The sequence below is a fragment of the Aurantimonas sp. Leaf443 genome (assembly GCF_001425575.1).
Classification (GTDB): Bacteria; Pseudomonadota; Alphaproteobacteria; order Rhizobiales; family Rhizobiaceae; genus Leaf443.
In genome coordinates this window covers 1-112,774 of the sequence record NZ_LMRD01000012.1, presented here as the reverse complement: position 1 = coordinate 112,774, position 112,774 = coordinate 1, and the positions used below count along the sequence as shown (strand labels likewise).

104 protein-coding genes and 1 pseudogene (1 of these 105 cut by a window edge) are annotated in these 112,774 nt (G+C 69.4%); 49 read left to right on the top strand and 56 right to left on the bottom strand.

Annotation, left to right across the window (positions count from 1 at the left end):
• The 11 genes from ASG48_RS16930 to ASG48_RS16880 form a co-directional block, all read left to right on the top strand.
• Nucleotides 1-278 carry the 3' end of an SAM-dependent methyltransferase gene (locus ASG48_RS16930; protein WP_244486936.1) on the top strand. Its footprint begins 844 nt before the window's first position, so 278 of the gene's 1,122 nt are visible here — the last part of the coding sequence; its start codon lies beyond the left edge, outside the window; its stop codon occupies nt 276-278.
• A gap of 74 nt (nt 279-352) precedes the next feature.
• Nucleotides 353-1,114, top strand: coding sequence for a peptidoglycan editing factor PgeF (gene pgeF, locus ASG48_RS16925; protein ID WP_055852771.1), 762 nt, complete (start codon nt 353-355; stop codon nt 1,112-1,114).
• Between the two features lie 7 nt (nt 1,115-1,121).
• Nucleotides 1,122-2,273 (top strand): Xaa-Pro peptidase family protein, encoded by a 1,152-nt coding sequence (locus ASG48_RS16920; protein ID WP_055852649.1) that lies wholly within the window; start codon nt 1,122-1,124, stop codon nt 2,271-2,273.
• A 181-nt stretch (nt 2,274-2,454) separates the two neighbouring features.
• The gene (locus ASG48_RS16915) at nt 2,455-3,090 is read left to right on the top strand and encodes a hypothetical protein (protein WP_055852646.1); all 636 of its coding nucleotides are present in this window, start codon (nt 2,455-2,457) and stop codon (nt 3,088-3,090) included.
• Nucleotides 3,091-3,272: 182 nt separating this feature from the next.
• Nucleotides 3,273-4,205 (top strand): ribose-phosphate pyrophosphokinase, encoded by a 933-nt coding sequence (locus ASG48_RS16910; protein WP_055852643.1) that lies wholly within the window; start codon nt 3,273-3,275, stop codon nt 4,203-4,205.
• A 97-nt stretch (nt 4,206-4,302) separates the two neighbouring features.
• The gene (locus ASG48_RS16905; RefSeq protein WP_055852640.1) at nt 4,303-4,839 is read left to right on the top strand and encodes a hypothetical protein; all 537 of its coding nucleotides are present in this window, start codon (nt 4,303-4,305) and stop codon (nt 4,837-4,839) included.
• A gap of 204 nt (nt 4,840-5,043) precedes the next feature.
• Entirely contained in the window at nt 5,044-5,700 is a 657-nt protein-coding gene (locus tag ASG48_RS16900; protein WP_055852637.1) for a 50S ribosomal protein L25/general stress protein Ctc, read from the top strand.
• A 162-nt stretch (nt 5,701-5,862) separates the two neighbouring features.
• On the top strand, nt 5,863-6,576 hold the full coding sequence (pth, locus tag ASG48_RS16895; RefSeq protein ID WP_055852635.1) for an aminoacyl-tRNA hydrolase: 714 nt from the start codon (nt 5,863-5,865) through the stop codon (nt 6,574-6,576).
• Between the two features lie 111 nt (nt 6,577-6,687).
• On the top strand, nt 6,688-7,791 hold the full coding sequence (gene ychF / locus ASG48_RS16890) for a redox-regulated ATPase YchF (RefSeq protein ID WP_055852631.1): 1,104 nt from the start codon (nt 6,688-6,690) through the stop codon (nt 7,789-7,791).
• A gap of 204 nt (nt 7,792-7,995) precedes the next feature.
• Nucleotides 7,996-8,448, top strand: a complete 453-nt coding sequence (locus tag ASG48_RS16885; RefSeq protein WP_055852629.1) for a MaoC family dehydratase — start codon at nt 7,996-7,998, stop codon at nt 8,446-8,448.
• On the top strand, nt 8,445-8,915 hold the full coding sequence (locus ASG48_RS16880; protein ID WP_055852627.1) for a MaoC family dehydratase: 471 nt from the start codon (nt 8,445-8,447) through the stop codon (nt 8,913-8,915). Before ASG48_RS16885 ends, ASG48_RS16880 begins: the two co-directional genes overlap by 4 nt.
• A 79-nt stretch (nt 8,916-8,994) precedes the next feature.
• Here the strand turns inward: ASG48_RS16880 and ASG48_RS16875 are convergent, their stop codons facing one another.
• The 3 genes from ASG48_RS16875 to petA all read right to left on the bottom strand — a co-directional run bounded on the left by ASG48_RS16875 (nt 8,995) and on the right by petA (nt 11,896).
• Entirely contained in the window at nt 8,995-9,873 is an 879-nt protein-coding gene (locus ASG48_RS16875) for a cytochrome c1 (protein ID WP_055852767.1), read from the bottom strand.
• Nucleotides 9,874-10,019: 146 nt separating this feature from the next.
• Nucleotides 10,020-11,315: a cytochrome b N-terminal domain-containing protein gene (locus ASG48_RS16870; protein WP_055852626.1), complete on the bottom strand. Its 1,296-nt coding sequence runs from the start codon at nt 11,313-11,315 to the stop codon at nt 10,020-10,022.
• Nucleotides 11,316-11,335: 20 nt separating this feature from the next.
• Nucleotides 11,336-11,896, bottom strand: a complete 561-nt coding sequence (petA, locus tag ASG48_RS16865) for a ubiquinol-cytochrome c reductase iron-sulfur subunit (protein ID WP_055852624.1) — start codon at nt 11,894-11,896, stop codon at nt 11,336-11,338.
• A 545-nt stretch (nt 11,897-12,441) separates the two neighbouring features.
• Here petA and ASG48_RS16860 point away from each other — a divergent pair.
• From ASG48_RS16860 to ASG48_RS16850, 3 genes are read left to right on the top strand one after another with little or no spacing between them, the layout of a single operon-like run.
• Nucleotides 12,442-13,707: a pilus assembly protein TadG-related protein gene (locus ASG48_RS16860; RefSeq protein WP_348271152.1), complete on the top strand. Its 1,266-nt coding sequence runs from the start codon at nt 12,442-12,444 to the stop codon at nt 13,705-13,707.
• Nucleotides 13,708-13,709: 2 nt separating this feature from the next.
• Nucleotides 13,710-14,231, top strand: coding sequence for a TadE/TadG family type IV pilus assembly protein (locus ASG48_RS16855; RefSeq protein WP_055852618.1), 522 nt, complete (start codon nt 13,710-13,712; stop codon nt 14,229-14,231).
• A gap of 1 nt (nt 14,232) precedes the next feature.
• Entirely contained in the window at nt 14,233-14,817 is a 585-nt protein-coding gene (locus ASG48_RS16850; RefSeq protein WP_055852615.1) for a TadE/TadG family type IV pilus assembly protein, read from the top strand.
• A gap of 6 nt (nt 14,818-14,823) precedes the next feature.
• Here ASG48_RS16850 and ASG48_RS16845 read toward each other — a convergent pair whose 3' ends face one another.
• Together ASG48_RS16845 and ASG48_RS16840 are read right to left on the bottom strand one after the other, a co-directional pair.
• The gene (locus ASG48_RS16845; protein ID WP_244486935.1) at nt 14,824-16,740 is read right to left on the bottom strand and encodes an ABC transporter ATP-binding protein; all 1,917 of its coding nucleotides are present in this window, start codon (nt 16,738-16,740) and stop codon (nt 14,824-14,826) included.
• Nucleotides 16,740-18,605 (bottom strand): ABC transporter ATP-binding protein, encoded by a 1,866-nt coding sequence (locus tag ASG48_RS16840; protein ID WP_082529557.1) that lies wholly within the window; start codon nt 18,603-18,605, stop codon nt 16,740-16,742. The genes ASG48_RS16845 and ASG48_RS16840 overlap by 1 nt, the downstream gene beginning before the upstream one ends.
• A 204-nt stretch (nt 18,606-18,809) precedes the next feature.
• Between ASG48_RS16840 and ASG48_RS16835 the strand changes: the two genes are divergently transcribed.
• Nucleotides 18,810-19,280: a tRNA (cytidine(34)-2'-O)-methyltransferase gene (locus ASG48_RS16835; RefSeq protein WP_055852606.1), complete on the top strand. Its 471-nt coding sequence runs from the start codon at nt 18,810-18,812 to the stop codon at nt 19,278-19,280.
• Between the two features lie 7 nt (nt 19,281-19,287).
• Here ASG48_RS16835 and ASG48_RS16830 read toward each other — a convergent pair whose 3' ends face one another.
• Nucleotides 19,288-21,312 carry a cation:proton antiporter gene (locus ASG48_RS16830; RefSeq protein ID WP_082529555.1) on the bottom strand — a complete coding sequence of 675 codons (2,025 nt, stop codon included), beginning with the start codon at nt 21,310-21,312 and terminating at the stop codon, nt 19,288-19,290.
• 64 nt (nt 21,313-21,376) lie between these two features.
• Here ASG48_RS16830 and ASG48_RS16825 point away from each other — a divergent pair.
• Nucleotides 21,377-21,689, top strand: a pseudogene (locus ASG48_RS16825) (helix-turn-helix domain-containing protein).
• A gap of 13 nt (nt 21,690-21,702) precedes the next feature.
• On the opposite strand, the gene ASG48_RS16820 reads toward ASG48_RS16825, so the two are convergent.
• Nucleotides 21,703-21,957, bottom strand: coding sequence for a hypothetical protein (locus tag ASG48_RS16820; protein WP_055852600.1), 255 nt, complete (start codon nt 21,955-21,957; stop codon nt 21,703-21,705).
• Between the two features lie 260 nt (nt 21,958-22,217).
• Here ASG48_RS16820 and hemF point away from each other — a divergent pair, with 260 nt between their 5' ends.
• Together hemF and ASG48_RS18065 are read left to right on the top strand one after the other, a co-directional pair.
• Nucleotides 22,218-23,126: an oxygen-dependent coproporphyrinogen oxidase gene (gene hemF / locus ASG48_RS16815; protein ID WP_055852596.1), complete on the top strand. Its 909-nt coding sequence runs from the start codon at nt 22,218-22,220 to the stop codon at nt 23,124-23,126.
• A 100-nt stretch (nt 23,127-23,226) separates the two neighbouring features.
• Nucleotides 23,227-23,403 carry a DUF1059 domain-containing protein gene (locus tag ASG48_RS18065; protein ID WP_082529554.1) on the top strand — a complete coding sequence of 59 codons (177 nt, stop codon included), beginning with the start codon at nt 23,227-23,229 and terminating at the stop codon, nt 23,401-23,403.
• 156 nt (nt 23,404-23,559) lie between these two features.
• Here ASG48_RS18065 and ASG48_RS16810 read toward each other — a convergent pair whose 3' ends face one another.
• Genes ASG48_RS16810 through ASG48_RS16800 form a run of 3 tightly spaced genes read right to left on the bottom strand, consistent with a single transcriptional unit; the run spans nt 23,560 to nt 26,008 of the window.
• Nucleotides 23,560-24,795 carry a CCA tRNA nucleotidyltransferase gene (locus ASG48_RS16810; protein WP_055852593.1) on the bottom strand — a complete coding sequence of 412 codons (1,236 nt, stop codon included), beginning with the start codon at nt 24,793-24,795 and terminating at the stop codon, nt 23,560-23,562.
• The gene (locus ASG48_RS16805) at nt 24,792-25,439 is read right to left on the bottom strand and encodes a CoA pyrophosphatase (protein WP_244486934.1); all 648 of its coding nucleotides are present in this window, start codon (nt 25,437-25,439) and stop codon (nt 24,792-24,794) included. The genes ASG48_RS16810 and ASG48_RS16805 overlap by 4 nt, the downstream gene beginning before the upstream one ends.
• A complete protein-coding gene (locus ASG48_RS16800; protein ID WP_244486933.1) occupies nt 25,436-26,008 on the bottom strand; it encodes a DUF1285 domain-containing protein in 573 nt (190 codons plus the stop codon). Before ASG48_RS16800 ends, ASG48_RS16805 begins: the two co-directional genes overlap by 4 nt.
• Before the next feature lie 192 nt (nt 26,009-26,200).
• Between ASG48_RS16800 and ASG48_RS16795 the strand changes: the two genes are divergently transcribed.
• From ASG48_RS16795 to ASG48_RS16780, 4 genes are read left to right on the top strand one after another with little or no spacing between them, the layout of a single operon-like run.
• The gene (locus tag ASG48_RS16795; RefSeq protein ID WP_055852584.1) at nt 26,201-27,211 is read left to right on the top strand and encodes a MoxR family ATPase; all 1,011 of its coding nucleotides are present in this window, start codon (nt 26,201-26,203) and stop codon (nt 27,209-27,211) included.
• A gap of 13 nt (nt 27,212-27,224) precedes the next feature.
• Nucleotides 27,225-28,136, top strand: coding sequence for a DUF58 domain-containing protein (locus ASG48_RS16790; protein WP_055852581.1), 912 nt, complete (start codon nt 27,225-27,227; stop codon nt 28,134-28,136).
• Nucleotides 28,133-30,985, top strand: a complete 2,853-nt coding sequence (locus ASG48_RS16785; RefSeq protein WP_055852578.1) for a DUF4159 domain-containing protein — start codon at nt 28,133-28,135, stop codon at nt 30,983-30,985. Before ASG48_RS16790 ends, ASG48_RS16785 begins: the two co-directional genes overlap by 4 nt.
• Nucleotides 30,986-30,988: 3 nt before the next feature.
• Nucleotides 30,989-33,067 carry a hypothetical protein gene (locus ASG48_RS16780; RefSeq protein ID WP_055852570.1) on the top strand — a complete coding sequence of 693 codons (2,079 nt, stop codon included), beginning with the start codon at nt 30,989-30,991 and terminating at the stop codon, nt 33,065-33,067.
• 46 nt (nt 33,068-33,113) lie between these two features.
• Here the strand turns inward: ASG48_RS16780 and ASG48_RS16775 are convergent, their stop codons facing one another.
• Complete coding sequence (locus ASG48_RS16775; RefSeq protein ID WP_055852568.1) at nt 33,114-33,632, bottom strand: N-acetyltransferase; 519 nt, start codon at nt 33,630-33,632, stop codon at nt 33,114-33,116.
• 287 nt (nt 33,633-33,919) lie between these two features.
• Here ASG48_RS16775 and ASG48_RS16770 point away from each other — a divergent pair, with 287 nt between their 5' ends.
• Nucleotides 33,920-34,912, top strand: coding sequence for a glutathione S-transferase family protein (locus tag ASG48_RS16770; protein WP_055852564.1), 993 nt, complete (start codon nt 33,920-33,922; stop codon nt 34,910-34,912).
• A gap of 4 nt (nt 34,913-34,916) precedes the next feature.
• Here the strand turns inward: ASG48_RS16770 and ASG48_RS16765 are convergent, their stop codons facing one another.
• Nucleotides 34,917-35,378 carry an NUDIX domain-containing protein gene (locus ASG48_RS16765; RefSeq protein ID WP_244486932.1) on the bottom strand — a complete coding sequence of 154 codons (462 nt, stop codon included), beginning with the start codon at nt 35,376-35,378 and terminating at the stop codon, nt 34,917-34,919.
• Between the two features lie 244 nt (nt 35,379-35,622).
• Here ASG48_RS16765 and ASG48_RS16760 point away from each other — a divergent pair, with 244 nt between their 5' ends.
• Both ASG48_RS16760 and ASG48_RS16755 read left to right on the top strand, forming a co-directional pair.
• A complete protein-coding gene (locus ASG48_RS16760) occupies nt 35,623-36,582 on the top strand; it encodes a metallophosphoesterase (protein ID WP_055852561.1) in 960 nt (319 codons plus the stop codon).
• A 117-nt stretch (nt 36,583-36,699) separates the two neighbouring features.
• A complete protein-coding gene (locus ASG48_RS16755) occupies nt 36,700-37,893 on the top strand; it encodes a benzoate/H(+) symporter BenE family transporter (protein ID WP_055852558.1) in 1,194 nt (397 codons plus the stop codon).
• A gap of 25 nt (nt 37,894-37,918) precedes the next feature.
• Here ASG48_RS16755 and ASG48_RS16750 read toward each other — a convergent pair whose 3' ends face one another.
• The 7 genes from ASG48_RS16750 to ASG48_RS16720 all read right to left on the bottom strand — a co-directional run bounded on the left by ASG48_RS16750 (nt 37,919) and on the right by ASG48_RS16720 (nt 46,398).
• On the bottom strand, nt 37,919-38,533 hold the full coding sequence (locus tag ASG48_RS16750) for a hypothetical protein (RefSeq protein ID WP_055852555.1): 615 nt from the start codon (nt 38,531-38,533) through the stop codon (nt 37,919-37,921).
• Nucleotides 38,534-38,627: 94 nt separating this feature from the next.
• Complete coding sequence (locus ASG48_RS16745) at nt 38,628-39,458, bottom strand: alpha/beta fold hydrolase (protein ID WP_055852552.1); 831 nt, start codon at nt 39,456-39,458, stop codon at nt 38,628-38,630.
• Nucleotides 39,455-41,125, bottom strand: a complete 1,671-nt coding sequence (gene leuA / locus ASG48_RS16740) for a 2-isopropylmalate synthase (RefSeq protein ID WP_156381662.1) — start codon at nt 41,123-41,125, stop codon at nt 39,455-39,457. The genes ASG48_RS16745 and leuA overlap by 4 nt, the downstream gene beginning before the upstream one ends.
• Nucleotides 41,126-41,546: 421 nt before the next feature.
• Entirely contained in the window at nt 41,547-41,921 is a 375-nt protein-coding gene (locus ASG48_RS16735) for a DUF1232 domain-containing protein (protein WP_055852544.1), read from the bottom strand.
• 34 nt (nt 41,922-41,955) lie between these two features.
• Nucleotides 41,956-43,095, bottom strand: coding sequence for a DUF4118 domain-containing protein (locus ASG48_RS16730; protein ID WP_055852539.1), 1,140 nt, complete (start codon nt 43,093-43,095; stop codon nt 41,956-41,958).
• Nucleotides 43,096-43,276: 181 nt separating this feature from the next.
• Complete coding sequence (locus tag ASG48_RS16725) at nt 43,277-44,203, bottom strand: cation diffusion facilitator family transporter (protein WP_055852535.1); 927 nt, start codon at nt 44,201-44,203, stop codon at nt 43,277-43,279.
• Nucleotides 44,204-44,208: 5 nt separating this feature from the next.
• A complete protein-coding gene (locus tag ASG48_RS16720) occupies nt 44,209-46,398 on the bottom strand; it encodes an anthranilate synthase (protein ID WP_055852531.1) in 2,190 nt (729 codons plus the stop codon).
• Nucleotides 46,399-46,887: 489 nt separating this feature from the next.
• Between ASG48_RS16720 and ASG48_RS16715 the strand changes: the two genes are divergently transcribed.
• A complete protein-coding gene (locus tag ASG48_RS16715) occupies nt 46,888-48,453 on the top strand; it encodes a glucan biosynthesis protein (protein ID WP_055852527.1) in 1,566 nt (521 codons plus the stop codon).
• A gap of 77 nt (nt 48,454-48,530) precedes the next feature.
• Nucleotides 48,531-48,923 (top strand): GFA family protein, encoded by a 393-nt coding sequence (locus tag ASG48_RS16710; RefSeq protein WP_055852523.1) that lies wholly within the window; start codon nt 48,531-48,533, stop codon nt 48,921-48,923.
• A gap of 22 nt (nt 48,924-48,945) precedes the next feature.
• Here the strand turns inward: ASG48_RS16710 and ASG48_RS16705 are convergent, their stop codons facing one another.
• Complete coding sequence (locus tag ASG48_RS16705) at nt 48,946-50,625, bottom strand: formate--tetrahydrofolate ligase (protein ID WP_055852520.1); 1,680 nt, start codon at nt 50,623-50,625, stop codon at nt 48,946-48,948.
• Between the two features lie 413 nt (nt 50,626-51,038).
• On the bottom strand, nt 51,039-54,131 hold the full coding sequence (gene putA, locus ASG48_RS16700; protein ID WP_082529552.1) for a bifunctional proline dehydrogenase/L-glutamate gamma-semialdehyde dehydrogenase PutA: 3,093 nt from the start codon (nt 54,129-54,131) through the stop codon (nt 51,039-51,041).
• 122 nt (nt 54,132-54,253) lie between these two features.
• Between putA and ASG48_RS16695 the strand changes: the two genes are divergently transcribed.
• The 4 genes from ASG48_RS16695 (at nt 54,254) to ASG48_RS16680 (ending at nt 57,915) form a co-directional block, all read left to right on the top strand.
• Entirely contained in the window at nt 54,254-54,715 is a 462-nt protein-coding gene (locus ASG48_RS16695) for an Lrp/AsnC ligand binding domain-containing protein (protein ID WP_055852517.1), read from the top strand.
• A gap of 118 nt (nt 54,716-54,833) precedes the next feature.
• A complete protein-coding gene (gene choW, locus ASG48_RS16690; protein WP_055852514.1) occupies nt 54,834-55,688 on the top strand; it encodes a choline ABC transporter permease subunit in 855 nt (284 codons plus the stop codon).
• Nucleotides 55,685-56,764 (top strand): choline ABC transporter ATP-binding protein, encoded by a 1,080-nt coding sequence (gene choV, locus ASG48_RS16685; RefSeq protein ID WP_055852510.1) that lies wholly within the window; start codon nt 55,685-55,687, stop codon nt 56,762-56,764. Before choW ends, choV begins: the two co-directional genes overlap by 4 nt.
• Before the next feature lie 80 nt (nt 56,765-56,844).
• A complete protein-coding gene (locus tag ASG48_RS16680; protein WP_055852507.1) occupies nt 56,845-57,915 on the top strand; it encodes a diguanylate cyclase in 1,071 nt (356 codons plus the stop codon).
• Here ASG48_RS16680 and ASG48_RS16675 read toward each other — a convergent pair.
• From ASG48_RS16675 to ASG48_RS16645, 7 genes are all read right to left on the bottom strand, one after another.
• On the bottom strand, nt 57,908-58,888 hold the full coding sequence (locus ASG48_RS16675; RefSeq protein WP_055852504.1) for a dipeptide ABC transporter ATP-binding protein: 981 nt from the start codon (nt 58,886-58,888) through the stop codon (nt 57,908-57,910). The two genes, ASG48_RS16680 and ASG48_RS16675, sit on opposite strands and share 8 nt — an antisense overlap.
• On the bottom strand, nt 58,885-59,856 hold the full coding sequence (locus ASG48_RS16670) for an ABC transporter ATP-binding protein (RefSeq protein WP_055852501.1): 972 nt from the start codon (nt 59,854-59,856) through the stop codon (nt 58,885-58,887). The genes ASG48_RS16675 and ASG48_RS16670 overlap by 4 nt, the downstream gene beginning before the upstream one ends.
• Nucleotides 59,857-59,888: 32 nt before the next feature.
• Nucleotides 59,889-60,128 carry a hypothetical protein gene (locus tag ASG48_RS16665; RefSeq protein WP_055852498.1) on the bottom strand — a complete coding sequence of 80 codons (240 nt, stop codon included), beginning with the start codon at nt 60,126-60,128 and terminating at the stop codon, nt 59,889-59,891.
• A 416-nt stretch (nt 60,129-60,544) separates the two neighbouring features.
• On the bottom strand, nt 60,545-61,411 hold the full coding sequence (locus tag ASG48_RS16660) for an ABC transporter permease subunit (RefSeq protein WP_055852753.1): 867 nt from the start codon (nt 61,409-61,411) through the stop codon (nt 60,545-60,547).
• Between the two features lie 83 nt (nt 61,412-61,494).
• On the bottom strand, nt 61,495-62,502 hold the full coding sequence (locus ASG48_RS16655; protein ID WP_055852495.1) for an ABC transporter permease subunit: 1,008 nt from the start codon (nt 62,500-62,502) through the stop codon (nt 61,495-61,497).
• A 111-nt stretch (nt 62,503-62,613) separates the two neighbouring features.
• The gene (locus tag ASG48_RS16650; RefSeq protein WP_055852493.1) at nt 62,614-64,209 is read right to left on the bottom strand and encodes an ABC transporter substrate-binding protein; all 1,596 of its coding nucleotides are present in this window, start codon (nt 64,207-64,209) and stop codon (nt 62,614-62,616) included.
• 96 nt (nt 64,210-64,305) lie between these two features.
• Complete coding sequence (locus tag ASG48_RS16645; RefSeq protein WP_055852490.1) at nt 64,306-65,535, bottom strand: Mrp/NBP35 family ATP-binding protein; 1,230 nt, start codon at nt 65,533-65,535, stop codon at nt 64,306-64,308.
• A 236-nt stretch (nt 65,536-65,771) separates the two neighbouring features.
• Between ASG48_RS16645 and ASG48_RS16640 the strand changes: the two genes are divergently transcribed.
• Nucleotides 65,772-66,482, top strand: coding sequence for a pyridoxamine 5'-phosphate oxidase family protein (locus ASG48_RS16640; protein ID WP_244486931.1), 711 nt, complete (start codon nt 65,772-65,774; stop codon nt 66,480-66,482).
• Between the two features lie 101 nt (nt 66,483-66,583).
• Here ASG48_RS16640 and ASG48_RS18405 read toward each other — a convergent pair whose 3' ends face one another.
• The 5 genes from ASG48_RS18405 to ASG48_RS16615 all read right to left on the bottom strand — a co-directional run bounded on the left by ASG48_RS18405 (nt 66,584) and on the right by ASG48_RS16615 (nt 70,150).
• The gene (locus ASG48_RS18405) at nt 66,584-66,925 is read right to left on the bottom strand and encodes a hypothetical protein (protein WP_156381660.1); all 342 of its coding nucleotides are present in this window, start codon (nt 66,923-66,925) and stop codon (nt 66,584-66,586) included.
• A 167-nt stretch (nt 66,926-67,092) separates the two neighbouring features.
• Nucleotides 67,093-67,377 (bottom strand): glycine zipper domain-containing protein, encoded by a 285-nt coding sequence (locus ASG48_RS16630; protein ID WP_055852486.1) that lies wholly within the window; start codon nt 67,375-67,377, stop codon nt 67,093-67,095.
• A gap of 155 nt (nt 67,378-67,532) precedes the next feature.
• The gene (locus ASG48_RS16625) at nt 67,533-67,823 is read right to left on the bottom strand and encodes a hypothetical protein (RefSeq protein WP_055852483.1); all 291 of its coding nucleotides are present in this window, start codon (nt 67,821-67,823) and stop codon (nt 67,533-67,535) included.
• A 238-nt stretch (nt 67,824-68,061) separates the two neighbouring features.
• Nucleotides 68,062-69,036, bottom strand: a complete 975-nt coding sequence (locus ASG48_RS16620; RefSeq protein ID WP_055852481.1) for a PAS domain-containing sensor histidine kinase — start codon at nt 69,034-69,036, stop codon at nt 68,062-68,064.
• 319 nt (nt 69,037-69,355) lie between these two features.
• Nucleotides 69,356-70,150, bottom strand: a complete 795-nt coding sequence (locus tag ASG48_RS16615) for a response regulator (protein WP_055852478.1) — start codon at nt 70,148-70,150, stop codon at nt 69,356-69,358.
• Nucleotides 70,151-70,556: 406 nt separating this feature from the next.
• Here ASG48_RS16615 and ASG48_RS16610 point away from each other — a divergent pair, with 406 nt between their 5' ends.
• The 7 genes from ASG48_RS16610 (at nt 70,557) to ASG48_RS16580 (ending at nt 73,798) form a co-directional block, all read left to right on the top strand.
• Nucleotides 70,557-70,775: a NepR family anti-sigma factor gene (locus ASG48_RS16610; protein ID WP_162243938.1), complete on the top strand. Its 219-nt coding sequence runs from the start codon at nt 70,557-70,559 to the stop codon at nt 70,773-70,775.
• Nucleotides 70,776-70,816: 41 nt separating this feature from the next.
• A complete protein-coding gene (locus ASG48_RS16605) occupies nt 70,817-71,368 on the top strand; it encodes a sigma-70 family RNA polymerase sigma factor (protein WP_055852475.1) in 552 nt (183 codons plus the stop codon).
• A gap of 393 nt (nt 71,369-71,761) precedes the next feature.
• Nucleotides 71,762-72,118 carry a DUF883 family protein gene (locus ASG48_RS16600; RefSeq protein WP_055852466.1) on the top strand — a complete coding sequence of 119 codons (357 nt, stop codon included), beginning with the start codon at nt 71,762-71,764 and terminating at the stop codon, nt 72,116-72,118.
• Nucleotides 72,115-72,558, top strand: a complete 444-nt coding sequence (locus tag ASG48_RS16595; RefSeq protein WP_055852463.1) for a hypothetical protein — start codon at nt 72,115-72,117, stop codon at nt 72,556-72,558. Before ASG48_RS16600 ends, ASG48_RS16595 begins: the two co-directional genes overlap by 4 nt.
• A gap of 217 nt (nt 72,559-72,775) precedes the next feature.
• Nucleotides 72,776-73,036 (top strand): hypothetical protein, encoded by a 261-nt coding sequence (locus tag ASG48_RS16590; protein ID WP_156381659.1) that lies wholly within the window; start codon nt 72,776-72,778, stop codon nt 73,034-73,036.
• Nucleotides 73,037-73,119: 83 nt separating this feature from the next.
• Nucleotides 73,120-73,491, top strand: coding sequence for a hypothetical protein (locus tag ASG48_RS16585; RefSeq protein WP_055852459.1), 372 nt, complete (start codon nt 73,120-73,122; stop codon nt 73,489-73,491).
• A 31-nt stretch (nt 73,492-73,522) separates the two neighbouring features.
• Nucleotides 73,523-73,798, top strand: a complete 276-nt coding sequence (locus ASG48_RS16580) for a hypothetical protein (protein ID WP_055852457.1) — start codon at nt 73,523-73,525, stop codon at nt 73,796-73,798.
• 43 nt (nt 73,799-73,841) lie between these two features.
• On the opposite strand, the gene ASG48_RS16575 is transcribed toward ASG48_RS16580, so the two are convergent.
• A complete protein-coding gene (locus ASG48_RS16575) occupies nt 73,842-74,777 on the bottom strand; it encodes a diacylglycerol kinase family protein (protein WP_055852454.1) in 936 nt (311 codons plus the stop codon).
• Between the two features lie 193 nt (nt 74,778-74,970).
• Between ASG48_RS16575 and ASG48_RS18060 the strand changes: the two genes are divergently transcribed.
• The 9 genes from ASG48_RS18060 to ASG48_RS16535 all read left to right on the top strand — a co-directional run bounded on the left by ASG48_RS18060 (nt 74,971) and on the right by ASG48_RS16535 (nt 89,227).
• Nucleotides 74,971-75,135: a DUF1328 family protein gene (locus ASG48_RS18060; RefSeq protein ID WP_082529549.1), complete on the top strand. Its 165-nt coding sequence runs from the start codon at nt 74,971-74,973 to the stop codon at nt 75,133-75,135.
• A gap of 142 nt (nt 75,136-75,277) precedes the next feature.
• On the top strand, nt 75,278-76,963 hold the full coding sequence (locus tag ASG48_RS16570) for a PRC-barrel domain-containing protein (RefSeq protein ID WP_055852452.1): 1,686 nt from the start codon (nt 75,278-75,280) through the stop codon (nt 76,961-76,963).
• A 211-nt stretch (nt 76,964-77,174) separates the two neighbouring features.
• A complete protein-coding gene (locus ASG48_RS16565; protein WP_055852450.1) occupies nt 77,175-78,503 on the top strand; it encodes an efflux RND transporter periplasmic adaptor subunit in 1,329 nt (442 codons plus the stop codon).
• Nucleotides 78,500-81,664, top strand: coding sequence for an efflux RND transporter permease subunit (locus ASG48_RS16560; RefSeq protein WP_055852447.1), 3,165 nt, complete (start codon nt 78,500-78,502; stop codon nt 81,662-81,664). Before ASG48_RS16565 ends, ASG48_RS16560 begins: the two co-directional genes overlap by 4 nt.
• 238 nt (nt 81,665-81,902) lie before the next feature.
• Complete coding sequence (locus tag ASG48_RS16555; protein WP_055852444.1) at nt 81,903-83,672, top strand: EAL domain-containing protein; 1,770 nt, start codon at nt 81,903-81,905, stop codon at nt 83,670-83,672.
• 82 nt (nt 83,673-83,754) lie between these two features.
• Entirely contained in the window at nt 83,755-85,572 is a 1,818-nt protein-coding gene (locus ASG48_RS16550; protein WP_055852441.1) for an ABC-F family ATP-binding cassette domain-containing protein, read from the top strand.
• A gap of 151 nt (nt 85,573-85,723) precedes the next feature.
• Nucleotides 85,724-86,938, top strand: a complete 1,215-nt coding sequence (locus ASG48_RS16545; protein WP_055852438.1) for a D-alanyl-D-alanine carboxypeptidase family protein — start codon at nt 85,724-85,726, stop codon at nt 86,936-86,938.
• Between the two features lie 287 nt (nt 86,939-87,225).
• Complete coding sequence (locus ASG48_RS16540; protein WP_055852434.1) at nt 87,226-88,623, top strand: DEAD/DEAH box helicase; 1,398 nt, start codon at nt 87,226-87,228, stop codon at nt 88,621-88,623.
• 292 nt (nt 88,624-88,915) lie between these two features.
• The gene (locus ASG48_RS16535) at nt 88,916-89,227 is read left to right on the top strand and encodes a polyhydroxyalkanoic acid system family protein (protein ID WP_055852430.1); all 312 of its coding nucleotides are present in this window, start codon (nt 88,916-88,918) and stop codon (nt 89,225-89,227) included.
• 47 nt (nt 89,228-89,274) lie between these two features.
• On the opposite strand, the gene ASG48_RS16530 is transcribed toward ASG48_RS16535, so the two are convergent.
• Complete coding sequence (locus tag ASG48_RS16530; protein ID WP_156381658.1) at nt 89,275-89,814, bottom strand: hypothetical protein; 540 nt, start codon at nt 89,812-89,814, stop codon at nt 89,275-89,277.
• A gap of 226 nt (nt 89,815-90,040) precedes the next feature.
• Here ASG48_RS16530 and ASG48_RS16525 point away from each other — a divergent pair, with 226 nt between their 5' ends.
• Nucleotides 90,041-90,367, top strand: a complete 327-nt coding sequence (locus ASG48_RS16525; protein ID WP_055852425.1) for a hypothetical protein — start codon at nt 90,041-90,043, stop codon at nt 90,365-90,367.
• 28 nt (nt 90,368-90,395) lie between these two features.
• Here ASG48_RS16525 and ASG48_RS16520 read toward each other — a convergent pair whose 3' ends face one another.
• The 21 genes from ASG48_RS16520 to ASG48_RS18055 form a co-directional block, all read right to left on the bottom strand.
• A complete protein-coding gene (locus ASG48_RS16520) occupies nt 90,396-92,564 on the bottom strand; it encodes a DUF1217 domain-containing protein (protein WP_055852422.1) in 2,169 nt (722 codons plus the stop codon).
• Between the two features lie 143 nt (nt 92,565-92,707).
• On the bottom strand, nt 92,708-93,184 hold the full coding sequence (locus ASG48_RS16515; protein ID WP_055852419.1) for a hypothetical protein: 477 nt from the start codon (nt 93,182-93,184) through the stop codon (nt 92,708-92,710).
• A complete protein-coding gene (locus tag ASG48_RS16510; RefSeq protein WP_055852416.1) occupies nt 93,181-93,534 on the bottom strand; it encodes a hypothetical protein in 354 nt (117 codons plus the stop codon). The genes ASG48_RS16515 and ASG48_RS16510 overlap by 4 nt, the downstream gene beginning before the upstream one ends.
• A 40-nt stretch (nt 93,535-93,574) precedes the next feature.
• Nucleotides 93,575-94,066: a rod-binding protein gene (locus ASG48_RS16505; RefSeq protein ID WP_055852414.1), complete on the bottom strand. Its 492-nt coding sequence runs from the start codon at nt 94,064-94,066 to the stop codon at nt 93,575-93,577.
• Between the two features lie 98 nt (nt 94,067-94,164).
• Nucleotides 94,165-94,581, bottom strand: coding sequence for a hypothetical protein (locus ASG48_RS16500; protein WP_055852411.1), 417 nt, complete (start codon nt 94,579-94,581; stop codon nt 94,165-94,167).
• On the bottom strand, nt 94,578-95,333 hold the full coding sequence (locus ASG48_RS16495) for a flagellar biosynthetic protein FliR (protein WP_055852401.1): 756 nt from the start codon (nt 95,331-95,333) through the stop codon (nt 94,578-94,580). Before ASG48_RS16495 ends, ASG48_RS16500 begins: the two co-directional genes overlap by 4 nt.
• The gene (gene flhA, locus ASG48_RS16490) at nt 95,330-97,423 is read right to left on the bottom strand and encodes a flagellar biosynthesis protein FlhA (protein ID WP_055852399.1); all 2,094 of its coding nucleotides are present in this window, start codon (nt 97,421-97,423) and stop codon (nt 95,330-95,332) included. The genes ASG48_RS16495 and flhA overlap by 4 nt, the downstream gene beginning before the upstream one ends.
• A gap of 233 nt (nt 97,424-97,656) precedes the next feature.
• Entirely contained in the window at nt 97,657-97,923 is a 267-nt protein-coding gene (fliQ, locus tag ASG48_RS16485; RefSeq protein WP_055852395.1) for a flagellar biosynthesis protein FliQ, read from the bottom strand.
• A 4-nt stretch (nt 97,924-97,927) separates the two neighbouring features.
• Complete coding sequence (flgD, locus tag ASG48_RS16480; protein WP_055852393.1) at nt 97,928-98,344, bottom strand: flagellar hook assembly protein FlgD; 417 nt, start codon at nt 98,342-98,344, stop codon at nt 97,928-97,930.
• Nucleotides 98,341-98,790: a flagellar biosynthesis repressor FlbT gene (gene flbT, locus ASG48_RS16475; RefSeq protein ID WP_055852390.1), complete on the bottom strand. Its 450-nt coding sequence runs from the start codon at nt 98,788-98,790 to the stop codon at nt 98,341-98,343. Before flbT ends, flgD begins: the two co-directional genes overlap by 4 nt.
• A 4-nt stretch (nt 98,791-98,794) precedes the next feature.
• A complete protein-coding gene (gene flaF, locus ASG48_RS16470; RefSeq protein WP_055852387.1) occupies nt 98,795-99,142 on the bottom strand; it encodes a flagellar biosynthesis regulator FlaF in 348 nt (115 codons plus the stop codon).
• A 205-nt stretch (nt 99,143-99,347) separates the two neighbouring features.
• Nucleotides 99,348-100,388 (bottom strand): flagellar hook-associated family protein, encoded by a 1,041-nt coding sequence (locus tag ASG48_RS16465; RefSeq protein ID WP_055852384.1) that lies wholly within the window; start codon nt 100,386-100,388, stop codon nt 99,348-99,350.
• 5 nt (nt 100,389-100,393) lie between these two features.
• Nucleotides 100,394-102,562, bottom strand: coding sequence for a flagellar hook-associated protein FlgK (gene flgK / locus ASG48_RS16460; protein ID WP_055852381.1), 2,169 nt, complete (start codon nt 102,560-102,562; stop codon nt 100,394-100,396).
• A gap of 110 nt (nt 102,563-102,672) precedes the next feature.
• Nucleotides 102,673-104,403, bottom strand: coding sequence for a flagellar hook-basal body complex protein (locus ASG48_RS16455; protein WP_055852377.1), 1,731 nt, complete (start codon nt 104,401-104,403; stop codon nt 102,673-102,675).
• Between the two features lie 213 nt (nt 104,404-104,616).
• Entirely contained in the window at nt 104,617-105,288 is a 672-nt protein-coding gene (locus ASG48_RS16450) for a response regulator transcription factor (RefSeq protein WP_055852373.1), read from the bottom strand.
• A gap of 216 nt (nt 105,289-105,504) precedes the next feature.
• Nucleotides 105,505-107,139 (bottom strand): flagellar hook-length control protein FliK, encoded by a 1,635-nt coding sequence (locus tag ASG48_RS16445; protein WP_055852370.1) that lies wholly within the window; start codon nt 107,137-107,139, stop codon nt 105,505-105,507.
• Nucleotides 107,136-108,683: a hypothetical protein gene (locus ASG48_RS16440; RefSeq protein ID WP_055852367.1), complete on the bottom strand. Its 1,548-nt coding sequence runs from the start codon at nt 108,681-108,683 to the stop codon at nt 107,136-107,138. Before ASG48_RS16440 ends, ASG48_RS16445 begins: the two co-directional genes overlap by 4 nt.
• The gene (locus ASG48_RS16435) at nt 108,680-109,807 is read right to left on the bottom strand and encodes a flagellar motor protein MotB (RefSeq protein ID WP_244486930.1); all 1,128 of its coding nucleotides are present in this window, start codon (nt 109,805-109,807) and stop codon (nt 108,680-108,682) included. Before ASG48_RS16435 ends, ASG48_RS16440 begins: the two co-directional genes overlap by 4 nt.
• Nucleotides 109,804-110,778 carry a hypothetical protein gene (locus ASG48_RS18875; RefSeq protein WP_055852364.1) on the bottom strand — a complete coding sequence of 325 codons (975 nt, stop codon included), beginning with the start codon at nt 110,776-110,778 and terminating at the stop codon, nt 109,804-109,806. The genes ASG48_RS16435 and ASG48_RS18875 overlap by 4 nt, the downstream gene beginning before the upstream one ends.
• A 3-nt stretch (nt 110,779-110,781) precedes the next feature.
• Nucleotides 110,782-112,458 (bottom strand): flagellar basal-body MS-ring/collar protein FliF, encoded by a 1,677-nt coding sequence (fliF, locus tag ASG48_RS16425; RefSeq protein WP_055852743.1) that lies wholly within the window; start codon nt 112,456-112,458, stop codon nt 110,782-110,784.
• Nucleotides 112,459-112,662: 204 nt separating this feature from the next.
• The coding region (locus tag ASG48_RS18055) for a flagellin (RefSeq protein WP_280138022.1) at nt 112,663-112,774 on the bottom strand (112 nt) is incomplete at its 5' end.

The window sequence follows — 112,774 nt, the reverse complement described above, 5'->3', positions numbered from 1 at the left end:
ATGTCGATTTCCATTCCATCGCCCGCGAGCTGACGGCCGCCGGGCTCTCGGTCTCGCCCACGGTCACGCAGGGCGACTTCCTCCTCGCGCTCGGGCTGAACGAGCGCGCCGGCGCGCTCTCGCGCGGCAAGGCGCTCGGCGAGCAGGATTCGATCCGGGCCGCCGCCAAGCGCCTGGCGGGCCCCGGCGCCGGCCAGATGGGACGCCTGTTCAAGGCGATCTGCGGCGCCAGCCGCCCGCTCGCCCTGCCCCCGTTCGGGCTGCGCCCGGCCGATTGACTTCGCGGGGACCCTCGCCCACCATCCCCGCCATGTCCGAACAACGCGTCGTCTCCACCGCCCTTGCCGGCCCCATGGTCCTGCGCGCAGCGCAGCTCGACCGGCCGGCCGTGTCCCACGGCTTCTTCACCCGCTGCGGCGGCGTGTCGGCCGGCCTCTACGAGAGCCTCAACGCCGGCATCGGCTCGCATGACGAGCCGGAGGCGGTCGCGGAGAACCGGCGGCGCATGGGCGCCGAACTCGGCTTTCCCGGCCAGGACATCGTCTCGCCCTGGCAGACCCATTCGGCGACGGCCGTCACCGTCGACGCTCCCTTCCCGGCCGAGCGGCCGCGCGCCGACGGCATCGTGACCGCGACGCCCGGCCTTGCCATCGGCGTCGTCACCGCCGATTGCGGCCCCGTCCTGTTCTGCGACGCGGCGAACGGCGTCGTCGGCGCCGCCCATGCCGGCTGGCGCGGGGCGCTCGGCGGCGTCCTGGAGGCGACGATCGAGGCGATGGAAGCGGCGGGCGCCGCGCGTTCCTCCATCGTCGCCGTGCTCGGCCCCACGATCACCCAGGCGAATTACGAAGTCGGCACGGCGATGATGGACGAGGTCCTCGCGGACGATGCATCGCGCGTCCGTTTCTTCGCGCCGGGCGAAGGCGCGGACAAGCGCCAGTTCGACCTGCCCGGCTTCATCGTCTCGCGCCTCGCGGCCGCCGGAACGACGGCGCACTTCATCGGCCGCTGCACCTATGGCGAGCCGGGGGCCTTCTTCTCCTACCGCCGCGCCACACATCGCGGGGAAGCCGATTACGGGCGTCAGCTCTCGGCGATCGCGATCCGGAGCTGAGGCGACGATGCTGCATTTCGACAGAGACGAATTCGAGACCCGCCGCTCGCGCCTCATCGCGCGCATGGCCGAGGAGAAGCTCGACGCCATCCTGCTCTTCGCGCAGGAATCGATGTACTGGCTGACCGGCTACGACAGCTTCGGCTTCTGCTTCTTCCAGTGCCTCGCGGTGAAGGCGGACGGCGAGATGCGCCTCCTCACCCGCTCGGCCGACCTTCGCCAGGCGCGCCACACGTCCATCATCGAGACGATCCTCGTCTGGCGCGACCGGGGCGCCGCCGATCCGGCCATCGAGCTGCGCGACATGCTCGACCAGATGGGGCTACTGGGCGCGCGCATCGGCGTGGAATGGGCGACGCACGGGCTGACGGCCGCCAACGGCCGGGCCGTGCAGGAGCGCCTCGGCTCGTTCGCCTCGCTGAAGGACGCGTCCGGCCTCGTGCCCGCGCTTCGCGCCGTCAAGAGCCCGGCCGAGATCGAGAAGGTGCGGCGGGCCGCCGAACTCACCGACGAGGCCTTCGAGGAGGCCCTGCCGCTCATCAGGCCCGGCGCCGACGAGGGCGAGATCCTCGCCGCCCTGCAGGGCTCGATCCTGCGCAAGGGCGGCGACTATCCGGGCAACCCGTTCATCGTCGGCTCGGGCGCCGACGCGCTCCTGTGCCGCTACAAGTCCGGCCGCCGCATCCTCGACGGGCAGGACCAGCTGACGCTGGAATGGGCCGGCGCCTTCTCCCAATACCATTGCGCGGCGATGCGCACCGTCGTCCTCGGCAGCCCGACGGACCGCCATCTCGAACTGCACGACGCCGCCAAGGAGGCGCTGCAGGCGGTGGAGGCGGCGATGCGGCCGGGCAACAGCTTCGGCGACGTGTTCGACGCCCATTCCGCCGTCATGGAGGCGCACGAGCTCATTCGCCATCGGCTCAGCGCCTGCGGCTACTCGCTCGGCGCGCGCTACGCCCCCTCCTGGATGGACACGCCGATGTTCTATGCCGGGAACGCGGCGCCCATCGAGCCGTCCATGACGCTCTTCGCCCATATGATCATCATGGATTCCGACAGCGGCACCGCCATGTGCCTGGGGCGCACCTATCTCACGACCGAGGGCGCCCCCGAGCCGCTCTCGCGCCTGCCGCTGGAACTCAGCGTCGTCGTCTGAGGCCCGCCGAGACCGGCGGGGGTCGACGGCTTCTTAACCGCTTCCTGCGATCCTCCGGCCTCGCGCCCGCTCCGCCCCGGAAGCGGGCTTTCGCGGCCGTATCCCTCCGGAGACCGGCTGCGCGAAACCGGCGGCAGCGGCGCTCGCGAGGGCCGTCCGCCGAAGTTCGAGAGGTCCGCCGGTGTCCGCGCCGATCAACCGTTTCCATCTCCTGGCGCTCGCCGCGCTGCTCGCCCTGCCCGCCTGCACGCGCTCCGATCCGACGGCGGCCCTCTCCTCCGGCCTCGTGCCGCGCGGCGAGATTTCCGGCGGTCTCGAACCGATGGGCGGCCCGCCGACCCTTTCCGCCGGCATGCCCGTCAGCGACACGATGGCGACGGGCTCGACCCAGGCCATGGCCCCGACGCAGGTCGCCGCCCTCGCCCCGGCCCCCTCGCCCGCCGGCGCGATGGTCGGCGACGTGCAGTTCCTGCCCGTCGTCGGCGCGCCGCCGGCCAAGGCCGAGCTTCTGGCGGGCGCTCTCTCGCGCAACGCCGCCGCGCGCGGCATCGTCATCCGCCCCGCCGCGGGGCCCGTCGCGGCGCTCCGCCTGAAGGGCTACTTCTCGACGCTGACCGAGGGCCGGCGCACCATGCTCGTCTATGTGTGGGACGTGCTGGACTCGAGCGGCGCGCGCCTCACCCGCATCTCCGGCCAGGAACCGGCCTCGGGCACCGGCGGCTCCGATCCCTGGTCCGCCATCGGTCCGCAGACGATCGACGCGGTCGCGGCCAGGACGCTGACGGAAGCGGCCGGGCTCCTCTCGCGCCAGGGCTGACCCGGCGCCCCGTCCGCCTGCCGGTCGAAGCCGGAACCACGACGCATCCCGCATCGCGGCAAGGGAATGGTTGAACTTTCGACCGATCTTGCTAAGAGCCCACGTGCCCGCCCTTCCGGGGCTTGGCGGCCCCGCCGCCGTCCCGCCCGGTCCGGCCCGGAAAAGACATCGGAACGAATGCGATGAAACTGTTCAGCGGCAATTCCAATCGCGTCCTGGCGGAGGCGATCGGAAAATACATCGAAGTGCCGCTCGGGCAGGCGATGGTCCGGCGCTTCGCCGACCAGGAAATCTTCGTCGAGATCCAGGAGAACGTGCGCGGCGAGGACGTCTTCCTCGTCCAGTCCACGGCCTATCCCGCCAACGATCACCTGATGGAACTCCTCATCATGATCGACGCGATGCGCCGGGCCTCGGCCCGCCGCATCACCGCCGTGCTGCCCTATTTCGGCTATGCGAGGCAGGATCGGAAGGCCGGCGGCCGCACGCCGATCTCGGCCAAGCTCGTGGCCAATCTCATCACCGAGGCCGGCGCCGACCGCGTGATGACGCTGGACCTCCATGCCGGCCAGATCCAGGGCTTCTTCGACATCCCGACCGACAACCTCTTCGCCGTGCCGCTGATGGCGCGCGACATCAAGGAACATCAGGAACTGTCGAACCTGATGATCGTCTCGCCGGATGTCGGCGGCGTGGTGCGCGCGCGCGCCGTCGCCAAGCGGCTCGACGCCCCGCTCGCCATCGTCGACAAGCGCCGCGACCGGCCGGGCGAGTCGGAGGTGATGAACATCATCGGCGACGTGACGGGCCGCAACTGCATCCTCATCGACGACATCATCGATTCGGGCGGCACCCTGTGCAACGCCGCCGACGCGCTGGTGAAGGCCGGGGCGCTGAGCGCCTCCGCCTACATCACCCACGGCGTGCTCTCCGGCGGCGCGGTGCCGCGCATCACCGCCTCCGCCCTGCACGAGCTCGTCATCACCGACTCCATCCAGCCGACCAAGGCGATCCTCGGCGCCCGCAACATCCGCGTCGTGACCACCGCCAACCTCATCGGCGAGGCCATCGCCCGCACCGCCTCCGAGGAATCGGTCTCCAGCCTGTTCGACTGAGGGCTGCGGCCAGCCATCGGCCTCGCGACGCGTCCGCGCTCTTCCGCGATCGCCCGTCTCCAGTGTAGTCTCCGGCACCCCTGTGGAAGGTCGAGAGATGGCGAGACGGCGCGTTTCGGTCTTCACCCGCATCGTGTTCGGGAGCCTCGCGCTCCTGGCGGTGTTGCTCGGCATCGGCCTCTCGACGCGCGAGGCGCCGGGCGACAAGCCCTACATGGTCGTCGCCGGCTCCGGCTTCATGTTCAATTACCGCATCGCCGAGGCGACCTACGGCTTCACCGCCGAACTGCAACGGCCGGTGAAGGCCTTCTCGCGCATCGTCGCGCAGTTCGAGGACCCGGCCGGCGGGCCGCCGATCGTCGTCGCGCAGACGCTCTATCCGCGCACCACGCGCTACGGTATCCAGACCCCGCCCGTCACCGGCGTTGAGCGCGGCAAGCCCTATCGCGTCAGCGTGCGCCTTCTGCAGAACGGCGACGACGCCGTCCTGTTCGAGAAGGAGTTCACCGTTGCCTCGCAACTGCCGAGCACGGTGATCCCGCCGGCGCCGCTGACCATCGGCCCGGGCTACAGGCGCAATCCGGCTCTGCCGGACGGCTGGAAGGGCACCGGGGCGTCGCAGGGAAGCGGCTGAGCCGACAGCGCGCCGCCGCACCCCCTCGCCTTGCCCGAAGGGCAGCATTGCGCTAAGGACGCGGCGTCCGCGCGGACACCCTTGGAGGCAGCGCGGAGAGGGCGTTCCGGCAACGGCGCGCCTTTCGTCGTTGGACCACGGGCCCGGATCTTCCGAACCCCGCCGCCTTCGACCACCTCATTTCTGAACGAAGGAAACCAGTCCATGAGCGAGACCTACACGGTCACCGCCGAGGCGCGCGAGAAGGTCGGCAAGGGGGCCGCCAGACATCTTCGCCGCAACGGCATGATTCCCGCCGTCATCTATGGCGGCAAGCAGCAGCCCCTCCCGATCGCGATCCCCTACAAGGAAACCTTCCTGCGTCTGCACGCCGGCGGCTTCCTGACGACGATCGCCACGATCGAGGTCGGCGGCCAGAAGATCAAGGTCCTCCCCAAGGAGTACCAGCTCGATCCCGTCCGCGACTTCCTCACCCATGTCGACTTCCTGCGCGTCTCCGAATCGACCCGCGTCACCGTCGGCGTGCCCGTTCATTTCGAGAACGAGGACGAGGCGCCCGGCCTGAAGCAGAAGGGTGGCGTGCTCAACGTCGTCCGTCACGAGATCGAGGTCGAGGCTCCGGCCGGCTCGATCCCCGAGGGCTTCACCCTGGACCTGACGGGTCTCGACATCGGCGATTCGATCCACGCCTCGGCGCTCAAGCTGCCGAAGGGCGTCGAGCTCGCCATCGACGACCGCGACTTCACCATCGCGACGATCGTGGCGCCGGACATCCTCGAGGAAGAGGACGAGACGGAAGAGGCCGCTGCCGACGAGGTCGAGGCGACCGAAGTCTCCACGGACGACAGCGACGAGAAGTAGGCTCCGGCGGCCCCCGCCTGCCGGGGGCCTCTCGGACAGACGACAGGCGGGAGCGGCCGATGGTGCGCGCTCCCGTTTCGCCGTCCGGCGGCGCGGCGCGTCCGCCCGGAGGCCAGGATGGATGCCCGGACGAACCGGCGCTCGACGAACGAGGGCGGAGCGATGCTCCTGATCGCAGGTCTCGGAAATCCCGGCCCCCGCTATGCCGGCAACCGCCACAATATCGGCTTCATGGCGCTGGACGAGATCCATGCGCGGCACGGCTTCGGCCCCTGGTCGAAGAAGTTCTCCGGCGAGATCTCCGAAGGTTCGATCGCCGGCACCAAGGTGCTGCTCCTGAAGCCCCAGACCTTCATGAACGAGTCCGGCCGCTCGGTCGGCGCGGCGGCGAGCTTCTTCAAGATCGCGCCCGCCGACATCGTGGTCCTGCATGACGAACTCGATCTGCCGCCCGGCAAGGTGCGGGTGAAGACCGGCGGCGGCAATGGCGGCCATAACGGGCTGCGCTCGATCGATGCGCATCTGGGCAAGGACTATCGCCGCGTGCGCCTGGGCATCGGTCATCCCGGCAGCAAGGAGGCGGTGAACCCGCATGTCCTCGGCGACTTCGCCAAGGTGGACCGCGAATGGCTGGCCCCCCTCTTCGAAGCGATCGCCCGGCACGCCGACAGCCTCGCCGCCGGCGACGATGCCGGCTTCATGAATCGCGTCGCGCTTACGGCCAATGGCGGCGAGCCCGCCGGCGCCAAGGGTTCGGCGAAGACGGCCGCGCCGGCGCAGAGCCATATCCGGCAGGCCCGCCCCGCCGGAACATCCGCCATTCCCGGCTCGGGCCCCATGGCCGACATGCTGAAGCGCATGTTCGGCAAGGACTGACGAGCCGCACGCCCCGTCCCGCGCCCGGCGGTTGACCGCCCGTGCGACAGACTTCAAACACCGGCACGAGACGCCGCTTCTGCGCGGCCCGTGAGACCGAAGGATACCCAGATGGGCTTTAAATGCGGGATCGTCGGCCTGCCCAATGTCGGCAAGTCGACCCTCTTCAATGCGCTGACGAAGACGGCGGCCGCGCAGGCCGCCAACTATCCGTTCTGCACGATCGAGCCCAATACGGGCGATGTCGGCGTTCCCGACCCGCGCCTGAAGGACATCGCGAAGATCGCCAAGTCCGCCAACATCATCCCGACGCGCATCACCTTCGTCGACATCGCCGGCCTCGTGCGCGGCGCCTCCAAGGGCGAAGGGCTCGGCAACCAGTTCCTCGCCAATATCCGCGAGACGGACGCCATCGCGCATGTCCTGCGCTGCTTCGAGAATGACGACATCACCCATGTCGAGGGCCGGATCGACCCCGTGGCCGACGCGGAGACGGTCGAGACCGAGCTGATGCTCTCCGACCTCGAGAGCCTGGAGCGGCGCGTGGTCGGCGTGCGCAAGAAGGCGCAGGGCAAGGACAAGGAGGCGCTTGCCGCGCTCCCCGTGATGGAGGCGGCGCTGGAGCGCCTGCAGAAGGGCGAACCCGCCCGCACGCTGCTCGCCGATCTCGACGCGGACGGTCGCCGCGAGCTGCGCACGCTGAACCTCCTGACGTCGAAGCCCGTCCTCTATGTCTGCAACGTGGCGGAAGAGGATGCCGGGACCGGCAACGACTATTCGCGCGCCGTCGAGGAGATGGCCAAGCGTCAGGGCGCTCGCGCCGTCGTCATCTCGGCAGAGATCGAGGCGGAGATCGCGCAGCTGCCGGAGGGCGACGTCGCCGAATATCTCGAGGCGATCGGCCTCGAGGAGCCCGGCCTCGATCGCATGATCCGCGCCGGCTACGAGCTGCTCGAGCTCATCACCTATTTCACCGCCGGCCCGAAGGAGACGCGCGCCTGGACCGTGCGGCGCGGCTCCAAGGCCCCGCAGGCGGCCGGCGTGATCCACACCGACTTCGAGAGGGGCTTCATCCGCGCGCAGACCATCGCCTTCGGCGACTTCACGACGCTGGGCGGCGAGGCGGCCGCCAAGGAAGCCGGCAAGGCCCGCGACGAAGGCAAGGACTATGTCGTGCAGGATGGCGACGTGATGATGTTCAAGTTCAACACCTAGGTCAGGCGCGGGCGCCAAGCCCCTGCCCTAATTGAGCGTCCTGCCCGGCGCGCCCGTTCCGAACAGGAGCGGGCGCGCCGCTCGTTTCGGCGGCTGCGCTGGCGATGGGTCCTGTTGCTCGCGGCCCTGCAGGCGAGCGCTCGCGGCGCCACTCGAAAGCGATGAAGCTCCGCCTATCTCCGTTCGGCGACGAAGGGAGGACCGATGCGCGCATTCGAAGATTTCACGGAGGGCCTGGAATTTGCCCTCGGGCCTCATCCCGTCGACCGGGCGGAAGGCTTGGCCTTCGCCGCCGAGTTCGATCCGCAGCCCTTCCATCTCGACGAGAACGCCGCCGAGGCCAACCTCCTCGGGGGCCTGTCGGTTTCGGGCTGGCACACCTGCGCGATGATGATGCGCATGATGTGCGACAGCTATCTCCTCAACTCCACCTCACAGGGCTCGCCCGGCATCGACTATGTCCGCTGGCTCGCCCCGGTGCGCCCCGGCGACACGCTGAGCGGCACCGCGCGGGTGGCGAGCGCGAGACTGTCGGCCAAGCGCCCGACGCTCGGCATCGCGACGCTGGAGACGCGCCTCGTCAACCAGACCGGGGCCACCGTGCTGGAAAGCCGCTACGCCCTCCTGCTCCTGACGCGGCAAGGTGCGGCCGCATGATCTACTGGGATTCGATCGAGGTCGGCCGCGAGTTCGCGCTGGGAACGCATCTCTTCACGAAGGAGGCCATCCTGCGCTTCGCCGCGGCCTACGATCCGCAGCCCTTCCATCTCGACGAGGACCGGGCCAGGGCGTCGCTGCTCGGCGGGCTCTGCGCGTCGGGCTGGCACACGGCGGCCGTCGGCATGCGCCTCAACATCGAGACGCGCCATGCCGCGCTGAAGGCGCTGGCGGAGGCCGGCCACCCCGTGCCCGCGCTCGGCCCCTCGCCGGGCGTGCGCAACCTGCGCTGGCCGCGGCCGGTCTTCGCCGGCGACACGATCGCCTATTTCATGACGGTGACGGAGAAGCGCCTTTCGAAGAGCCGACCCGGCCTGGGGATCATCGAATCCACGACGCGTGCCCAGAACCAGGACGGCGAGCCCGTCTTCGGGTTCGAAGCCTCGGTCTTCCAGCCGCTCGGCTGACCCGCCGGGACGCGGCTCTCAAACGAAAAAGGGGGCCACCGGGGCCCCCTTCCTCGAACCGATCCGGGTCAGGCACGCCTCAATGCGGCACGCCCGCATAGACCCGGCGCTTCACGGCGTAAAGCAGGCCGGCAAAGACGACGAGGAAGACGAAGGCCACCATGCCCGTCGCCTTGCGCTCCGCCAGATGCGGCTCGGCGGCCCACATCAGGAAGGCAGAGACGTCGCGCGAATACTGGTCGACCGTCTGCGGCGCGCCGTCCGAATAGGTCACCTGACCGTCGGAGATCGGCTGCGCCATGGCGAGCGCGGGGCCACCAATATAGTAGGGGTTGTAGTGGGTCCCCTCCTGGATGGTGATCTCGGCCGGCGGCTCCTCGCCATAGCCCGTCAGGAGCGCGTGGATATAGTCCGGCCCGCCCTCGGCATATTGCGTGAAGATGTCGAAGACGAAGGTCGGGAAGCCGCGCTCGACGGCGCGCGCCTTGGCGATCAGCGAGAAGTCCGGCGGGGCCGCGCCGTTATTGGCGGCGGCGGCCGCTTCCGGATTCGCGAAGGGCGACGGGAAGCGGTCGGTCGGGATGCCGGCGCGCTCGAACATCTCGCCTTCGGCGTTCGGCCCGTCCTGGACCTGATACTCGGCCGCGAAGGTCTTAATCTGCGCCTCGTTGTAGCCGAGCGCCTCGAGATTGCGGAACGAGACGAGGTTCATCGAGTGGCAGGCCGAGCAGACCTCCTTGTAGACCTGCAGGCCACGCTGGAGCTGCGCCACGTCCCAGTGGCCGAACGGGCCGGCGAAGCTCCAGTTGAGGAGTTCCGGCTTCTTCAGCGGGTAGTGCGGCGTCGCATGCTCGCCGGCGGCGGCGCCGTGATCGGCGGCCTCTTCATGCCCGCCCTCGGTCTTGCCCTCGCGCACGTCGCTGGCGGCGGCCGCATCCGCGCCCTCGGCGGGCGCCATCGGCGCGACACCCTCGGCGGGCGCCTGCGCGGCGGGCGCGGCGGCCGGAGCGGCCGCCTCCTGCGCATAGGCGGGGAAGGCTGCGAGGCCGGCGACGAGAAGGGCCGGAAGGAGCCGGTTCATGGTGGTGTCCCTCAAGCGCCGCATCAGCCTTTGGTCTCCGGGGAAGCGGCCGCACCCTGCGGCATGGCGTGGGCGCCGGTCTTGCCGAGCACGGCGTCCGCGATCGAGTTCGGCAGCTTCAGCGGCTTCTCGACGAGGCCGAGCACCGGCAGGACGACGAGGAAGTGGCCGAAATAGTAGATCGTGCCGACGAGCGCGAGAGCGGGATAGATGCCCTCCGCCGGGCGCGAGCCGAGCCAGCCGAGGAAGACGGCGTTGGCCGCGAAGATCCAGAAGAAGATCTTGTAGACCGGCCGGTAGGCGGTGGAGCGCACGCGGCTCGTGTCGAGCCAGGGCAGGAAGAACAGGATGATGATCGAGCCGAACATCACCAGCACGCCGCCGAGCTTGGAATCGATCGGGCCGATATTGAAGGTGATGGCGCGCAGCATGGCGTAGAAGGGCAGGAAGTACCATTCCGGCACGATATGCGCGGGCGTCTTCAGGGGGTTCGCCGGGATGTAGTTGTCCGGGTGGCCCATGTAGTTCGGCAGGTAGAAGACGAAATAGGCGAAGACGGCCAGGAAGGCGACCATCGCGAACGCGTCCTTGATGGTCGCGTAGGGCGTGAAGGGCAGCGTGTCCTTCGACGACTTCACCTCGACGCCGGTCGGGTTGGTCTGGCCGGTGACGTGCAGGGCCCAGACATGCAGGACGACGACGCCGGCGATCATGAAGGGCAGCAGGTAGTGCAGCGAGAAGAAGCGGTTGAGCGTGGCGTTGTCCACCGCGAAGCCGCCGAGGAGAAGCTGCTGGATCGGCTCGCCGATCAGCGGGAAGGCGGTGAAGAAGCCGGTGATGACCGTGGCGCCCCAGAAGGACATCTGGCCCCAGGGCAGCACGTAGCCCATGAAGGCGGTGGCCATCATCAGGAGGAAGATGATGACGCCGAGGATCCACAGGACTTCGCGGGGCGCCTTGTAGGAGCCGTAGTAGAGGCCGCGGAAGATGTGGAGATAGACGGCGATGAAGAAGAAGGAGGCGCCGTTGGCATGCATGTAGCGCAGCAGCCAGCCCCAGTTCACGTCGCGCATGATGCGCTCGACGGATTCGAAGGCGAGGCCCGTGGCGGCGGCGTAGTGCATGGCCAGCACGACGCCGGTCAGGATCTGCGAGACCAGGAAGATCGCGAGAATGCCGCCGAACGTATAGGCATAGTTCAGGTTGCGCGGCACCGGATAGGCGATGAAGCTGTCATAGACGAGGCGCGGCAGCGGAAGGCGGGCATCGAGCCAGCGCATCGTGCCGTTCGTCGGGACGTAGGACGAGGGACCACTCATGTTCGGATGCTTCTCCCCGCTCAGCCGATTCGGACGATGGTGTCGGACGTGAATTCGAACGGCGGCACGGCCATGTTCTCCGGCGCCGGTCCCTGGCGGATGCGGCCCGCCGTGTCGTAGGACGAGCCGTGGCAGGGGCAGAACCAGCCGTCGTAGTCGCCGGCCTGGCCGAGCGGGATGCAGCCGAGATGGGTGCACACGCCCACCATCACCAGCCACTTCTCCTTGCCCGGCGCCGACCGGTTCTCGTCGGTCGCCGGCGCGTCGGCGGCGATGTTGGCGTTGCGCGCCACAGGATCCTTGAGATCGGCGAGCGGAACGGCCTTGGCCTCCTCCACCTCGGCGTCGGTGCGCTGGCGGATGAAGACGGGCTTGCCCCGCCACTTGGCGGTGATCGACTGGCCGTCGGCCACCTGGCTCACGTCCACCTCGATCTCGGCGAGGGCGAGCGTGGCGGCATCGGGATTCATCTGGTCGATGAACGGCCAGGCGAGCGACGCGGCGCCGACGGCGGCGACGGCGCCCGTGGCGATGTAGAGGAAGTCCCGACGGTTCGGATCGGCGGTTTCGTGCACGCTCACGGCGGTTGCCACTCCTTGAGGCCTCAGTCCAGCGGATCGCTCGAACCGCCTTCGATTTCTGCCGAAACACGAAGACTGCCACAAGAGGCGTATCGCCTCCGAACACGCCCGGTTCCCCGCTAAATTGGACGCGTTCTAGGCGGCGCCCGGAGGCTTGTCCAGCCGCATTGCGGTCGCAAAGTCAACGTGTCGCTCACGGGACGCAGCTGCGCGCAAGGATTTAAGGACGCGCTCGAGCCCTGTTCGAGCCGCGCGGATTTCGCCGCTCCGGCCTCGCCGGCCATCCGCGCGCCGGAACGTCCCTTGCCCGCCCTTCGCGGCCTCTCGCTCCGTAAAGGACCGGCCGATGTCCGTCAGGCGCGACGGATGCTGCGTCGAATTACAGAAGACGACTTAAGCCGAATGATACCTTCCTGCCCCTAGTGTCGTCGCAACGAGCTGCATCGATGGCGAAAAGACAATCCGAGATGGTATCCTTGTCGCGCTTCATGGGGTCGTTCGTTTGCGGTGCGCTCTCGCGGTTCGCGCGCGATCGCCGAGGCAACGTGTCCGTCATCGTCGTGTTCTCCATCCTGCCGATGCTGATCTGCGTCGGCGGCGGGCTCGACGTCGTGCGGACCTACAATGTGCGCGTGAAAATGCAGGCCGATCTCGACGCCGCGCTCGTGGCCGCCGTGCGGGAACTCGGCACGAGCGACGAGGCGAAGATCCAGACGAAGGTCCGGCAGTGGTTCGAGGCGCAGACGGCGGCGAACGACGGCGCCTACACGCTGGGCGCGATCACGATCGACAAGGCCAACCAGAGCATCTCGGCCAAGGCGTCGGGCTCGGTCGGCACGAGCCTGATGAGCCTCATCAATGTCGACGAACTGCCGATCGACGTGCGGGCCTCCGTGCGCGGGCCGTCGACCTCCTATCTGAACGTCTACATCGTCGTCGACAACTCGCCCTCGATGCTGCTTGCCGCCACCAAGGCAGAGCAGGATCGGATGCAGGCCAAGATCGGCTGCGCCTTCGCCTGCCACACGCCCGAGGGCACGCGCACGGTGGACGGCATCACCTTCTCCGACAACTACACCTATTCCCAGGCGGCCGGGATCCGCCTGCGATCCGACGTGGCCGTGGACGCGGCCACGAAGGTGATCGACCTCATCGACGTCGCCGACAAGGAGCACCGGGCCATCAAGGTCGGGCTCTACACGGTGGGAGACGCCGCCAAGCAGGTGCTCGCCCCGACCTTCTCCACCGCCACCGCCCGGACCAAGCTGAAGAGCAAGACGGACGGCATGAACGGCGCGACCGCGAGCACGGCCACCTATTTCGACAAGTCCCTGCCGCAGCTTCAAGACTTCGTCGGGACGGCGGGCGACGGCAAGACGGCCGACCAGCCGCTCAAGCTCGTTCTCTTTCTCACCGACGGCGTCCAGTCGCAGCGCGAATGGGTGTCGACCAATCGGTGGATCGGCCGGCAGGTGGCCCCGCTGAACCCCGCCTGGTGCGCAGGGATGAAGACCAACAAGGCGACGCTCGGCGTGCTCTACACCGAATACCTGCCCATGACCTGGGACTGGGGCTACAACGCGACGGTCGGCAACAGCATGGCCGCGGCCGACTGGAACGCCGTCTATGGCGGCGTGATGCGCAGCGGCGTGCGGGGCTCGACCACGCGCCAGGCCTATCTGCCCTATGCGCTGGAGGACTGTTCGAGCTCCAAGGACCTGTTCATCTCGGCCGCTTCGCCGACCGCGATCACGACGGGGCTCGCCAAGATCTTCAACACCTATCTCGGCACCGTGCGGCTGACGCAATGAGGATGCGCCCTTCCGCCCTCCTCCTGCGGCGCCTGGTCGGGGAGACGCGCGGCGCCACCGCGATCGAGTTCGCGCTCGTCGCCCTGCCGCTCTTCATCATCCTCTTCGCGATCTTCGAGATCGCCATCCTGTTCTTCATCTACGCCTCGCTCGACGGTTCGCTCGTGCGGGCCGCACGCCTCATCCGCACCGGCGAGGCCGCCGCCGCCGGACTGAACATCTCGCAGTTCAAGGAGAAGATCTGCCAAGGCCTGCAGCTGTCGTTCGGCTGCCCCCAGAACCTGCGCGTGAAGGTGGACATCGTCTCGGACCTCATGGCGGTGGCCGGCACCCAGCCGGTCACCAACGGCAGTTTCTCGATCCAGGAGAGCTTCGACATCGGCAAGGGCGGCGACTACATCATCGTGCAGGCCTTCCTGCCCTGGTCGCGCCTCGCCGATCTCTACAGCCTGTCGAGCGTGCGCACGGCGCAGGACGAGTATGTCATCGTCTCCTCCACCATCTTCCGCAACGAGGCCTTCTGACATGGCTATCCGTCCCCTGCCGCTCCTGAGGCGACTGGCGGCGGACCGCAGAGCCGTCTCGGGCGTCGAGTTCGCGCTGTTCCTGCCCATCCTCCTCCTCATCCTGGCGGCGACGGTCGACCTCGGCTACGCCTTCACGGTGAGCCGCAAGCTCACCCAGATCATGACCACCGTCTCCGATCTCACGTCCAACCAGTCGGAATGGACGGAGACGGAGATCCTGCACATCCTGAAGGCGACGAGCTACATCGTGCAGCCCTACGATGCCGGCACGCTCGTCATCGCGCTGACCGTGGTGGACGCGCCGGTGGCGGGCCAACCGAAGGTCGCCTGGGGAAAGACGTTCAAGGGCGCGACGCCCACCGCCCTCGTCGCCGGGCCGGCGCCCGGGACGGTGTCGGAGGTGAGCGTTCCGGCGGCGGTGCGCAACGACACGTCCCAGATCATCGTCGGGCGCGTCACCTACACGCTGTCGACGCCCTTCTCGAGCCTCTGGTCGCCGCTCACCGGATCGGGCGACGGCTACCGTTTCGACCGCTTCGCCTTCGCCCATCCCCGCGTCAGCGACAAGATCGCGCTGAAATAGGCCGCTTCAGGCGAGGACAGGCTCTCCCTCGACGGGTGCCGTGCCGGACGCGTCGATGAAACCGCCCGACTGGCGCTTCCACAATTGCGCGTAGAGGCCGCCGCGCGCGATCAGCTCGCCATGGCTCCCCTCCTCCACGATCCGCCCGGCGTCGACGACGACGAGACGGTCCATCGCGGCGATGGTGGAGAGGCGATGGGCGATGGCGATCACGGTCTTGCCGGCCATCATGCGCGTGAGATTCTCCTGGATCGCGGCCTCGACCTCGGAATCGAGCGCCGAGGTCGCCTCGTCGAGGACGAGGATCGGCGCGTCCTTCAGGAGCACGCGGGCGATGGCGATGCGCTGGCGCTGGCCGCCAGAGAGCTTGATGCCGCGCTCGCCGACATGGGCCTCGTAGCCGCGCCGGCCCTTGGGGTCGAGGAGCGTCGGGATGAAGGCCTCGGCATTGGCGTCGCGCGCGGCCCGTTCGACCTCCTCCATCGTGGCGCCCGGCTTGCCGAAGGCGATGTTGTCGCGGATCGAGCGGTGCATCAGCGAGGTGTCCTGCGTGACGACGCCGACATGGGCGCGCAGCGAGGCCTGCGTGACGCCGGCAATGTCCTGCCCGTCGACGAGGATGCGCCCGCCCTCGACGTCGTAGAGGCGCAGGAGAAGGTTGACGAGCGTCGTCTTGCCGGCGCCCGAGCGGCCGACGAGGCCGACCTTCTCGCCGGCCCGCAGCGTCAGGTTCAGTCCGTCGATGACGCCGGCGCCCTTGCCGTAATGGAACGTCACGTCCTCGTAGCGGATCTCGCCATGCGGGGCGACGAGGGGGCGGGCGTCCGGACGGTCCACCAGCGTCGGCAGCTTGGTCACGGTCGCCACCGCGTCCTGCACGGTGGCGTAGTTGCGGACCAGACCGTTGATGTTGAACATCATCCAGCCCGACATCTGGTTGAGGCGCAGGACGAGGCCGAGCGCGGTGGCGACGCCGCCCGCCGAGACCGAACCCGCCTGCCAGCCCATCACCGCGATGGCGCCGATGCCCGTCATCATGAAGCCGTTGAGCACGGCGACCGCCGCGCGCACCGCCGTCAGCGCCCGCGTCGTCTGGCGCGTCGTCTCGACGAGATGGGTGAAGCCGTCGCGCACGAAACGGTCCTCGCGGCGTGAATCGTCGAAGAGCTTCACCGAGAGGATGTTGGTGAAACTGTCGACGACGCGGCCCGAGACGATGGAGCGCGCGTCGGCGCTGGCGCGGCCGTATTTGCGGATCTTCGGCAGGAGGTTGCGCACGATCCAGGCGTAGCCGAGCGACCAGACGCCGAGGATCGCCCCCATGCGCCAGTCGATGGCGCCCAGGATCGTCACGGTGAGAAGGATGAAGGTGACGAAGGACCAGAAGGTCTGGAGGACGGTGGTGACGAAATCGCCCGTCGCCTGACCGACCTGCTGCACCTTCTGCCCGAGCCGGCCGGCGAAATCGTTCTGGAAGAAGGTATAGGCCTGCTCCATCAGCCGCTTGTAGCTCTGCCAGCGGATGCGGTTGTAGAAGCTCGGCGAGATCACCTGCTCCTCGAGGATCGAGGCGGCCACGAGCACGACCGCGCGCCCGATCAGCGTGACGAAGACCAGCCAGCCGATGAGGAAGGCGTTGTCGGACAGGAAGGTCGCGGGCGTCGAGCGCCCCAGCGCGTCCACCAGCCAGCCGACGCCGGTGAAGAGAAGCACCTCGATGCCGCCGGTGAGGCCGCCGGTGACGAGAAGCCCCACGAGCGGCCACTTCGCCTGCTTGGCGAAATGCCAGATGAAGGCGTTGGTCTCGGCCGGCAGAGGCTCGAGCCGGCCGACGCGGACGGCCCCGTCCGCAGGCGCGCCGGGATCGCCGTCGTCCTCGAAAGGGTCGAGAATGTCCTCGAAACGCTTGAGGAAACCGTCCATCACTCGGCGGCCCTGAGGTCGTCGCCCTCCTCGGCGTCGGGCGCCAGGAAGCCCCCGGCCTGGCGCTGCCAGAGCTGCGCGTAGAGGCCGCCCTTGGCCAGGAGCGCGGCATGGGTGCCCTCCTCCACGATGCGGCCGCGATCGACGACGACGAGCCGGTCGAGCGCGGCGATGGTGGAGAGGCGATGGGCGACGGCGATGACGGTCTTGCCCTCCATCAGGCGGTAGAGATTGCCGGCGATCGCCGCCTCGACTTCCGAATCCAGCGCCGAGGTCGCCTCGTCGAGGAGAAGGATCGGCGCGTCCTTCAGCATGACGCGGGCGATGGCGATGCGCTGGCGCTGGCCGCCGGACAGTTTCACGCCGCGCTCGCCCACTTCCGCGTCGAGCCCGGCGCGCCCGCCGTGGTCGCGCAGCGCCTCGACGAAACCGTGCGCCTCGGCGCGCGAGACGGCGCGGCGCAGGGCGTCGTCGTCCGCCTCGGGCCGGCCGTAGAGGATGTTCTCGCGGATCGAGCGATGCAGGAGCGCGGTGTCCTGCGTGACCATGCCGATCGCCCGGCGCAGCGATTCCTGCGTGACGGTCGAGACGTCCTGCCCGTCGATGCGGATCGAGCCGGCATCGACCTTGTGGAAGCGCAGGAGAAGGTTCAGGAGCGTCGACTTGCCGGCGCCCGAGCGGCCGACGAGCCCGACCTTCTCGCCCGGCGCGATGGACAGGTCGAAATCCCGCAGCACGGCTTCGCCGGAGCCGTAGCCGAAACTCACCTTCTCGAAGGCGATGGCGCCGCGTTCGACCTTGAGCTCGGTCGCGTCCGGCCGATCCTCGATCGAGCGCGGGATGCCGAAGGTCGCCATGCCGTCGCGGATCGTGCCGATATTCTCGAAGAGCGCCGAGACCTCCCACATGATCCATTGCGACATGCCGTTGATGCGCAGGACGAGGCCGATGGCCGCCGCGATGGCCCCGACGCTCACCATCGCGTCCAGCCACAGCGCGATCGCCATGGCCCCGACGCCGAAGAGAAGCGCGGAGTTCAGAAGCGTCAGCGAGACGAAGAAGAGGTTCACCAGGCGCATCTGCCCGTTCACCGTCGTCAGGAAGTCGCGCATCGAGCCCCGCGCGAAGGCCGCCTCGCGCCGCGTATGGGCGAAGAGTTTGACCGTCGCGATGTTGGAATAGGCGTCGACGACGCGGCCGGTCATCTGGGCACGCGCGTCGGCCTGCGCCTCCGCCACGCGGCCGAGGCGCGGGATGAAATAGGCCAGAAGGCAAGCGTAGAGCACGGCCCAGGCGAGGAAGGGCAGCGCCATCCACCAGTCCGCCGCCGCCACCAGCACAACGACGCCGGTGAAGTAGACGGCGACGTAGAGGAGGACGTCGATCGACTTCATCACCGCCTCGCGCAGGGCGAGCGCCGTCTGCATCAGCTTGGTGGAGATGCGCCCGGCGAACTCGTCCTGGAAGAAGGCGAAGGACTGGTCGAGCAGCCACCGATGCACCTGCCAGCGGAAGCGCATCGGAAAATTGCCGGCCAGCGCCTGGAAGGTGAAGAGTCCCTCCGCGAAGACGAGCGCCGGCAGCACGACGAGGATGAGGAAGCCCATCGCCGCCAGCTGCCAGCCGCGCTCGGCCAGGAAGGTCTCGCGCGACACGCCGGAGAACCAGTCGACGATCTGGCCGAGGAAGCCGAAGAGCGAGACCTCGATGATAGAGATCACGACCGTGAAGAGCGCGACGGCGAGGAGCTTCGGCCAGACCGGCCGGCACCAGAACCAGACGAAGCGCCAGAGGCTGTCGGTCGGCGGCGTCTTCGCCTCGCCTTCCGGGAAAGGATCGACCATGCGTTCGAAGAAGGCGAACATCGACAAGAAGGCAGTCCCTCTGCGGCTCTCCGGGGGTCGGGCCGCATTTTCGATCAGGCGCCGTCTCTCGTGACGGACGGCATGGCGGGCGCGGCGAGGCTTTCGGGCGCCAGGCCGGTGGATATAGGACGGGGCACGGCAGTTTCACACGCGCCCGGCGCAATCGTCGCGCCCGCCACCCTGCCGCAGCCAGGAGACGAAAGCGTGACGCCATCGATCGTTCTGTACCAGCCCGACATCGCCGGCAACACGGGCACGATCCTGCGGCTCGGCGCCTGCCTCGGCGTCGGCGTGGAGGTGATCGGCCCGGCGGGCTTCGACCTCGGCGACCGGGCCCTCAAACGGGCCGGCATGGACTATCTCGCCATGGCCGCGCTGACGCGGCACGACGATTTCGCGGCCTTCGAGACGAGGCGGCGCGCGGCCGGCCGGCGCCTGATCCTCTTCACGACGCGGGGCGCGACGCCCTACACCGCCTTCGCCTTCCGGCCGGACGACGCGCTCGTCTTCGGGCGCGAGAGCGCGGGCGTGCCCGAGGCGCTGCACGATCTCGCCGACGCACGGCTCGTCATTCCCATGGACGGCGGCGGGCGCTCGCTGAACCTCGCCGTCAGCGCCGGCATGGCGATGGGCGAGGCCTTGCGGCAGGTGCGCTGGAGCGCCGGCGCGCGCTGAGGGACCCTCAACCGGCCCGCGTGCGGGCCTCGTCATAGGCGTCCGAGGCCGGGGGCGGAGCGGTCCGTTCGCCGTCGCGCCCGTCCGCGACGCCATCCTGCTCCACCTCGGGGTCGTCGTTTGCGTCGGCGACGTCGCCGGGGCCGACGGACACGTTCAGCGGCTCCTCGATGGCGTTCAGGTGCCCGATCATGCCGCGCGCGATCTCGCGCTCGCCCATGATGACGGTGTCGGCCCCGAGCCGCTCCAGATGCTCGACCTCGGCATCCGAATGCGCCCGCACGATGATCCGCATATCCGGATTCACCTGACGCGCGTGCTCGGCGATGTTGCCGCTCTCGAAGGCGTTGGGAATGGCGATGACGAGGCTGCGCGCGCCGGGCAGGTTGGCCAGATCCATGACCGCCCGGCTCGCCGCGTTGCCGACCACGACCTCGATGCCCTTCTCGCGCAGGATGTCGATGCGCGCGTCGGCGTCCTCGATGACGAGGAAGGCGGCGCCGCTCGCCTTCAGATCCTCGCCGACGAGGCTGCCGACCCGCCCGAAGCCGACGAGGATCGTGTGGTTCTCCAGATCGGTGCGCGCGCCGGCCTCGCCGTCCGCGCCGGGCAGATGGGCGGGTGCGGCCGGCTCCGCCTCCGGTTCCGGTTCCGGCTCCGCCGCGGCGCCCGTCTCGGGCTCGCTCGTGCCGGCGAGCTCGGCCGGGGCGATGGCGCGGTCGATCGTCAGTTCCGGGTGCTCGGGGCTCGCGGGCAGGCCGGCCTCGGCGGTGGCCGCCCGCGGCGCGGCGCGGATCAGGCGCGCCTCGAGGCTCGGCTTCATCCGCTCGGACAGCCAGAAGACCAGCGGATTGAGGATGATCGAGATGATCGCGCCGGCGAGGATGAGGTCGCGGCCCTCCTCCGGCAGGAGCTGCAGCCCGACACCGAGCTCGGCGAGAATGAAGGAGAACTCGCCGATCTGCGCAAGGCTCGCCGAGATGGCCAGGGCCGTGCCCACCGTGCGGCGGAACAGGAGGACGATGACGAAGGCGGCGAGCGACTTGCCGATGACGATGATGAAGACGGTGGCGAGCACCGGCAGCGGGTCGGTGAGGACGATCGAGGGATCGAACAGCATGCCGACCGAGACGAAGAACAGGACGGCGAAGGCGTCGCGCAGCGGCAGGCTCTCCTGCGCGGCGCGGTGCGAGAGCTCGCTCTCGGCGAGGATCATGCCGGCGAAGAAGGCGCCGAGCGCGAGGCTGACGCCGAAGAGCTGCGCCGCGCCGTAGGCGACGCCGAGCGCGATGGCGAGGACCGCGAGGCGGAACAGCTCGCGCGAGCCGGTATGGACGATGCGGTGCAGGCCCCAGGGGATGAGCTTGCGGCCGACCACGAGCATCAGCGCCACGAAGATCGCCACCTTCAGGATCGTCGCGCCGATGATCCCGGCGAGGCCGAGATCGACGCCCAGCAGCTGGCCGATGGCGAGCGCCATCGGATCGCTGGCATGTCCGCCCTCCATGGAGACGCTGGCGACGGCCGGGATGAGCACGAGCGCCAGCACCATCGCGAGATCCTCGACGATGAGCCAGCCGACGGCGACCTTGCCCTTGTCGGTCTCCAGGAGGCGCCGCTCCTGCAGCGCCTTCAGGAGCACCACGGTGGAGGCGACCGAAAGCGCGAGACCGAAGACGAGGCTGCCGCCGAGCGGCCAGCCCATGAAGGCGCCGAGGCCCCAGCCGAGCAGCGTGGCGAAGGCGATCTGCACCAGCGCGCCGGGAATGGCGATGCCGCGGACCGACAGGAGATCCTTCAGCGAGAAATGCAGGCCGACGCCGAACATCAGCAGGATGACGCCGATCTCGGCGAGCTCGGGCGCCAGATTCTGGTCCGCCACGTAGCCGGGCGTGTGCGGCCCGACGAGAATGCCGGCGACGAGGTAGCCGACGAGCGGCGGCAGGCGGAAGCGATTGGCGATGGCACCGAGGATGAAGGCGAGGACGAGACCGGCGACGATGGTGGAGATGAGCGGGGTCTCGTGCGGCATTGTCTCTCCTCGGCGTCCGGCCCCTCGACGGGACCGCGGCATCACTTCGTCATAATTGGTCTATATCAGCCAAATTGGTTGAGATTATGAAGAGAATGACCCTGAACGAGAAGACCGCCCTGAAACCGGAACTCTGCCGCGGCGCGCGCGGGCTCCTGGACTGGACGCAGAGCGACCTCGCCGAGACCGCCGGCGTGTCGCGCTCGACCATCCGCGACTTCGAATGCGGCCGTCACGAGTTGCACCGCGCGACGGAAGCGGCCGTCCTCTCGGCGCTGACGACGGCGGGAATCCGCTTCGTGGATTGCGGCGAGGACGGGCCGGGCCTCAGCCTCCACAGGCCGACCGCGAAGCACGAGAGCCCGAACGAGGCCTGACGGGCCGTCCTGGTCAGTCGGCGGAGGGGAGCCGGCGCATCGTGAACTCCACCGCGTCGTCCGGCAGGATCCGCCAGGTCTCGACCGAGGTCCAATAGGCGGCCTTCGGATAGCGCGCGAACCATTCGCGCGCCTTCAGGCGCGCCTCGCCGCGCGGCAGCCTGTAGGTCTCGCGGACGAAATTGTCGGCGCCCGCAGAAGCTCTTGCGCGCGTCTTCTCCAATTGTCCGCGAAGCGCCTCGAGAGGCGGTCGAACCAGACGGGCCATGGCGTCACCTCCCTCTTCCCGTGGCGGCAGACGGGAAAGTAGCGAGGCCGACCGCGATTGCGAATCCCGGCCTCCACTTCGCCGCGCGCCCGAGTCCGGTTTCTCCGCGACGTCCAGTCCCGCCCCGCGCAAGTCTGGCGCGTCATGTGCGGGAAGAGGACTTTCCCGCAGGCTTCGTTAAAATAGGAACGAACGAGAGCCGGGAGGCGACGAATCGCCGTCGCGCTCGCCGAGCCCGGCGGCAAGAGCGGGGACGATGCATGGAACGGCCTGAACTGCCCGAGGGCCTGCCGGAGGCGATCGAGGAGAAGAAGCTCCTGGCGAGGAGCTGGTTCGAGGCGCTGCGCGACCGCATCTGCGCCACGTTCGAGGCGATCGAGGACGAATACGAGGACCCCGAGAACCTTCCCGCCGGCCGGTTCCAGCGCTCCCCCTGGACGCGCGAGGGCGATGGCGGCGGCGGCGTCATGTCGATGATGCACGGGCGCGTCTTCGAGAAGGTGGGCGTCCACACCTCGACCGTGCACGGCGAGTTCTCGCCCGAGTTCCGCAAGCAGATTCCCGGCGCCGAGGAAGACCCGACCTTCTGGGCCTCCGGTATCTCGCTGATCGCGCATCTGCGCAATCCGAACGTCCCGGCCGTCCACATGAACACGCGCATGGTGGTGACGACGCGGCAGTGGTTCGGCGGCGGCGCGGACCTGACGCCGACGCTCGACCGGCGCCGCACGGCCGAGGACCCGGACACGGTCGCCTTCCACCGCGCGATGAAGTTCGTCTGCGACCGCCATGCGGGGGTGGCCGACTACGACCGCTACAAGGCCTGGTGCGACGAGTACTTCTATCTTCCCCATCGCAACGAGGCGCGCGGCGTCGGCGGCATCTTCTACGACTGGCTGCATTCCTCCGAGGAGGCCGGCGGCTGGGACGCGGACTTCGCCTTCACCCGCGACGTCGGCAAGGCCTTCGTCGTCGTCTATCCGCATATCGTGCGCGCCAATCTCGCCACGCCCTATTCCCCCGAGGATCGCGAGGAACAGCTCGTGCGGCGCGGGCGCTACGTGGAGTACAATCTCCTCTACGACCGCGGGACGCTGTTCGGCCTGAAGACGGGCGGCAACGTGGAGTCCATCCTCTCCTCGATGCCTCCCCTCGTTCGTTGGCCTTGACCGAATTATATTTCGCAAATGTGAAGCTCGCCTCCTTTTAAAGAAACTCACTGCACCGTAACTATTCTTGACAGGGAGACTGAATAAGGGAGGTGAAGTGATGTATGAACTGGATTGCGCCGAGGTAATTCCCGGCTGTGCGCGTGTCATCCGTGCGGAATCGCGGGTGGAAGTCATTCGTCGGGCGGTGGTCCAGGCCAAACAGCTCGGCGTCGAGCAGATCACGCCCAGCATGATGGACGCCTTCCGCGACAAGACGAAGGAACGGCTGAACTGACACCGGCATAGATCGGGTCGGCGCCACGGTTGGGAGACCGGAACCGGCCAGATGGCCCTGCGAGGCGGCCCCGGATCCTCCGGGAGCCGCCTTTTCGTTGTCAGGGCCTCGCAAGGCTCAACAATGCGAGAGCACGGTCGGCCCGTCGTCTTGCCGTCACAGGCCCGAAAGCAGCGCGTCGCGGGTCAGGACGAAGCCGCTGTCTACCCAGGCGGCCTTCAGCGCCTCGAGGCGCCGGCCGATCTCCGGCCCCGGCGCGACGCCCTTCTCGGCGAGGTCGCGGCCCGAGACGGGGAAGTCCGGCGGCGAGAAGCGCTCGGTCGCGGCGAGCATGCGCTGGAGCGATGCCAGCGCGCTCATCGCGTCGCCCTCGCCGGCGCCCTTGGCATGGAGGCTGGCGATGGAAAGCCGCAGCCGGTCGGCGAGCGCCAAGCGGTCCGCGTAGTAGAGACGCCGCCGGAACATGGTCTCGCTTTCCTGCGGCTGCACGGGCTCGGCCGTGGCGAAGGCGAGAAGGCGGTCGCGGTCGGCATTGGAGAGGCGCAGGCGCTTGGCGAGTTCCGCGAGCCGCTGCGCGTCCGGCGGCACGATGGCTGCAAGGCGCAGGAGCGGGTCCGCCGCCCAGCCGAAGGACGCTTGCGCCGCCACGAGCCCGTGGATCGCATCGATGCCCCAGCGCTCGCTTTCGGGCAGGACGGCGGTGAGGACGCCGCTCTGGCGCATCCACAGGAGCGCCCGGGCGGGGTCGGGCGCGGCGAGCAGCTTGCGCAGTTCCGCCCAGATGCGCTCGGCCGAGATGGCCGCGAGGCCGCCCTTCAGCCGCGTCGCGGCGCGCACGGCGTCGGGATCCGGCCGGCCGGTCCCGTACCAGGCGAAGAAGCGGAAGAAGCGCAGGATGCGCAGATAGTCCTCCTCGATGCGCGTCGCCGCCTCGCCGACGAAGCGCAGGCGCCGCTCGCGGGCGTCCTCCACGCCGCCCACGAGATCGATCACCGTGCCGTCGGCCTCGCAGTAGAGCGCGTTCATCGTGAAGTCGCGCCGCTCCGCATCCGCCTGCCAGTCGCGGCCGAAGGCGACCTTCGCCTTGCGCCCGAAGGTCTCGACGTCGCGGCGCAGCGTCGTCACCTCGAAGGGCCGGCCCTCGACGACGACCGTGATCGTGCCGTGCTCGAAGCCGGTGGGCACGGCCTTGAAACCGGCCGCCGTCACGCGGCGCACCGTCTCCTCGGGCACCGTGGTGGAGGCGATGTCGATGTCGCGCACCGGCTCGCCGAGCAGCGCGTTGCGCACCGCGCCGCCCACCACGCGGGCCGTTTCCTCGCCCTCGTTGAGGCAGGCCAGGAGCCGCTGCAGGCCGGGGTCCGCGAGGAAGGGCGCGTCGATCGCCGTCATGCGTAGAGCCTTTCGTAGAGCGTGCGCAGGATGCCCGCGGTCACGCCCCAGATATGGCGCGTCTCGTAGGGCATCGTGAAATAGTGCCGCAGGACGCCCTGGAACTCGCGCGCCTCGGCACGGTGGTTGTCCGGGCTCATGAGGAACCGCAGGGGCACCTCGAAGACATCGTCCACCTCGGCGGGATTGGGCACCAGCGTGAAGCCGGGCGAGACGATGGCGACGACCGGCACGATCCGGAAACCGCTCGGCGTCACGTAGCGCGGCAGGCGCCCGATGGGCTCGACATAGGACGGGTCGAGCCCGATCTCCTCCTGGCTCTCGCGCAGGGCGGCCGCCTCCGGCGAGGCGTCCTGCGGGTCGATCGAGCCGCCGGGCAGCGCGATCTGGCCCGAATGGGTGCGCAGGCTGGCCGTGCGCGTCGTCAGGATGATTCCGGCGCCCTGCGGCCGGTCGACGACCGGCACGAGCACGGCGGCCGCTCGCAGCGCCCGGCGCTCCATGTGGGCGACGAGCGCGGCGTTGAGGCGATGGTCGCCATATTCGGTCTCCAAGGCCTCGCCGGCGGCTCTCGCCAGCCGCTCGCGAAGATCCCGCGCCGTGAAGTCCATGGCCGGCGCCGCCACGTTCGGCCGCGCGCTCAACCCGCCGGCTCCGAAGGCAGCGCGAACCGCGCTCCGCCCGAGCGAAGGGCGAGGCTGCCGTCCGCCTCCTCCTCCACGAGATCGGCGAGCTCGATCGCGAGAGCGCGCGTCAGGCGGGCCTCGAGTCGGCCGCGCACGCGCAGATACGGCCGGAAGCCCGCGCCCGCGCCGAAGCGCAGCGGATGGGCCATATCGGCCTCCACCACGTCGCCCGAATCGAGACGGAAGACGAGGAGCGGTTCGCCGTCCCGCTCCGTCCGGCTCATCTCGACGGCGAGGAAATGGGCGTCCTCCACGGTGATGCCGAGCTTCTCGCCGGGTGTCACCAGATAGTCGCGCCCGTCCTCGTCGCGGCGCAGCACGCTGGCGAAGAGGCGCACGAGCGCCGGCCGGCCGATCGCGGTGCCGTTGTAGCTCCAGTGGCCGTCGGCATGGATCACCATGTCGATGTCGCCGCAGAAGGGCGGGTTCCAGCGCTCCACGGGGGCCGGATCGCGGCCGGCGCGCTCGGCGCGCGCGATGAGCGCGGCGAGGCCCTCGCCTGGCGCGGTGTCGCCTGTCTGTGTCATCACCATCCCCTGCGGCATGCGGTCCGGGCCCGGCCGAGGTCTTATTTTGGCCCGCCTTCGCAGTCACGAAATAGTTGCGTTGCAGGCGCTTGCCAGGACCGCACCGGGCGGACAGTCTGCCCGCATGGGCCGGCGCCGCGGTGCCGGACGCGCGAAGCGGGCGCCCTTCCCCTCGAAGCCAGGAGTTCGTCGATGACCATGATGGCGCCCCGCGAGACGACGCTGCCGGACGAGACGGTGATCGCGCTGGCGGAAGCCGCGCTCGCCGACATCGCGCGCGTCCGCGAGACGGTCGGCACGGTCATCTTCGGCCAGGAGAGCGTGGTCGAGCAGACGCTCGTCTCCATCCTCGCCGGCGGCCATGCGCTCCTCGTCGGCGTGCCCGGCCTTGCCAAGACCAAGCTTGTCGAGACGCTCGGCATCGCGCTCGGTCTCGACGCGCGCCGCATCCAGTTCACGCCGGACCTCATGCCCTCCGACATCGTCGGCTCGGAGGTCATGGACCAGGACGAGACCGGCCGGCGTTCCTTCCGCTTCGTGCGCGGCCCCGTCTTCGCCCAGCTCCTGATGGCCGACGAGATCAACCGCGCCAGCCCGCGCACCCAGTCGGCGCTTCTCCAGTCGATGCAGGAATATCACGTCACCGTCGCCGGCGAGCGGCACGACCTTCCCGCGCCCTTCCATGTGCTCGCGACGCAGAATCCGCTGGAGCAGGAAGGCACCTATCCCTTGCCCGAAGCCCAGCTCGACCGTTTCCTCATGCAGGTGGACGTGTCCTATCCCGATCTCGCCGCCGAGCGCCGCATCCTGATGGAGACGACGGGTTCGAGCGAGGCCCACGCCACGAGCGCCATCGACGCGCCCCGCCTTCGCGAGATCCAGGCGCTGGTGCGCCGCATGCCGGTGCCGACCACCGTGGTGGACGCGATCCTGGCCCTCGTTCGCTCGGCGCGTCCGGGCAGCGGCCACAAGGAGGCCGACACGCATATCTCCTGGGGCCCCGGCCCGCGCGCCTCGCAGGCGCTGATGACCTGCGTGCGCGCCCGCGCGCTCTACGAGGGCCGCCTCGCGCCGTCCATCGACGACGTGCGGGCGCTGGCCGAGCCGATCCTGCAGCACCGCATGGCGCTGAGCTTCGCGGCGCGTGCCGAGGGCGTCAGCGTGCGCGACGTGATCGCGGCGCTGCGCCGGGACATCGGCTGAAGCGGAGCGCGCCATGCCCATCGGCTCAGCGGTCGACGTCACCACCGGGCCCGAGGCCCTCGTGCGGGCCCGCAAGCGCGCCAGCCTCATGCCCGACCTCCTCGTCGAGGCGCAGCGCGTCGTCTCCACCGTCATTTCCGGCTGGCACGGGCGCAAGCGTCACGGCGTCGGCGAGAACTTCTGGCAGTTCCGGCCCTTCGTCGACGGCTCCGACGCCTCGCGCATCGACTGGCGCCGCTCGGCCCGCGACGAGCACATCTATATCCGCGACCGCGAATGGGAGGCGGCGCAGACCGTCTGGCTCTGGGCCGACCCGTCCGCGTCCATGCTCTACCGGTCGAACGCCGCCGGCGTGTCGAAGGAGTCGCGCGCGCTCGTGCTCGTCCTGGCGCTCGCCGAACTCCTGTCGCGCTCGGGCGAGCGCATCGGCTATCCCGGCGTGATGGAGCCGATCACCGCCCGCAACGCCGCCGAGCGCATCGCGGGCGCGCTGATGGGCGCGCGGCCGGCTCACGACTTCCCGCCTGACGCGCGCCTGCAGCGCTTCTCCGAGATCGTCATCGCCAGCGATCTCCTCAACCCGGTCGAGGAGATCGTGGAGAAGATCGACCGCATCGGCCGCCGCGGCATTCGCGGGCATGTCGTGATGATCGCCGATCCGGCCGAGGAGGCCTTTCCCTATTCCGGCCGCACCGAGTTCCAGGACCCCGAGACCGGCCAGAAGCTGACCGCCGGCCGCGCCGAGACGCTGCGCGAGGAGTATCGCCGCATCTATGCCGCGCGGCGCGACCATATCGGCGAGCACTGCCGGCGGCTCGGCTGGAGCTTCACCCTGCACCGCACCGACCGGCTGGCCTCCGAGGCGCTCGTCGCCGTGCACGGGCGCCTGTCCGGCAATCCGCAGATCGCGAAGGGCCGCCCATGATCCCCGGCCTGTCGCTCGCCTTCGGGGCGCCGCTCGTCCTGTTCGGGCTGCTCGCGCTGCCGGTCATCTGGTGGCTCCTGAAGCTGACGCCGCCGCGCCCGCAGACCGAGACCTTCCCGCCGCTGCGCATCCTGCAGAGCATCCGCAAGGTGGAGGAGACGCCTTCGAAGAGCCCGTGGTGGCTGACGCTGCTGCGCCTGCTGCTCGCCGCGCTCGTCATCTTCGCGCTCGCCGCGCCGACATTGAACCCGAGCGAGGGCCGGCTGACGGGCACCGGCCCGCTCGCCATCCTCTTCGACAATTCCTGGGCCACGGGCCGCGACTTCGACGCGCGGCGCGCGACCGCCGAGGGGCTGATCGAGGAAGCGGCGCAAGCCGGCCGGCCCGTCGCGCTCGCCTTCACCGCCGAGGAGACCGGCGACGACGCGACGCCCGTGGAGGCGGCCGCAGCGCTGGAGCGCCTTGCCGCCGCCGAACCGCGCCCCGTGCCCGCCGACCGCGCGGGCGCCGCGCAGCGCCTCGCGACCGCGCTTGCCGGCACGCCCGTCGGCACGCTCGCCTTCCTCGCCGACGGGCTCGACACGGACGCGACGGCCGCCGCCACCGACACGCTGCGGGCGCTGGCGCCGGCGCAGGCGCTCGTCTACGCCCCGCCCGTCGGCGGTCTCGTCGCCCTCGCGGCGGCCGACAATTCCACCGAGGCCCTCGTCGTTCGCGGCCTGCGTCCCGAGGGCACGGCGGCGCCGGCAAGCGTCGCCGTGCGCGCGCTCGACTCGCAGGGGCGCGAGCTCGGCGTCGCGCCGATGGAGTTCCCCGCCGGGGCCACCGCCGGCGAGGCCCGCTTCGCCGTGCCCGTGGAACTGCGCAACGACATCGCGCGGCTGGAGACGGCGGGCGCGTCCGATGCCGGCGCGGTGCGGCTCGTGGACGACAGCTTCCGGCGCCGGCGCGTCGGCCTCGTCTCCGGCGAGGCGGCCGATCTCGCGCAGCCGCTCCTCTCGCCGCTCTACTACATCACGCGCGCCCTCGAGCCCTTCGCCGATCTCGTGCGCGCCGAGAGCGCCGATCTCTCGACGGCGATCCCCGCGCTCGTCGAACGCCGGCCCTCGGTGATCGTCCTTGCCGATATCGGCGTCCTGCCGCCGCCCGCGGCCACCGCCCTTCGCCAGTTCGTGGAAGGCGGCGGCTATCTCCTGCGCTTCGCCGGCCCGCGCCTTGCCGCGACGACGGGCGAGGACAGTCTCGTGCCGGTGCGCCTTCGCGGTGGCGAGCGCCAGCTCGGCGGCGCGCTTTCCTGGTCCGAGCCCCAGAAGGTGGCGCCGATGGCCGAGGGCAGCCCCTTCGCGGGGATCGCCATCCCGGACGACGTGACGGTGCAGCGCCAGATCCTCGCCGAGCCCTCCGCCGATCTCAGCGAGCGCACCTGGGCGAGCCTGACGGACGGCACGCCCCTCATCACCGCCGAGACGCTCGGGGCCGGCACGATCGTGCTCTTCCACGTGACGGCCGAGGCGACCTGGTCGAACCTGCCAATCTCCGGCGCCTTCGTCGACATGCTCCGGCGCATCGTGACGCTGTCGCGCGCGAGCCCCGGCACCGGCGAGGGCCGCACCGCGGCCGAGGCCCTGCCGCCCTATCGCGTGCTGGACGGGCTCGGCCGGCTCGCCGCGCCCGGGCCCGACGTGCGCCCCCTGCCCGTCGCGGCGCCCGTCGTCACGCTCCAGAACCCGCCCGGCCTCTACGGCAGCGAGGAAGGCTACGCCGCTTTGAACCTCTTCTCCTCCGACGCGGTGCTGCGCCCGCTGCCCGCGCTCGATCTCGGCGTCCCGGTCTCGCAGGCCGGCTACGGGCGCGACGACGCGACGGACCTGACGCCTTGGCTCTTCGCCGCCGCCCTCGTCCTCTTCGCGCTCGACGCGCTGGCGCTGCTCTGGCTGAACGGCGGCTTCGCCCGCCTCGCCCGCGGCCTGCCGCGACGCGGGGCGGCCGCGCTTCCCGCGATCGTCCTGGCGCTGGCCCTCGCCATGCCCGGCGGCGAGGCCCGCGCGCAGGGGGCGCCGCAGCCCACGGCCCCGGCCGCCGCGCGCGAGCCGATCGACGAGGCGGCCGCGATCGCGGCGACCTCGACCACCCATCTCGCCTATGTCGAGACCGGGGATGCGGCGACCGACGATCTGGCCCGCGCCGGCCTCGACGGGCTCAGCCAGTTCGTTGCGGCCAAGACCGCGCTCGAGCCGGGCGATCCCGTGGGCGTCGACATCGCGCGCGACGAGCTCGCCTTCTATCCGCTGCTCTACTGGCCGATCCGGCAGGACGCGCCGATGCCGGACGCGGCCGCGATCAGCCGCGTCGACGCCTATATGAAGCAGGGCGGAACGGTGCTCTTCGACGTGGAGGACGACGACCTCACCGGCCTTTCCGGCACTTCCGTCTCAGCCGGGCAGCGACGCCTGCGCGACATCCTCGCCGATCTCGACATTCCCCCGCTGGAGCCGGTGCCGCAGGACCACGTCCTCACCAAGGCCTTTTACATCATGGAGGATTTTCCCGGCCGCCACACCGGCTCGGACCTCTGGGTCGAGGCGCTCGGCCGCGACACCGAGAACGGCGCGCGTCCCGCGCGGGCGGGCGACGGCGTCTCCTCCATCATGATCACGTCCAACGACTTCGCCAGCGCATGGGCGGTCGACGATCAGGGCCTCTTCCTCTACCCGACCGACAGCGCCGATCCCTCGCAGCGCGAATATGCCTATCGGGCGGGCGTCAACATCGTGATGTATGTGCTGACCGGCAACTACAAGGCCGATCAGGTGCATGTGCCAGCGCTTCTCGAACGGCTGGGGCAATAGGCGATGACCTGGTCGATCGACTTCGCGCCCTTCTTCTCCTGGACGGTTCTCGCCATCCTCGCGGTGCCCGCCGCGCTCCTGGCGGTCGCCCTCGTCGTCGCGCGCGTGCGCGGCAGCCTCGTGCGCGTCGCCGCCATCGCGGCGCTCCTCCTGGCGCTCCTAAACCCGGTGGTGCTGCGCGAGGAGCGCGACCCGCTGAAGAGCGTCGTGGCGCTCATCCTCGACCGATCCCAGAGCCAGACGATCGGCGCGCGCACGGCCGAGACGGACGCCGCCGCCGCCGCCCTGAAGGAGAGCCTGCAGCGCTTCCCCGATTTCGAGCTGCGCACCGTCGAGGCGCGCACCGGCTCGACGCAAGGCGACGACGCGACGACCGCCCTCTTCGGCGCGCTCGGCTCGGCGCTCGGCGACGTTCCGCCCTCGCGCGTCGCCGGCGCCATCATGGTGACGGACGGCGAGGTTCACGACATTCCCGCGCAGGCGAGCGCGCTCGGTTTCGATGCCCCCGTCCACGCGCTCGTCACCGGCCGCCCCGACGAATTCGACCGGCGCATCGAGGTGCGCTCGGCCCCGCGCTTCGGCCTCGTCGACCAGGAGCAGACGCTCGTCTACCGCGTGACCGAGGACGGGCCCCGCGCCTCGCAGACCCCGGTCGAGGTGCGCGCCTTCCTGAACGGCGACCTCATCGCCCGCCAGAGCGTGGTGCCGGGCACGGACGGGCGCCTGCCCTTCCAGCTGCCGCGCGCCGGCCGCAATATCCTGGAGGTCGCCGTCGCGCGCGACGACAGCGAGATCACCGCCGTCAACAACCGCGCCATCGCGACGGTGGACGGCATCCGCGAGAATCTGCGCGTCCTCCTCGTTTCGGGCGAGCCGCATGCCGGCGAGCGCACCTGGCGCAATCTCCTGAAGTCGGACGCGGCGGTCGATCTCGTCCATTTCACCATCCTGCGCCCGCCCGAGAAGCAGGACGGCACGCCGATCAACGAACTCTCGCTGATCGCCTTCCCCACGCGCGAGCTCTTCGTCGAGAAGATCGAGGATTTCGACCTCATCATCTTCGACCGCTACCAGCAGCGCGGCGTTCTGCCGCCGCTCTACTTCGATTATATCGCGCAATACGTCGAGAACGGCGGGGCGATCCTGATCGCCTCCGGGCCGGAATATGCCGGCGACGAGAGCATCGCGACCACGCCGCTCGCCTCCATCCTGCCCGCGCTGCCCACGGGCGGCGTCGAGGAGAAGGCCTTCCGCCCGGCTTTGTCGGATCTCGGCCGCAAGCATCCGGTGACACGCGACCTGCCGGGCTCCGCCGCCACGCCGCCGGACTGGAGCCAGTGGTTCCGCTCGGTGGATGTCGAGGAGCCCAGGGGCGAGACCGTGATGGACGGGCCGGACGGCAAGCCCCTCCTCGTCCTCGACCGCGTCGGCGAGGGTCGGATCGCCCTTCTCCTGTCGGACCAGGAATGGCTGTGGTCGCGCGGTTTCGAGGGCGGCGGCCCGCATGTGGCGCTGTTCCGCCGCCTCGCCCACTGGCTGATGAAGGAGCCCGAACTGGAGGAGGAGGCGCTGGACGCCGAGGCGCGCGGGCGCGATCTCGTCGTCACGCGCCAGACGATCGGCGCCGATCCCGGCCCCGCCACCGTCGTCACGCCCTCGGGCACGGCGACGAGCGTGCCCCTGCGGGAGATCGGCGAAGGCCGCTGGGAGGGCGTCTTGAAGACCGAGGAACTCGGTCTCTTCCAGGCCGCGAACGGCGACCTGCGGGCGCTCGCCAATGTCGGCCCGGAGAATCCGCGCGAGTTCCGCGAGGCCGTCTCGACGACGGGCAAGCTGGAGCCGATCACCGAGGCCACGCGCGGCGGCACGCGCCGCATCGCCGCCGACGGCACGGTCGAGGTGCCGCGCATCGTGCCCGTCTCCGGCCGGGCGAACGCGGAGGGGCGCGACTGGATCGGCCTCAAGACCACCGAGGAGACCGTCCTGCGCGGCGTCGACCGCACGCCCCTCTTCGCCGGCTTCCTCGGCCTCGGCCTTCTCCTCCTGGCGCTTTCGGCCACCTGGTATCGCGAGGGCCGCTGAGGCTGGAGCGCACGACCGGTTCCTTTCCGGGATAGAGCAGGCGCCTTTACCGGCGCGGCCCGATCTCCCCGGCCAGCCCTTCCAGAGCGCCCGGCACCAGCTCCTTCCCGAGCAGCCGCCGCGGGTCCACCGGTCCCGGCATGGCGATGCTGCCGGGGGGAAGCGGGCGGTAGCCGAGCGGACCGTAATAGGGCGGGTCGCCGACGAGGACGATGGCGCTTTCGCCGGCCTCGCGCGCGGCATCGGCCGCCATGTGCATGAGCCGGCTGCCGATGCCGCGGCTCTTGTAGGCCGGCAGCACCGCGAGCGGCCCGAGCATCAGCGCCGGGCGCGTGCCGACGAGGATCGGCGTCTGTCGCACCGAGCCGACGACGACGCCCCAGACCATGGCGACGAGCGAAAGTTCGCGATCGTGCGGCGCCATCTCGCGCACGCGGGCGGCCGCGCGGGCGAAGCGGCCGGGGCCGAAGGCATCGGCCGAGATCGCCTCGATGGCATCGTCGAAGAGCGCATCCTCGCGCGCATAGAGAATATCGAGGACCTGGCTTTGGGGAGCGTCGAGCATCGGGAGACCATGGAGGAATGGCGCTCCCTCGCGCCGATCACGGGACGAGCGGAGAACGCCTCAGCACGAAGGGCGGACGGGCCTTTCCTCTGGTCGTCGTCGCAGCATGGCTTCGCCCTCTCCCGGCTCCCGTCGCCTTTTGGCGAGGGCCGTCCCGTCGCCTCCTAGCCCGCGCCCGGCCGCGCGGCAAGGGTCGAATGGCGGACGTTGACGCTGCGTCCGCCTTGGCGCGGGAACGACGAAAGGGCATGGAGGGTTCGGGACGGGAACGGCAAGAGGAGACGGGCATGGGACTTCTGGTGGACGGCAGGTGGCAGGACCAGTGGTATGACACCGCCAAGAGCGGCGGCCGCTTCGAGCGCACGGTGACGAAGTTCCGCAACTGGATCACGCCGGACGGCGAAAACGCGCCCGACGGCAAGACGGCCTTTCCCGCAGAAGCCGGCCGCTACCATCTCTACGTGTCGCTCGCCTGCCCCTGGGCGCATCGCACCCTGATCGTGCGGCGCCTGAAGGGGCTCGACGAGGTCGTCTCGCTGTCCGTCGTCGATTTTCTCATGCGCGAGGAAGGCTGGGTCTTCTCGGACAGGCCCGGTGCCGTTCCCGACACGGTGAACCATGCCGACCGCCTCTATGAGGTGTATCTGAAGGCCGACCCGTCCTTCACAGGCCGCGTCACCGTGCCGGTGCTTTGGGACAAGGCGACCGGCACGATCGTGAACAACGAGTCGGCCGAGATCATCCGCATCTTCAACGAGGGCTTCGGCGATCTCGCCGACCAGAGCGTCGACGTCACGCCGAAGGCGCTCCTTCCGGAGATCGACGCGATCAACGCCCGGATCTACGACGCGGTGAACAACGGCGTCTACAAATGCGGCTTCGCCACCGAACAGGCGCCCTACGAGGAGGCCTTCCACGCCCTCTTCGCCGAACTCGACCGGCTGGAGGAGCGCCTCGGGCAAAGCCGCTATCTCGTGTCGGGCGACGCGCCGACCGAGGCCGACTGGCGCCTCTTCACGACGCTCATCCGCTTCGATCCGGTCTATGTCGGCCACTTCAAGTGCAACAGGCGCCGCATCGCCGACTATCCGAACCTCTTCGGCTACATGCTCGATCTGTTCCAGAGGCCGGGCATCGCCGAGACGGTGAACTTCGAGCATATCAAGGGCCACTATTACGCCAGCCACACGATGATCAACCCGACCGGCATCGTGCCGCTCGGGCCCGACCAGGATCTCTGGCAGCCGCACGGCCGCGAGCGGCTCGCCGCAAGGGCCTGACCTTTCACCAATGCGGGCTGGCGGGCGCCTCCCCTGCCAGTTCCGCGAGCCGCCGCCGCGTCGCGGCCGTGGTGTCCTCGGGCAGGTCGCCGGGCGCGAAGAAGCCGGTCTCGGCGATCTCGCTATCCGGCGCGCGGATCCCCAGCACGCGATGGGCGCCGCAGGCATAGAAGAGGACATGGTCGCGCCGCGCCTTGGCGGCGTTGAAATGCACCGAGACGAGGCGCGGCGCCTCCGTCAGTTCCACCGCCGTCTCCTCGCGAAACTCGCGCGCCAGCGCCTCGACCGCCGTCTCGCCGGGATCGACGCCGCCGCCGGGCATGTACCAGCCGGGCACATAGGTGTGGCGCACGAGGAGGATGCGCCCCGCCTCGTCGAAGAGCGCGCCGCGCACGCCGATGCTCATCGGCCGCGCCAGGATCTGGAGGCGGTGCAGGACGGGGATGGCGAAGGCCGGTAGCGGCACGGCGGCTCCTACGAGACGGGACGGTGAGTTCAACCGCGAGACGTTTCGCGCGACGCGAGGGTTGGGCGCACGTTGCGAGGCCTCGTCCCCTCCTCGTGCGCCCCATGGCTGCCATGAACCATAGGCCGGCGGGTCGGCGGGTCGAGGGGCCGATCGGGGCCGTCCTTCGGTGTCGAAAAAACCTCCCCACCTTTTCGCGCCCGCCATATCCCCTTTCCGCAGCCGCGCTTTAGATGGCCCGAGCATGTACAGGCTCGCTCATCTTTCCGACATCCATCTCGGCCCAATGCCGGACCTCACGCTGCGCGAACTCGCGTCCAAGCGCGTGACCGGCTGGATCAACTGGCAGCGCAACCGCCGGCGCGTGATGTTCGGCGACACGCTCATCACCCTTCTCGACGACCTGAAGGCCGAAGCGCCCGACCATGTCGCCGTGACCGGCGATCTCGTCAATCTGGCGACGCGCATCGAGATCGCCGCCGCCCGGCTCTGGCTGCAGAAGCTCGGCCGCCCGCACGACGTCTCCGTCGTGCCCGGCAATCACGACGCCTATGTGCTGGGCGCCTTCGCGAAATCCTGCCGCGCCTGGTCGGCCTATGTCACCGGGGACGCCCACCGGCCGCTCGCCTTCCCGACCTTTCCCTACGCGCGCTACCGCGAGGAGGTGGCGATCTACGGCGTCTCCACGGCCGAAGCCACGGCGCCCTTCTTCGCCACCGGCACGTTCGGGCGGCGGCAGGCGCTGGATCTTGCGCAGATGCTGCGCTCCGGCCGCGACATGGGCTATTTCCGCGTCGTCCTCATCCACCATCCGCCGATCTCCGGCGCCGCCTCCTGGCACAAGCGGCTGATCGGCAAGCAGTATTTCTCCAAGGTCATCCGCGACGTCGGCGCCGAGCTCGTCCTGCACGGGCACACCCATCTCGACACGCTGCACTGGCTGCACGGGCCGGACGGGCACGTGCCCGTCGTCGGCGTTCCCTCCGCCAGCCAGTCGCCGGGCGGCGAGAAGCCGGCCTCGCGCTACAATCTCTTCGAGATCTCCGGCGGCCCCGGCGCCTGGGAACTCGTGCAGCGCGAGCGCGGCGCGCGGGTCGAGGCGCCGGGCATCGACTGGATCCGCGAGCGCCAGCTCCTCTCCAACGGCACGGCGGTGAACGCCACACCGCGCAAGGACGCCCGCCCGGCCCGCGAACCGGCCTGACGCGGCGCATCCACCCGACGACCATGCGCCGCCGTGGCGATCCCGAATCGTCCCGGCGGTTGCATTCAGGCGCCGCGGCGCGTTAGGCAGGGGCCCCGCCCTGCCCGCCGGTTGCCCATGCCAAGCCGTCCCAACGCCTCCACCGTCTCGGCGGGACTTCTCGCCGCCTTCGTCGGCTTCACCAGTTCCTTCGCCGTCATCCTCCAGGGATTGCAGGCGGTCGGCGCCTCGAAGGAACAGGCGGCGAGCGGCCTGCTCGCGCTCTCCGTGGCGATGGGCCTGTGCGCCGTCGCCTTGAGCCTCGCCACGCGCATGCCGATCCTCATCGCCTGGTCGACGCCTGGCGCCGCGCTCCTGGCCGGGGCCGGCGTGCCGGAGGGCGGCTTTCCCGTGGCGGTCGGCGCCTTCGTCGTCGCCGCCCTCCTCGTCATCGGCGCCGGACTGGTGCGCCCGCTCGGCCGTGCCATCTCGGCCATTCCGGCGGCCATCGCCAACGCCATGCTGGCCGGCGTCCTCTTCTCGCTCTGCCTCGCGCCGGTGAAGGCGATCGGCGCCGAACCGCTGCCGGCCCTTGCCGTCGCGGCGGTCTGGCTCGTCGTGATGCGTCTCAACCGCCTCTATGCCGTCCCCGCCGCCGCGCTCGTCGCCGGCGTCCTCATCACCGTCCTCCACGGCGCGCCGCCACTCGCCGGCGCGCTCCTGCCCGAGCCGGTGCTCGTCGTGCCGCACTTCACGGTCGCGGCGACGATCGGCATCGCGCTGCCGCTCTTCCTCGTCACGATGGCGTCGCAGAACATCCCGGGCCTCGCCATCCTCCAGGCCAACGGCTACGCGCCGCCGGCCGGTCGCCTCTTCGCGGCGACGGGTTTCTTCTCGCTTCTGGCGACGGTCTTCGGGGGCTGCGCGGTCAATCTCGCCGCCATCACCGCGGCGATCTGCGCCGGCGAGGAGGCCGGGCCCGATCGCACGGCGCGCTACTGGGCGTCCGTCGTCGGCGGGCTCGCCTTCGTCGCCTTCGGCATCGGCGCGGCGATCGTCACCGCCTTTGCCGGCCTGTCGCCGCTTCTGGTGCAGGCGGTGGCGGGTCTTGCCCTGATCGGCGCCTTCGCCGCCTCGCTGCGCGGCGCCATGGAAGCGGAGGCAACGCGCGAGGCCGCGACGCTGACCTTTCTCGTCACCGCCTCGGGCGTGGCGTTTCTCGGCATCAGCGCGCCCTTCTGGGGACTGGTCGCGGGCGGGGTCGGCCTTGCCCTGCGCCGTCTCTCGCCGTCGGCCAAGCCGGTCGCGCCGGATCGGGCCCGGCGCGCCTGAAGGTCTGACATTGCGGGTGTCGCCCTCAGTTCAGCGAGAAGCCGCGCATCGCGCCGAGCGCCAGGAGGCCGCCGGCGCCGACGACGATGCCGATCATCAGCCAGGTCAGCGCGACGACGAACTCGGCCGAGGAGGCATCGCGGCGCGGCGCCACCAGAGGCGGCTCGTCGCCGCGGCGCAGATCCTCCGTGCCGTCGCCGATCCGGGCGTTCAGACCGTCGGTGAGGGCGAAGGCCTTCTCGCGCTCGACGATCCGCGCGGCGACATAGTCGGTGACATGGGCGGCGATGGCGCGCGGCTCGGTCGATTCGGCGAGCGTCAGCCGCCCGAGCCGCGTCTCGCGCACCAGCCGGTACGTCCGCCGGTCGCGCGCCATCAGCACATTGGCCGTGCCGTCGATCCACAGGCGCGGCTGCAGGCCGCCGGACAGGGTGAAGTCGAAGAAGTCGTCGCCCGGCGGAAGGTCGTCGACCAGCGACTGCAACTCCTCCTGCAGCATCTCCAGCCGCGCGCGATCGGCCTCGCGGATATCCACCACGACGTCCGAGCGCTGGGCGGCGGCGATCTTGGCCTGGCGCACGGCGTCCGCGAGGCGGCGCGTGCCCATCAGCGAGGCGACATTGTCCCGGCCTTCACCCATCGTCACATTCCGCCACGGCAAACCGTTCATCATTTGGTTACCATAGGGGCGGCGGCCTGAGGAGAAAAGGTCGGGACCCGAGAATCCCGCCTCCTCAGGAGGTTTGGCGCATACCGATGCCGGAAAGGATCGCCTGTATCGTTCCGGCACAGTCCTCCAGCATCGGCATATGGCCGATGCCGGGGAGAACGATGCGCCGGAAGGCGGCGGGCGCGGCGCCCATCTGCGCGAAGGGCGTCACCCCGTCCCGGTCGCCCCAGACGAGCGTCGTCGGGATGCCGGCCCCGGCGATTGCCTCGAGCGGCAGGACGCCCTGCCGCTCGCCCGCGAAGAGAAGGGCGAAGAGTGCGCGCATGCGCCGGCGCGAGCCCGGCCGCCGGCCGTGGAGGATTGCGCGCACCGTCGCCTCGTCCGGCCTCCAGCCGGGCGCGCCCATCGAGCCGAGCGCCAGCGCGAGTTCGGTCTCTGTCTCGGCCTCCATCACCGCCCGGATCGGCCCCGTGCCGATCTCCGGCCCGAAACCGCCGGGCGCCAGAAGCGTCAGCGAAGCGATCTCGGCGGGCGAGAAGAGCGCGGCGAGCGCGGCCACGGCGCCGCCCATCGAGTGGCCGACGAGATGGGCGCGCTCGATTCCCGCCTGTCGCAGGTCCGCGAGAACGGCACGCGCCGCCACTTTCGGCGGCCCGGCCTGCGGAAAGTCCTCGGCGCCGCCATGGGCCGGCAGATCGTAGGCGAGCGACCGCTGGCCGGCTTTGGCGAGACCGGCCTGGACGCCGGACCAGAGCGCCCCCTCGCCGTCGAAGCCGTGCAGGAGCACGACCGGCGGAGCGCCGGCACCGGGCAAGAGGGCCGCGACGTCGCGGACGGGAAGCCGCGGCGCCCCGTCCGTGCCGCCGGCGTGCGGCCTGCCTTCGTCCTGCGTCACGAGGCGGCGATGATGCGGTTCACCGCCGAGACGATGCCCTCGAGCGAGGCCGTGACGATGTTCTTGTTGATGCCGGCGCCGAAGAGCCGCCCGCCCGGATATTCCATCTCCATGTAGGAGATGGCGCGCGCGTTGGAGCCCGCGCCGAGCGAGTGTTCGGAATAGTCGAAGACCGACATCTCGATGCCGAGATGGCGCGACAGCGCGTCGACAAAACCGTCGATCGGGCCGGTGCCCCGCCCCTCGATCACCTTCTCCACGCCGTTCTCGAGGATCGTCGCCTCGATGATGCGCTCGCCGCGCACGTCGGGGCTCGGCCGGGTGAAGTGGTCGACGAAGCGGATCGCGGCATCCGGCTGCTCGACATAGCGCTCGATGAAACGCTCGTAGATGCGCTTGACCGGGAGTTCGCGCCCCTCCTCGTCGGTGATGCGCTGGATGTCCTCGCGCAGCTCCACCTGCAGGTTGCGCGGCAGGTTCAGCCCGTAGTCCGCCTGCAGCACATAGGCGATGCCGCCCTTGCCCGACTGCGAGTTGATGCGGATGATCGCCTCGTAGCTGCGGCCGACATCCTTCGGGTCGATGGGCAGGTAGGGCACCTCCCACAGTTCCTTGTTGGCGGTCTTCATCGCCTTCATGCCCTTGTTGATCGCATCCTGGTGCGACCCGGAAAAGGCGGTGTAGACGAGCTCGCCGACATAGGGGTGGCGCTCGGGAATCGCCAGCTGGTTGCAATATTCGTAGACGTCCTTGATCCGGTTGATGTCCGAGACGTCGAGGCCGGGATCGACGCCTTGCGTCAGCATGTTCAGCGCCAGGGTGACGAGATCGACATTGCCGGTGCGCTCGCCATTGCCGAAGAGCGTGCCCTCGACGCGGTCCGCCCCCGCCATCAGGCCGAGCTCGGTGGCCGCGACCGCCGTGCCGCGATCGTTGTGCGGGTGTAGCGAGACGATGATCGAGGCCCGGTCGTCGAGATTGCGGCACATCCACTCGATCTGGTCGGCATGGACGTTGGGCGTCGACATCTCGACCGTGGCCGGCAGGTTCAGGATCAGCCGGTTCTCGACCGTCGGCTTCACCACCTCGGCGACCGCGTTGCAGATCTCGGCGGCAAATTCCAGCTCGGTGCCGGTGAAGCTCTCCGGCGAATACTCGAACCGATAGTCGCCGCCGGCCTTGGCGGCCATGTCCATGATCATCTTGGCGGCGTCGACCGCGATCTGCTTGATGCCCGCGCGATCCTTCTGGAAGACGACGCGGCGCTGCAGCTCGCTGGTGGAGTTGTAGAAGTGCACGATCGGACGCCTGGCGCCCTCCAGCGACTCGAAGGTGCGCGTGATCAGTTCGGGCCGGCACTGCACCAGCACCTGCAGCGACACGTCGTCGTCGACGCCGCCCTCCTCCACGCACCAGCGGGCGAAGTCGAAGTCGGTCTGCGAGGCCGAGGGGAAGCCGATCTCGATCTCCTTGAAGCGCATCGCCTTCAGCAGCGCGAAGAAGCGCGCCTTGCGGTCGTGGCCCATCGGGTCGACCAGCGCCTGGTTGCCGTCGCGCAGGTCCACCGAGCACCAGATGGGCGGCGTGGTGATCGTCTTGGACGGCCAGGTGCGGTCGGCGAGGTCGATCTGCCCGTAGGGCTGGTACTTGCGGGCGGCGGCCGCCATGGCGCCCGGCGCGGCGACGTCGATGCTGGAGGGGGTGGAACGGGACGAAGAATTGACGGCGGACATGGAACGGCCTTGCTGGCTCTGTCGGATCCGGGCGCGGAAAAGGCGGCCTCGGCGGATCGCGGACGAATGATCGGAACGGTCGGGCTTTGCAAGGGGCATGCGACACGGGCCGTGAGAGGCCCGACGCACCGGCTCGACCGCCGGACGCCCCTTCTAACGGGTCCGACGGCCGCCGCTAAGGCGAAGAAGCCCGAGGCGCCGCGCACGCGCAGATGCCGCCGCGGCGAAGGCGGTGCTCATGGCGCAGACAAGGGCGACGGTTGCGATCATGAGGAGAGCGTAGCGCAAATCGGAATGGGCGCAAGAGGAATCATGCGGCGGGGCGAAGCCGACGGTGGCCATCCGCCCGGAGCCGTCAGCGCAAGAATGGAAGCGCGCAGAGCGCCGCCGCGGCAATCCAGAGGACCACGATGACGGCGGCGCCTCCCCTGCTGCGGGGCCGACCCTCGCGCGCAGCCGCCTCGGCGCGGAATTCGGCCATGAGCGGCGCTGGAACGAGACGGAGCGCGAGGAGGATGCCCAGCGGTAGGAGGATGGCGTCGTCGAGAAGGCCGAGGACGGGAATGAAGTCGGGGATGAGGTCGATCGGGCTCAGCGCATAGGCGGCGACGGCGCCGGCGGCGAGCTTGGCGGGCCAGGGCGTGCGCGGGTCGCGCGCCGCGATCCACAGCGCGACGACGTCGCGCTTGACGGCGCGGGCCCAGGTCTTGAGCGAGGCAGCGAGGGTCATGTCCGCGTCGTCCCGGCCGTCGGCATCGAGCCGTTCAGGCGCCGTGGCGCACGGCGCCGGCGTTGAAGCGCAGGGTCGCGACGGCGCCGTTCTCGTTGCGCGTCTCCACCGCGCCGCCGATCTGCTGGGCGAGCGAGGCGACGATGCGCATGCCGAGGTCGCGCGTGCGCCCGATCGAGAACTCCGCCGGCCAGCCCGGTCCATCGTCGCAGACCGTGAGGACGAGCGTCCGCTCGGCGCCCCGGTCCTTCGGCAGGGCTTCCTCCAGCCGCACCTCGATGCGCCCGGCTCGCCCGCCCCCGTGGCCGTGCTCGATGGCGTTGGAGATCAGTTCGGTGGCGATGAGCCCGAGCGGCACGGCGAGATCGGCCGAGACAGTGACGGGCGCGCACCGGGCGAAATAGCCGATGTCGGTGCGGCCGGACGCGGCGAGAAGGTCGGGGCCGAGCTGTTCGAGATAGGGGGCGAGATCGAGGCTCTGGCGCGCCGGATCGTGCAGCTCGCGCTGGATCTTGGAGATCAGCGCGATGCGGGCGGAGGCCTGCGAGAGCGCCGCCGAGACATCCGTGCTGGCGCTGGCGCGCGCCTGCGCGGTCAGAAGGGCCGAGACGACCGACAGGTTGTTCGACACGCGATGCTGGAGCTCGGCGAAGAGCGTGTCGCGCTGGGCGGCATGGTCGGCCGCCGCCCGTTTCTCGATCGCCAGCCGCCCGAGCGCCTGCTGCATCCAGTGGATGAGCGACAGGTCCACCGCGACGATGAAGACGTAGAAGGCGAGCGCCAGCGCCGCGCCGCCGTCGAGATGGAAGGACCAGACCGGCGGAATGAAGAAGTACCAGGCCGAGAGGCCGGACAGCACCGCCACCACGATGCCGGGCGCCAGTCCCGCGAAGAAGGCGGTGATGATGACGGCCGGGAAGAAGGTGAGATACGGGAAGCCGGCCGGAAGCTCGTGGTCGAGGCCCATGCGGATCGCGAGGGCGGCGGCGAAGGCGCCGGCCGCCACGCACCAGCGCGCGACGGGGCTGTCGTGCAGGGATGTCGCCGCCACGAATCTGTGCACGCGCCGCAAAGTCGCCGACGCCCGCGAAGCGGCGCCCGCGGCATCCTTCATCCCGAAGCCGATGGCGGGGTCCGCCTCGGCCGGGCGATAGGTTTCCTGCGGTCCGGCCATGCGGGACGATACCCTTCGTGACGGCAAGGGCGACGCGAGGCGTCGGCCCGCGAATCCGTGCGATGCGATGGACTTAACTGGAGCGCGAAAGCGCCGCGATCATGCCGCAACACGGGCCGATCGCCGGAAAATGAAGGCACGCGAGGATGAAGGCGGGGAACTGTGTCCCCCTTGCATCAGGTCAGGCGATGACGGGCACGCCGACCTGCTTGGCTTCGGCCTCCGGCTCGACATGGATGAGCACCCGCGCGCCCTCGAAGGCGTCTTGCAGCGCATCCTCCAGCCGGTCGCAGATGACATGCGCATCCCCCACCGACATCTCGCTCGGCACGACCATATGGAACTCGATGAAGATCGCCCGGCCGGCGATGCGCGTCTTGACATCGTGGACCTCCAGAGCGCCCGCGCCCGTGGAAGAGATGATCTCGCGCACGCGCTGATTGTCCGCCGGCTCAAGTGCCTGGTCCATCAGGCCGGAGAGCGAGTTCGCCACAACCTTCCAGCCCTCGCGCAGGATGTTGAGCGCGACGAGCGCGGCCAGCAGCGGATCGAGGATCGTCCAGCCGGTGAAGGTCGCCAGGGCAAGGCCGCCGAGGACGCCGACGGAGGTGACGACGTCGGCCATGATGTGGCGCCCGTCCGCGTCGAGCGCAGGCGAGCGGTGCCTGCGGCCGCTGCGGATGAGGTGCAGCGCCCAGAACAGGTTGAGCGCCGTCGCGACGCCGTTGATGGCGATGCCCATCAGCGGCGCCTCGATCGCGCGCGGGGTGAGGTAGGCGAACCAGGCCTCGCGCAGGATGAGGAGCGCCGCGACGACGATGAGGACGCCCTCGACGACGGCCGAGAAATATTCCGCCTTGGTATGGCCGAACGGATGGTCGGAATCGGCGGGCTTGTAGCTCACCGTCACCGCCCAGAGCGCGACGAGGCCGGCCACGACGTTGACGATCGACTCCAGCGCGTCGGAGAACAGGGCCACCGAGCCGGTCGTCTGGTAGGCCAGATACTTGATGGCCAGGACCACGCAGGCCACCGCGATGGTCATCAACGCGGTGCGCTTGACGAGGCGACCGCTCGCCTCGCCCGTCCGGTCCTCGATCGTCGTCATGCTCGTCAGGCCGCCTTCTCGCGCGCCTTGCGGGGCAGATGCGCGACGATGTTCTCGATCATCCTCATCCCGGCCTCGCCGCCCAGACTCATGATGCTCTCGGGATGGAACTGCACCGCGGCCACCGGCTCCGTGCGATGCTCGAAGGCCATGACGACCCCGTCCTCGGTCTCGGCCGTCACCTCGAACTCGCGCGGCAGGCGCACGGGGTCGGCGAAGATCGAGTGGTAGCGGCCAACCGTGACCTCCGCGGGGAGACCGGAGAAGATGATGCCCGGCTTCTGGATGCGGATGCGCGAGGGCTTGCCGTGCACCGGCACGTGCAGCGTGCGCAGCGTGCCGCCATAGGCCTCGGCGAGCGCCTGCAGGCCGAGGCAGACGCCGAAGATCGACGCGCCGTGCTCACGCGCGGCGGCGATCGTGCCCTTGCAGTCGAAGTCCGAGGGATTGCCGGGGCCCGGCGAGAGCACGACGAGATCGGGATCGAGACGCTCGAAGACTTCCGCCGGCACGGGCGTGCGAACGGTCGAGACGGTGGCGCCGGTCTGGCGGAAGTAGTTGGCGAGCGTGTGGACGAAGCTGTCCTCGTGGTCGACGAGCAGGATGCGCACCCCCTCGCCCACCCGCGCCGCATCGCGCTTGGCGCCGCCCGCATTGGGCAGGCCCGCCTCGCGCACCGCGGCGATGAGGGCGGAGGCCTTCAGCTCGGTCTCGGCCTCCTCCTCCTCGGGGTTGGAATCGTAGAGGAGCGTGGCGCCCGCGCGCACCTCGGCGATTCCGTCCTTCAGGCGGATGGTGCGCAGCGTCAGGCCGGTGTTCATGTCGCCGTTGAAATGCACCATGCCCACGGCCCCGCCGTACCAGGCGCGCGCGCTCTTCTCGTTGGCCTCGATGAAGCGCATGGCCCAGAGCTTGGGCGCGCCGGTCACGGTCACGGCCCAGGCATGGGAGAGGAAGGCGTCGAACGCGTCCATCCCGTCGCGCAGCCGGCCCTCGATATGGTCCACCGTGTGGATGAGGCGAGAATACATCTCGATCTGGCGCCGGCCGATGACGCGCACCGAGCCCGGGTCGCAGACGCGGCTCTTGTCGTTGCGGTCGACGTCCGAGCACATGGTCAGCTCGGACTCGTCCTTCTTGGAGTTGAGGAGCTTCAGGATCTGCTCGGAATCGGCGATCGCGTCCTCGCCGCGCCGGATCGTGCCCGAGATCGGGCAGGTCTCGACGCGCCGGCCGTTGACGCGCACGAACATCTCCGGCGAGGCGCCGATGAGGAACTCGTTGCGGCCCAGATTGATGAAGAACGAATAGGGCGACGGGTTGATCGCCTTCAGCCGGCGCGAGATCTCCGACGGGCGATGCTCGGCCCGCTCGTAGAAGACCTGGCCCGGCACGACCTCGAAGAGGTCGCCGCGCATGAACTTCTCCTTGGCGCGCCGCACCAGCTCGGCATATTCGCCGGGCCTGTGGTCGCCACGCGCGGGGATGCGGTCGGAGGGCGCGAAGGGCGCGTCCGGCCCGCCGCCGTCCAGCCCTTCCGTCGAGCGCCCGTCCTTCTCGAACGTGTAGCGCGTGAGGAAGGCGCTGGCGGAATAGTGGTCCACCTCCATCAGCTCGTCCGGCAGGAAGAGCACGAGGTCGCGGCGCTCGGGATCGCGCGCCTGCGTCTCCGCGACGGGATCGAACTGATAGGCGAGGTCGTAGCCGAAGGCGCCGTAAAGGCCGAGGTCGCGGTCCTCGTCGGAGCGGAAGAGCGACACGATCTCGCGCAGCACGGAGAAGACCGAGGGCATGCGCGAGCGCTCCTCCTCGGTGAGCGCCCCGCTCGGCTCGCGGATCGCCAGCGACAGCGCGCCGGCCTCGCGCCGCGCCGAGGCGATGTCGGCATGGCCGTCGAGCGAAGCGGCGATGAAGTCGAGGAGGAGGCGGCCGCGCGGGTTCAGCGCCTCGATGCGCATGTCCCGCCCGGCGGAGGTGACGACCAGCGGCGGATCGACGAAGGCCACGTCCTGGCGCGTGTAGCGGCCGGGATACTCGTAGTTCGAGAAGAGGACGGCGCCGTGGCGCGTGTCCAGCTTGTCGAAATAGGGCTCGATGGCGCCCTCGTAAGGCACGGGTTCGCGGCGACGCACGATGGTGACGCCGCCTTTCGTGACATAGCGGTCCGTGCCGTCGCCGAGCTGTTCGATCACCATGGCATGTCTCTCCGGTCGTAAGGCCCGGACCCTCGGCAGCCCATCGAAAAGGCCGCCGGGAGATCCGCAGCGGCCTGAAGGGGTCAATCACATAAGTCGCGTTGATCCGGCCGCTCGCTAGCGAACCCGCCACCAGATCTGCGCGCCGAAGGACTGTCTCATGGGCGAAAGCGATAGCCGACCGGGGACGGATCGGCAAGTGCGGCGCGCACAACACGAGGGCCCGGGCCGACCCCCTTTCGAGCCCGGGCGCAGCGGGCACCCGCGAGCCCCCGGCAGGCCCCGCACCGGCCCCGGGCCTTGCATTGTGCGGCAAAGCCTGTCTGTATCGCCGGCGTTTTCGCATCGTACGAGGCGCCGGCAGGCGCCGTCCGTCAAGAAGGGACGGAGGGGCCGCGCAAGCGACCGGTCGGCAGGACGCAGCCCCCGAGACGCGGGGCTCATCGCAGCTGCGGTCGCCGGGCGGCACCTTCCGCGGAGCCGCACGCAATGACCACGATCGACCGCCGCCAGCTGCTCGCAGGGCTCGCCGCCCTCGGGCTCGTTCCCCACGGCGCCCTCGCCGCGCCGGCCGCCGCCTCGGGCCTGACCTTCTCCGAACCGCGCCCCTTCTCCTTCGACCGGCTGGTCGAGGAGGCCCGGGCGCTGGCAGCCGCGCCCTACGTGCCGGAGACGTCCGTCGACCCCGCCGTCATGGACCGCATCGACTTCGACGCGCACTGGAAGATCAAGTACCGCAACGACCGCACGCTGGACGTGCCCGGTGCGAACGCGCCCATCCGCATGTTCCATCTGGGCCGCTACTTCCAGCTGCCCGTGACCATCAACGTCGTCGAGGGCGAGACGTCCCGGCAGGTCGTCTACGATCCCTCCCTCTTCGACATGCCCGCCGACAGCCCGGCGCGCGAACTGCCCAAGGATGTCGGCTTCGCCGGCTTCCGCGTGCTGGAGCCGGACGCGGTGCGCGACTGGATCGCCTTCCTCGGCGGCGCCTATTTCCGCACCTCCGGCGAGTCCGGCCAGTTCGGCATGTCGGCGCGCGCCGTGGCGGTGGACGTCGCCATGCCGCGCCCCGAGGAGTTCCCGCGCTTCACCGAATTCTACCTCGCTCCGTCGCAGACCGGCACCCTGATCGTCTACGCCAAGATGAACGGCCCGCGCGTCGCCGGCGCGCTGCGCATGGACATCAAGAAGGGCGGTCCCATCGTCATGGACATCGCCAACCGCTTCTTCGTGCGCGAGGACATCGAGCGGCTCGGCATCGCCGCCCTCACCTCCATGTTCTGGTATTCGGAGACCGACAAGGAGCGGCGCTCCGACTGGCGGCCCGAGGTGCACGATTCGGACGGTCTCGCCCTTTGGACCGGCACCGGCGAGCGGCTCTGGCGCCCGCTGAACAACCCGCCGTCGGTCATGACCTCGACCTTCGCCGACATGAACCCGAAGGGCTACGGCCTCCTGCAGCGCGACCGCTCCTTCGACCACTACCAGGACGACGGCGTCTTCTACGAGAAGCGCGCGAGCGTCTGGATCGAGCCCAAGGGTTCCTGGGGGCCGGGCGGCGTGCAGCTCGTCGAGATCCCGACCGACGACGAGATCCACGACAACATCGCCGCCTACTGGGTGTCGCAGACGCCCGCCAGGAAGGGCGACGCGCTGGCCTACGACTACGTGATGACCTGGCGCAACGAGGCCCCGCGCGATCTGACGCTCGGGCGCGTCGTCGCCACGCGCCTCGGCCGGGGCGGCATTCCCGGCCAGCCGCGTCCGAAGGGCGTGACGAAGGTCGCGATCGACTTCGACGACGGCGCGGTGGCCGAACTCTCGCGCGAGGCCGAGGATGTCGAGGCCGTGGTCAGCACCTCGCGCGGCACGCTGTCGGGCATCGACTGCTATTCGATCAAGGTCGGCACCGCCTGGCGCGTGACCTTCGACATCGCCGTGGAGGGCACCGATCCGGTGGAACTGCGCGCCTATATCCGCCAGGGCGACAAGACGCTGAGCGAGACCTTCGCCTACCAGTTCCTGCCGCTGCAGGGCGGCCAGGCGACCTGATCGCAGTCGAGCGAGGATGGCCGCGCCGGGCGGCGTCGCGGCCATCCTCCCGGTGGCGCCGCCCGGAGGGACACCGCATGGAGCGCTTCGACGGCGGATGCCTGTGCGGCGCCGTGCGCCTCCGGGCCACGGGCCGACCCTACCGCGTCGGCCTCTGCCACTGTCTCGACTGCCGCAAACATCACGGGGCGCTCTTCCACGCCTCCGCGATCTTTCCCGCGAGCGCGGTGACGGTCGAGGGCGAGACCGGCGCCTATGCCGGACGCCATTTCTGCCCGCGCTGCGGCTCCTCGGTCTTCGGGCGCAGCGGCGACGAGGTCGAGGTCAATCTCGGCGCGCTGGATGCGCCCGACCGGTTGGCGCCGACCTACGAGCTCTGGACGGTTCGCCGCGAATCCTGGCTCCCGCCCTTCCCGCTCGCCCGGCGCTATCCGGGCGAGCGCGAGACGGACGGCCGCGCCGAGGACTGACGCCGGCTCATGCCCAGCGGTCTCAGAACAGGCCTTCGATCTCGCCGGCCTCGTTCAGGAAGATGCGCTCGGCGGCCGGGCTGGAGGGCAGGCCCGGCATGGTCATGATCTCCCCGCAGATCGCCACGACGAAGCCGGCGCCCGCCGAGAGGCGCACCTCGCGCACATGGACGCTGTGCCCGTCCGGCGCGCCGCGGCGGGCGGGGTCGGTGGAGAAGGAGTACTGCGTCTTGGCCATGCAGACCGGCAGATGGCCGTAGCCCGCCGCCTCGAAGCCCTTCAGCTGCTCGCGCACCGAGGCGTCGGCGCTCGCTTCCGCGCCGCGATAGATGCGTTTGACGACGGTCTCGATCTTCTCGAAGAGGCCCATTGCATCGGGATAGAGCGGGGCGAAGTCAGCCGTCCCGGCGTCCGCGAGCGCGGCGACCTTCTCGGCCAGCTCCGTGATGCCCGCCGAGCCCTCGGCCCAATGGCGGCAGAGCACGGCCTCGCAATCGAGCGTGCGGGCATAGGCGCGCACGGCCTCGATCTCGGCTTGCGTGTCCGTGCCGAAATGGTTGATCGCCACGATCACCGGCACGCCGAAGCCGCGCACGTTCTCGATATGCCGCCCGAGATTGGCGCAGCCGGCGGTGACCGCCGCGACATTCTCCGTGCCGAGCCCGTCCTTGGCGACGCCGCCGTTCATCTTGAGCGCCCGCACCGTGGCGACGATCACCGCCGCGGCGGGTTTCAGGCCGGCCTTGCGGCACTTGATGTCGAAGAACTTCTCCGCCCCGAGATCGGCGCCGAAGCCGGCCTCCGTGACGACGTAGTCGGCCAGCTTCAGCGCCGCGCGCGTGGCGACCACCGAGTTGCAGCCATGGGCGATGTTGGCGAAGGGTCCGCCATGGACGAAGGCGGGGTTGTTCTCCAGCGTCTGCACGAGGTTCGGCTGCAGCGCGTCCTTCAGGAGGACGGCCATGGCGCCGTCGGCCTTCAGGTCGCGCGCGAAGACCGGGCTCCTGTCGCGGCGATAGGCGACGACGATGGCGCCGAGGCGCGCCTCGAGGTCCTTCAGGTCGCGCGCGAGGCAAAGGATCGCCATGACCTCGGAGGCGACGGTGATGTCGAAGCCGGTCTCGCGCGGGAAGCCGTTGGCCACGCCCCCCAGCGAGGCGACGACGGCGCGCAGGGCGCGGTCGTTCATGTCGAGCACGCGGCGCCAGACGACCCGGCGCTGGTCGATGCCGAGCGCGTTGCCCCAGTAGATGTGGTTGTCGATCAGCGCCGAGAGGAGGTTGTGCGCCGAGGTGATGGCGTGGAAGTCGCCGGTGAAGTGGAGGTTCATGTCCTCCATCGGCACGACCTGCGCGTAGCCGCCACCGGCCGCCCCGCCCTTCACGCCGAAGCAGGGGCCGAGCGAGGCCTCGCGGATGCAGATCATCGCACGCCTGCCGATGCGGTTCAGCCCGTCGCCGAGCCCGACCGTCGTCGTCGTCTTGCCCTCGCCGGCCGGCGTCGGGTTGATGGCGGTGACGAGGATCAGCTTGCCGTCCGGCCGCTCGTCGAGCGAGCGCAGGAAGGGCGCGGCGATCTTCGCCTTGTCGTGGCCGTAGGGCACGATCGATTCTTCGGGAATGCCGAGGCGGGCTGCGATCTCGCGGATGGGTTTCTTGCGGGCCGCCCGCGCGATCTCGATGTCCGACGCCACGTCCGCCATGCCCTGCAGCTCCCCTCGCGCGCCGGGACAGTCCCGGGCGGCGCCGGCAACATAGAAGGGCGGCCCGTGGGCGCCAACCATAGTTTCGCTTAAGGGGGGCATCAGCTCCACGCGAGGCGCGGGGTGCCGATCTCGCGAAAAAGCGGCCCGGGCGCGAGGATCGCGCACCGGGCCCTTCATTCACTCGAGGTGACGGGCCGCGCGCTCCGGGGGGAGGAAACCGTGCGCGGGGCTCCGCATCTGCGGCATTCGAAGTCGTGCTCGGGCGGGAGGGTCCCTTGCACCAGTCGTTTCGGCCGCAATTCGAAGACTACATCACAAGGGTTACTTGAGGCTGTAGCGATTCAGCGACGGTGCGACGACGAACGAATCACCACCGCCGCTGGCGCGAGACCCGGCGGACGGTCGCCGTCTCACGATTCCATGGCGATGAGGCTGGCATTGCCGCCGGCCGCCGCAGTGTTGGTGGAAACGACCTGCTCGCGGGCGAAGCGCACGAGATAGTTCGGGCCGCCCGCCTTGGGGCCGGTGCCCGAAAGCCCCGAGCCGCCGAAGGGCTGCGAGCCGACGACCGCGCCGATCATGTTGCGGTTGACGTAGATATTGCCCGCCGTCAGCCGCTCGGTGACCTCGCGGATCGTGGCGTCGATGCGGCTGTGGACGCCGAGCGTCAGGCCGAAGCCCGTCGCCTCGATCGCCTCGCAGACCTTCCCCAGCTGCCCCGCCTTCCAGCGCACGACATGAAGGATCGGCCCGAAGATCTCGCGCTCCATGGCGGCGGCGTCGGAAAGCTCCACGATCTGCGGGGCGAACCAGTGGCCGCCGGCCGGCAGGGCGGGATCGAGCGCGCCGCGATAGGCGACGCGCTGGGTGCGGGCCATCTCTTCCATGTGCCGCGTCAGCATGGCGTGCTGCTCGGCGTCGATCACCGGCCCGATGTCGGTGGAGGGCCGTGCCGGCTCGCCGAGCGTCAGCTCGGCCGCCGCGCCCGCGATCATCTCCAGCATGCGGTCGGCGACGTCGGCCTGCACGAAGAGGAGCCGCAGCGCCGAGCAGCGCTGGCCGGCCGAGCGGAAGGCGGAGGTGACGACGTCGTCGGCCACCTGCTCGGGCAGCGCGGTGGCATCGACGATCATGGCGTTGAGGCCGCCCGTCTCGGCGATGAGCGGGGCGATCGGCGCATGGCGGGCGGCGAGCGCGCGGTTGATGGCGAAGGCCGTGTCGGTGGAGCCGGTGAAGGCGACGAGCGCGGTCTTGGGATGCGCGACGAGGGCGGCTCCCGCCTCCCCGTCGCCGGGCGCGAGGAACAGCGCGCTCTCGGCAAAGCCCGCCTCGTGCAGGAGGGCGACGCAGGCTGCGGCGATCAGCGGCGTCTGCTCGGCGGGCTTGGCGATCACGACATTGCCGGCGGCGAGCGCGGCCGCCACCTGCCCCGCGAAGATGGCGAGCGGGAAGTTCCAGGGCGAGATGCAGACCGCGACGCCGCGCGAGCGGTAGCGCAGGCGGTTCTCCTCGCCCGTCGGCCCCGGCAGGCGCATGTCGGCGCAGAACAGGCGCTCGACCTCGTCTGCGTAGTAGCGCAGGAAGTCCACCGCCTCGCGGATTTCGGCGATGCCGTCCTCCACCGTCTTGCCGGCCTCGCGGGCGAGGAGGGCCATCAACGCGCCCTCGCGCGCTTCCATGAGGTCGGCGGCGCGGCGAAGCCGGGCGGCGCGGGTCGCGGCCGGAACGGCCTCCGCGGCGCGCACATGCCGCGCGGCCTCGGCGACGAGCGCATCGGCCGACGCGCCGTCGATCTGCACGGCCTTGCCGACGAGCGCCCCGTCCACCGGCGAGCGGATCTCGACGGTGCGCCCGCCGGCGGCCCCGGCGAAGCCGCAGCGGGCGAGGAGATCGGCGGCCAAGGGCTTGGAGGCCTTCTCGACGAAGGCGTCGAAGCTGCGGCGCTCGCCGAGTTCCACGCCCTTCGAGTTGCGCCGGCCGGGGAAGATGTCCTGCGGCAGCGCGATCCTGGCATGGCGCGCCGGACCCTTGGCCAGCACCTCGCGCGGGCGCTCCAGCAGCGCTTCCACCGGCACGCTCGTATCGCCGACCTTGGCGACGAAGGAGGAGTTCGCGCCGTTCTCCAGAAGCCGGCGCACGAGATAGGCGAGGAGATCGCGATAGCCGCCGACCGGCGCGTAGATGCGGCAGGCGACGCGGCTCTCGCTCTTGCGCAGCGTCTCGTAGAGCGCCTCGCCCATGCCGTGCAGGCGCTGGAACTCGAAGCCCGACACGTCCTGCCCGGCAAGCTCGAGAATGGTCGCGACGGTCAGCGCGTTATGCGTGGCGAACTGGGGATAGAGCCGCGCGCGGCGCTGGAGCAGCGATCGGGCGGCGACGAGATAGGAAAGGTCCGTCGCCGGCTTGCGGGTGTAGACGGGATAGCCGGCCAGGCCGCGCTCCTGCGCGTGCTTCACCTCCGTATCCCAGTAGGCGCCCTTCACGAGGCGCACCATCATGCGGATGCCGGCGGCCTCGGCCAGGGCGTCGACATGCTCGATCACCTGCAGGGCGCGCTTCTGGTAGGCCTGCACGGCGAGGCCGAAGCCCTGCCAGCCGGAGAAGTCGAAGCCGGAGACGACCGCGTCGATCACGTCGAGCGAGAGTTCGAGACGCTCGGCCTCCTCGGCGTCGATCGTGAGGTTGAGGTCGTAGCTGCGGGCGCGCTCGGCCAGTTGCACGACCAGCGGCACGAGTTCGGCCAGCACCGCCGCGCGGTTGGCGGGCACGTAGCGCGGATGGAGCGCGGACAGCTTGACCGAGATGCCCGGCCGGTCCGGCAGCGCCTTGTTGCCGGCCTTGCGCCCGATCGCCTCGATCGCGTCGGCATAGGACCGGAAATAGCGATCCGCATCCGCCCGCGTGCGGGCGCCCTCGCCCAGCATGTCGTAGGAATGGCGGTAGCCGCGTTTCTCCGGTCCGCGCGCGCGTTCCAGCGCGTCCTCGATCGTCTCGCCCAGCACGAAATGCCGGCCGAGGAAGCGCATCGCCTGGCGCGTGGCGCTGCGCACGGTGGGCGCGCCGACGCGCTTGACGAGCGAGGCGATGACGCCGCCCGGCGTCTCGCCCGGCTTGATGATGCGGGCCGAGAGGCCGAGCGCCCAGGCGGAGGCGGTCGTCAGCATGCGGTCTTCCTGCGACTCGTGGTTCGCCCAGTCGCCGGCGCCGATCTTGTCCTCGATCAGCCGGTCCTGCGTCGCCGCGTCCGGCACGCGCAGGAGCGCCTCGGCCAGCACCATGAGCGCCAGACCCTCGCGGGTGGAAAGGCCGAACTCGCGCAGGAAGTCCTCCACGCCGCCGATGCCGCCGGCATCGGCCCGGATGCCCTCGATCAGCCGGCGCGAGCGCGCGTCGACCTTGCCCTCGTCGAGCCCGAAGCCGCGCGCGGCCTCGATCAGCGCGGCGACGGCGGCCTCGTCGTCGGGCGCGAAGGGCGCGGAGAAGGCGGCGGGCATCGCGGACATGGGGGCGCTCCGTCAGTCGTTCGAGGACGGCCCGATGTAGCATCGGACAGCCCCGCGCTTCTCGCCAAAGAAAGCTAGAACATCCGCGACAAACGCCGTCGGACGCCCTATCCGTAGCGAGGATGACCGGACTCGACGCCAAGGACAGAAAGATCCTCGCCGCCCTCCAGGCCGACGGGCGCCTGACGACGCTCGACCTCGCGCAGGCGGTGCATCTCTCGCCGACCGCGACCGCCGAACGGGTGAAGCGGCTGACGCGCGAGGGCTATATCCTCGGCTACAGCGCGCGCCTCTCGCCCGAGAAGCTCGGGCGCGGCATGATCGTCTTCGTCGAAGTGAAGCTCGACCGCACGAGCGACGACGTGTTCGGCGCCTTCGCGCAGGCCGCCAAGGCCAATCCCGACATTGTGGAGTGCCACATGGTGGCGGGCGGCTTCGACTATCTCATCAAGGCGCGCGTGAAGGACATGACGGCCTATCGCGCCTTCCTCTCCGACGCGCTCCTGACGCTGCCCGGCGTGCGCGAGACCCACACCTATGCGGTGATGGAGGAGGTGAAGAACACCGGCGCCCTCGCCTTCTGAGCGAGCGTCCGGCGGGCCTCGCCTTGCGCCCGCGCCGCGATCGCGTTAGTCGCCGGACGGCCCGCGGCACGGCGGGCGCACGAGAGGGAGCCGCAAGGGCTCTCCCCGCACGCAAGGAATGCCCGTCAAGGTGGAATGGCTCGAAGCTCATCCCCTGCCCATCGGCACCGTCGCCGAGACGGTGGTCGACTGGCTGACGGGAAACCTCGCCTTCCTCTTCGACGCGATCCAGGCGGGGCTCTCGGCCTTCATCGACGCCATCCTGTTTCTTCTCCAGGCGCCCCACCCGTTCGTGGTCGTCGCGGCCTTCGGAGCGATCGCCTTTCTGGCCCGCCGCACGATAGCCGCCGCGCTCCTGACCGCCGGCGGGCTTCTCGTCATCATCAATCTCGGCTTCTGGGAGGAGACGACGGAGACGCTGGCGCTCGTCCTCGCGGCCACCGCCCTGTGCATGGCCATCGGCCTGCCGGTCGGCATCGCGGCAGCGCGCCGCCCGCGGCTCTACGCCGGGCTGCGCCCGGTCCTCGACCTGATGCAGACGATCCCGACCTTCGTCTATCTCATCCCCGCGCTCATCCTCTTCGGCCTCGGCATGGTGCCCGGCCTCGTGGCAACCGTCATCTTCGCGCTGCCGGCCTCCATCCGCCTCACGCGGCTCGGCATCGCCTCCACGCCGACGCAGCTTCTCGAGGCCGGCGACGCCTTCGGCGCGACGGCGATGCAGCGCCTTTTCGCCATCGAGATTCCCCACGCCCTGCCCCAGATCATGGCAGGCCTGACGCAGACCATCATGCTCTCCCTCTCCATGGTCGTGATCGCCGCCCTCGTCGGCGCGCCCGGCCTCGGGGTGCCCGTGGTGCGGGCGCTGAACACGATCGACATCGGCACCGGTTTCGAGGCCGGGCTCGCCATCGTCCTCCTCGCCATCATTCTCGACCGCTTCGTGCGCATCGAAGACGGTGCGCGGTCATGAGGGACGCAGCGCCCGGGACCATCGCGGTCTCCTTCCAGAACGTCACGATCGTCTTCGGCGACCGGCGCGCGGAGGCGCTGCGCCTTCTCGACGCCGGACGCTCGCGCGCCGAGATCCGCGACGCCTGCGGCGCGACGCTCGGCATCGCGAACGCCTCCCTCGACGTTCCGGCCGGCGAGATCGCCGTCCTCATGGGTCTTTCGGGGTCGGGCAAGTCGACGCTGCTGCGGGCGGTCAACGGCCTCGCCCCCGTCACGCGCGGCCGGGTGCTGGTGGATGGGGGCGCCGGCCCCGTCGATCCCGCCGCCTGCGGCGCGGCCCGTCTGCGCGAGCTGCGGCGGCACGAGGTGGCGATGGTGTTCCAGCACTTCGCCCTCCTGCCCTGGCGCAGCGTGGCGGAGAATGTCGGCCTCGGCCTGCAGTTCTCCGGCATGGCGAAGGCCGAGCGGCGCGATCGCGTCGCCGCCCAGCTCGAACTCGTCGGCCTGTCGGAATGGGCGGGCGCGCGCGTCGGCGAACTGTCCGGCGGCATGCAGCAGCGCGTGGGCCTTGCCCGCGCCTTCGCGACCGATGCGCCCATCCTCCTGATGGACGAGCCCTTCTCCGCCCTCGATCCCCTCATCCGCGCCCGGCTGCAGGACGAACTCCTGGACCTGCAGAGGCAGCTGAAGAAGACGATCGTCTTCGTCAGCCACGATCTCGACGAGGCCTTCAAGATCGGCAATCGCATCGCGATCCTGGAGGACGGCGCCCTCGTGCAGACCGGCACCGCGCAGGACATCGCGCTGCGCCCCGCCTCGCCCTATGTCGCCGACTTCGTCGCGCATATGAACCCGTTGAACGTCTTCACCGCCGGCGACGTGATGCGCCCCCTCGACCGCGACGCGCCCGCGCCGCGCGTGGGCGCCATGGCCGAACCCACGACCCCGCTGCGCCGCGTCGTCGCGGCGCTGTCGGGCGGGCGCGGCTCGGTCATCGTCTCGCAGCGCGGCCAGATCCTCGGCGAGATCCGCCCGCAGGAGATCGTCGACGCGCTGGAGCGCCATCAGCGGCCGATAGATACAAACGATAGATGAATCCGATCCGGACATTGCCGGAAGGGAATAGTAAGTCTTCAGGACGATAATGACGGTTCATCGAGACAGGTCGGATCGTCATGGCTCAGAAAAGGCCCCGTGCCGCACTTCGGAACGCCCGGCCGGCCAGGTCGGACACAGATACGTTCGAGAGGCTGCTGATCGAGGCGCTGGGTCAGATCGACCAGGCGATCATCGTCCTCGACCGTGATCTTCGGGTTGCCTTCGCCAACCCGCAATATCGCCGGATGTACAACCTCCCGGAGGCCGGGTTCGACCTCGGTTGCGCCTATCTGGAGATTCTGACTTACATCTGCGCCAATGGCGAGTTCGGCCAGGGGCCCTACGAGCACCACATCGCGCAGCGCATGCAGCCGATCCTGGCGCGGGCGCCGCTGCGCGCCGAGCGCTGGCGCCCCTGCGGCATGCATATCCAGATCGTCGGCAAGGCCATCGGCTCGGGCGGCTACGTGCTGACCTTCACGGACGTGACCGAGCGCGACCGCATGAGCGAGGCGATCGAGGCCGAGGTCGTCGGGCGCACCGCGAAACTGCGTCAGGCCAATGCCGAGCTGCAGCGCCTCGCCTCGCTGGACCCGCTGCTCGGCCTCCTCAACCGGCGCGCCTTCTTCTCGGTCCTGGAAGATCGGCTGGCCCACGACCGCGACCGGGCCTGGCACCACGCCATCCTCATGCTCGACCTCGACAGGTTCAAGTCGGTGAACGACGCCTATGGCCACGCGGCCGGCGATCTCGTGCTGGTGCGCACGGCCGCCGCGATCCGCTCGGCGATCCGCCGCGACGACATCTTCGGCCGCTTCGGCGGGGAGGAGTTCGTCCTCATGCTGCCGGACGTCTCGGACACGGTGGCTCTTCGCATGGCCGAGCGCATCCGCCTCGCCATCGCCCGCATGGCGATCGAGATCGCCGGAACCACGATCGGCATCACCGCCTCGATCGGCGTCGCCGGGATCACCGAGGCCGCGCCCGACATCGCCGCGGCCATCGTGCGGGCCGATCAGGGCGTCTACGACGCCAAGAACGCCGGCCGCGATCGCGTTCGGCTGGGCGCGCGGGCGCAGGCCGGCGGGACGGACGTCGCCCGCTGCGTCGTGCCCTCGCGGGACGAGAGCGACCCAGCGATCAGTTGAGCGAGATCCGCCCCTCGTCCACGGCGAAGCAGGCGACCTGCGAGGCGCCGTGCGGCTTCAGGACCGGGCGCTCCGTGCGGCATCGCTCGTTGGCGAGCGGGCAGCGCGGATTGAACGAGCAGCCGGGCGGCGGCGCGAAGGGCGACGGCAGTTCGCCGGTCAGCCGGATGCGCGTGGCGCGGTCCGCCGGGCGCGTGGCCGGCGTCGCCGAGAGAAGCGCCTGCGTATAGGGATGCAGCGGCGTCTCGTAGAGGGCGGAGACCGGAGCGAGTTCCACCGGCCGGCCGAGATACATGACCATCACCCGGTTCGCCACGTGGCGCACGACCGAGAGGTCGTGGCTGATGAAGACATAGGTGAGGCCGAGGCGCTCCTGCAGATCCTGCAGGAGGTTCAGCACCTGCGCCTGGATCGACACGTCGAGCGCGGAGACCGGCTCGTCGAGGATGAGGATCTTCGGCTCCAGGATGATGGCCCGGGCGATGGCGATGCGCTGGCGCTGGCCGCCGGAGAACATATGGGGATAGCGGTCGATATGCTCGGGCCGCAGGCCGACCTGCGCCAGCATCGCCAGCGCCTTCCGCCGCCGCTCCGCGGCCGGGAGCTTCGTGTTGATCTTCAGCGGCTCCTCGAGGATCGCCCCGACCTTCTGGCGCGGATTGAGGGCGCCGTAGGGGTTCTGGAAGACGATCTGCACGGTCGAGCGCAGACGCTTGGCGGTCGAGGGGTCGCCCTGAGTCACGGGCAGCCCGTCGATGACGAGGTCGCCGCGCGTCGGCGTCTCGATCAGGGTCAGCATGCGGGCGAGGGTCGATTTTCCGCAGCCCGATTCCCCGACGATGGCGAGCGTCTCGCCCTCCTCCACGGTGAAGCTCGCCTCGCGCACGGCCTGGAGGGCCATCGCCTTGCGGAACGGACCGCGGCCGACCTCGTAATCCTGGCCGACGTCGCGGGCGGTGATGATCGCGCTCACGCGGCTTCTCCGACGTTGAGGGGATAGTGGCACAGCGCCTCGCCGAGCGCGGCGCTCTGGCGCGGCGGCCGAACGGTGCGGCAGAGATCGTCGGCGCGCGGGCAGCGCGGGTTGAAGAGGCAGCCGTCCGGCCGGTCGCCCTGCCCCGGCACGACGCCCGGAATGGTCGGCAGGCGCCGGCCCGTCGAACGCTCGGGAATCGCGGCCAGAAGCGCGCCGGTATAGGGATGGTGCGGCGCCTCGAAGAGTGTCGCCACCGCCTGTCGCTCGACCTGCTGGCCGGCATATTGCACGACGACGCGCCTGGCCGTCTCGGCGATCACGCCCATGTCGTGGGTGATGAGGATCATCGCCATGCCCTTGCGGGTCTGGAGATCGAGGAGCAGATCGAGGATCTGCGCCTGGATCGTGACGTCGAGCGCCGTCGTCGGCTCGTCGGCGACGAGGAGCTTGGGGTTGCAGGCGATCGCCATGGCGATCATCACGCGCTGGCTCATGCCGCCCGACAACTGGTGCGGAAAGGCGTTCATGCGCCGCTCGGGATCGGTGATGCCGACCTGCGCGAGAAGCTCCACCGTGCGCGTCCGGCGCTCGGAACGGCCGAGCTTCAGATGCGCCTTCAGCGTCTCGCCGATCTGGTAGCCGACGGTGAAGCACGGATTGAGGCTGGCGACAGGCTCCTGGAAGATCATGGCGACGTCGCGCCCGATCACCTCGCGCCGTTCCTTCGCCGTCAGCCGCTGCATATCGCGGCCCTCGAAGCTCATCTCGTCGGCCGTCACCGTCGCGCTGGCCGGCAGGAGGCCCATCAGGCCGAGCATGGCCACCGACTTGCCGGAGCCGGACTCGCCGACAATGCCGAGCACCTCGCCCGGCTCGACGGTGAGATCCACCCCGTCCACCGCCTTGAACGGCCCGGAGGCCGTGGCGAAGGTGACGGAGAGGTTGCGGATGGTGAGAAGGGGCATCGTCTAGGAATGCTTCCTCTGATGGCTTATATCTACGTCATCGTGGCAGAAGGAGAGGACGCATGACCGGACCGATCCGCCCACTCGTCTGAGCCGATGCGGCTGCGGGCCGGGCTCGCGATGCCGTGCTGCTTCATGAAACGCTCCAGCGCGTCGAGCGCTCCGACCGCCGCTATCTGCTGGTCGCGCAGTCCGGCCAGGATGTTGCCGGCATAGCGCCTGCGCTGGGCTGGCCCCTGCCGCGCGTAGGCGTCGCCGGCGAGGAAATCCACCAGCCGGTTCGATTGCTCCGCCAGCCGGTAGTAGAGGACGATCTGGTGGGATGACGCTCTGCGGCAGGACCGAGAGGTCGGCCTTCAGGGTCTCGAAGACGAAGTCCGTCCGGTCCGAAGGGCCCGCCGGCCACTCGTCCGCCACGAGATAACGCGCCTCGTCCTCCTCCTGCTGATCGGCGACGGCCCCGAGGCCCGCCGCAATTTCCGCATGCAGGGCGAAGACCATATCGATCTGTCGATCCAGCCGTCTACGCTTCTCCAGCCGACGCTCGTGCTGTTTGTTCGACAGCCAGGTGAAGACCGCAATCGACCCGGTGACGAGGACGCCGAGAAAGCCGAGGGCCCCCGTCAGAAACGCCGTCTGCTGCGCGACGTCCTTCAGCCCCAGAAGGTCGATAATCGCCGCCAAGCCCTCAGCTCCGCTTCATCTTCGGATCGAGCGCGTCGCGCAATCCGTCGCCGACGAGGTTGATGGCGAGCACGGTGACGAGGATCGAGAGGCCCGGAAAGGTGACGACCCACCAGGCGCGCAGCACGAACTCGCGCGCCTCGGCCAGCATCGTGCCCCATTCGGGCGTCGGCGGCTGGGCGCCCATGCCGAGAAAGCCGAGAGCCGCCGCGTCGAGGATCGCGTTCGAGAAGGAGAGCGTCGCCTGCACGATGAGCGGCCCGAGGCAGTTCGGCAGGATCGTCACCAGCATCAGCCGCAGCGGCCCCGCCCCCACGACCCTGGCCGCCGTCACGTATTCGCGCTGCTTTTCGGCGATCACGGACGCGCGCGTCAGGCGCACGAAATGCGGCATGAGGACCAGCGCGATGGCGAGCATGGCGTTCTGGAGGCCGGGCCCGAGCACCGCCACGACGACGAGCGCGAGGAGCAGCGACGGGAAGGCGAGGATGATGTCCATCACCCGCATCGTCACCGTGTCGACCCAGCCGCGCAGATAGCCGGCCAGAAGCCCGAGCGCGACGCCGGCCGTCACCGCGACGATGACGACGAAGAGGCCGACATAAAGCGAGTAGCGCGCCCCGTAGATGAGGCGCGAGAGGACGTCGCGCCCGACGGCGTCGGTGCCGAGCGGAAAGGCGATGCGCCCGCCCTCCTGCCAGAAGGGCGGGATGAGCAGCACGCTGCGGTCCTGCGCCGTCGGATCGTGCGGGGCGAGAAGCGGCGCGGCCAGCGCCGTCGCCACGATCAGGGCGAAGACGACGAGACCGAGCACGGCGCCGCGGTTGACCGAGAAATAGTACCAGAACTCGGCGAGCTGGCGCCGGCGCATGCTCTGCGGCTTGCGTGGCCCGGGCAGGCGGTCGGGAATGTCGGTCCCGACGCCCTGCTCGGCCTTCTCGGCTTCGATATGGCTCATCGCGCGCGCACCCTCGGATTGATGAGGCCGTAGAGAAGGTCGACGGCAAGATTCACGAGCATGATGATGAGCGCGATGATGAGAAGCCCGCCCTGCACGACCGGATAGTCGCGGCGGAAGACGGAATCGACCATCCATTTGCCGATGCCCGGCCAGGAGAAGATCGACTCCGTGAGGATGGCGCCGCCGAGGAGCACGCCGATCTGGAGGCCGATCGTGGTGACGACCGGGATCAGCGCGTTGCGCAGCGCGTGGACGCCGATGACGCGTGCCGAGGATAGGCCCTTGGCGCGCGCCGTGCGCACATAGTCCTCGCCGAGCACCTCGAGCATGGCCGAGCGCGTCTGGCGGGCGATCACCGCGAGCGGGATCGTGCCGAGCACGATGGAGGGCAGGATGAGGTGGCTCAGCGCCGAGCGGAAGGCGCCGGCCTGGCCGGAGATCAGGCTGTCGATCAGCATGAAGCCGGTGACCGGCTTGAAGAAGTAGAGAAGCGAGATGCGCCCCGAGACCGGCGTCCACTGCAGGATGCCGGAGAAGAGGATGATGAGGAGCAGCCCCCACCAGAAGATCGGCATGGAATAGCCGACGAGCGCCGTGCCCATGATCGTCTGGTCGGCCCAGGAGCCGCGCTTGACGGCGGCCAGCACGCCGGCCGGAATGCCGATGACGACCGCGATCAGCATGGCGACGAGCGAGAGTTCGACGGTCGCGGGAAAGAGGTTCCAGAACTCCGTCAGCACCGGCTGCTTCGTGGTGATGGACTGGCCGAGATCGCCGCTCATCACCTCGCCGAAATAGCTGAGATACTGCTGCCAGAGCGGCCGGTCGAAGCCGAAGGCCGCCTGCAGTTCGGCGTAGCGCTCGGGCGTCAGCCCGCGCTCGCCCGCCAGCGCGATGATCGGATCGCCGGGCAGAAGACGGATGAAGAAGAAGGAGACGATCGTGACCCCGACGAAGGTCGGGATCAGAAGGCCGACCCGCCGGAGGAGGAAGCCGAGCATGGGGCTGTGCGGACCTCTGTCAGCGCCGGAGCGCTCTTGAAGGGAGCCTCCGATGAGGCGAGAGCGCCGCCGGCACGAAGCCGGCGACGCTCGTCGTGGCATGGGCTGGCGTTACTCGGAAATGTCGACGCCGTCGAAGCGGTGCGAGCCGAGCGGATCCATGACGTAGCCCGAGACCTTCGGCGACATGGCCATGACGACCGTCGAGTGGGCGATGGTCGCCCAGGGCGCTTCCTTCTTGAAGATGACCTGCGCCTCCTCGTAGAGCTTGGCGCGCTCGGCCTGGTCGGCGATGGTCGATGCCTTCTTGATGAGGGCGTCGTAGTCCTTGTTGCACCAGGCGGCCTTGTTGCCCGAGCCGATGCCGTCGCAGCCCAGAAGGATGGCGAGGAAGTTGTCCGGGTCGCCATTGTCGCCCGTCCAGCCGGCGAGAACCGCGCCGTCGTGCTTCGGATCGCCCGCGAGCTTCAGATACTGCGTCCAGTCGTAGGAGACGATCTCGACGGTGACGCCGACCTTGGCGAAGTCCGACTGGATCAGCTCGGCCATGCGCCGGGCGTTCGGATTGTAGGGACGGGCCACGGGCATGGCCCAGACCTTCATCGAGAGCCCGCTGACGCCGGCCTCCTCGAGCATCTTCTTGGCCGCCTCGGGGTCGTACTTGTCGTCATCGACGGCGTCGTTGTAGCCCCACATCGTCGGCGGGATCGGGTTCTTGGCCTTCTGGCCGATGCCCGGGAACACGGCCTCGAGGATGGCGTCCTTGTTGATCGCCATGTTCAGCGCGCGGCGGACCTCGACCTTGTCGAAGGGCGCCTGGCTGGCATTGTAGGCGAGATAGCCGATGTTGAGGCCCGGCTGCTCCATCGTGGTCAGCGTGGAATCGGCCTTCAGCGCCGGGATGTCGGCGGGGTTCGGAAAGGCCATGATCTGGCACTCGCCGGCCTTCAGCTTCTGCAGGCGCACGGAGGCGTCCTGCGTGATGGCGAAGAGGAGATCGTCGACCGGCTGCTTGCCGCCCCAGTATTCGGGATGGGCCTTGTAGCGGATCACCGCGTCCTGCTGGTAGGCGACGAAGGCGAAGGGACCGGTGCCGAGCGGCTGCTGGTTGAGCTTCTCCGGCGTGCCGTCGGCGAGCAGCTTGTCGGCATATTCCTTCGACATGATCGAGGCGAAGTCCATCGCGAGATTCGCGATCATCGGCGCGTTCGGCGCCGTCAGCGTCAGCTTCACGGTATAGTCGTCGACCTTCTCGAACGCCTTCACCAGCGTCGGCATCGACATATCGTTGTAGTAGCCCCAGGTCGCATCGCCGGCATAGGAGAAGAACTTGTTCTCCTTGTTGCCCTGGCGGTCGAAGGAGAAGATCACGTCGTCGGCGTTGAAGTCACGCGTCGGGGTGAAGAAGTCCGTGGTCTGGAACTTCACGCCCTGGCGCAGCTTGAACGTGTATTCCAGACCGTCCTCCGAGACGTCCCAGCTTTCGGCAAGGCCCGGAACGACCTCCGTCGTGCCCTTCTTGAACTCGACGAGACGGTTGTAGACCGTCTTCGAAGAGGCGTCGAAGGTCGTCCCGGCCGTGTAGAGGCCGGGATCGAAGCCTTCCGGAGAGCCTTCCGAGCAGTAGACCAGCGTCTTGGCGAGCGCGCCGGACGCCATCGTCAATGAAAGGGCCGTGGCTGCGAGAAGGAGTGACAGTCTTTTCATAGGGAAAGCGCTCCAGAATTGCTTGCGGGGTCAGTCCCGCGCAAGCGCGCATCCCACCTTTTTCGCAAACTCCGCGCAAGCTGAATTTTTGACCATTCACTCAAATACGATTTTCGGCGTCGATGCGCCCTCGGCCTTCGCCGCGTCCATGGCCTCGAGGACGCGGACGGCGATATCGCGGTAGACCCGCGCATGGGCCCCGTCCGGTGCCGCGGCGACGACGGGCCGGCCTTCATCGGAACTTTCGCGGATCGCCATCTCCAGCGGCACCTCGCCGAGGAAGGGCACGCCGAGCCGCTCGGCCTCGGCGCGCGCGCCGCCATGGCCGAAGATGTCGTAGCGCGCGCCTGTGTCGGGAGCGATGAAATAGCTCATGTTCTCGACGATGCCGAGGACGGGCACCTCGACCTTGCGGAACATGGCGAGCCCCTTGCGCGCGTCGATCAGGGCCAGATCCTGCGGGGTCGAGACGATGACGGCGCCGGCGAGCGGCACCTGCTGCGCCATGGTCAGCTGCGCGTCGCCCGTGCCCGGCGGCATGTCCACGACGAGAATGTCGAGCGGGCCCCATTCGACCTCGCGCAGCATCTGCGTGAGCGCCGACATGACCATGGGTCCGCGCCAGATCATCGGCACCTCCTCGTCCACGAGAAAGCCCATCGACATGGCCTTCAGCCCGTAGGCCTGGAGCGGGATCATCGTGCGCCCGCCCGCCGATTCGGGCCGTCCCTTGAGGTTCAGGAGCCGCGGCACGGAGGGGCCGTAGATGTCGGCATCCAGAAGGCCGACCTTGAGGCCGAGCGACTGCAGGCCGAGCGCGAGATTGACCGCGGTCGTCGACTTGCCGACCCCGCCCTTGCCCGAGGCGACCGCGATGATGCGCTCGATGCCCGGCACGCCCGGCCGCTGCGTCTGGCCGGGCTGCGGGCGGGCCTGGGCCGGCTGGGCGTGCGGATGGGGATGGGCGTGGCCCGCGGCGCGCGGCGGCGGTCCGCCCCGGTCGTAGGGGCCAGGCCCCGGCCGGATCGCCTGTCCCGGGCGGGCCGGCGGCGGCGGCGCGGCGCGGGCGGCACCGGCGGCCCGCTCCGCCGTCAGCGCCACCATGGCGCTCTCGATGCCGGGCAGCGCCCTCACCTTGGCCTCGGCCTCGCGGCGGAACGGCTCGAAGCGCTCGGCCTCCTCGGCCGGCACGGAGATGGAGAAGAAGGCCTTGCCGTCCGCCACGAAGATATCGGACACCATGGCGCGCGAGACGACGTCGCCTTTTCCGTCGGGCGTCGGCAAGGCGGCGAGAAGCGCCAGGATCTCGGATTTGCGATCGGCCATCCTGCACGTCTCCTCTGGGCATCGACATCGACGACGAGGGCCTCAGATATCGCGGCGGCGGGGCCCTCGCCAGACGGGAAACGCGCGAAGGCGGCAGGAAGCCGCGTTTGCCGCGCCGCTCGGAGGCCGGTGACGGCCGCGGAGTCGGCTTTCGGGAAAGGTCGGATGCCATGAGCACAGGCGAGGCGAGCGGTGCGCCGGCTGGCGTTGCGCCCGGTGACGCGAGGACGCGACTGGTGACGCAGCGCGTGGACGAGGCCGCACGCGCCCTCGCCCGCCGCCTCCTGCGCGCCGCGCGCACGGCGGCGCTGGGCTGCCTGCGGCCGCAGGACGGCTTTCCCGCCGTCAGCCGGACGCTTCTCGCCACCGACTTTCGCGGGCGGCCGCTCGTCCTCGTCTCCGGCCTGTCGCTGCATTCGAGAGCGCTGGCGGCCGATCCGCGCTGCTCGATCCTCGTCGGCGAGGATGGGCGCGGCGACCCGCTCGCCCATCCGCGGATGACTGTCTTCGCGAGAGCCGAACGCATTGGCGCCGGGACGGCTGTCCATGCGGACCTGCGCGCCCGATTCCTGTCGCGTCATCCCAAGGCGAGCCTCTACATCGATTTTCCCGACTTCTCGATCCTGCGGCTCGAGCCGCTGGGGGCTTCGCTGAACGGCGGGTTCGCCCGCGCCTACGAACTCGACGCCGACGATCTTCTCGATCCGGCTGGAGACGGGCTGGAGAATGCCGCCCGGCGCGCGGTGGCGCATATGAACGAGGACCATGGCGACGCCGTCGACGCAATCGCGGCGGACGGCACCGGGTGGCGCATCGCGACCGCCGACCGGCGCGGCTTCGAACTGGCGAAGGGCGACCTTCTGCGCCGGATCGAATTTGCCGACGATGTCGTCGCCCTCGGGGGCTATCGCAACGCGTTCGTGGGTCTGGTCGGGGACGGAAACTGACGCGCCCGAAGCGGGACGCGACGGACGGTTCGATCGCGCTGCATCCTCGTGACGTCGAAGGCGATCGGCTCCACGGGTCGCCGAAAAGCTTCGGGGCCCGCTTAGAGCTCGAACCCGTCAGGACAGGCGGCGCGGAACCGGACGCCGGAGGCGGAACGGGCATAGATGCAGTCGTCGGGAACGTTCGCGGACTGGCCGATGAGACGGTCGCCCGGGCCGGGCACGACCTCCCTCACCTTCCCCGTCCGGTAGGGCGCGACTTCGGCGCCATCCAGACCGAACACGGCGCCCGCGACGGCGGGGTAGCGGCCGTTCTGTCCGCAGGCCGCGAGAGCGAGCAGGGGGAGGACGAGCAGGACGCGTCTGGCGGCGTGCGCGCTTCCGGAAGCTTGGGGTGCATCTTCGCGAAGCGACGGCCCACGCAACGAACGGATATTCGGCAAGGAGACGGTCCTTTCAAATCCTAGCGAAACTGACAGGCGGCGGGAAACCGGGCAAGTCGCACGCGACGAGATGAGACGGCCGTCCGTCCAGGGACCCGGATACGACAATGCCGCCGGAATATCCGGCGGCATTGGCAGACTTAGAACTGACGCCGATCCGGCGGCGGTCAGTAACCGGCCGGGCAGCGATAGATGTTGCCGTCGGAATAGCGGCAATAGCCCGGCTGCGACTGCTGACGGCCGACCACGTTGCCCGCGATGGCGCCGGCGCCGGCACCCAAGGCGCCTCCGATGAGGGCGCCACGCGCGTTGCCCGTCACGCCGGCACCGATGGCCGCGCCGCCGAGACCGCCGAGCGCGGCACCGCCGCCCGTGTAGCGGTCTTCGGTGGTGCAACCGGCCAGAGCCGTGATGCCGGCGCAGAACGCGACGATCGCCAATTTGTTACGCATGGAGTCCTCTCGACTGGAAAACAGTGTCCCGACCATAAAATGCGTCAACGGGAAAAAGGTTCAACGCCCCGGCCGAAATCCCGGCAGCCATCGACGTTTAACGTCAGCAAACCGTCAACGCGCTCATCGTGCGCGACCGGCCCTGGCCTCGCGAATCAGCGGGCTGCGACGATCTGGGGCTCGGACGTGAAGTCTATCGAGAGGCGGCCGTCACGCGTGATCGTCCAGTCGATGCTTGCGGATCGCTCGAACACGTCCGGCGCGACGCCCTTGCAGGCTCCAAGCACGCGCTGCGAGGAGTCGCTGCTCAACCTGATCTGCAGGGGCAGGTCCTCCTGGCAGTCTGCCAAGGTTTCATAGGCCGGGACCGGAACCGGAATCTCGTTGCAGGACTGCAGGTTACCCGAGCAACCGACCAAGAGCATGAAAGCGGCAACGTGTTCCATCGGACCCTCTCCTTTGGACATCAAACCGCGATCCGCCGCGTCTCGTTCCCCGTCGGAACGCGTTCGTTATCACGTTAGTGTGATAGTGGATTTCGTCCCTTGACGGAACATTTTCCGAGGTTTCCCAAAACTGATGCTCCTGAGGCGCGATGCTCTCACATCTCCGACGGACGGCGTGCGCCGGCGACCGTCGGCTTCGCGAGGACGGTCTTCGGGGACGGTCTCGACCGAGGAAATGTCAGACGATGTCCGGCGTGATCAGCTCGAACTGCGGCTGCGGAACGGAAAGCCGGTAGCAGATGCCGTCGCTGTGATATTCGAGATGGGCTTCGCCGCCGACCGCGTTGGGCACGATCCGCACCAGCGTGGACGTCCCGAACCGCGGATCGCGCTCCGTGCGAACGCGCGGACCGTTATGCTCGCGCCATTCCAGAAGGAGCACGTCTTCGCCGTCTCTGGGCTCGATCCAGGCGCGGATCGTCACCGTGCCGCCGGGCACCGAAAGCGACCCGTAGGAGGCGGCGTTGACGGCAAGCTCGTGAAGCGCGAGCCCGACATGGAGGGAGGCGGTCGGCGAAAGATAGACGTCCACCGCGTCGAGATGGATCTGCTCCATGCCGTCCGGCGCATAGCGCTCGACCTGCATGACGACGAGGCTCATGAGATCCGCCCCGCGCCAGTCCGTGTCGGTCACGATGTCCTGCGAGGAGGACAGCGACTGGATGCGGCCACGAAACCGCACGAGGAACTCCGGCACCGTCACCGTGTGTCGGGCGGTCTGGCTCGCGAGGCTCTGGATGATGGCGAGGAGATTCTTGGAGCGATGGGACAGCTCGCGCAGGAGCGTCTTCAGCGTTTCTTCGCGGCGCTTCTGGTCGGTGATGTCGATCGATGTTCCGATGACGCCGAGAACCTCCTCGGCGTCGTTCCGGTCGACATTGAGGCGTATGTCGTACCACCGCGTCGCATTGCCGAGCGGAACGGCGAGTTCGAAGCGAAGCGGGCGGCCCGTGGAGAGGACCTCGGCCTTCATCCGGTTGGATCGTTCCGCGGCGCCGGCCGGCAGGATGTCGTCGTCCCTGATCCCCGCGACCGCCGGAGCGAGCCACGAGTTCTGCGCATTGAAGACCCAGCAATATTTAAGATCGGAATCCTGCGCGAACACGGCGAGATCCGTGTTCGACAGGGCCGCCAAAGCCTTCCAAGCCACCATCAGGACATGCCCGCGGCGATGGGAGCGTTCCTTCGGGGGACGTTGCGCACGATCCCGCGCTTACCGTCGGCTGCCACGAGAGATCTCCGTTTCATGCGGCGCGCAACCATTCATACATAGCCCAGCCGAGCGATGGCACTTCGGTAGCTGGCTGACAAGGCAACAGTCTATGGGATGGAAGGTTCCAGCGCGGGATCGTCACTTCCGCAGGCACGACCCGACCGGCTGGAGCTCGGCCTGACGGAATGCCGGCGCCGGGCGGAGCCCGGCGCTGGTCGGCGAAAGGAGGAGTGAGCCCGCGCTCGCGAAGAGCCCGGCGTCAGGCGGCGACCTTGTCGTCGGCCTCGAAGAACAGCGCCTGGCTGATCAGGGCCTTCACCATGTCGGGATTGAACGGCTTGGTCACGAGGAAGGTGGGCTCGGGACGCTCGCCGGTCAGCAGACGCTCGGGGAACGCGGTGATGAAGATCACCGGAACGGAGACTTCCGCGAGAATGTCGTTCACCGCATCGATGCCCGAACTGCCGTCGGCCAGCTGGATGTCTGCCAGCACCATGCCCGGCCGCTGCTTGTCGAACAGAGCGATCGCTTCCTTGTGGGTGCGGGCGATGCCCGTGACGGTGTGGCCGAGGCCCTCCACCATCTGCTCGATGTCCATCGCGATCAGGGGCTCGTCCTCGATGATCATGATGCTCGTCGAGACCTGACGGCCGATGTCGGAACTCGCCTGATCGATGAGCCGCGAGAACTCCTCCTCGCCGGACCCGAGGATGAAGGCCGCCTCCTGCGTGGTGAACCCCTCCACCGCCACGAGAAGGAAGGCCTGACGCGGCAGCGGCGAGATGGCGCGAAGATTGCGCGTGGCGCGCTCTTCCCAGGCCGAGGTCGGCGCATCCTCGCGGACATTCACGTCGAGCGACTGCCAGAGAGAGGAAAAGAGACGGTACAGCGAGATGCGCGGCGTCTGCTCGGTCGAGAACAGCGACGGATCGGCGATCAGCGCCTCCAGCACGGCCGCGACATATGCGTCGCCACTCGCCTGGGAACCACTGAGAGCCCGAGCATAGCGCCGCAAATACGGGATATGAGGCGCTATGCGGGATGACATCGACATGAATACTCCCCTCGTGTCGATTGAATTGACGACGGTCGAAGCGAAATGTGGTCGGCGGCTGAAAGTTCCAAGGCGGGGCGGAACTTTTCCGTGCGAACCCGGTTTTGCGCGATGAACGACGGGTGCGGGACGTTCGTCCCATTCGGCGGTGGAAAACGGTTTCGCGACGGATCCGACCGGTCGAAGTCAGCGCGTCGCACAGAGAAAATGAATCACGCCGGGCGTCATTGCGTTCATGCGGCACCGCTCTACTTGACGTGCTCGCAACGCAGAAGTGAAGACGATAAGGGACGGAATCGACTGGCTTTCCGGTTTTCTGCCGCAACGGCAGAGCGGAGCGTCGGACAACGAGCCGGTCCCGGTTCGATTGAGGGTCGGCGGGCCGGTGCGGGTTTCGAGTGGGCTGATGGACGATCACGATACCGAGGATAAGATTGTGCAGGCGACGCAAGGACAGAAGCCGGTGGAACCGGGCGTCGATCTGGGCCCCAACTCGGCGATCGGCCGGCGTTTGAAGGCCTATTACGACGACGTGGCGAGCGAGCCGGTGCCGGACCGCTTCCTGTCTCTCCTGGATGCGCTGGATGCCGCGGAAGCGGCCGGCAACGACGACGGTCGGCGGTGAGAGCCGCCAGCATCGACAGACCGGGAACCGAGCGAAGCGCCATGGCCGAACAACCAGACTTCCGGCGAGAACTCATCGCCATCATTCCGAACCTGCGAGCCTTCGCGGCCTCCCTGTCCGGCTCCTTCGACCGGGCCGACGACCTGGTCCAGGAGACGCTCGTCAAGGCCTGGGACAAGCAGCATACGTTCCAGCCCGGCACCAATCTCAAGGCCTGGCTCTTCACGATCCTGCGCAACGAGTTCTACACGCAGATGCGCAAGAAGGGCCGCGAGGTCCAGGATGTCGACGGCCTGCACGCGATGCAGCTCGCCGGTCACCCGGAACAGCAGGGGCATCTCGATCTGCAGGACTTCCGCAAGGCGCTCGACCAGCTGCCGAGCGACCAGCGCGAGGCGCTCATCCTCATCGGCGCGTCCGGCTTCTCCTACGAGGAAGCCGCCGAAATCTGCAAATGCGCGGTCGGCACGATCAAGAGCCGCGTCTCGCGGGCCCGCACCCGCATCGCGGAAGTGCTGGGCATCGAGGGCGACGGCGAATACGGGCCGGACTCGATCTCGTCGCAGATCATCGGCATTGCCCCGGCCGCCTGACCGCGCGATCACCGACCGCGCCGATGGCGCGGGACACGGGCACCGCCGTCGGTTCGACGGCGGTGTTTTCGTTTGCGGGCCGAACTCGTCGGCATTCCGTCGCGGCGACGGTCGTGACGCGCTCTGTCGTGCGGGGCCGAAGCCGGCGGCCGTGACTGCCGAGCCGCCTCCCCGGCACACTCGCTCCGCACCCGTGCGGACCGAGTGTTTCGAGAGAGGCTCGCCATGGGCCTCCCTGCGCCGGCGCCGTCGATCGCACCGCGCGGTGAGGCTTTCGCAGACCGGCCGGCGGATCAGGGAACTTTGCGGCCGCTTGGCGGTTTCGCCTGCGACAACACGGCATGGCCTTCGCCTGCCGTCGCGTGCTCCTCCTAGTCAGTATTGGAAGCGACAATGGCATCAGACACGACATCGAACGAGTATGGTTCGGCTTTCTCGGATAAGGAGCCCATCGGCGGCCGCGGCTCGCGGGAGGATCTCGAGGCTCAGATCGCCAAGCTGCGAGAGGACGTCTCGGGCATCGCGGAATCGCTGAAGTCGATGGCCACGGGCACCGCCGGCAACGCGCGCGAGCAGGCTTTCGCGCTACGCGACGACGTCTATCAGAAGGGCGAGCACTACCTGCGCCAGGCGCAGGACGCCGCGTCCGACCTCGAGGAGCAGCTCAGCGAGAAGGTTCGCGCAGAGCCGGTCAAGGCCGTGCTGATCGCCGCCGGCATCGGCTACCTCTACGCCAAAATCTTTAGATGATGGGAGCGCTGATCGGCCGTCTCCTGACGGGCGAAGCGGGGGCGTATTTCGCCAAGCTGAAAAGCCTGGCGATCCTCTACGCCGTCCTCGGCCTGCTTGGCTTCTTCGCGGTCGCGTTTCTCTTCGGGGCGCTCTTCGCCTGGCTCGCCAGCCTCTATGGCGGCGTGGCGACCTCGCTCGGATTCGCCGTCCTGATGCTGCTTCTCTGCGGCGTCACGGCCGTGGTGATCGGCATCGCCAAGCGGCCGCGCCGGCGTCGAACCGATGAGGCGCTTCGGCGCGACATGGCCTCCATGGCCGGCGTCGCGGCCTTGTCGAACGCCCCGATGCTCTTCGCGGCCGTGCGCAAGCGGCGAGGGCTTCTGGTCCTGCCGGCCGTCGCCATGGTCGGCCTCGGCGCCTGGCGCCTGCTCGACCACTACCGCCACCGCGGCATCTGACGGGTTCGGGCAGCGCCCGACCGCCACCGACATCGAAGGGCCGGCTTTCCTCGGGACGGCCGGCCCTTTCTCGTTCCGACGCGCCGCCAGAGCCGCCGGCCGCGCCGGCCCTCTCCCTCCCTTCCTCATCCGTCCCTGCGCCGCTCAGCCCCTGTCCTGCATCGTTCGGGCTGCTCGCGCGTTGTGACGACAGAAACCGTCAAGGAGTACCGCCGCCATGTCTGAAATCCGCCCGACCGAAGCGCGCCAGGGTCGTCAGGGAAAACCCGTCCTGATGATCCTGATCGTGGCCCTGGCCCTCTGCGTGGTCGTCGCCGCCGGACTGGCCGTCTATTCGAACTTCCTTCCGGGTTCCGAAGTCGGAACGAGCGCCACGTCCACGCCGACGGACAATCCGCCGCCGGCCGGCACGACGGTCACCCCGAGCGAGGGCACGTCCACCGGCACGACCGCCCCGGCGACGACGCAGCAGCAGTAATAGCAGCCCCCAAGGGCCCGCGCTCCACCGGGACGCGGGCCCTTCCGATCGCGGCGAAGCGCCGCCCAAAGGGAGGACATGCGATGACCAGCAATCCCTTCGACAAGACCGATCCCGTCGAGACCGGGCCGACCGCCGGCGACCCTGCCCTGACCGGACAGGCCGATCTCGGCCTTCGACCGATCTCCCAGGCCGAGGTCGACGACATCCTCAACGATCCGTCCCTCACCGTGGAGGAGCGCCAGGCGGCGCTTCAGGAACTCGCCGATCAGGTCGGCCTGCGCGACATGGCCGACGACGGCGATTTCAATCCGCTGGAGCTGCAGCTGAACGAAGCGCTGAACATGCTCGCTGCCGGTGGCCATGTGTACGGCACGGCCGAGGGCCTCGGCTTCGACCGTTCCGCGCGGTCCGACGTTCGCCCGCCCGACGACGATACGCTCGACACGCTTTGACGCCTGGACGATCCGGTACGGGAGGACGACGATGGCGAAATCGAAGGCGGATGCCGCTGCGCCGAGCATCAAGGATCCCGAACTGTACGAAACGCTGCGCGAGAAAGGCTACTCGAAGGAGAAGTCCGCGCGGATCGCCAACGCCAAGGCCAATCCCGCCCTGCATCCCGAAGAGAAGGGCGGGCGCTCGCCGCCCTACGAGGACTGGACGAAGGACGACCTCGTGAAGCGCGCCCGCGAGATCGGCCTTGCGGGCCGCTCGGGAAAGACGAAGGCGCAACTCATCGACGCGCTTCGCCACCACTGACCGCAAGAAGGCCGGCGCGAATCCACGCGCCGGCCTTTACCTGTCAGGCCGCCGGCCGCAGCTCGGCCGGCACGTAGCTGGCCTCGTGCGGCGCCACCACCTTCAGCGCTTCGGCCTGGATCTCCACCACAGAATGCGAATCGAGCCGGTCGAGTTCGCCGTCGCGCACGGCCCGCTGTTCCTTATTGCCGGCCGGATAGTCGATGACGACCTTCTGGGCCGAGACGACGGTGATGTAGGGGTTCTCGCGCCAGCGCCCGCGCACGATGTCGAGCGTCAGCTTCATCACGGCGATCGGCCGCCGGGCCTCGCAGATATAGACGCCGAGAACGCCGCCCCGCGGGTCGTCCGCGTAGGGGATGTGCCCGTCCTCATACATGTTGTTCGAGATCGCCAGGGCCGGCGTGCGGATCCGGCGGGCTTCGCCGTCGACCTCGATCTGCAGCTCCACCAGCGGCAGACGCTTCAGGGAGGTGACGGCGGCGCGCGTCGTCGCCATGATCTTGCCGAGGCGCGAGCCGTAATTCATGTGCTTGCGCATGCGCACCATGCGCGCATGGATGCCGACGGCGAACTGATGGACATAGGGCTTGCCGTTCACGGTCGCGAGGTCCACCGGCAGGATCACGCCGGTGGCGAGCGCCGCGATCGCCTCGGGCAGGGCCAGCGGAATCTGCAGCGTGCGGGCGAAGAGGTTCATCGTGCCCGCCGGCAGGATGGCGAGCGCGATCTCCGTGCCGTAGAGCGCTTCGGCCGCCGCCGAGACCGTGCCGTCTCCGCCGCCGACCATGAGCACGTCGATCTCGCGGCTCTTGGCCGCCCGGCCGATCTCCTCGACGATCCGGGCGCCCTCGCAGCGCTTCACGGTGATCTCGTGTCCGTGCACCTGGAACTCGCCTTCGAGGAGCGTGGTCAGTTCGTCGAGGTCGGCGGTGCGCAGAGTGCCACCATCCTGGTTCAGAAGCGTCAGCACTCTCATCGGCGTCGGTCGTCCCCTTCGCGGCGCCCCGCGCCAACTCGTGAAGGCGCCAGATAAGGCGCAGGCTCGCCTCCGCCCATGGCGCGGCGCGAATTTCGCAGGTTCAGCGCCCCGTTGCGCCGACGGAACCCGATCCCGCTTCGGCGGTTGTCAGACCGCCGAAGTCCGGCCAGAACAGCGGGGACCTCTTCTCATGATCGAATGGATCGTCATCCTCCTCATCGTCGCTGCCGTCGCCAGCCTTCTCGGCTTCCGCGGCGTGGCCGGCGCATCCGCGGGCATCGCCAAGCTCCTGATCTTCGTCGTCCTCGTCGGCCTTCTCCTCATGCTTCTGTTCGGCGTCATCGTCTTCGCCTGACCGGCGCAAAAACGCTCCCGACGTCGGAAGGATCGGCTTAGGTTCGGGAACCGAAGGGCGACGGGGCGGTTTGAAAAGCATCCAGCGACGCGATCCGGACCCAGGGACGGACCGTCGCAGACAAGCTTCAAGCGAGGACCCCATGATCCGCAAACTGATGGCGACCACCGCTCTTGCCGGGCTTCTGGCGACGAGCGCCTTCGCGCAGGATGCCGCCACGCCGGCGACGTCCGCCCCCGCCGCCGCCACGGCCGGCGCCACCTCGGGTGCCGCCGGCATGGCCGGGACGATGCAGTCCCTCTCGGCCGACCAGTATCTCGCCAGCCGCCTCACCGGCCAGACCGTCTATGCCAGCGACGCGCAGGACGCGCAGTCGATCGGCGAGATCCGCAACCTCCTTATCGGTTCGGACGGCCGCATCGTCTCGGCGATCGTCGACGCCACGGCGGGCGACCAGTCCAAGACCGTCGCGGTTCCCTTCGATCAGGTGAAGTGGACGATGAACGACGGCGACGACATGCGCGCGACGCTGGCGCTGGACGCCGCCAAGCTCGCCTCGATGCCCGCCTTCACCATGCCCGAGGAGCAGGCCGCGGCGGTCGGCGGAACCGCCGGCACCGGAACCGCGACGCCGGGCGCGGTCCCCAGCGCGTCGGGCGGCATGGCAGCCGGCACCGGCACGGCGGCTCCCGCGACGGGTGACATGGCAGCGGCCACGCCCACGACCGGAACGGCGAGCGACGGCGCGGCCACTTCGGTCGGCTCCGACCAGATGCTCAGCCAGTCCGTCATCGGGTCCGAGGTCTATTCCGGCCCGGGCAACGACGCGAACGACCTCGGCAAGATCACGGACCTCGTCGTCGCTTCCTCGGGTGAGGTCCAGGCGGCGGTGATCGGCGTCGGCGGCTTCCTCGGCATCGGCGCCAAGGACGTGGCGGTTCCCTTCAAGGAGATCACCATGACGCGGGCCGGCGACGCGACCGAGCCGCGTCTCGTGCTCGCCGCCACGAAGGAACAGCTCGAGCAGGCGCCGACCTTCGACGCGGATGGCGACGACGCGGGCCGCATGGCCGCGACGGGCGCCGCGACCGGAGCGGCCGTCGGTGCCGCCGCCGGCAACGCGGCCGAATCCGCCCGCACGGCCGCCAACAATGCCGGCACCGCGGTCGGCAACGCCGCCGAAACGGCCGGTCAGGAGATCGCCGCGGCGACCGAAAGCGCCAAGTCCGCGCTCGGCAATGCAGGCGAGCGCATTGAACAGGCCGCCTCGAATGCCGGCCAGTCGATCGAGAACGCGGCCGATCGCGCCCAGCAGGGTGCCGAGAACGCGGCGAACGACACGGCGAACACGGTGAACTCCGCCGCGACCGGCATGGCGGCCGGGACGGCGGCGGGCGTCGCGGCCGGCGCGGATGCGACGACGACGGCCTCCACGGGCGGTGCGGATGCCCGCGCCGGCATGACCCCGGTCAGCGACGCGGCGGAACTGACCGCCGACAACCTTCTGGGAACGACGGTCTACGGGCCGAACAACGAGAATGTCGGCGATATCGGCGACATCGCCCTCAGCCCGCAGGGTCAGGTCGACGCGGTGATCGTGGATGTCGGCGGCTTCCTCGGCATCGGCGAGAAGCCGGTGGCGGTGTCCATGGACAACCTCCAGTTCATGCGCGACTCGGGCGGCAAGCTGTTCCTCTACACGCAGTTCACGCAGGACCAGCTGAACAGCGCGCCGGAATACGACAAGGACACCTACGCGCAGAACCGCAACACGATGCGGCTCGAGACGGCCCCCGCGGCCGGCGGCGCGGCGGCGACCACGAACTGAGCGCGATCGCTCGACAGGACGGGAAGGGGCTCGCCGCAAGGCGGGCCCTTTTCGTTTGGGACGGCCGGCATGCCCTGTCGGACGAGGGGCGTCCATCCCCGCCGCGACCGATTACACTTCGTAACGCAAGGCCGGCAAAGCCGCCCCATTCCGCGCTATGGTCTCTCCCATCGCGGCCCGACGGCCGCCATGGACCGACGACCGGGGTGACATGGGTTTCCTGAAACAGCTTCTCGTGACGATCGTCGTGCTGGCCCTGGCGGGCGCCGCCTGGCTGAAGCTCGACCCGAACGCGGGCCGGACGGTGCTGAATGCCGGCTTCGACGTGCCGCCGGTGCTGCGAGACGTCGTCCTCGCGCTCTCGCCCGGCGCCGACGAACCCGAGACGGTCGCCGGCGCCGGCGCGCCGGGCGGCCCTCCCGGCGGCGCGCGCCGTGCGCCGCTCGTCGTCACGGCGCCCGTGGCCGAAGGGCGCACCCGCACCTCCATGCGCGCGCTCGGCACCGGCGAGGCGGTGCGCTCCGTCACGGTCTATCCGGAAGCCGTCGGCATCCTCCAGTCCGTTCCGGTGAAGTCGGGCGACAGCGTGAAGGCCGGCGAGGTCCTCGCCAAGCTGGAAAGCGCCAACGAGGAGGTCGCGCTCGCCCAGGCCCGCATCAATCTCGACGGCGCCGAGGAGAAGCTCGCCCGCGTCCAGCGCCTCCAGGCCTCGAACGCCATCACGGCCGTGGAGGTGCGGGACAACCTGCGCCTGCGCGACACGGCCCGGCTGGAACTCCAGAGCGCCGAGATCGCGCTCGAGAAGCGCGCGATCGTCGCCCCGATCGACGGGCGCATCGGCATCGTCGAGGTGGATACGGGCGACCTCGTCGGCAGCACGACGCTGATCGCCACGATCGACGACCGCAGCCGCATCAAGGTGATCTTCTACACGCCCGAGGAATACGTGCAGGGCCTGTCTCTCGGCCAGCCGGTGACGGCAAGCTCCACCGCCCTGCCCGCCCGCACCTATACCGGCACGATCACGGCGATCGACAGCCGCCTCGACGTCGCCAGCCGCACGCTGCGCACCGAGGCGACGCTGGAGAATGCCGACGACGCGCTGCGCCCGGGCATGTCCTTCACCATCGCGATCGAGGCGCGGGGCGAGAGCTACTTCGCCACCGATCCGCTCGCCGTCGTCTGGGAGCGCACCGGCCCCATCGTCTGGAAGGTCGTGGACGGCAAGGCGCGCAAGGCAAAGGTGTCCATCGTGGAGCGCAACATCGACCAGGTGCTCGTCGCCTCGCAGGAGCTGAAGATGGGCGACGCCATCGTCGTCGAAGGCCTGCAATCGGTGCGCGAAGGGGCGCCCGTCGAGGTCGAGCGCACGACGCCCGCGACCGTCCCCGCCGCGCCGCCTTCGGCCGACGCGGGCGGCACTCGGCCGGACAGAGTGACAAGCGCGGGCGCCGACGCCGTGCTCGCGGAACGCGCCGCCGCGAGCGCGACCGCTCCCGGACAGGGTTCGGCGACGGGCGAGAAGGCCGTCGCGCGATGACGCCCGCCTCGCGCCCGGACGGGCTCACCGCCTTCACCAGCCTCTTCATCCGCCGGCCGGTTCTGACGATCGTCCTGAACCTCCTGATCGTGGTGGCCGGCCTTGCCGCGTTCAACGCGGTGGAGATCCGCGAACTTCCCAATATCGACCGACCGGTCATCACCGTGACGATCACCTTCGAGGGCGCCTCGCCCGAGACGGTGGACCGGCAGATCACGAGCGAGGTGGAGAGCGCCATCGCGCGCGTCTCCGGCATCTCCTCGGTCTCCTCCCGGTCGAGCTTCGGCCAGAGCCAGGTGACGATCGAGTTCACCGACTCCACCGACCTCAATGTCGCGGCGAGCGACATCCGCGACGCCATCAGCCGCATCTCCAACTCCCTGCCCGAAAGCGCCGACGAGCCGCGCATCGTGAAGGCCGATGCGGACGCGCAGGCCATCATGCGCCTCGCCGTCTCGGCGCCCGGCATGGCGATCGAGGATCTGACGACGCTCGTCGAGGACCGCATCTCCGACCAGCTCGCCGCCGTCGAGGGCGTCGCGGACGTGCAGCTCTTCGGCGAGCGCGAGCGGCTGATCTATGTCGACTTCGATCCCGACAAGCTCGCCACGCGCGGCCTGACCCCCGGCGACGTCGCGACGGCCCTGCGCAACGTGGCGCTGGACGTGCCGGCCGGCTCGCTTGCCTCGCCGACGCAGGAGCTGATCGTGCGGGCGGACGCGAACGTCTCCACGCCGGAGGAATTCGCCAGGATCTTCCTCGACCCGCGCACCCGGCTCGGCGACGTCGCGAGCATCCGCTTCGGCCCGGACGACGCGGCCTCGCAGCAGCGCCAGAACGGCGAGGTGGGCATCGGCCTCGGCATCGTGCGCCAGGCCGGCTCCTCCACGCTCGACATCTCGGCCGGCGTGCAGCGCGAGGTCGAGACCCTCAACCGCACCCTGCCCGAGGGCGTCAGCGTGCGCGTGACGAGCAATGACGCGATCTTCATCGAGGGCGCCATCCACGAGGTGGAGCTGGCGCTCGGCCTCGCCGTCGTCATCGTCGTCGCCGTGATCTTCCTGTTCCTCCTGAACCTCCGCGCGACGCTGATCCCCGCCGTCACCATGCCGGTGGCGCTCATCGGCGTCCTCACCTTCATCTATCTCGTCGGATTCTCCATCAACATCCTGACGCTGCTCGCCCTCGTCCTGGCGACCGGCATGGTGGTGGACGACGCGATCATCGTTCTGGAGAACATCGTCCGGCGGCGCGACATGGGCGCGAGCCCCGGCGCTGCGGCCGTGGTCGGCACGCGCGAGGTGTTCTTCGCCGTCATCTCCACGACCGCGACGCTCGCCGCCGTCTTCGTCCCGATCTCCTTCCTGCCGGGCGCGGCCGGCGGCCTCTTCCGCGAGTTCGGTTTCGTGCTCGCGCTCGCCGTCGTCATCTCCTCCTTCATCGCGCTGACGCTCTGCCCCATGCTGGCGGCGCACATGCTGAAGGCGCGCGAGGACGAGGCGGCGCCGGGCTGGTTCCACCGCTCCGTCGGCTGGGTCGGCACGCGCCTTGCCGGCCTTTACGCCACGATCCTGCGCGCCTGCCTCGCCTTCCCGCTCCTGGTGGTCGTGGCGGCGGTCCTCTTCTCGGCCGGCGCCTACAGCGTGTTCCGCACGATGCCGCAGGAGCTCACCCCGTCCGAGGACCGGGGCGTGATCCTGATGAACATCCAGGCGCCGCAGGGCGCGAGCCTCGACTATACGAGCGCCCAGCTGCGCCGGATCGAGGAGATCGTCCTGCCCTATCTCGACACCGGCGAGGCGACGAACGTCTTCGCCATCGCCGGCCGCGGATCGAAGAACTCGGCCTTCCTCGTCGTCTCGCTGGCCGACTGGGCCAAGCGCGAGCGCACGCAGCAGGCGATCTCGGCCGAGATCGACGCCAAGGTCCGGCGGATCGCGGGCGTGCGCGCCTTCACGATCCAGCCGAACTCGCTCGGCATCCGGGGCGGCGGCCAGGGGCTGCAGTTCGCGGTGGCCGGGCAGAACTTCGAGGAACTCGCCGACAGCGCCGACAAGCTCGTCTCGGCGATGAACGCGGACGGGCGCTGGGGCACGGTGCGCCTCGCGCAGGACGCCACGCAGCCGCAGCTGACCATCGAGGTGGACCGGGCGCGCGCCTCGGATCTCGGCATCGACATCGACGGCCTCGCCACCGCCATGCAGTCGCTGCTCGACGGCTACGAGATCACCCAGACCTATGTCGAGGACAAGCAGGTCCCGGTGAAGCTCGTCTCCACCGGCAATCCCGTCAACGATCCCGGCGATCTGGCCGGCATCTTCCTGAAGGCGCAGGACGGGCGCATCGTGCCGATGTCGACCATCGCGCGCGTCGAGGAGAAGCCGATCGCGCCCGCCCTGTCGCGCGAGAACCGCTCGCGCGCGGTCTCGATCCAGGCGCAGCTGCCATCCGGCTTCTCCATCCAGGAAGCGTGGTCGCAGGCGCAGGACTTCGCGTCAGAGACCCTGCCCGCCAGCCAGCGGCTGGTGCCGCTGGCGGAGGCCGCCACGCTCGGCGAGACGAACAACGGCCTGACGCTGGTCTTCGGCTTCGCGCTCGTCATCATCGTCCTCGTTCTGGCGGCCCAGTTCGAGAGCTTCGTCTCGGCGCTCATCATCATCGCCACGGTGCCGCTCGGCATCGCCTGCGCCATCTATGCGCTGAGCTTCTTCGGCGAGAGCCTCAACCTCTACAGCCAGATCGGCCTCGTCCTCCTCGTCGGCATCATGGCCAAGAACGGCATCCTCGTCGTCGAGTTCGCCAACGAGCTGCGCGAGCAGGGGCGGCCGCTGCGCCAGGCGGTGGAGGAAGCGGCGCTGATCCGCCTGCGGCCGGTGATGATGACGATGGTGGCGACGGTGGTCGGCGGCGTGCCGCTGATCTTCGCGACGGGCGCTGGCGCGGAGGCGCGCGTCGCGCTCGGCTATGTCATCGTCGGGGGCCTCGGCCTGGCGACCTTCGCCACGCTCTTCGTCACGCCGGTGGCCTACCTGCTGCTCGGCCGCTTCTCGCCGCCCAAGTCCGAGAAGGCGGCGCGTCTGGCACGCGACATCGCCGCCGCGGACGCGGCCGGAACCGGCCACGAGAGAGACCCGGGGAGCGGCGAGCCGAAGCCGGCTTGAGGATTCGCCGCGCCCGAACCCAGGGTTTCCAGTGGATAGCGCTTCGATCGCGGCGATTGCGTATATGTCCTTAGATCAGCCTTAAGGACCGCTGCCCTAGGGTCGTGCTGCGGTGCACCGGCTTCGCGTCCGGCATCCGGTCGGCGCGGAGGCAGGCCGGCACGTCGCGGCATCTGTTGGCGGATCGATGGCGACCGGATCGTCCAGGCATATTCCAGACACGACGCCCGCGCCCTCGGTGCAGGACGAAGACCTCTTCCGCGCCGTCGTGGACCGGAGCCCGACGGCGACCCTGGTCTGCGACCTCGACACCTATGCCCTGACCTATGCCAACGCGAAGGCGCTCGACCTCCTGCGCGCCGTCGAGACCGGGCAGGAGGTCGCCGAACACGGCGTCGGCGATGCGGCGCCGGCCTTCCTGCGCGACTGCCTCCTGGTGCGCAAGGCGATGCTCGCCAGCCCCTTCGCCAAGCGTCTCAAGGCGGAGGTCGCCGTCGGCGGGGAGATCCTGTCGCTGGAGATCGAGCCCCTGCGGCGGGCCGGGCGGCCTGTGGAGGCGCTGGTCTTCGCGGGCATCACGACCGACACGGTCTCCACCGAGGCGGCCCTGTGGCACATGGCCCATCACGATCCGCTGACGGACCTGCCGAACCGGGCCTACATGAACGCCCGGCTCGACGCGCTCGTGGCCGACGGCCTAGAGGGCGAGCGGTGCCTTGCCGTCCTGTGCCTCGATCTCGACCGGTTCAAGCTCGTCAACGACCTGCTCGGCCATCCGGTCGGCGACATTCTCCTGAAACAGGTGGCCGACCGGCTGCGCAGCCTCGTGCAGGAGGAAGACCTCGTGTGCCGGCTCGGCGGCGACGAGTTCGTCGTCCTGCAGACCTCGGGCACGGACGCCGAGCGGCTGGCCCTGTCGATCATCGAGGCCCTGTCGCGGCCCTATACGCTCGACGGGCAGCAGTTCGAGATCGGCACCAGCGTCGGAATCGCGCTCCATCCGCGCGACGGGGCGACGCCGACCGACCTCCTCAAGCATGCCGACATCGCCCTCTACACGGCCAAGAAGACGCAGCGCGGCACGGCGCGCTTCTTCGAGCCCAAGCTCGTGGCGGGCCTGACGGCGCGCGTCACGCTGGAGCGCGACCTCGCCAAGGCGCTGGAGCGCCAGGAGATGCGGCTCGAATACCAGCCGATCTACCGTTGCGACGGGCGCACGCTCGACAGTTTCGAGGCGCTGCTGCGCTGGGACCATCCCCAGCGGGGACCCGTGGCGCCGGCCGAGTTCATCCCGCTCGCCGAGGAGACCGGCCTCATCCACGAGATCGGGGCCTTCGCGCTGAGGACGGCCTGCGCGGAGGCGGCGCGCTGGCGCCAGCCCTATCCCGTCGCCGTCAACTTCTCGCCCATGCAGTTCCGCCGCAAGGATCTCGTGCGCACCATCCGCCGCTGCCTTTCGGACACCGGGCTCGACGCGGGGCGGCTGACGCTGGAGGTGACCGAGGGCCTCCTCATCCAGAACCCGCAGCAGTCCGAGAAGGTCCTGCGCGAACTCCACGCGCTCGGCATCAAGCTCTCGCTGGACGATTTCGGCACGGGCTTCTCCAGCCTGTCCTATCTCCTGCGCTATCCGTTCGATCAGCTGAAGATCGACCGGTCCTTCATCACGCTGATCGGCGACAAGGACGAGGCGACCTCCGTCGTCCAGGCGATCCTGACGCTCGCGGCCAGCCTCAAGCTGCGCGTCGTGGCGGAGGGCGTCGAGCATTCCGGCCAGCTCCTGCAGCTCGCCTTCCTCAAATGCGAATGCGTCCAGGGCTACTATCTCGGCCGCCCGATGCCGCCCGGCGCCGTGCGCAGCCTCATCGCCGCCAAGCCGATGGAAGCGGTCACCTTCTCCAAGGACTGGGTGCGCCAGGCGATGAGCGTGCGCCGCCCGGGGCCGACGCAGCGCAAGGGCACGGCGCGCGTCATTCCGCCGCCGTCGGGCTTTCCGACCAAGAGCTGAGCCCGGCCTCCGGCGCCAAGCTTCCGACGGCGCCGCAAATCGCGGCTTCCCCGCCGGCGCCGCGATGGGCTAGGAGGCGCACATGGCTCTTCCTCCTCTCCTGCGTCTCGATGCCGTGCGTCTCGGCTTCGGCGGCACCCCTCTCCTGTCCGGCGTCGAACTGAACGTCCTGCCCGGCGACCGCATCGCGCTCGTCGGCCGCAACGGCTCGGGCAAGTCCACGCTCCTCAAGATCGCCGCCGGGCAGATCGAGCCCGATGGCGGCGAGGTCTTCCTGAAACCCGGCACGACGCTGCGCTACCTGCCGCAGGAGCCCGATTTCGGCGCCGCGCCGAGCGTGGGCGCCTACGTTTCCTCCGGCCTCGGGCCGGCGGACGATCCCTATCGCGCGACCATGCTGATCGAGGCGCTCGGGTTGACCGAGGACATGCGCCCCGGCGACCTGTCCGGCGGCGAGGCGCGCCGCGCCGCGCTCGCGCGCACGCTGGCGCCGCAGCCCGACATCGTCCTTCTCGACGAGCCGACCAACCATCTCGACCTGCCGACCATCGAATGGCTGGAGGACGAGGTGCGTTCACTGCGCAGCGCCCTCGTCATCATCAGCCACGACCGCCGCTTCCTGGAGCGCACGACGCGGGCCACCGTCTGGATCGACCGCGGCGCCGCCAAGCGGCTGGACGAGGGTTTCGCGAGCTTCGAGGCCTGGCGCGACAAGGTGCTGGAGGAGGAGGAGCGCGAATTCCACAAGCTCGGCCGCAAGATCGAGCGCGAGGAACACTGGCTGCGCTACGGCGTCACCGCGCGGCGCACCCGCAACCAGCGCCGGCTGGAGGCGCTCCACACGATGCGCGCCGAGCACCGCGACACGCGCCGCGCCGTCGGCCAGGCGGTGATGGCCGCCGGCGAGACGCGCGAGAGCGGCAAGCTCGTGATCGAGGCCGAGCACATCGCCAAGAGCTACGACGGGCGCACGCTCGTCGCCAACTTCTCCACGCGCATCGCGCGCGGCGACCGCGTCGGCCTCGTCGGCCCGAACGGCGCCGGCAAGACGACGCTCCTCAAGATGCTGATCGGCGAGATCAAGCCCGACGAGGGCCGCGTGCGCCTCGGCACCAATCTCGACCTCGCCTTCCTCGATCAGAAGCGCACCGCGCTGAAGGACGAGGTCTCGGTGGTGGACGCGCTGACGGACGGGCGCGGCGACTTCGTCACCGTCAACGGCGAGACCAAGCATGTCGCGAGCTATCTCAAGGACTTCCTCTTCGCGCCCGAGCAGCTGCGCACGCCCGTCGGCAACCTGTCGGGCGGCGAGCGGGCGCGCCTTCTCCTCGCCCGCACGCTGACGACGCCGGCGAATTTCCTCGTCCTCGACGAGCCCACCAACGATCTCGACATGGAGACGCTCGATCTCCTGCAGGAGCTGATCGCCAACTATCCGGGCACCGTCCTCCTCGTCAGCCACGATCGCGACTTCCTCGACCGCACGGTGACGAGCGTCATCGCGCCGCTCGGCGACGGGCGCTGGGTGGACTATGCCGGCGGCTATTCCGACATGCTCGCCCAGCGCAAGGGCGAGGCGGTGAAGCTTGCCGGGCGCGGGGCGGCGAAGGCGGGCGAGCCCGCGCCGGCGAAAGGGTCCCCGGCGCCGAGGGCCGTTCCGGCGTCCAAGCTCTCCTTCAAGCAGAAATTCGCGCTCGAAAGCCTGCCCAAGGAGATCGCCCGTCTGGAGGCGGCGATCGCGAAAGCCGAGGCCGAGATGGCCGATCCCGCCCTCTTCGGCAAGAATCCCGCCCGCTTCGCCAAGCTCGCGGAGGGGGTCGACAAGGACCGCGCCGCGCTCGCCAAGGCCGAGGACGACTGGCTGGAACTGGAGATGATGCGGGCCGATCTGGAGGGCTGAGCCCCCTTTGCCGGCGCTCGCTCCGTGTTCGGGTCGTCCCCACGGACCCAAGCCTGGGGGAAAATCGCGGGCCGCATTGCGCCGTTCCGCGGGAGCGTTAGCATGCGCGTCGAGGTCCGGATTCCATCCCGGCCGAACGAGGACGTTTCCAATGCAGGCCGCCCGATTTCTCGCCCCGTTCAGGCGCAGCGCGCCTGTCGCCGCTCTCGTCCGACCTGTCTTCGGCCTCGCGCTCGCCTGCCTCGTTCTCGTCGGCATGGCGCGACCGGCATCGGCGGCCTTCGAGACGACGGCCCCCGTCGCCGTTCTCCTCGACCACGCCACCGGCACCGTCCTCTACGAGAAGGATGCCGACCGGCGCATCGCGCCCGCCTCGATGGTCAAGCTGATGACCGTGGCGGTGATCTTCGACGAGCTGCGCAAGGGCACGGTCACGCGCGAGACCGTCTACACCGTCTCGGAGGACGCCTGGCGCACGGGCGGCGCGGCCTCGGGCGGCTCGACCATGTTCCTGCCGCTGAACTCCTCGGTCAGCCTCGGCGATCTCGTGAAGGGCATCGTCATCCAGTCCGGCAACGATGCGACGATCGTGGCGGCCGAGGGCATCGCCGGCTCGATTCCCGCCTTCGCGCAGAAGATGAACGCGCTCGGCGCCTCGATCGGGCTGACGGGCTCGCAATTCGCCAATCCGCACGGCCTGCCCGACCCGCAGCAGTGGGTGACGGTCCGCGATCTCGTGCGGCTCGCGCGCTATCTCATCGACACCTATCCGGAGGAATATCACCTCTTCTCCGAGGAGAGCTTCACCTTCAACAAGATCACGCAGCGCTCGCGCAACCCGCTCCTGCGGCTGGGCGCGGACGGCCTCAAGACGGGCCACACGTCCGAGGCCGGCTACGGTCTCGTCGCCTCCACGCAGCGCGACGGGCGGCGCATCGTCTTCGCCATGTCCGGCATGCGCTCGGTGGACGAGCGGGCCCGCGAGGCCAAGCGCCTGATGGACTACGGCCTGCAGTCCTTCGAGGAAGTCGTTCTCCTGAAGGCCGGCGAGACGGCGGGCACGGCGGACGTGCGCGCCGGCGTCGAGCCGAAGGTGGCGCTCGTCTCGGCGGGCGACATCAAGATGCTGGTGCCGGCGGGCGAGGCGTCGGGCCTGACGCGCACGGTCGTCGACAACGGCCCGGTGGAGGCGCCGGTGGCGCGCGGCACGCGGCTCGGCTGGGTGCGCATCATGCGCGGCCAGGAGACGGTGCGGCAGGACCCGCTGTTCGCCGGCAGCGACGTGGAACGCGCCGGGTTCTTCCGCCGCATCGCGGACACGATCGCCGGCCACGTGACCTGGAAGAGCGCCACCGCGGCGCCCTGATTCTCGGCCGGGCCTGACGCAAGCGCATGGCTGCTGCGCCGCAGCCGTGGCGTCGGCGCGCTTGACGCAATGCGAAATTGGGCTGATATACGGGCCGTCACGCCGTGATCGCGCAGCGCCTGCTTTTCTTCCGGACGGTTCCGTCCGCGGTTCTGCGAGCGCATTCGGATGGGTTTCTCCCAAGAACCCCGCGTATCCGACACGGCCCGCCGAACCGTCCGCAAGCGCGAAGACGATCGGCACTTTCGCGGATCGCCGAGGCGGTCCGCTCGTTGCCAAGGCACATCTTGACCCATACCGATTTCAAGGCGTTCGGCCTCACCGAAACGCTGATCAAGGCGCTTGCGCGCCAGTCCATCACCACGCCCACCCCGATCCAGGCCCAGGCCATTCCCGCCGTCATGGACGGCCGCGACGTTCTGGGCATCGCCCAGACCGGCACCGGAAAGACCGCCGCCTTCGCCCTGCCCGTCGTCCACCAGATGCTCGAGCAGAACCGGCGCCCGGCGCCCAAGAACGCCCGCGCGCTGATCCTGGCGCCCACCCGCGAACTCGCCTCGCAGATCGCCGACAACATCAAGTCGATGATCGCCGGCACGCCGCTCGCCCTCCTCACCGTCTTCGGCGGCGTCTCGCTGCGTCCGCAGATCGACGCGCTGCGCAAGGGCATCGACATTCTCGTCGCCACGCCCGGCCGCCTGCTCGACCTCGTCGAACAGCGCGCCGTCTCTCTGTCGGACGTGCGCTTCGTCGTGCTCGACGAGGCCGACCGCATGCTCGACATGGGCTTCGTGCGCGACGTCATGCGCATCGTCGGCCAGTTGCCGAAGGAGCGCCAGTCGCTGCTCTTCTCGGCCACCATGCCGCGCTCGATCGAGGACCTCGCCGCCAAGATCCTGACCAAGCCGATCCGGGTCGAGGTCACGCCCGAGATCGTCACCGTCGAGAAGATCGACCAGAGCGTCTATCTCATCCCGCAGAAGGCCAAGAAGCTCTGGCTGATCGAGCATCTGGCGACGCCCGACTACGACAAGACGGTGATCTTCACGCGCACCAAGCACGGCGCGAACCGTCTCTCCGAGGATCTCGAGAAGTCCGGCATCAAGGCCGTCGCGATCCACGGCAACAAGAGCCAGGCCGCCCGCCAGAAGGCGCTGGCCGCGTTCCATTCCGGCCAGATCCGGGTTCTCGTGGCCACCGACATCGTGGCGCGCGGCATCCATGTCGACGACATCAGCCATGTCGTGAACTTCGACCTGCCCGAGGAGCCGGAGAGCTACGTGCACCGCATCGGCCGCACGGCCCGCGCCGGCAAGTCCGGCATCGCGGTGGCGCTGGTCGATCCGTCCGAGCGCTCCAAGCTGCGCGCCATCGAGAAGCTCACCGGCCAGAAGTTCGAGATCCACCAGACGAACTACGCCGCGCAGATCGACCTTTCTGCGCCCGAGACCGACACGCGCCCGGCCCGGTCCGGCCGGCCGCAGAACCGCTTCGGCGGGGCCGGCAAGCCGGCGGGCCAGCGCCCGGCCGGGCAGCGGCCGAAGGGCCCGCGCGACGGCGAGAACCGTGGGGCTCGCCCGTCCCATGCGCCGGGTGGCGAGAACCGCGCCGCCAAGCCCGCGGGCCGCGCCAACAACAACCGGCGCCGCAGCGGCGGCGGCGGCGGCCAGCGCTCCGCCTACTGACGCGATCGCGCGACCGGCCCGTGCTCCTGCGGCACGGGCCGGTCGCATCGGACTGCATCGATCGAAGGCCTCGCCTGCCCCGGCACGCGGGGCCTTTTCACGTCCGGCGCCCGGCAGCGCTCGCTTCGGGCGGCCATTGCGGGCCGCGCCCTGCCCTCCCATATCCGCTCGCAGACCGCCGCACGCGTTGCGCGCGGGCCTTGCCGGACCGGGCGGATCTCATCCGACGCTCCGGCGTCGGCGAGACGAAACGTGCGGCGCGCCGATCCCGGCGCGCGGACAGGAGCGCAGCATGGCCGAAACGATCAAGGTCGACATTCCGCACCGCCTCGGACGGCCCGTGGCCCGGCAGCGGATCGAGGAAGGGGTCGCCAACCTGAAGACGAGTTCGGCGGGCGGCTTCCTCAAGGTCGAGCACGCCTGGACCGAGGATCGGCTCGACTTCAAGGCACGCGCCATGGGCCAGACCGCGACGGGTCGCCTCGACGTGCGCGACGATCACGTGCATCTGGAGATCGACCTGCCGATGATGCTCGCGATGTTCGCCGAGAAGCTGCGCGGTCGGCTGAAGCGCGAGGGGCAGGTGCTTCTCGAGAAGAAGTAGCGCCGGGCAGGCCGGCGCTCGGCTCTGCCCGACCGTGCGTCGCGCCTTCAGCGCGCGGCGCTGCGCAGCGTCGCCAGGCTCGCCTTCACCTCGCCGCCATTGTCGGTCTGTCCGATGGAGAGGATCTCTCCGAGGCCCGGCACGCTGGAGCCGACGCGCACGCGCAGCACCGTCTGGCGCGTGGTCAGGATCGCCGCGTCTCCGAACACCGTGACGATCTGGTAGTCCCCCGCCACCGGCGGACGGTCGTAGACGATCGTCTCGGCCGGCAGGGCTTCCGGACCCGGCGTCGCGGCACCGTGCCCGCCCTCGCCGCTGGCTTCGCTCTTCTGCGTCGCGCCGACGACGATCGGATCGACCGACTCGGTCGGCAGCGAGGCATAGAGGCGGCGCTCGAAATATTGCGGGTCGGCGACGAAGATCGCGTAGGCGCTGCAGAAGAATCCGGCCGACAGAAGCCCGAGTCCGATGCCGAGAACGGCCTCGCCGCTCGGCTTGAACGAAACGGACCGCAGGCGCGGGACGGACAGGCGGCTGCCCTTGCGGGCGGTCGCGGGGCGGGTCGGCAGAAGCGGACGGTTCGGCATGGGCGGCTCCCGGTGGAACCCGACCATCGCCCGTCATGCTTAACGTCGCGCTTGGACGCGGGCCCGGTGCCGCCTGAACTTCGATCTATGGTTGAGAAGGGGTGAATGCCCTGCGGGATGCGCGTTAACCCCATCTTCACAAGTCGCGGGGAAAGCGGCCCGCGCGGGCGGACGAACGGCGCCGTCGTGCATTATCCTCGTGAAGGAAACGCCAGGGAGAGGCACGATGGACGAGGACATGGACCGCCGGGTGCGCGACCGCTCCCCCGTCTCGTTTCGCCCGGCCCGGCTTTTCAGCCTGGAGGGGCGCTTTCTCGCCGATGCCGCCATTCTGGAACGCAGCGCGGACGGGGCGCGGCTGCGACTGTTCGGCAATGCGGGCGAGGCCGCCGAAGTCTATCTCTACGACGAGACCGATCGGCGGCGCTGGCGCGCCCGACGCGTCTGGAGCGACGGTTACAAGGCGGGCTACGCGTTCCTCAGCGTGCCGGAGGCGCCCGAGCGCGAGGAGGCGGAACGGGTCTTCGGACGCTATTACGCCATGACCCACTGAGGCGGTCTCGCCCGGCCCGCCTCTCGCCTCAGAGGTAGATCGCCGACAGCATGTCGCCCGAACCGCCGCCGAAGAGCGAGAGGATCGGGGACGAGGCGCCGCTCGTGTTGGCGATGTCGTAGAGCGCGGCGAAGCGGGTGATGAACTTGTCGAGCGCCTTGGGGTTCTTGAAGTCCTCGATCTTCAGCTTGTCGTCGAGGATGCGCGTCTGCTTGTCGATGTCGAGGCTGGAGAAGCCGTCGGGGAGACCGAGCGCGGTCTTCACCACCTCGAGCAGCGCCTTGTCGGCGAGGATGGAGACCGACGAGGTGATGCCCGGCGCCTTGCGCAGGAAATAGAGCGCCAGACGCGAGCCTTCGTTGGTCTCGGCCGACTGTTCCTCCAGCGTGGCGGACAGATAGAGCCTCTGCGTGGCGGCGATGTTGACGCCGGACTGGCCGCCCGACTTCTGCGCCGCGATCGTTCCGTCCGGCTCGACGTTGAACGAGGTGACGAAGTCGATCACCGCAGTGTTGTCGAACCCGTAGGCGAAGGATTTGCGGTCGGAGAGGTCGCTGGTCAGGATCTTCCTGAGCTCGGCGATCGTGTAGTCCTTCGGCTCCAGCCCGTGGGCGGTCAGCGCGTAGTCGAGGACCTTGCGGTCGCCCATCAGCTGGTCGAAGGTCAGGATCTTGCCGACCCGTTCCAGGTAATCCTTGGTTTCGCCCTTGATGACGGCGGCCTTGGCCTCGCTCACATCCGCCCCGAAGCTCGCCTTGTAGAGCGAGCCGAGCGTCGTGCGCTGGGTGACGGACTGGATCGTGCGCTGCTCGGCGAGCTTGCCGTCCGCGCCGAAGTTGAAGGCGCCCGCGAAGCTCAGGAAACGATCGTCCCCCATCTTGCGCACGTAGCTCTTCGGGTCGGAAATATCGCTGGTCAGGACCTTGCGCAGCTCGGTCTTGGACGTTTCGCTGAGATCGATGTCGAAGGCGGCGAGCGCATATTCCAGCGCGTCGTCCCCGAAGGCGTCGTTGCGCGCCAGGAGGTCGGACACCGTGTCCGCGCCCGTCGTCACGAAGCTGAAACGCGAGGCCAGCGAGGTGTCGCGCTTGGTGTCGGCGTTCTTGTAGTTGGCGAAGTAGGCGTCGGAGAGGCTTTCCAGCTGTGTCGAGTCCGGAGGCGCGGTCACGGCGCCGGTATTGTCGATGTTGAACCAGCTGTTGATCAGCGTGAAGGCGCGCTTGCGGGAGATTTCGAGGGCGCTGCCCTCCGGCAGCGTCTTGATGAGGCCGGCGGAATCGTCTGCGTCGTCCTTCAGGACCAGCTTGAGATAGTCGACCGTCGGCGTCGGATCGAGGCCCGTCGCCGCCATCAGATAGTCGAAGACGCGCGGATTGCCGGCGATGTCGTCGACCGAGGTCGCACCCGCGACGATGCCCGCCACATAGGCGTCGTTGCGCGCCGCGAAGACCGAACTCGACGTGTTGCCGATGGCGATGTCGTAGTCGTAGAGCATGCGCTCGGCCGCCACATCCCCTTGCGCCTTCGTCTCGCCGGGCAGAAGAGAACCGTCGGTGTCGAAGTTGAAGGTCTGGCCGAGGCGGATGTACTTGTCGTCGCCGCTCGTCGAGGGATCGTCGACCAGCGTGCGCGTCAGCGCCTTGCGTAGAAAGTCGGTCGAGATCTCGTCGGTGACGCCGATCGACTTCAGCGCCACGTCCCGCAGCACGGGATCGGCGAGGAAGTCGTCGACGGTCATCGTCGTCGCGACCTTCGTCTCGTAATGGCTCGTCTTGGCCGCCGCCGCGGTCGCCATGCGAACGCGGTGCTCGGAATAGGCCTCGGCCATGGCGGCCTGCTGCGAGGCGCCCTGCAGTTCCACCTCCGCCGTCTTCTGCGCGAACTGGAACTTGGCGGCGAACTGGCGGAAGCGGTTGTCGGCCAGCTTGTTGGCGAAAGACGTGCTGTCCGTCAGGTCGCTTTCCAGCACCTTGCGGATGAAGCCCTGGGAATTGGTGTAGTCGCTGAGCCCGTAGGCCTTCAGCGCGTAGCTCGACAGGCGATAGTCGGCCAGGAAGGCGTCGACCGTCTTCACCGTGCCGATCTTCGCCGCGTAGTAGGCCGCGTCCTTCTTCACCGTGGCGCTCTGGCCGAGCCGGTCGAGGGACGCGTCGTAATCCTTGCTGGCGAGCTTGTAGCCGAGAAGAGCGGTGATCATGGTTCGGTCCCTGGCTTGCCGGGCGCGCGGCTTGGCCCCGCGACGCCGGCAGATCGACGGGACTTTACGGTCCGTTCATTACGATTGGCTGAAGAGATCGCGCGCGGAGAGCGTCGTCCCGTCGCGATCGGCGGCGCATGCCCTCAGCGCTGCCCCGCCGTGCCGCCCGCCTGATCCTTGGGGATGAAGTCGAACTGCTTGACGAGGACGTCCTCGATCACCGTCTGGCCGTAGCGCCCGTTCACCGCCTCGAGGATCGACTTGGAGAGCACGCCGAGATCCATCTTCTCGGGGGCCTTGGGATCGAAATGGGCGAGCGAGTAGATCGAGCGGAAGGCTTCGTCGGTCACGAAGGGTTCGGGCGGCACTGCCATCTCGGACGCGAGCTTGCCGTCGATCGTGTAGACGAACGTCGCCAGCACGTAGCCGCCGACCTTGCGGTCGTAGATCACGGGCACGACGAGGCCGGGCGTGCTCTGATAGTCGAGCCCCTCGAAATAGGAGGGCTTGGCCGCCTCCGCGCTCGCTTCCGTCCCCGAGGGCCAGAAGGTCGCGGCCGCGAAGGTCGAGCCGAGCGCGGCGACGAGCACCCAGAGGCCGACGGCGAGCGCGCGGATCATCGGGCGACGGCCACGCCGTGGACCGACGAGGAATAGGTGCCGTCGGACTCGGCATCCTTCATCGCTTGCGTCAGGATCGCCGCGATCTCCTTGGTCGCCTCGAGATGCAGCTGCACCACGCGGCGGTTCTCCTCGAGGCGCTCGCGCAGGCCCTTCATGCGCTCGCGCAGCGTCTGCGAGAAGGACGGCGTCTCGAGCCCGCGCGAAATGCGCGTCAGTTCGAGCAGGCTCTGCTGCTTGCGCGTGGACAGGTCTGCGTAGTTGACGCTCGCGCCGCTCTTCAGGGCGTTGATCTCGCCCGCGAGCACGGCCTCGAGCCGGTTGATGGCCTGGATGAAGATCGTTTCCACGACAAGGTCTCCTGCGGGATGGGTCGGGTCTGGGGGCGCGTCAGCGCAGGGTCGGCAGCTTCAGCGCGGCGGCGTCCGGGGAACCGGTGAGGACGGTTCGGGCATTGTCGACCTTGGCGGCGTCCGGCGTCTTCTCGGCGATGATGTCGGCAATGCCGACGCCCCCGCCCCGCGCGATCTCCTCGCCCATCCGCTCGGCCATCATCGAGCGCCAGACATTGCCGGCCATGCCCTTGCCGTAGAACTCCTCGTTGTCCTTCGGCAGCATCTCCTCCACGAGACTGCGCAGGACGAAGCTCTCGAACTTCTGGGCCGGCGACAGGTTCTCGTTCTGCGACCCGCGGCGTTCGACGCCGAGCGTCAGCGGCGCGGCCGCGTTCGGCGCGGCCCTCACCTCGCCCATGGCCGAGCGGAACCCCTCGTCCCGCGCCGCGGCCGCCGCGGCCGAGAGCGGACGGGGCGCCGCCGGTTCCGCCGATGCGGCGGCGTGAGAGACGGCCGGAGCCGGGACGGTGTTGAGAGGCGTCGTCATGGATGTCCTGCGCCTGCGTCGGAAGGGACGGTACGGAAGGCTACGGCCATGGATCGCGCACGGGGCGGAATGGAACCGGCTCCTTCGAGCGTCGCCCTTCAAGTACCCTGCGCCGCTGGTTCGAAACTTGCGAGAGCGGAGGTGAACTCGTCGATCGTGGCGAGAAGGGCGACGCCCTCGGCCTGCCGGTCGGCCTCGCGGCGCTGTTCCTTCGCCGTGCGCTCCAGGCGCTTCTCCAGGCCGCGGGACTGCGCAAGCACGCTCTCGGCCTCGGCCAGCACCTTGGCCTGATCGGCGATCTTCACCTCGTTGCGCTTCAGCGCCTTCGCCTTCCCTTCCAGGAAGTAGCCGTTGAGGATGGAATCCTCCCCGAGGCTGCGCAGGAGGTCCACCGTGACGGCCGCCAGCGCCTCGGCCTCGCGCCGCGCCTCGCCGAGCCGGTGCTCGTCGAGCTGGCGCTTGCGGGTCTGCACGAGGAGCAGGCGCTCCAGCCGGTCGGCACGTGTATCGCTCATCCGTTGAAGACCCAGACGCGGAAGCCGTTGATGAAGATCGTCAGGAAGTCGCCGATCGAGTAGCCGAGGAGCACGAGGCCGCCGGCGACCACGAAGGGCATGGAGATGAAGTAGATGGGAATCTGCGGGGTCATCTTGTTCATCAGGCCGATCGCGAAGTTGACGATGACGGCGTAGACGACGAAGGGGCTCGCGATCCGCAGGCAGAGGAGGAAGGTCTCGTCGAGATTGTCGGTGAACTGAACCAGCCCCTCGCGGGCGCCGAAGCCCAGATCCAGCGGCATCGGGCCGTAGGAGGCGACGAGGGCGCGGATCACCTCGGCATGGAGGTTGAGGGTGAAGATCAGCACCGTCGCCGTCATCGTGACGAGCGTGACGAGTTCGGGAACGCTGTCCTGATCGTGCATGGGCACGCCCAGCGCATTGCTCATGCCGATGGCATTGGCCATGAAGGACCCGGCGAACTGCAGCGCGACGAGGAAGGTGCGGCCCAGAAGCCCGATGAGGGCGCCGTTGAGAAGCTCGGTGACGAGAAGCTGCATGCGCAGCGAGTCGCCGGCCGTGGCGACCAGCGGCCGGATGTCGGGCATGAGGCGCGGCGCGATCGCCAGGACAATGGCGACGGCGATGAACAGGCGCACCTGCGTCGGGATGCGCACGCTCGAATAGCCCGGCAGGATCATCAGGCAGGCGCCGACGCGGCAGAAGATCAGGAAGACCGAATAGAGCGTCGCGGTCGTCTCCGGGCTCATGCGATGGAGCCGATCGCCTTCACGTCGACGCCCCGCGCGATCTCCAGATGGCTGAGCACCGGCAGGTTGACGAAGATGCGCTCGATCATCATGCGCACGTAGGGACGGGCGTCCGGCGAGGCGACGAGGACGAAGTTCTCGCCCTGGTCGGTCTTCTCGCGGATGATCTTGGTGGCTTCCGCCGCGAATTGCTCGACGAGGCGCGGGTCGATGTCGAATTCCACGACGTCGCCCTTGGAGTCGCGCTTGAGCGCCTGGTGGAAGGCGAGATCCCAGCGGTTGCCGAGGCGCAGCACGCCGAGCTGGCCCTTGTGCATGAGGTCGCCGCAGATCTGCTGGGCCATGCGCACGCGCACATGCTCCACGATCCGCTCCGAGCGGCGCACATGCGGGGCGATCTCGGCGATGGCCTCGAGGATCAGCGTCAGGTTGCGGATCGAGACGCGCTCGGCCAGCAGGAGCTTCAGCACCGCCTGCAGCCCGCTGTAGCTCATGTGCGCCGGCACGATCTCCTCGATGAGGCGCTTGTATTCGGGGTCGAGCCGGTCGAGCAGCGAGCGCATGTCCTTGTAGGACAGGAGATGGGCGAGGTTGTTGCGGATGACCTCGGAGAGATGCGTCAGGAGGATCGACAGCGTGTCGACGGGCTCGAATCCGGCGCGGCGCGCGGCCGAGGCGAAGGTCTCCGAGATCCAGGCCGCGCGCAGGCCGAAGGCCGGCTCGCGGGTGATGTCGTGCGGGATGTCGGGCGCGGGCGACTCGCCGAGCACCACGAGGAGGTCGCCGAGCCGCAGCTGCTGCGAGGCCACCGTCGTGCCGTGCACCTTGATGTCGTAGGACTTGGAATCGATGTTCAGGTCGTCCGAGAGCTTGATCTCGGGCACCACGAAACCGTAGCGGGCCGCGAAGCGCCGGCGCATCTTCTGCACGCGGTTGGCGAGTTCGGGCCGCTGGAAGTTCAGATGGGCCGCCATCTGCTTGCCGAGCACGAGTTCCACCTCGACGATGCGCAGCGACTCCTTGACCGAGAGGCGCTCCGTCTCGGCCGCCTTCTCCTCCGCCTGCACCTTCTCGGCGACGACGCGCGCCTCCTCCTCGGCCCGCTGGCGGGGCACCGAGTAGGCGACGGCGCCGAGCGCGGCCGAGACGATGATGAAGGGCACGAAGGGCAGGCCCGGCACGACGGCGAGGACGCCCACGAGGATCGAGGCGACCATCAGCGCGCGCGGATAGTTGCCGAGCTGGGAAATGATCGCCTGCTGCGCGGCGCCGCGCGTGCCGCCCTTGGAGACGAGGAGGCCGGCGGCGAGCGAGACGATCAGGGCCGGGATCTGCGTGACGAGACCGTCGCCGACCGAAAGCTTGACGAAGACGTCGGCCGCCTCGCCGAACTCCATGCCGTGGCGCGTAACGCCGATGATGATGCCGCCGAAGATGTTGACGGCGGTGATGATGAGGCCGGCGATCGCGTCGCCGCGCACGAATTTCGAGGCACCGTCCATGGAACCGAAGAAGGAGCTCTCCTCCTCCAGCTCGCGGCGGCGCGACTGCGCCTGGCGCTCGTCGATGAGGCCGGCCGAGAGGTCGGCGTCGATCGCCATCTGCTTGCCGGGGATGGCGTCCAGGGTGAAGCGAGCGCCGACTTCCGCGATACGCGTCGCGCCCTTGGTGATGACGAGGAAGTTGACGGTGATGAGGATGGCGAAGACGACGAGGCCGATGACGAAGTCGCCGCCCATCACGAATTGCGAGAAGCCGCCGATGACGTGGCCGGCCGCGTTGTGGCCCTGATCGCCGTTGGACAGGATGACGCGCGTCGTCGCGATGTTGAGCGACAGGCGCAGCATGGTCGCCACGAGAAGGACGGTCGGGAAGGACGAGAAGTCGAGCGGCTTCTCGATCCACAGGGACACCATCAGGATCAGGATCGACAGCGCGATCGAGACGACCAGCCCCATGTCGATCACCCAGGGCGGGATCGGCACGAAGAGCACCGCCATGATGAAGACGATGCCGGCGGCGAAACCGAGGTCGCGCCGGCTCTGCCGGGCGGCGCTCGGGCCTGAGATCTTGAGCGTGTCGACGGCCATGGGCCCCTATCCTCCGGCTTTCTGCCTTCGTGGCCGGGCCCCGTTTCGGGCCTGTGGCGGGGCCAAGGCACGCAAGGGCCTCGGGCTCCGCCGTCCGGCGTACCTCCTTTTAGCGAGCGATGGCTGGCGCAGGCCTGACGTCGATCCGGGGCCTCGCCGAACGACGAAAGCCCCGGCGGGAGCGGTCCGCCGGGGCTTTGGTCTTGGGTATTCGGGAGAAGGCGCGGTTCGCGTCAGAACCCGTGTTCGATGCGCGAGAAGGATTCCTGCGTGAACGCGTAGACCTGCGCTCCGGTGAAGGAGGCGGTGAAGGCGATGATGACGAAGATCGCGATGATCTTCGGCACGAAGGTGAGCGTCACTTCCTGGATCTGCGTCAGCGCCTGGAACAGGGCGATGACGATGCCGACCAGCATGGCGCCGGCGACCGCCGGGCCGCTGGCGATGACGATGGTCCAGATGGCGGACTGGACGATATCGATGGCGTCAGCTTCGTTCATGCCATCACTCCGAGATCGAGACGCCGTTGCCGAGCGTGATCTGCTTGCCGTTGTCGAGAAGCGCGGTGGCCACGCCCTCGACGATGGTGACGGACTTCACCGTCCCCGAGATCGTGCCGTCGGTCGTCATCAGCTTGCGGCCGATCACGGCGCTGCCCTGGTCGATGGCCGAGGAGGCGACCATGGCCTCCAGCTTCTGGTTCAGCTTGATCGACTGCTCGACATTGGAGAACGAGGCGAGCTGGCTGAGCTGCTCGGTCGGGTCCGTCGGGTTCAGGGGATCCTGGTTCTGCATCTGCGCGACCAGAAGCTTCAGGAAGGAATTGTAGTCGAGCGAGGCGGCGGCCGCGTCCTTGGTGCTCTGCGACGAGGTCGCGGCGGCCGAGGCGGTGGTCGCGCCGACCGTGGAGATCGTGCTCATCGGCGGGCTCCTGCGGCGAACGCGAGTTGGCGCGCGATCGGGGGCTGTGCGGGCACCGGCTGGCCGGCGAGGATCATGTCTTCGAGCGGGATGAGGCCGCGCACGATCTTGAGCGCCTCGAAGGCGCGGTTGCGATCGATGCATTCGGCCACGTCCATGAGCCCGCTGCGCACCGTCTGGTTCGAGAAGGCGGCCATGAGGAGCACGTAGGTGCGGCGGAACGTGTCGACGGCCGTCTCGGAATTGGCCGGGTCGATCAGGATCATCTGGACGAGGAAATAAAGCTGGCGCAGCGGCGTGCGCGCGTCCTCGGCCTGCATCACGTGGCTCTCCAGGAGGAAGGTCACGTCGTTGAGGAGTTCGAGCGAGGTCTTGCGGTCGACGCGCATGACGGCGCCGTTGATGAAGATGCGCTCGCCGGCGCGAAGGGAAAGCCTGAGCGTCATCGGTTCACTCCAGCCCGTCGCGGATGGTGCGCGTCACGTCGGCGATGGCCGCGAAACTGTCCGTACGCCCCATGCGGATCGCCTCGGTCTCGCGCATCACCCAGAGGCCGATCGAGATGAGATTGGCCTTCAGCTCGTTCGGCAGCTGGTTCTCGGCATTGGCGAGATCCTCGATGAGGATCGTCCAGAGATTGCGCGTCACGTAGATCGCCTCGATCGCCTCGCGCGAGCGGGTGGATTTCCCCTCGACGCGCTCGAGGAGGGCGATGGCGTGGTCGAGAGCCTGGCGTTCGCGGTCGCGCGCGGTCGCCGAAGAGTCCTCGTTCACCTCTGCATAGGAGAATTGGTACATTCCACCCCTCGTTGTGACGCGACGCTCCGGCCGTCATGGCGGAGCGAGAGCCGGTCGCCGTCGCCAGGACGCAGCCGGAATTCGTGATATGCGAAGCGTCCTTGCGGACATGCGCGGGGCCCCTGCCCCCCGCCGATCTCGTCGCGGACCTTTCGGCCGTCGGCCGCGCGGGTCCTCACGCACCGGGCCCGGGCCCGGCGCGGCGTCAGATGTAGTCGAGGATCGAGAGCTGCAGGATCTGCCCGGCCGCCTTGTAGGAGACCTGCAGCTGCGTCTCGAGCTGCTGCATGCGCAGCGCCGCCTCGGACTGGTCGACACCTTCGAGACTGTCGAGCGACAGTTCCATGATGTCCTTCTTCTGCGTCAGCGTGGTGTTGGCGTCGGTGATGCGGTTCTGCCGCAGGCCGATATCGGCCTGGATCGCGGTGATGCCCGCCATGCCCGTGCTCAGCTTCTGCTGCGCGGCGGCGGTGACGACGCCCATCGCCTTGACCGAGAGATTGCGCGTGGCGAGGTCCATCACCATGGCGTAGCCCGCGGTCAGATCGCGGAACGCCTCCTCGTTGGCGCTGACGGTGCTCTCCACGCTCTGGCTCTCGGACAGGCGCGAGACGACATTGTCAGAGGAGGCGTTGGAGAAGGGCTGCCACGTTCCGTCCGAAGCCGTCTGGAAGAGCGCCTTGAACGGGCCGTCGAGATAGGCCGTCATCTGCGCGTCGGTCAGCTGGTCGGCCGTCGTGGAGATCGAGGCGAGATAGTCGTCGAAGCTCTGCACCACGTCCGAGCGCGGCGCGCTGCCCTCGACATAGGCGTTCATCGGCTTCTGGTCGGTGTTCTGCCCGGCGAAGAGCGTCTGGCCGTTCAGCGAGGTGTTGAGCATGCCGGTCAGCGTCTGCATGGCGGAGGCCGCCGTCTGGACGGTGGACTGCAGCACCTTGGGATCGGTGAAGCCGAGGATCAGCGCCTTGTTGAGATCGCTCGCGGAGGCCGCGACCGTGTCCAGCACGTTGTCGATGGCGCCCAGCCGGCTGTCGACCAGCTTGTTGGAGGCGAGCTGGCGCTCGGTGGCCGAGCCTTCCAGCCGGAAGGACAGGGCCGAGCCCGTGCGGTTGCCGAGCGTCATGCCGACATCGGCGTAGCGGCCGGTCGTCGCCTCCGTATAGGCCTGCTCGACCTGCGCGTGGACCCTTTGGATCGTGGATCGGATCGTCGTGGAGATGGCGAGCGTGGAGAGGGTGACGGTCATCTCGATCAGCCGAAGTTCTGGAAGAGTTGCTGGTACATCGCGTCGACGGTCGAGATGAGCTTGGCGGAGGCCTGGTAGGAGCGCTCGATCTCGATGAGGCGGGTCAACTCTTCGTCCATGTTGATGCCGGTCTCGCTGGAAAGCGTGGCCTGCGTTGCGGAAAGAAGCGTGGTCTGGAACTCGACGCTGCGGTTCGTCAGCGAGCGCGCCTCGTTGACCCAGGAGACCGAGGACGTGGCGAAGTCGAGGACCGAGCCCGTCGGGTCGGCCCCGGCCTCGCCGGAGAAGCCGCGGCTCGTCCCCAGCGCCGCGAGCAGCGCGTTGATGCGTCCGTTGAAACCGTCGGCCATGGTGGGGTTGGAGAGATACTGGCTGCCGTTGATGCCGCCGTCGCGGATGAGCTGCGGATTGCCCGCGACCGCCGCCGAGACGGTGAGCGACCCCGCGAGCCCCTTGATCGAGATCGGCGCCGCGCCGGTGGCAAGACCGCCGGTGCGGCTCGGATCGTCGCCCGCCGGGCTGCCGGTCACGTTCCTGATCTCGATCGTCGCACCGCTTCCCGTCGCCAGGCTGGAGAGCGTGATCGCGCCCGTGCCGGCATCGACGGCGAAGGCGACCTTGCCGGAGCCGAGCGCGGTGCCGGCGGGCACGGCCTTGGCCGCATCGATGGCCGCCTTCATGTCGGCGGCGAAGCTCGCGGCCGTGGGCGTGCCGGTGAACGTGTGCGCGGCGCGGTAGGTCGTGCCGGCATAGACGATGTCGAAGGTGACGACGTCGCCGGCGCCGATCGTGCCGGCGTCGAAGGTGAGGCCCGTCAGCAGGGCGGGCTCGGTGACGGGGCCCGCCGCGGCGAGGCCGCCGTCCTTGTCCGCGTCGCTGGCGCGCGCGGCGACGTCGGTCACGGCGAAGGCCATGTAGGCCCCTGCCCCGCGCGGCGTCATGGTGATCGCGCCGCTCGCCGAATCGATGTCCACCGCCACGCGCCCGGCGCCGAAGACGACGCCATCGGCCGAGAAGGCCGTGTCGATGGCGGCCTGGACGCCGGCCTTGTAGGCATCGGCATCGGCCGGCGCGGTCGTGAAGACGTGGCGCGCGGTGTAGGTCTCGTCGCCATAGGTGAAGGTGAAGGTCAGCGCGTCGCCGGCTTCCACCGCGCCGTCGACGAAGGTGCCGAGGGCGGCGGTCGGCGTCGGCGGCACCTTGCTGGAGCCGAAGAGGCCCGTCATGTCGGACAGGTCCGAGCCGTCGCCGTCGGCCTCGGCGAAGGCCGCCACGAGCCCGCGCGCGATCTCGTCGAGCTGCGCCTGGTAGGTCGGGGCGATCTCGTCGCGCAGCGCCATGAGGCCGACGACCTTGCCCGAGACGAGCGGCATCGTGGCGTTCTCGCCGGCGACGACCACGCCGTCGATGCGCATCACGCCGCCCGTGGCGACCGTCGCGTCGAGGACGTTCGTCTTGGTGAACTCGACCTTGCGGGCGTTGGTCTCGAAGAGCGCCACGCCGCTGTCGGTATAGAGGAAGACATCGTTGTTCTCGCGGGTGCGGACCACGACGCCGGTATATTCGGAGAGCTCCACGATCGCGTTGGCGCGCTGGTCGACGAGACCGGTGACATCGGCGCCCGAAACCGTGCCGGAGATGATCTGCCGGTTCAGCAGCTCGATCTTGGACAGGAGCGAGTTCATCGCGTCGGCGGAATCGGCGAGCGCCTTGTCGGCGCTCAGCCGCGTCTCCAGGACGGTGTCGGAGGCGTCGTTGAGCTTGCTGGCAAGCGTCTGGGCGGCCATCTGCGCCACGCGCGCCAGGTCGTAATTGCCGGGCGAGGCCGAGAGATCGGCGAGCGCGTCGGCGAGGCTGGCGATGAGGGCTGCCGGCGAGGAGCCGCCGGCCGTGTCGCCGACCGTATAGTAGAACTGCTCGAGCCCGTCGGCGATCGTGGTGGTCTGCGAGACGGCCGCCGTCGTCAGCAGAAGCTTGCCGAACACGCCGGCATTCGTCGTCTGGGTGATCGAGCGCACCTCGACGCCGCCGCCGATGGTGCTGACGACGTTGGCCTGCTTGCGCGTCGCCCCCACCGTCTGCGCGTTGGCGATGTTGGCGGAGGTGATCGCGGTCTGCGTCTGCAATGCCCTGAGCGAGGAGGTTGCCGTGCGAAGGGCGCTGGTAAGCGACATAGCGACTGTCCTTGGGCGGTTTTGCCCGGGCGGTGGGAAAGGATGGAGGCGGCGCGAGGCGCGGCCTGCAGGCAGGCCGGCGCGCGGGAGGCGCGCCGGCGAGAAGCGCCTCAGCGCTTCAGATTGACGAGGACGTCGAGGATCTCGGACCCGGTCTGGAAGACCTTGGAGTTGGCCGTGTAGCTGCGCTGGGACTCGATCATCGTCGTCAGTTCGCTGGCGAGATCGACGGTGGACTCCTCCAGCGAGCCGTGGACGAGATCGCCGAAGCCGCCCGAACCGCCGTAGCCGAGCAGCACGCCGCCCGAGGCCTGGCCGATGCTGTAGGCGTTGCCGGCGACGCTGAGCAGGCTGTCGGGGCTCTCCACCTTGGCGAGCGGGATCTTGTAGAGGTCGACCGACGTGCCGGAATCGAAGGTGGCGGTGACGAGACCCTCGGCGGAGATGGTGATCTTGTCGATCACCTGCGCCGGATTGCCGTTCACCTTGGCCTCCAGCGGCTGCGTGGTGCCGGTGTATTGCGTGGTGTTGGAGAGATCGAGGGCGAAGTTGGTGGAGCCGCCGATCGAGGACAGGTCGATGTTGAAGATGTTCCGGCCGGCATCCTGCACCGATGCGGACGCACCGCCCTGCACGTCCGAGATCCTGGCCAGCTGGAAGGTCGTGCCGTCGAAGTTCAGCGTCGCCTGCGCGATCGGGTCGGTGCCCGAGCCGCCGTAGGGGAACGGTGCCGTGGAGGTGCCGACCGCCGCGGTGCGGCTGTCGAACACGGCCATCTCCCACGTGTTCTTGGCCGTCTTCGTATAGTAGATGTCGAGCTTAATCGCCTCGCCGGAATTGTTGTAGACCGTGATCGAGGTCGAGATCGTCGAGTTGCTGCCGACGGTGTCCGCCGTGTTGTCCGTCGGGCGGAAGGCGACCGTCCCGGTCGGGGCCGTGGCGGGCGTCGCGTCGAAGCCGGTGAAGGTCGGCGCGGTCGGGAACGGCGCCGTGCCGCCCTGGACGAGAGCGATGTTGGAGATGGCGATGGAGCTGTCGGTTCCGATCTCGTCGGTGTTCGACCGGACGACGAGCTTGCCGGACTTGTCGACCGAGGCGACGCCGGGCGCCTGTGCGTTGATGGCGTTGGCGAAGTCCTGAGCCGTCAGGCTGGAGAGACCGGCGGAGGTCGCCGTCGAGACGACCTCGATCGGCAGCGCCGTGCCGCCGTCGATCGCCAGATCGAACGTGATCTTGTCGCCGGGCGTGGACGTGCCGCCCGTCACCTTGAAGGCGCCGGTCTGCGTGAAGGTGGCGGCCGTGCCGGGGACGAACGTGTCGTTCAGCGGAACGGTGAGGATGCCCTCGGTCGTGGGGTTGGAGCTGAGGAGCGCCGTGCCGAGATTGATCGGCTCGAGGCCGACGAAGCTGTTGAGCGCCGGCGCGGCGGCCGTCTGCGAGTCCGCGGGATAGCCGACCAGCGTGTAGCCGGCCGCGTTCACCATGGAGCCGTCGGCCTGTTTGGTGAAGGAGCCGGCGCGGGTCAGGAAGTAGCCGCCGTCGCCATCCGTCACGACCAGGAAACCCGTGCCGTTGATCGCGAGATCGACCTTGGAGGAGGAGGTGTTGTTGCCGGTCGCAGTCACCGAGCCCTGCTCGCTGACGAGGCGCCGGACATTGGCCTGGACCGTGTCGGAACGGAACTCGCCGTTCGAGGAGCCGAGCAGGGAGGAGAACTCGACCTGGCTCTGCTTGTAGCCGTTGGTGCTGGAATTGGCGATGTTCTCGGAGACCGAACCAAGGCGAACGGCCTGGGAATTCATACCGGACACGCTGGTGCGAAGCATTCCGCCGATGCTCATGGCCAAACTTTCTCTGGAAGGAAACCTCCGGGAATGTCTAGGGGCCGAAGCTTGTCCCAAGCTGCCGGATTCCGGCCAAACGGCGGCGGAAGGAAGACTAGATTTTGGGATTGCAACAAAAAACCCGCCGGTTCGCGGCGGGTCTTTTTGTATTGGTAAATTTTTACTTAACGCTTGCTTTGCAGCCGCGAGGCGGCGCGGCGGCAAAGCCCGTCAGACGCCGATGCCGTAGCCGAGATAGCGCATGGACGAGACCGGGTCGTAGCCCAGGCGCATCTTCAGCTTCTTGCGCAGCTTGGAGATGTGGCTCTCGATGACGTTCTCCTCGACGTTCTCGTCGAAAATGCCATAGATCGCGCTGAACAGCTGCTGCTTGGTGACGCGGCGTCCGTAATTGGCGACCAGATATTCCAGGATGCGGCGCTCGCGGCGCGGCAGCATCATGGCCGAACCGGCAACTTCCGGATCGCGGCCGTCGGAATAGACGCAGATCTCGCCGACCACGGTGCGGCTGCGGTCCGAAGCGGCCTCGCGGCGGCGGATGGCGCCGACCCGGGCCAGGATCTCCTTGACGTGGACGGGCTTGGTGACGACGTCGTCGATGCCGGCGGCGAAGAGGTCCAGCGTCGAGTTCAGCGCCTTGGTCTCGGCGAGCGCGATCAACGGCGCCGTGGAGCGGCTGCGGACGAGACGCGTGAAGGCATGACGCTCGGGAAAGTCCCCGAGAAGGAAAGCTTCGACCGCCGACACGTCAGCATCGGCTGCGGTTTCGACCCAGTCCTTGAACTCGTTCACTCCGAAGCCGGCAGCAGAGACACCCTCGCCACCGAACATCGACTTGTACCCGGTCGTCACAAGATCTCGGTTATCGACCACGACAATCATATTAGCCTCCGCCTCGGCTGTGTTTCGTTAACGATATTGATACCGAAACGGGCGGCTGAGGCGCTATCCCTAAAACTGATGATAGGGTTAATGATCGGTGTCGGTGAGGCGTAAAAGCGGCGCCGGCCTTGCGCGCCCAGCTTCGTCAAAGGCTCGCGCAAGGCCCGCAAATGGTCGCTTTCGGCGCGCCGCGGGACCCTGCGTTGCCCGAATGCATCACAGGTAGGTCGTCCCTGAACGGCGGCCCGGCGCCTCGGTGCCGGCAGCGCCCGGACGGGCGGCCGCTTGACGAAGGGTCTCGTCCTCGCCGCCGCGCGCGCGCCGGTCCGGCGACTGGCCGTCGGACCCGCCCGAGGCCTGCCCGCCGCGGTTCTGCCCGGCGGCCGATCCGTCCTGCTGCCCCTGCGCATCGGCGGAGGGCCTGGCGGCGAAGCTCGACACGTCGCGCGTCTGGATGACGATCGAACCGTCGTCGAGCGAGAAACCCGCATGCTCGAGGAGCTTGCGCAGACCCTCGCGATCGCTCGCCAGCACCTGCGCGGTGTGGCGTTCGGTGGCCGCCACTTCCAGCGTCAGCTTTCCGTCGATGAGGCGCATGGAGACGTCGAGGCGGCCAAGATCCTCGGGCTGCAGCTGGATGGTCAGCGTCTTCAGCGCGGCGCCGCCCGCCTGCATGCGCAGATGGGTCTGGCCGGAGGGAAGATCCGCCTGGCGCTGGGCGAAGCCGCCCGCACCGCCGAAACTGTCGATCACGCGGCCCGCGACCTGGCTGGTGAGCGAGGCGATGCCGGCGAGCGGCGTGCTCGTGCCGCCGGTCGTCGTCGCGGCGAGGCGGCCGGTACCGGCCTCGTCGGCGCCGGAGGCTGCGGCGGCCTCCAGGGCGGCGGAGCGGCGGGGCGCGCCCTCGCCGTCCTCGCGCCGGGTCGCGGCGACGCGCGGCAAAGGCATTTCGGTCCTGTCCTCCGGCGCGGGCAAGGCGTCCTCGCCGGCCGCGACGGACTGCGCCGCCTCGCCCGCGATTTCGGACGCGCGGTCGAGCTTCGGGATCTCCTCCCCGGCGCGCAGGCGCGCACGGGCCGGAGCGCCCGGCGACAGACCGGTCTCGCGCGGAATTCCGGCCCCGGGCGCCGCAGGAAGCGTGATTTGCGCGGCGGCGGCCGGCACCGAGCGGTCGAGCCGCTGGAGAACCTCGTCGAAGCTCAGCTTGATCGCCGGCGCCTCCTGGCTCTCCGGTTCGGCGCCGTCGTTCCCGGCGCTGCCCTCTACCAGGACCACGTCGCGCACCGTCGGCTCGAAATGCGTCTCCATGCCGAGAACCTCGAGGCGCACGGTCCCGCGGGCGCCGGTGCCTTCCGCCGCGCCCTCGCCCGTCCCGGCTTCGTCGCCGAGAACCGGCATCGCCGCAGAACCCTGCGGCTCCTCGCCCTCGACGTCCCGTCCGCCTTGGGCCGGAGGCCGGACCGTCGCGAGGCTCGAAATGACCTGTCCGAGATTGAGCGGGTCCACGGGCGTCGCCGAAGCCTCGTCGGCCTCCTGGTCGAGCTCGGCTTTCGTGCCGTCGTCGCGCGCGATCGTCTCCCGGCCCTTCGACGTGCCGTCGGGACGCGCCGCGTGCCCGGACGGCGCCCGGACGGGCCCGCGGGACTCCGGCCGCTCGTGAGGCTTCGCGGCCTTCTCCGGCTTGCGTTCGGCGCGCTCGTCCGGCTCTGCCGACGGCGTCTCGCCCGCAGGCTCCTTCGACGCCGCGCGCACCGCCCGGTCGAACTGGTCGCCATAGTCCGCGCCGCCCTTGCCGGCACGGCCAGGTTCGGGCGCGAAGTCCGGCATCGGCGTCCAGGTCTGCACTTTCATGGCTGCACCTTCCCGAGATCGGCGGAGACCTCGTTCAACAATTGCTCCGCCCGGCTCACGACGGCCGAGGGCGCGACGCCCTCTTCGGCCCCGGCCTCCGCCTCGAGCCCACTGAAATCGATCGAGCGGTCGATCTCGTCGACGACCGAGTGGGCGGCCTCCAGGAGCGTCACGTCCTCCGGCTGCAGGACCGCGCGGTCGATCGAGGCGACCTCGGCCATGACCGTGGGATCGCCGGACCGGCCGGCCGTGGCGGCGAGCTTGTAGAGGCGCGCGCGTTCGAGGTCGGCGGGCGTCGCCCCGGCGGTCGCGAGCGCCGCGTCCGCGGCAAGCTCGGCGAAGCGCAGATTGCCGGCGACGAGCGTGCGCCGCGCGGCCGCGAGATAGATGCCCCTGCGGTCCGCGTCCGGCAGCGCCGCGATGAGATCGGTCATGGTCGCCATCGCCTCGTCCGGATCGGCCTGGCGGGCGGCGTAGGTCGCGACGAAGCGCGCCTGGAAATTGGCGGCGTATGAGGAGCCGGCATAGCGGTCGAAATACTGCCGCGCCAGGCTGTCGGCCCGCGCGTGGTCGCCGAGCCCGTCGACGATCATCGCCTCCAGCCGCAGCGCCGCCTCCTCGATCAGCCCGCCGGGCGCCAGAAGCCGCGCCCGGTCGAGATGGGCGACGGCGATCGCCGGCGCGTCGGTCTGGCGGATCTGGCCGAGGACGAGGTTGAGATGGGCGGCGAGCCCCGGCTCCAGCGTGGACAGGTCGAGCCCGGCGAATTGCGTCTCGGCGCGCTTGAGATCGTTGCGCACATAGGCGGTCGCCCCGTCGACCAGCGCCTTCTGGCTCTCGTCCAGCGCGCCGCTCGTCTGCAGCCGTTCGAGAAGGTCGGGCGTGCCGCCGGACAGGGTGAAGAGGACGCCGGCGCGCAGGTTGCGCGGGTCCTTCCAGATGGCGGGATCCATCTGCAGGAAGACCGGGGCGAACCGCTGCAGGAGCAGCGCCTGCACGCGGATGGCGCGGCCGTTGCCGTAGGCCACCTGGTCCTGCAGGAACTGGATCGTGCGCACGATGTCGAAGGGCATGGTCTGCCGCGTGGCGGGCGGGGCCGCCGCGTGCCCTTCGCCGCCGTGCTCCGGCGCTGCGGCATGGTCCGGTTCGGCCGCCGCAGCCGGCGCCGCGGTCTCGGCTCCGGCTTCGGACGCGGCCTCGGCGGTCACCGGATAGGGCTGGCGCGGCGGGCCATCCGCCTCGCCCGCGCCGGCGCCTGCGCGCCCGAGCGTGACCGAGCGCGCGGCCGTCTCGGCGTCGATCGCATGGGCCTTCGGCGGCGCGACGACGGGACCGTCGCCGGAAGGGCCGACATTGCCGGTGGTCATCGGATCGACCAGCGGGATGCCCTCGCCCATGGGGGCTGCGCCCGGCGCCCGCTCGACGCCCGGCCGCACCGCCACGACCCGGGTCGCGAACTCGTCCTTCAGGACGAGCGCTTCCGTGGCGTGGACCGGCTGCGAGAGGAAGGTCGCCGCCGCGAGGACGGCCGGGCGCAGGCTCATGGACGGGGCTCTTTGAGGAGGATCTCGATGCGCCGGTTGACGGCCGCGAGCGGATCGGCGGGGTCGCGCGGCTTGCGGTCGCCATAGCCCTCGATGCTTTCCACCCGGCTCTCGTCGAGACCGCCGCGCGACAGCATGTAATAGGCCATGTGGGCGCGCGAGGTGGAGAGGCGCCAGTTGTCGTAGTTCTGCCCGGCATAGGGGCGCGCATCCGTGTAGCCGCGGATGACGAGATCGCCCTTCTTCTCCGAGAGGATGGCGGCGATCTTCTCCATCATGCGGATCGTCTCCGCGCGCGGCTTGGCCGAGCCGATCTCGAACATGCCCGTCGTGAGCGAATCGGCGAGCGAGATCGTCAGACCCCCGTCTCCCTCGGTGACCTCGATGCCCGAGCCCGAACCGGGCACGGCCTTCTCGATCTCGGCCTTGAGCGCGGCGGCCTTGGCGGTGACGCTCTCGCCCTCCGGCAGCGGCACGTCCGGCGCGGCGGCGGCGGCGGGCGCGGCGGGTGCCGGCGGCGGCGCCACGACGTCGGTCGCCACCGTCTCGAACTCGGACGGGCGCATCTTGGCCGCGGGATCGGTGGCGGTGGAATTGGGCTGGAGCTGCCAGGAGGTCGGGTCGAACGGATCGCGGAACGCCTCGCCGCCGTTCAGGCCCGGCAGGCCCGTGCCGTCGGGCACGCCGCCCTCGACCTTGGCCGAGGAAGCGTCCTGCGCGGTGATCTCCGCCAGGACGGCGTAGGGATCGCGGAAGATCGCCTGCTCCTCGCCGCCGGTCGCCTCGCCCGCGACGGGCTTGGGCTCCACCGCGCCGGGATTGACGGGCTCGCCCTCCTTGGCCGCGCCGCCCGAGGGCAACTGCGTCTGGCCGTCGTCGATGCCCGGCGAATTGGGCGTGACGCTGTTCAGCTGGATCGGGTTGAAATATTGCGCGACCTGCTTCTTCGTCTTCTCGTCCGTGGCGTTGACGAGCCACATCACGAGGAAGAAGGCCATCAGCGCCGTCATGAAGTCGGCGAAGGCGATCTTCCACACGCCGCCATGGTGATGGTCCTCGTGCGCCTTGTTGCGGCGCACGATGATGATCGGCTGGACGGGCGGCTGGGCGTCTATCTGGCTCACGAAAGCGCCTCTTCGAGCGCCTGCTGCCAGGAGGAGAGACGCGTCTCGATGACCGTGTTGTCGGCGTCGATGCGCACTTCGGTGCGCGTCTCGTCGACGGCGAAGGAGACGAGGTCGGCGCGGTCGCCGAGCCGCTTGCCCATCTCCTCGAGGAGATCGGCAGGTCCGGAGGCGTTGATACGGTAGGGCTGGCCGTCGAGCGCGATCGTGCGCACGGCGTCGACGAGTTCGTCCACCGTCTGGCGGCGGCGGGCGTCGAGCGCGAGCGGCCGCAGCACGGCCTGGAACGTCTCCTTCAGCACGCTCTCGAGCTGGGCGAGTTCCTCGCTGATGTGGCGCGCCAGGCGATCGGCCTGCAGCTCGGTCCATTCGGCCCGCGCGCGGGCGAGCGTCTCCTGATGCTCGGAAAGAAGCTCCTGCCGGATCGCGGCGAGGCGCGTCTCGATCTCGGGCTGCATTTCCTCGCGGGCCATGCGCCGCCCGTTGAGCATGCCTTCGAGCCGCGCCGAGACGCTTGCCTGGTCGAGTTCGGCCTTCATCTGCGCGCGCTCGGCCTCGTAGGCGGCGCGCTCGGCGGCGAACTGCTGGCGCTCCTCCTCGAGGATGCGCGCGCTGACCAGCGGCTCGGCCTGGACGGGCGCGGCCTTCGGCGCGGGGCGGAAGGCGGGCCGCACGGCGACCGGCTCGGCAAGGCGCTGCTCGGGGGCCGCGATGCGCTGGGGCGCGGGCTTGGCAGGTGCGGGCTTGGCAGCGGCGGCCGGGCGGCGCGCGGGGCGCTCGGCCGCCTCCACGACGCCGGCTTCCAGCGTCTTCAGCGGCCGCGTCGCCAGGCGTCGCTCGCCGGTCGGGGCCGGCTTTCGGGCGGCCAGGCTGCGCACGGCGACGGGCTCGGCCTTGGCGGGTGCGGGAGCACGGAAGGGGGTGAAGTCGTCGCCCGAGCGTTCCGCGAAATACTGTGCGAGGGAAATCATGGATCAGGCCGCCTCTTTCTTCTCGTGAATCCAGGTCTTGAGGATCGAAGCGACCTGCACTTCGTCGTAGTCGATGAGCTTCTCGAGGCGGGCCTGCGGCGAGTTCGCCGCGTTGCGGGTCAGGTCCTCGATCATGAAGTCCGAGCCCATGCCCATGGCGCCGCCCATGAGCGAGCCGTCCATGCCCATGCCCATCTCCTGCCCGAGGCCGAGCCCTTCGAGGCCGGCATTCTGCAGTTCGATCGAGCCGTCGGCCGCATCCTGTCCGCCGGCGGGGGCGGCAATGGCCCGGATGGCCGGCTTCAGGCCGAACCAGATGAGGAGGACGGCGACGGCGAGGATGGTGAGGGCGTTGATGAGCGTGCCGGACTGGCGCATGGCCATTTCCATGAAGCTCGGCGCGGGGATCGGGTCGAGGCTCTCGCCGTTGGAGACGAAGTCCACCGCCGTCACCTCGATCTGGTCGCCGCGGCTTTCCTGGAAGCCGGCGGCCGAGGCGACGAGGGCCCTGATGCGGCCGATGGCGGCGTCGCGCGCCTCGGGCGTGGCGTCGGTGCCCAGCGTCTCGGCGAGGCGCTTGGAGTTGACGACGACGGCGACCGAGAGGCGCTTCACGTCGTAGCCGTCCGAAACGGTCTGGGTCGTGGTCTCGTTGATCTCGTAATTGGTGAGTTCCTCGCGGCGCTCCTTGGCCTCGCTCGACTTGGTGCCGTCGGCGGGGGCCGCCCCTTGCGCCTGCTGCGGCACGTTCTGGTCCACGGTCGTGGCCGCGTTCTGCTCGCTGTCGGTGCTCTGGCCGGTTTCGCGCACGGTGCGGGTCGAGCGCTCGACGCGGCCGTCCGGATCGAAGACGCGGCTGTTGACGGAGCGCTTGTCGGTGTCGAGGCGGGCCGAGACGCTGGCCTGGAAATTGCCGACGCCGAGATAGGGCGCGAGCGTGCGCCGGATCGTGTCCTCGACATTGCGCGAGACGACCGCCTCGAAGCCCATCATCTTGGAGGGCGCGGCGGTGGAGGAATCGTCGCCCGAGGCGAGCAGCGTGCCGTCGGTGTTGATGACCGTCACCTGATCGATCGACATGGCGGGGATGGCGGCGGCGACGAGATGGCGGATCGCCTCGGCGGACTTGAAGTCCTCGGCGTTGTCGGTGCGCACCACGACGCTCGCGGAGGGCTTCTGCGTCTCGCGGCGGAACGTGCCGGGTTCGGGCAGGACGATGTGGACGCGGGCGGCCCGCACATCCTGCAGGGTCTGGATCGTGCGGGCGATCTCGCCTTCGAGCGCGCGCACCTTCGTCACTTCCTGCATGAAGGAGGTCAGGCCCATCGAGCCCATCTTGTCGAAGAGCTCGTAGCCGGCATTCTCCGAGCGCGGCAGGCCCTTCTCGGCCAGCAGCATGCGGGCGTTGGCGGTCTGGCTGAAGGAGGTGGAGACCGTGTCGCCGGCCGCGTTCACGTCGAAGCGGATTCCCGCATCGGTGAGTTCGGCGCCGATGCGCGCCACGTCCTGCCGGTCGAGACCGGTATAGAGGACCTCCATGTCCGGCCGCGACAGATAGTAGGTGCCGAGCCCCACCACCGAGACGACGAGCACGCCGATGAGCGCGAGGGCGCTCAGCTTGCGTGCGCCGAGAGCGCTGAGATTGCTGACGAACTGCTGGGCTTGAATGCCGCCGAACATGGCCATGGATGACGCCTGAGAGAACTGCGGGGAGATCGCGTTGCGCCGCAATCTGGCGTCTCAAGCTTGTGCGGACGTGTCGGACGCCCGAGACGAAGTCGCCCCCGATCCTTTCGGACCGGGGGCGTTGGGGGCCGGAGAGGCCGCGCGGAAGTCGTTCGGTTCGTAGTGACGCCTACCCGATAGTCTTATCTTCCGTCTGGCCTACTGAAAAAGAGACAGGACGTTCTGAGCCGACTGGTTGGCGATGGAGAGGGCCTGGACGCCGAGCTGCTGCTTGACCTGCAGAGCCTGGAGCTTGGTGGACTCCTCGTTC

Excerpts from the sequence above, each read along its gene's own strand:
- pgeF (WP_055852771.1), top strand. The coding sequence starts at position 353 with ATGGTCCTGCGCGCAGCGCAGCTCGACCGGCCGGCCGTGTCCCACGGC.
- ASG48_RS16920 (WP_055852649.1), top strand. The coding sequence starts at position 1,122 with ATGCTGCATTTCGACAGAGACGAATTCGAGACCCGCCGCTCGCGCCTC.
- ASG48_RS16910 (WP_055852643.1), top strand. The coding sequence starts at position 3,273 with ATGAAACTGTTCAGCGGCAATTCCAATCGCGTCCTGGCGGAGGCGATC.
- ASG48_RS16905 (WP_055852640.1), top strand. The coding sequence starts at position 4,303 with ATGGCGAGACGGCGCGTTTCGGTCTTCACCCGCATCGTGTTCGGGAGC.
- ASG48_RS16900 (WP_055852637.1), top strand. The coding sequence starts at position 5,044 with ATGAGCGAGACCTACACGGTCACCGCCGAGGCGCGCGAGAAGGTCGGC.
- pth (WP_055852635.1), top strand. The coding sequence starts at position 5,863 with ATGCTCCTGATCGCAGGTCTCGGAAATCCCGGCCCCCGCTATGCCGGC.
- ychF (WP_055852631.1), top strand. The coding sequence starts at position 6,688 with ATGGGCTTTAAATGCGGGATCGTCGGCCTGCCCAATGTCGGCAAGTCG.
- ASG48_RS16885 (WP_055852629.1), top strand. The coding sequence starts at position 7,996 with ATGCGCGCATTCGAAGATTTCACGGAGGGCCTGGAATTTGCCCTCGGG.
- ASG48_RS16880 (WP_055852627.1), top strand. The coding sequence starts at position 8,445 with ATGATCTACTGGGATTCGATCGAGGTCGGCCGCGAGTTCGCGCTGGGA.
- ASG48_RS16875 (WP_055852767.1), bottom strand. The coding sequence starts at position 9,873 with ATGGCGCCCGCCGAGGGCGCGGATGCGGCCGCCGCCAGCGACGTGCGC.
- ASG48_RS16870 (WP_055852626.1), bottom strand. The coding sequence starts at position 11,315 with ATGAGTGGTCCCTCGTCCTACGTCCCGACGAACGGCACGATGCGCTGG.
- ASG48_RS16855 (WP_055852618.1), top strand. The coding sequence starts at position 13,710 with ATGCGCCCTTCCGCCCTCCTCCTGCGGCGCCTGGTCGGGGAGACGCGC.
- ASG48_RS16850 (WP_055852615.1), top strand. The coding sequence starts at position 14,233 with ATGGCTATCCGTCCCCTGCCGCTCCTGAGGCGACTGGCGGCGGACCGC.
- ASG48_RS16845 (WP_244486935.1), bottom strand. The coding sequence starts at position 16,740 with ATGGACGGTTTCCTCAAGCGTTTCGAGGACATTCTCGACCCTTTCGAG.
- ASG48_RS16840 (WP_082529557.1), bottom strand. The coding sequence starts at position 18,605 with ATGTTCGCCTTCTTCGAACGCATGGTCGATCCTTTCCCGGAAGGCGAG.
- ASG48_RS16830 (WP_082529555.1), bottom strand. The coding sequence starts at position 21,312 with ATGCCGCACGAGACCCCGCTCATCTCCACCATCGTCGCCGGTCTCGTC.
- ASG48_RS16820 (WP_055852600.1), bottom strand. The coding sequence starts at position 21,957 with ATGGCCCGTCTGGTTCGACCGCCTCTCGAGGCGCTTCGCGGACAATTG.
- hemF (WP_055852596.1), top strand. The coding sequence starts at position 22,218 with ATGGAACGGCCTGAACTGCCCGAGGGCCTGCCGGAGGCGATCGAGGAG.
- ASG48_RS18065 (WP_082529554.1), top strand. The coding sequence starts at position 23,227 with ATGTATGAACTGGATTGCGCCGAGGTAATTCCCGGCTGTGCGCGTGTC.
- ASG48_RS16810 (WP_055852593.1), bottom strand. The coding sequence starts at position 24,795 with ATGACGGCGATCGACGCGCCCTTCCTCGCGGACCCCGGCCTGCAGCGG.
- ASG48_RS16800 (WP_244486933.1), bottom strand. The coding sequence starts at position 26,008 with ATGACACAGACAGGCGACACCGCGCCAGGCGAGGGCCTCGCCGCGCTC.
- ASG48_RS16795 (WP_055852584.1), top strand. The coding sequence starts at position 26,201 with ATGACCATGATGGCGCCCCGCGAGACGACGCTGCCGGACGAGACGGTG.
- ASG48_RS16790 (WP_055852581.1), top strand. The coding sequence starts at position 27,225 with ATGCCCATCGGCTCAGCGGTCGACGTCACCACCGGGCCCGAGGCCCTC.
- ASG48_RS16785 (WP_055852578.1), top strand. The coding sequence starts at position 28,133 with ATGATCCCCGGCCTGTCGCTCGCCTTCGGGGCGCCGCTCGTCCTGTTC.
- ASG48_RS16780 (WP_055852570.1), top strand. The coding sequence starts at position 30,989 with ATGACCTGGTCGATCGACTTCGCGCCCTTCTTCTCCTGGACGGTTCTC.
- ASG48_RS16775 (WP_055852568.1), bottom strand. The coding sequence starts at position 33,632 with ATGCTCGACGCTCCCCAAAGCCAGGTCCTCGATATTCTCTATGCGCGC.
- ASG48_RS16770 (WP_055852564.1), top strand. The coding sequence starts at position 33,920 with ATGGGACTTCTGGTGGACGGCAGGTGGCAGGACCAGTGGTATGACACC.
- ASG48_RS16760 (WP_055852561.1), top strand. The coding sequence starts at position 35,623 with ATGTACAGGCTCGCTCATCTTTCCGACATCCATCTCGGCCCAATGCCG.
- ASG48_RS16755 (WP_055852558.1), top strand. The coding sequence starts at position 36,700 with ATGCCAAGCCGTCCCAACGCCTCCACCGTCTCGGCGGGACTTCTCGCC.
- ASG48_RS16750 (WP_055852555.1), bottom strand. The coding sequence starts at position 38,533 with ATGGGTGAAGGCCGGGACAATGTCGCCTCGCTGATGGGCACGCGCCGC.
- leuA (WP_156381662.1), bottom strand. The coding sequence starts at position 41,125 with ATGGCGGCCGCCGCCCGCAAGTACCAGCCCTACGGGCAGATCGACCTC.
- ASG48_RS16735 (WP_055852544.1), bottom strand. The coding sequence starts at position 41,921 with ATGACCCTCGCTGCCTCGCTCAAGACCTGGGCCCGCGCCGTCAAGCGC.
- ASG48_RS16730 (WP_055852539.1), bottom strand. The coding sequence starts at position 43,095 with ATGGCCGGACCGCAGGAAACCTATCGCCCGGCCGAGGCGGACCCCGCC.
- ASG48_RS16725 (WP_055852535.1), bottom strand. The coding sequence starts at position 44,203 with ATGACGACGATCGAGGACCGGACGGGCGAGGCGAGCGGTCGCCTCGTC.
- ASG48_RS16720 (WP_055852531.1), bottom strand. The coding sequence starts at position 46,398 with ATGGTGATCGAACAGCTCGGCGACGGCACGGACCGCTATGTCACGAAA.
- ASG48_RS16715 (WP_055852527.1), top strand. The coding sequence starts at position 46,888 with ATGACCACGATCGACCGCCGCCAGCTGCTCGCAGGGCTCGCCGCCCTC.
- ASG48_RS16710 (WP_055852523.1), top strand. The coding sequence starts at position 48,531 with ATGGAGCGCTTCGACGGCGGATGCCTGTGCGGCGCCGTGCGCCTCCGG.
- ASG48_RS16705 (WP_055852520.1), bottom strand. The coding sequence starts at position 50,625 with ATGGCGGACGTGGCGTCGGACATCGAGATCGCGCGGGCGGCCCGCAAG.
- putA (WP_082529552.1), bottom strand. The coding sequence starts at position 54,131 with ATGTCCGCGATGCCCGCCGCCTTCTCCGCGCCCTTCGCGCCCGACGAC.
- ASG48_RS16695 (WP_055852517.1), top strand. The coding sequence starts at position 54,254 with ATGACCGGACTCGACGCCAAGGACAGAAAGATCCTCGCCGCCCTCCAG.
- choW (WP_055852514.1), top strand. The coding sequence starts at position 54,834 with ATGCCCGTCAAGGTGGAATGGCTCGAAGCTCATCCCCTGCCCATCGGC.
- choV (WP_055852510.1), top strand. The coding sequence starts at position 55,685 with ATGAGGGACGCAGCGCCCGGGACCATCGCGGTCTCCTTCCAGAACGTC.
- ASG48_RS16680 (WP_055852507.1), top strand. The coding sequence starts at position 56,845 with ATGGCTCAGAAAAGGCCCCGTGCCGCACTTCGGAACGCCCGGCCGGCC.
- ASG48_RS16670 (WP_055852501.1), bottom strand. The coding sequence starts at position 59,856 with ATGCCCCTTCTCACCATCCGCAACCTCTCCGTCACCTTCGCCACGGCC.
- ASG48_RS16660 (WP_055852753.1), bottom strand. The coding sequence starts at position 61,411 with ATGCGCCGGCGCCAGCTCGCCGAGTTCTGGTACTATTTCTCGGTCAAC.
- ASG48_RS16655 (WP_055852495.1), bottom strand. The coding sequence starts at position 62,502 with ATGCTCGGCTTCCTCCTCCGGCGGGTCGGCCTTCTGATCCCGACCTTC.
- ASG48_RS16650 (WP_055852493.1), bottom strand. The coding sequence starts at position 64,209 with ATGAAAAGACTGTCACTCCTTCTCGCAGCCACGGCCCTTTCATTGACG.
- ASG48_RS16645 (WP_055852490.1), bottom strand. The coding sequence starts at position 65,535 with ATGGCCGATCGCAAATCCGAGATCCTGGCGCTTCTCGCCGCCTTGCCG.
- ASG48_RS16630 (WP_055852486.1), bottom strand. The coding sequence starts at position 67,377 with ATGCGTAACAAATTGGCGATCGTCGCGTTCTGCGCCGGCATCACGGCT.
- ASG48_RS16625 (WP_055852483.1), bottom strand. The coding sequence starts at position 67,823 with ATGGAACACGTTGCCGCTTTCATGCTCTTGGTCGGTTGCTCGGGTAAC.
- ASG48_RS16620 (WP_055852481.1), bottom strand. The coding sequence starts at position 69,036 with ATGGTGGCTTGGAAGGCTTTGGCGGCCCTGTCGAACACGGATCTCGCC.
- ASG48_RS16615 (WP_055852478.1), bottom strand. The coding sequence starts at position 70,150 with ATGTCGATGTCATCCCGCATAGCGCCTCATATCCCGTATTTGCGGCGC.
- ASG48_RS16610 (WP_162243938.1), top strand. The coding sequence starts at position 70,557 with ATGGACGATCACGATACCGAGGATAAGATTGTGCAGGCGACGCAAGGA.
- ASG48_RS16605 (WP_055852475.1), top strand. The coding sequence starts at position 70,817 with ATGGCCGAACAACCAGACTTCCGGCGAGAACTCATCGCCATCATTCCG.
- ASG48_RS16600 (WP_055852466.1), top strand. The coding sequence starts at position 71,762 with ATGGCATCAGACACGACATCGAACGAGTATGGTTCGGCTTTCTCGGAT.
- ASG48_RS16595 (WP_055852463.1), top strand. The coding sequence starts at position 72,115 with ATGATGGGAGCGCTGATCGGCCGTCTCCTGACGGGCGAAGCGGGGGCG.
- ASG48_RS16590 (WP_156381659.1), top strand. The coding sequence starts at position 72,776 with ATGTCTGAAATCCGCCCGACCGAAGCGCGCCAGGGTCGTCAGGGAAAA.
- ASG48_RS16585 (WP_055852459.1), top strand. The coding sequence starts at position 73,120 with ATGACCAGCAATCCCTTCGACAAGACCGATCCCGTCGAGACCGGGCCG.
- ASG48_RS16580 (WP_055852457.1), top strand. The coding sequence starts at position 73,523 with ATGGCGAAATCGAAGGCGGATGCCGCTGCGCCGAGCATCAAGGATCCC.
- ASG48_RS16575 (WP_055852454.1), bottom strand. The coding sequence starts at position 74,777 with ATGAGAGTGCTGACGCTTCTGAACCAGGATGGTGGCACTCTGCGCACC.
- ASG48_RS18060 (WP_082529549.1), top strand. The coding sequence starts at position 74,971 with ATGATCGAATGGATCGTCATCCTCCTCATCGTCGCTGCCGTCGCCAGC.
- ASG48_RS16570 (WP_055852452.1), top strand. The coding sequence starts at position 75,278 with ATGATCCGCAAACTGATGGCGACCACCGCTCTTGCCGGGCTTCTGGCG.
- ASG48_RS16565 (WP_055852450.1), top strand. The coding sequence starts at position 77,175 with ATGGGTTTCCTGAAACAGCTTCTCGTGACGATCGTCGTGCTGGCCCTG.
- ASG48_RS16560 (WP_055852447.1), top strand. The coding sequence starts at position 78,500 with ATGACGCCCGCCTCGCGCCCGGACGGGCTCACCGCCTTCACCAGCCTC.
- ASG48_RS16550 (WP_055852441.1), top strand. The coding sequence starts at position 83,755 with ATGGCTCTTCCTCCTCTCCTGCGTCTCGATGCCGTGCGTCTCGGCTTC.
- ASG48_RS16545 (WP_055852438.1), top strand. The coding sequence starts at position 85,724 with ATGCAGGCCGCCCGATTTCTCGCCCCGTTCAGGCGCAGCGCGCCTGTC.
- ASG48_RS16535 (WP_055852430.1), top strand. The coding sequence starts at position 88,916 with ATGGCCGAAACGATCAAGGTCGACATTCCGCACCGCCTCGGACGGCCC.
- ASG48_RS16530 (WP_156381658.1), bottom strand. The coding sequence starts at position 89,814 with ATGCCGAACCGTCCGCTTCTGCCGACCCGCCCCGCGACCGCCCGCAAG.
- ASG48_RS16525 (WP_055852425.1), top strand. The coding sequence starts at position 90,041 with ATGGACGAGGACATGGACCGCCGGGTGCGCGACCGCTCCCCCGTCTCG.
- ASG48_RS16520 (WP_055852422.1), bottom strand. The coding sequence starts at position 92,564 with ATGATCACCGCTCTTCTCGGCTACAAGCTCGCCAGCAAGGATTACGAC.
- ASG48_RS16515 (WP_055852419.1), bottom strand. The coding sequence starts at position 93,184 with ATGATCCGCGCGCTCGCCGTCGGCCTCTGGGTGCTCGTCGCCGCGCTC.
- ASG48_RS16505 (WP_055852414.1), bottom strand. The coding sequence starts at position 94,066 with ATGACGACGCCTCTCAACACCGTCCCGGCTCCGGCCGTCTCTCACGCC.
- ASG48_RS16500 (WP_055852411.1), bottom strand. The coding sequence starts at position 94,581 with ATGAGCGATACACGTGCCGACCGGCTGGAGCGCCTGCTCCTCGTGCAG.
- ASG48_RS16495 (WP_055852401.1), bottom strand. The coding sequence starts at position 95,333 with ATGAGCCCGGAGACGACCGCGACGCTCTATTCGGTCTTCCTGATCTTC.
- flhA (WP_055852399.1), bottom strand. The coding sequence starts at position 97,423 with ATGGCCGTCGACACGCTCAAGATCTCAGGCCCGAGCGCCGCCCGGCAG.
- fliQ (WP_055852395.1), bottom strand. The coding sequence starts at position 97,923 with ATGAACGAAGCTGACGCCATCGATATCGTCCAGTCCGCCATCTGGACC.
- flgD (WP_055852393.1), bottom strand. The coding sequence starts at position 98,344 with ATGAGCACGATCTCCACGGTCGGCGCGACCACCGCCTCGGCCGCCGCG.
- flbT (WP_055852390.1), bottom strand. The coding sequence starts at position 98,790 with ATGACGCTCAGGCTTTCCCTTCGCGCCGGCGAGCGCATCTTCATCAAC.
- flaF (WP_055852387.1), bottom strand. The coding sequence starts at position 99,142 with ATGTACCAATTCTCCTATGCAGAGGTGAACGAGGACTCTTCGGCGACC.
- ASG48_RS16465 (WP_055852384.1), bottom strand. The coding sequence starts at position 100,388 with ATGACCGTCACCCTCTCCACGCTCGCCATCTCCACGACGATCCGATCC.
- flgK (WP_055852381.1), bottom strand. The coding sequence starts at position 102,562 with ATGTCGCTTACCAGCGCCCTTCGCACGGCAACCTCCTCGCTCAGGGCA.
- ASG48_RS16455 (WP_055852377.1), bottom strand. The coding sequence starts at position 104,403 with ATGAGCATCGGCGGAATGCTTCGCACCAGCGTGTCCGGTATGAATTCC.
- ASG48_RS16450 (WP_055852373.1), bottom strand. The coding sequence starts at position 105,288 with ATGATTGTCGTGGTCGATAACCGAGATCTTGTGACGACCGGGTACAAG.
- ASG48_RS16445 (WP_055852370.1), bottom strand. The coding sequence starts at position 107,139 with ATGAAAGTGCAGACCTGGACGCCGATGCCGGACTTCGCGCCCGAACCT.
- ASG48_RS16440 (WP_055852367.1), bottom strand. The coding sequence starts at position 108,683 with ATGAGCCTGCGCCCGGCCGTCCTCGCGGCGGCGACCTTCCTCTCGCAG.
- ASG48_RS18875 (WP_055852364.1), bottom strand. The coding sequence starts at position 110,778 with ATGATTTCCCTCGCACAGTATTTCGCGGAACGCTCGGGCGACGACTTC.
- fliF (WP_055852743.1), bottom strand. The coding sequence starts at position 112,458 with ATGTTCGGCGGCATTCAAGCCCAGCAGTTCGTCAGCAATCTCAGCGCT.